Source organism: Variovorax sp. efr-133-TYG-130 (genome assembly GCF_030208835.1).
In the GTDB taxonomy this organism is placed as follows: Bacteria; Pseudomonadota; Gammaproteobacteria; order Burkholderiales; family Burkholderiaceae_C; genus Variovorax.
Window position 1 is genome coordinate 1 of sequence record NZ_JARVTD010000040.1, and the last position, 102,481, is coordinate 102,481.

Annotated in this window: 98 protein-coding genes, 1 rRNA gene and 2 riboswitches; of the genes, 40 read left to right on the top strand and 59 right to left on the bottom strand. The window is 67.3% G+C overall.

The window, feature by feature from the left end; translation table 11 throughout:
* The 6 genes from QRN67_RS30025 to QRN67_RS30050 all read right to left on the bottom strand — a co-directional run.
* A 16S ribosomal RNA gene (locus tag QRN67_RS30025) occupies window positions 1–382 on the bottom strand; the annotation flags it as partial.
* Window positions 383–838: 456 nt separating this feature from the next.
* Window positions 839–1,732, bottom strand: a complete 894-nt coding sequence (mmsB, locus tag QRN67_RS30030; RefSeq protein ID WP_081267112.1) for a 3-hydroxyisobutyrate dehydrogenase — start codon at window positions 1,730–1,732, stop codon at window positions 839–841.
* A gap of 44 nt (window positions 1,733–1,776) precedes the next feature.
* Entirely contained in the window at window positions 1,777–2,892 is a 1,116-nt protein-coding gene (locus QRN67_RS30035) for an enoyl-CoA hydratase/isomerase family protein (RefSeq protein ID WP_285414790.1), read from the bottom strand.
* Window positions 2,893–2,921: 29 nt separating this feature from the next.
* Window positions 2,922–4,076 (bottom strand): acyl-CoA dehydrogenase family protein, encoded by a 1,155-nt coding sequence (locus QRN67_RS30040; protein ID WP_285414792.1) that lies wholly within the window; start codon window positions 4,074–4,076, stop codon window positions 2,922–2,924.
* Entirely contained in the window at window positions 4,073–4,474 is a 402-nt protein-coding gene (locus tag QRN67_RS30045) for a lysozyme inhibitor LprI family protein (RefSeq protein WP_106934092.1), read from the bottom strand. Before QRN67_RS30045 ends, QRN67_RS30040 begins: the two co-directional genes overlap by 4 nt.
* Complete coding sequence (locus QRN67_RS30050) at window positions 4,471–5,994, bottom strand: CoA-acylating methylmalonate-semialdehyde dehydrogenase (protein ID WP_081267108.1); 1,524 nt, start codon at window positions 5,992–5,994, stop codon at window positions 4,471–4,473. Before QRN67_RS30050 ends, QRN67_RS30045 begins: the two co-directional genes overlap by 4 nt.
* Window positions 5,995–6,146: 152 nt before the next feature.
* Between QRN67_RS30050 and QRN67_RS30055 the strand changes: the two genes are divergently transcribed.
* Both QRN67_RS30055 and QRN67_RS30060 read left to right on the top strand, forming a co-directional pair.
* Window positions 6,147–7,058, top strand: coding sequence for a LysR family transcriptional regulator (locus QRN67_RS30055; RefSeq protein WP_285414793.1), 912 nt, complete (start codon window positions 6,147–6,149; stop codon window positions 7,056–7,058).
* A 56-nt stretch (window positions 7,059–7,114) separates the two neighbouring features.
* Window positions 7,115–8,284, top strand: a complete 1,170-nt coding sequence (locus QRN67_RS30060; protein WP_081267127.1) for a pyridoxal phosphate-dependent aminotransferase — start codon at window positions 7,115–7,117, stop codon at window positions 8,282–8,284.
* 4 nt (window positions 8,285–8,288) lie between these two features.
* Here QRN67_RS30060 and QRN67_RS30065 read toward each other — a convergent pair whose 3' ends face one another.
* The 4 genes from QRN67_RS30065 to QRN67_RS30080 all read right to left on the bottom strand — a co-directional run bounded on the left by QRN67_RS30065 (window position 8,289) and on the right by QRN67_RS30080 (window position 12,309).
* Window positions 8,289–9,374 (bottom strand): DUF4241 domain-containing protein, encoded by a 1,086-nt coding sequence (locus QRN67_RS30065; protein WP_285414794.1) that lies wholly within the window; start codon window positions 9,372–9,374, stop codon window positions 8,289–8,291.
* A 16-nt stretch (window positions 9,375–9,390) separates the two neighbouring features.
* Window positions 9,391–10,782: a CoA transferase gene (locus QRN67_RS30070; RefSeq protein ID WP_285414795.1), complete on the bottom strand. Its 1,392-nt coding sequence runs from the start codon at window positions 10,780–10,782 to the stop codon at window positions 9,391–9,393.
* A gap of 74 nt (window positions 10,783–10,856) precedes the next feature.
* Window positions 10,857–11,495, bottom strand: a complete 639-nt coding sequence (locus tag QRN67_RS30075) for a 3-oxoacid CoA-transferase subunit B (RefSeq protein WP_285414796.1) — start codon at window positions 11,493–11,495, stop codon at window positions 10,857–10,859.
* Window position 11,496: 1 nt separating this feature from the next.
* The gene (locus QRN67_RS30080) at window positions 11,497–12,309 is read right to left on the bottom strand and encodes a CoA transferase subunit A (protein ID WP_081267104.1); all 813 of its coding nucleotides are present in this window, start codon (window positions 12,307–12,309) and stop codon (window positions 11,497–11,499) included.
* 94 nt (window positions 12,310–12,403) lie between these two features.
* On the opposite strand from QRN67_RS30080, the gene QRN67_RS30085 reads away from it, so the two are divergent.
* Both QRN67_RS30085 and QRN67_RS30090 read left to right on the top strand, forming a co-directional pair.
* Complete coding sequence (locus QRN67_RS30085) at window positions 12,404–12,970, top strand: LuxR C-terminal-related transcriptional regulator (RefSeq protein WP_081267103.1); 567 nt, start codon at window positions 12,404–12,406, stop codon at window positions 12,968–12,970.
* A 161-nt stretch (window positions 12,971–13,131) separates the two neighbouring features.
* Window positions 13,132–13,278: a hypothetical protein gene (locus QRN67_RS30090; RefSeq protein WP_172839808.1), complete on the top strand. Its 147-nt coding sequence runs from the start codon at window positions 13,132–13,134 to the stop codon at window positions 13,276–13,278.
* Window positions 13,279–13,289: 11 nt separating this feature from the next.
* Here the strand turns inward: QRN67_RS30090 and QRN67_RS30095 are convergent, their stop codons facing one another.
* Genes QRN67_RS30095 through QRN67_RS30110 form a run of 4 tightly spaced genes read right to left on the bottom strand, consistent with a single transcriptional unit; the run spans window position 13,290 to window position 16,801 of the window.
* Window positions 13,290–14,255 (bottom strand): Bug family tripartite tricarboxylate transporter substrate binding protein, encoded by a 966-nt coding sequence (locus QRN67_RS30095; RefSeq protein WP_285414797.1) that lies wholly within the window; start codon window positions 14,253–14,255, stop codon window positions 13,290–13,292.
* 53 nt (window positions 14,256–14,308) lie between these two features.
* Complete coding sequence (locus QRN67_RS30100) at window positions 14,309–14,689, bottom strand: VOC family protein (RefSeq protein WP_285414798.1); 381 nt, start codon at window positions 14,687–14,689, stop codon at window positions 14,309–14,311.
* Window positions 14,690–14,693: 4 nt separating this feature from the next.
* On the bottom strand, window positions 14,694–15,632 hold the full coding sequence (locus QRN67_RS30105; RefSeq protein WP_285414799.1) for a hydroxymethylglutaryl-CoA lyase: 939 nt from the start codon (window positions 15,630–15,632) through the stop codon (window positions 14,694–14,696).
* Window positions 15,629–16,801 carry a CaiB/BaiF CoA transferase family protein gene (locus QRN67_RS30110; protein ID WP_285414800.1) on the bottom strand — a complete coding sequence of 391 codons (1,173 nt, stop codon included), beginning with the start codon at window positions 16,799–16,801 and terminating at the stop codon, window positions 15,629–15,631. The genes QRN67_RS30105 and QRN67_RS30110 overlap by 4 nt, the downstream gene beginning before the upstream one ends.
* Window positions 16,802–16,929: 128 nt before the next feature.
* Between QRN67_RS30110 and QRN67_RS30115 the strand changes: the two genes are divergently transcribed.
* A complete protein-coding gene (locus QRN67_RS30115; RefSeq protein WP_285414801.1) occupies window positions 16,930–17,847 on the top strand; it encodes a LysR family transcriptional regulator in 918 nt (305 codons plus the stop codon).
* 9 nt (window positions 17,848–17,856) lie between these two features.
* On the opposite strand, the gene QRN67_RS30120 is transcribed toward QRN67_RS30115, so the two are convergent.
* A complete protein-coding gene (locus QRN67_RS30120) occupies window positions 17,857–18,258 on the bottom strand; it encodes a DUF779 domain-containing protein (RefSeq protein WP_285414802.1) in 402 nt (133 codons plus the stop codon).
* Window positions 18,258–19,778, bottom strand: a complete 1,521-nt coding sequence (adh, locus tag QRN67_RS30125) for an aldehyde dehydrogenase (protein WP_285414803.1) — start codon at window positions 19,776–19,778, stop codon at window positions 18,258–18,260. Before adh ends, QRN67_RS30120 begins: the two co-directional genes overlap by 1 nt.
* A 229-nt stretch (window positions 19,779–20,007) precedes the next feature.
* On the opposite strand from adh, the gene QRN67_RS30130 reads away from it, so the two are divergent.
* The 4 genes from QRN67_RS30130 to QRN67_RS30145 all read left to right on the top strand — a co-directional run bounded on the left by QRN67_RS30130 (window position 20,008) and on the right by QRN67_RS30145 (window position 25,477).
* A complete protein-coding gene (locus QRN67_RS30130) occupies window positions 20,008–21,879 on the top strand; it encodes a sigma-54-dependent Fis family transcriptional regulator (protein WP_285414804.1) in 1,872 nt (623 codons plus the stop codon).
* 67 nt (window positions 21,880–21,946) lie between these two features.
* A complete protein-coding gene (locus QRN67_RS30135; protein WP_285414805.1) occupies window positions 21,947–22,807 on the top strand; it encodes a class I SAM-dependent methyltransferase in 861 nt (286 codons plus the stop codon).
* 176 nt (window positions 22,808–22,983) lie between these two features.
* The gene (locus QRN67_RS30140; protein WP_106934083.1) at window positions 22,984–24,582 is read left to right on the top strand and encodes an OpgD/OpgG family glucan biosynthesis protein; all 1,599 of its coding nucleotides are present in this window, start codon (window positions 22,984–22,986) and stop codon (window positions 24,580–24,582) included.
* Between the two features lie 142 nt (window positions 24,583–24,724).
* Window positions 24,725–25,477 carry a glucose 1-dehydrogenase gene (locus QRN67_RS30145; RefSeq protein ID WP_081267094.1) on the top strand — a complete coding sequence of 251 codons (753 nt, stop codon included), beginning with the start codon at window positions 24,725–24,727 and terminating at the stop codon, window positions 25,475–25,477.
* A gap of 25 nt (window positions 25,478–25,502) precedes the next feature.
* Here QRN67_RS30145 and QRN67_RS30150 read toward each other — a convergent pair whose 3' ends face one another.
* Entirely contained in the window at window positions 25,503–25,913 is a 411-nt protein-coding gene (locus tag QRN67_RS30150; protein WP_081267093.1) for an FKBP-type peptidyl-prolyl cis-trans isomerase, read from the bottom strand.
* Between the two features lie 133 nt (window positions 25,914–26,046).
* On the opposite strand from QRN67_RS30150, the gene eat reads away from it, so the two are divergent.
* From eat to eutC, 3 genes are read left to right on the top strand one after another with little or no spacing between them, the layout of a single operon-like run.
* The gene (gene eat / locus QRN67_RS30155; protein WP_285414806.1) at window positions 26,047–27,459 is read left to right on the top strand and encodes an ethanolamine permease; all 1,413 of its coding nucleotides are present in this window, start codon (window positions 26,047–26,049) and stop codon (window positions 27,457–27,459) included.
* A gap of 20 nt (window positions 27,460–27,479) precedes the next feature.
* A complete protein-coding gene (locus QRN67_RS30160) occupies window positions 27,480–28,874 on the top strand; it encodes an ethanolamine ammonia-lyase subunit EutB (RefSeq protein ID WP_285414807.1) in 1,395 nt (464 codons plus the stop codon).
* Entirely contained in the window at window positions 28,871–29,626 is a 756-nt protein-coding gene (eutC, locus tag QRN67_RS30165) for an ethanolamine ammonia-lyase subunit EutC (RefSeq protein ID WP_285414808.1), read from the top strand. The genes QRN67_RS30160 and eutC overlap by 4 nt, the downstream gene beginning before the upstream one ends.
* 19 nt (window positions 29,627–29,645) lie before the next feature.
* On the opposite strand, the gene QRN67_RS30170 is transcribed toward eutC, so the two are convergent.
* Genes QRN67_RS30170 through QRN67_RS30180 form a run of 3 tightly spaced genes read right to left on the bottom strand, consistent with a single transcriptional unit; the run spans window position 29,646 to window position 33,570 of the window.
* A complete protein-coding gene (locus QRN67_RS30170; RefSeq protein WP_285414809.1) occupies window positions 29,646–31,040 on the bottom strand; it encodes a c-type cytochrome in 1,395 nt (464 codons plus the stop codon).
* Entirely contained in the window at window positions 31,037–32,809 is a 1,773-nt protein-coding gene (locus tag QRN67_RS30175) for a GMC family oxidoreductase (RefSeq protein ID WP_081267088.1), read from the bottom strand. Before QRN67_RS30175 ends, QRN67_RS30170 begins: the two co-directional genes overlap by 4 nt.
* Window positions 32,810–32,823: 14 nt before the next feature.
* A complete protein-coding gene (locus QRN67_RS30180; protein WP_285414810.1) occupies window positions 32,824–33,570 on the bottom strand; it encodes a gluconate 2-dehydrogenase subunit 3 family protein in 747 nt (248 codons plus the stop codon).
* A gap of 166 nt (window positions 33,571–33,736) precedes the next feature.
* Here QRN67_RS30180 and QRN67_RS30185 point away from each other — a divergent pair, with 166 nt between their 5' ends.
* Window positions 33,737–34,321: a peroxidase-related enzyme gene (locus tag QRN67_RS30185; RefSeq protein WP_081267124.1), complete on the top strand. Its 585-nt coding sequence runs from the start codon at window positions 33,737–33,739 to the stop codon at window positions 34,319–34,321.
* A 7-nt stretch (window positions 34,322–34,328) separates the two neighbouring features.
* Here the strand turns inward: QRN67_RS30185 and QRN67_RS30190 are convergent, their stop codons facing one another.
* Genes QRN67_RS30190 through QRN67_RS30200 form a run of 3 tightly spaced genes read right to left on the bottom strand, consistent with a single transcriptional unit; the run spans window position 34,329 to window position 37,251 of the window.
* Entirely contained in the window at window positions 34,329–36,080 is a 1,752-nt protein-coding gene (locus tag QRN67_RS30190) for a phosphoethanolamine transferase (RefSeq protein ID WP_503010955.1), read from the bottom strand.
* 57 nt (window positions 36,081–36,137) lie between these two features.
* A complete protein-coding gene (locus QRN67_RS30195) occupies window positions 36,138–36,719 on the bottom strand; it encodes a phosphatase PAP2 family protein (RefSeq protein WP_106934076.1) in 582 nt (193 codons plus the stop codon).
* Window positions 36,706–37,251 (bottom strand): phosphatase PAP2 family protein, encoded by a 546-nt coding sequence (locus QRN67_RS30200; RefSeq protein WP_285414811.1) that lies wholly within the window; start codon window positions 37,249–37,251, stop codon window positions 36,706–36,708. Before QRN67_RS30200 ends, QRN67_RS30195 begins: the two co-directional genes overlap by 14 nt.
* Window positions 37,252–37,552: 301 nt before the next feature.
* Here QRN67_RS30200 and QRN67_RS30205 point away from each other — a divergent pair, with 301 nt between their 5' ends.
* Complete coding sequence (locus tag QRN67_RS30205; RefSeq protein WP_285414812.1) at window positions 37,553–38,227, top strand: response regulator; 675 nt, start codon at window positions 37,553–37,555, stop codon at window positions 38,225–38,227.
* Window positions 38,224–39,579 (top strand): sensor histidine kinase, encoded by a 1,356-nt coding sequence (locus QRN67_RS30210; RefSeq protein ID WP_285414813.1) that lies wholly within the window; start codon window positions 38,224–38,226, stop codon window positions 39,577–39,579. The genes QRN67_RS30205 and QRN67_RS30210 overlap by 4 nt, the downstream gene beginning before the upstream one ends.
* Window positions 39,580–39,597: 18 nt before the next feature.
* Here the strand turns inward: QRN67_RS30210 and QRN67_RS30215 are convergent, their stop codons facing one another.
* The 3 genes from QRN67_RS30215 to QRN67_RS30225 are packed head-to-tail and all read right to left on the bottom strand — an operon-like array spanning window position 39,598 to window position 41,710.
* Window positions 39,598–40,020 (bottom strand): acyl-CoA thioesterase, encoded by a 423-nt coding sequence (locus QRN67_RS30215; protein WP_081267081.1) that lies wholly within the window; start codon window positions 40,018–40,020, stop codon window positions 39,598–39,600.
* Window positions 40,017–40,868 (bottom strand): DMT family transporter, encoded by an 852-nt coding sequence (locus QRN67_RS30220; RefSeq protein WP_503010957.1) that lies wholly within the window; start codon window positions 40,866–40,868, stop codon window positions 40,017–40,019. Before QRN67_RS30220 ends, QRN67_RS30215 begins: the two co-directional genes overlap by 4 nt.
* 59 nt (window positions 40,869–40,927) lie before the next feature.
* A complete protein-coding gene (locus QRN67_RS30225) occupies window positions 40,928–41,710 on the bottom strand; it encodes an SDR family oxidoreductase (RefSeq protein WP_081267080.1) in 783 nt (260 codons plus the stop codon).
* Between the two features lie 143 nt (window positions 41,711–41,853).
* On the opposite strand from QRN67_RS30225, the gene QRN67_RS30230 reads away from it, so the two are divergent.
* Complete coding sequence (locus tag QRN67_RS30230; protein WP_285414814.1) at window positions 41,854–43,551, top strand: electron transfer flavoprotein-ubiquinone oxidoreductase; 1,698 nt, start codon at window positions 41,854–41,856, stop codon at window positions 43,549–43,551.
* A gap of 89 nt (window positions 43,552–43,640) precedes the next feature.
* Here QRN67_RS30230 and QRN67_RS30235 read toward each other — a convergent pair whose 3' ends face one another.
* Window positions 43,641–43,880, bottom strand: coding sequence for a hypothetical protein (locus QRN67_RS30235; RefSeq protein ID WP_285414815.1), 240 nt, complete (start codon window positions 43,878–43,880; stop codon window positions 43,641–43,643).
* Between the two features lie 96 nt (window positions 43,881–43,976).
* Here QRN67_RS30235 and denD point away from each other — a divergent pair, with 96 nt between their 5' ends.
* The 4 genes from denD (at window position 43,977) to QRN67_RS30255 (ending at window position 47,864) form a co-directional block, all read left to right on the top strand.
* A complete protein-coding gene (denD, locus tag QRN67_RS30240) occupies window positions 43,977–44,996 on the top strand; it encodes a D-erythronate dehydrogenase (RefSeq protein ID WP_285414816.1) in 1,020 nt (339 codons plus the stop codon).
* A 45-nt stretch (window positions 44,997–45,041) separates the two neighbouring features.
* Window positions 45,042–46,010 carry a TRAP transporter substrate-binding protein gene (locus QRN67_RS30245; protein ID WP_106934071.1) on the top strand — a complete coding sequence of 323 codons (969 nt, stop codon included), beginning with the start codon at window positions 45,042–45,044 and terminating at the stop codon, window positions 46,008–46,010.
* On the top strand, window positions 46,007–46,501 hold the full coding sequence (locus tag QRN67_RS30250) for a TRAP transporter small permease (RefSeq protein ID WP_081267075.1): 495 nt from the start codon (window positions 46,007–46,009) through the stop codon (window positions 46,499–46,501). Before QRN67_RS30245 ends, QRN67_RS30250 begins: the two co-directional genes overlap by 4 nt.
* 85 nt (window positions 46,502–46,586) lie before the next feature.
* The gene (locus tag QRN67_RS30255) at window positions 46,587–47,864 is read left to right on the top strand and encodes a TRAP transporter large permease (protein ID WP_081267074.1); all 1,278 of its coding nucleotides are present in this window, start codon (window positions 46,587–46,589) and stop codon (window positions 47,862–47,864) included.
* Here the strand turns inward: QRN67_RS30255 and QRN67_RS30260 are convergent.
* Complete coding sequence (locus tag QRN67_RS30260; RefSeq protein ID WP_106934070.1) at window positions 47,852–48,640, bottom strand: AraC family transcriptional regulator; 789 nt, start codon at window positions 48,638–48,640, stop codon at window positions 47,852–47,854. The two genes, QRN67_RS30255 and QRN67_RS30260, sit on opposite strands and share 13 nt — an antisense overlap.
* Before the next feature lie 91 nt (window positions 48,641–48,731).
* Here QRN67_RS30260 and QRN67_RS30265 point away from each other — a divergent pair, with 91 nt between their 5' ends.
* The 6 genes from QRN67_RS30265 to gcvP all read left to right on the top strand — a co-directional run bounded on the left by QRN67_RS30265 (window position 48,732) and on the right by gcvP (window position 56,767).
* Complete coding sequence (locus tag QRN67_RS30265; RefSeq protein WP_285414817.1) at window positions 48,732–49,922, top strand: MFS transporter; 1,191 nt, start codon at window positions 48,732–48,734, stop codon at window positions 49,920–49,922.
* Window positions 49,923–50,001: 79 nt separating this feature from the next.
* The gene (locus QRN67_RS30270; RefSeq protein WP_285414818.1) at window positions 50,002–50,475 is read left to right on the top strand and encodes a L,D-transpeptidase Cds6 family protein; all 474 of its coding nucleotides are present in this window, start codon (window positions 50,002–50,004) and stop codon (window positions 50,473–50,475) included.
* A gap of 589 nt (window positions 50,476–51,064) precedes the next feature.
* Window positions 51,065–51,625: a hypothetical protein gene (locus QRN67_RS30275; RefSeq protein WP_285414819.1), complete on the top strand. Its 561-nt coding sequence runs from the start codon at window positions 51,065–51,067 to the stop codon at window positions 51,623–51,625.
* A gap of 315 nt (window positions 51,626–51,940) precedes the next feature.
* Window positions 51,941–52,031, top strand: a riboswitch (glycine riboswitch).
* A 12-nt stretch (window positions 52,032–52,043) separates the two neighbouring features.
* A riboswitch (glycine riboswitch) is annotated at window positions 52,044–52,156 on the top strand.
* Window positions 52,157–52,201: 45 nt separating this feature from the next.
* On the top strand, window positions 52,202–53,374 hold the full coding sequence (gene gcvT / locus QRN67_RS30280) for a glycine cleavage system aminomethyltransferase GcvT (protein WP_285414820.1): 1,173 nt from the start codon (window positions 52,202–52,204) through the stop codon (window positions 53,372–53,374).
* Window positions 53,375–53,437: 63 nt separating this feature from the next.
* Window positions 53,438–53,809, top strand: coding sequence for a glycine cleavage system protein GcvH (gene gcvH / locus QRN67_RS30285; protein WP_285414821.1), 372 nt, complete (start codon window positions 53,438–53,440; stop codon window positions 53,807–53,809).
* A 48-nt stretch (window positions 53,810–53,857) separates the two neighbouring features.
* Entirely contained in the window at window positions 53,858–56,767 is a 2,910-nt protein-coding gene (gene gcvP, locus QRN67_RS30290) for an aminomethyl-transferring glycine dehydrogenase (RefSeq protein WP_285414822.1), read from the top strand.
* 25 nt (window positions 56,768–56,792) lie between these two features.
* Here the strand turns inward: gcvP and QRN67_RS30295 are convergent, their stop codons facing one another.
* Window positions 56,793–57,704, bottom strand: a complete 912-nt coding sequence (locus tag QRN67_RS30295; protein WP_285414823.1) for a DUF3014 domain-containing protein — start codon at window positions 57,702–57,704, stop codon at window positions 56,793–56,795.
* A gap of 135 nt (window positions 57,705–57,839) precedes the next feature.
* Window positions 57,840–58,889 carry a DUF2855 family protein gene (locus QRN67_RS30300; protein WP_285414824.1) on the bottom strand — a complete coding sequence of 350 codons (1,050 nt, stop codon included), beginning with the start codon at window positions 58,887–58,889 and terminating at the stop codon, window positions 57,840–57,842.
* A gap of 115 nt (window positions 58,890–59,004) precedes the next feature.
* Between QRN67_RS30300 and QRN67_RS30305 the strand changes: the two genes are divergently transcribed.
* Window positions 59,005–59,628, top strand: a complete 624-nt coding sequence (locus QRN67_RS30305; protein ID WP_285414825.1) for a TetR/AcrR family transcriptional regulator — start codon at window positions 59,005–59,007, stop codon at window positions 59,626–59,628.
* Here the strand turns inward: QRN67_RS30305 and QRN67_RS30310 are convergent.
* Both QRN67_RS30310 and QRN67_RS30315 read right to left on the bottom strand, forming a co-directional pair.
* Window positions 59,603–60,280 (bottom strand): alpha/beta hydrolase, encoded by a 678-nt coding sequence (locus QRN67_RS30310; protein ID WP_285414826.1) that lies wholly within the window; start codon window positions 60,278–60,280, stop codon window positions 59,603–59,605. The genes QRN67_RS30305 and QRN67_RS30310 overlap by 26 nt on opposite strands.
* 26 nt (window positions 60,281–60,306) lie before the next feature.
* Complete coding sequence (locus QRN67_RS30315; RefSeq protein WP_285414827.1) at window positions 60,307–61,359, bottom strand: NAD(P)H-dependent flavin oxidoreductase; 1,053 nt, start codon at window positions 61,357–61,359, stop codon at window positions 60,307–60,309.
* Between the two features lie 104 nt (window positions 61,360–61,463).
* On the opposite strand from QRN67_RS30315, the gene QRN67_RS30320 reads away from it, so the two are divergent.
* On the top strand, window positions 61,464–62,426 hold the full coding sequence (locus QRN67_RS30320; RefSeq protein WP_285414828.1) for a hypothetical protein: 963 nt from the start codon (window positions 61,464–61,466) through the stop codon (window positions 62,424–62,426).
* A 37-nt stretch (window positions 62,427–62,463) separates the two neighbouring features.
* On the opposite strand, the gene QRN67_RS30325 is transcribed toward QRN67_RS30320, so the two are convergent.
* Window positions 62,464–63,765 (bottom strand): UDP-N-acetylglucosamine 1-carboxyvinyltransferase, encoded by a 1,302-nt coding sequence (locus QRN67_RS30325; protein WP_285414829.1) that lies wholly within the window; start codon window positions 63,763–63,765, stop codon window positions 62,464–62,466.
* A 262-nt stretch (window positions 63,766–64,027) separates the two neighbouring features.
* Here QRN67_RS30325 and QRN67_RS30330 point away from each other — a divergent pair, with 262 nt between their 5' ends.
* On the top strand, window positions 64,028–64,441 hold the full coding sequence (locus QRN67_RS30330) for a GFA family protein (RefSeq protein WP_285414830.1): 414 nt from the start codon (window positions 64,028–64,030) through the stop codon (window positions 64,439–64,441).
* Window positions 64,442–64,478: 37 nt separating this feature from the next.
* Here QRN67_RS30330 and QRN67_RS30335 read toward each other — a convergent pair whose 3' ends face one another.
* From QRN67_RS30335 to QRN67_RS30360, 6 genes are all read right to left on the bottom strand, one after another.
* Entirely contained in the window at window positions 64,479–64,766 is a 288-nt protein-coding gene (locus QRN67_RS30335; protein ID WP_285414831.1) for a gamma-glutamylcyclotransferase family protein, read from the bottom strand.
* Window positions 64,744–64,911, bottom strand: coding sequence for a gamma-glutamylcyclotransferase family protein (locus tag QRN67_RS30340; protein WP_285414832.1), 168 nt, complete (start codon window positions 64,909–64,911; stop codon window positions 64,744–64,746). Before QRN67_RS30340 ends, QRN67_RS30335 begins: the two co-directional genes overlap by 23 nt.
* On the bottom strand, window positions 64,908–65,663 hold the full coding sequence (locus QRN67_RS30345; protein WP_285414833.1) for a tRNA-uridine aminocarboxypropyltransferase: 756 nt from the start codon (window positions 65,661–65,663) through the stop codon (window positions 64,908–64,910). The genes QRN67_RS30340 and QRN67_RS30345 overlap by 4 nt, the downstream gene beginning before the upstream one ends.
* Before the next feature lie 26 nt (window positions 65,664–65,689).
* The gene (locus tag QRN67_RS30350) at window positions 65,690–66,685 is read right to left on the bottom strand and encodes an SLAC1 anion channel family protein (protein ID WP_503010958.1); all 996 of its coding nucleotides are present in this window, start codon (window positions 66,683–66,685) and stop codon (window positions 65,690–65,692) included.
* Between the two features lie 134 nt (window positions 66,686–66,819).
* Window positions 66,820–67,791 (bottom strand): GlxA family transcriptional regulator, encoded by a 972-nt coding sequence (locus tag QRN67_RS30355; protein ID WP_285414835.1) that lies wholly within the window; start codon window positions 67,789–67,791, stop codon window positions 66,820–66,822.
* 175 nt (window positions 67,792–67,966) lie between these two features.
* Window positions 67,967–68,164, bottom strand: a complete 198-nt coding sequence (locus QRN67_RS30360; RefSeq protein WP_285414836.1) for a hypothetical protein — start codon at window positions 68,162–68,164, stop codon at window positions 67,967–67,969.
* 388 nt (window positions 68,165–68,552) lie between these two features.
* Here QRN67_RS30360 and QRN67_RS30365 point away from each other — a divergent pair, with 388 nt between their 5' ends.
* From QRN67_RS30365 to arr, 4 genes are all read left to right on the top strand, one after another.
* On the top strand, window positions 68,553–69,380 hold the full coding sequence (locus tag QRN67_RS30365) for a HEAT repeat domain-containing protein (protein ID WP_285414837.1): 828 nt from the start codon (window positions 68,553–68,555) through the stop codon (window positions 69,378–69,380).
* Window positions 69,377–69,766, top strand: a complete 390-nt coding sequence (locus tag QRN67_RS30370; protein WP_285414838.1) for a hypothetical protein — start codon at window positions 69,377–69,379, stop codon at window positions 69,764–69,766. Before QRN67_RS30365 ends, QRN67_RS30370 begins: the two co-directional genes overlap by 4 nt.
* Window positions 69,767–69,963: 197 nt before the next feature.
* Window positions 69,964–70,356 carry a YkvA family protein gene (locus QRN67_RS30375; protein WP_285414839.1) on the top strand — a complete coding sequence of 131 codons (393 nt, stop codon included), beginning with the start codon at window positions 69,964–69,966 and terminating at the stop codon, window positions 70,354–70,356.
* Between the two features lie 93 nt (window positions 70,357–70,449).
* Entirely contained in the window at window positions 70,450–70,845 is a 396-nt protein-coding gene (arr, locus tag QRN67_RS30380; RefSeq protein WP_285414840.1) for an NAD(+)--rifampin ADP-ribosyltransferase, read from the top strand.
* 2 nt (window positions 70,846–70,847) lie between these two features.
* Here arr and QRN67_RS30385 read toward each other — a convergent pair whose 3' ends face one another.
* The 13 genes from QRN67_RS30385 to QRN67_RS30445 form a co-directional block, all read right to left on the bottom strand.
* On the bottom strand, window positions 70,848–72,566 hold the full coding sequence (locus QRN67_RS30385; protein ID WP_285414841.1) for a tannase/feruloyl esterase family alpha/beta hydrolase: 1,719 nt from the start codon (window positions 72,564–72,566) through the stop codon (window positions 70,848–70,850).
* Between the two features lie 192 nt (window positions 72,567–72,758).
* Window positions 72,759–73,970, bottom strand: a complete 1,212-nt coding sequence (locus QRN67_RS30390; RefSeq protein ID WP_285414842.1) for a DUF1501 domain-containing protein — start codon at window positions 73,968–73,970, stop codon at window positions 72,759–72,761.
* A 157-nt stretch (window positions 73,971–74,127) separates the two neighbouring features.
* Window positions 74,128–75,723: a DUF1800 domain-containing protein gene (locus QRN67_RS30395; protein ID WP_503010956.1), complete on the bottom strand. Its 1,596-nt coding sequence runs from the start codon at window positions 75,721–75,723 to the stop codon at window positions 74,128–74,130.
* 5 nt (window positions 75,724–75,728) lie between these two features.
* Entirely contained in the window at window positions 75,729–76,208 is a 480-nt protein-coding gene (locus QRN67_RS30400; RefSeq protein ID WP_285414844.1) for a hypothetical protein, read from the bottom strand.
* Window positions 76,209–76,331: 123 nt separating this feature from the next.
* The gene (locus QRN67_RS30405) at window positions 76,332–77,018 is read right to left on the bottom strand and encodes a DsbA family oxidoreductase (RefSeq protein ID WP_285414845.1); all 687 of its coding nucleotides are present in this window, start codon (window positions 77,016–77,018) and stop codon (window positions 76,332–76,334) included.
* 66 nt (window positions 77,019–77,084) lie between these two features.
* Window positions 77,085–78,500: an MFS transporter gene (locus tag QRN67_RS30410; RefSeq protein ID WP_285414846.1), complete on the bottom strand. Its 1,416-nt coding sequence runs from the start codon at window positions 78,498–78,500 to the stop codon at window positions 77,085–77,087.
* A 33-nt stretch (window positions 78,501–78,533) separates the two neighbouring features.
* Complete coding sequence (locus QRN67_RS30415) at window positions 78,534–80,414, bottom strand: bifunctional sugar phosphate isomerase/epimerase/4-hydroxyphenylpyruvate dioxygenase family protein (RefSeq protein ID WP_285414847.1); 1,881 nt, start codon at window positions 80,412–80,414, stop codon at window positions 78,534–78,536.
* Between the two features lie 134 nt (window positions 80,415–80,548).
* A complete protein-coding gene (locus tag QRN67_RS30420; protein ID WP_285414848.1) occupies window positions 80,549–81,313 on the bottom strand; it encodes an alpha/beta fold hydrolase in 765 nt (254 codons plus the stop codon).
* Window positions 81,310–82,530: a multidrug effflux MFS transporter gene (locus QRN67_RS30425; protein WP_285414849.1), complete on the bottom strand. Its 1,221-nt coding sequence runs from the start codon at window positions 82,528–82,530 to the stop codon at window positions 81,310–81,312. Before QRN67_RS30425 ends, QRN67_RS30420 begins: the two co-directional genes overlap by 4 nt.
* Window positions 82,527–82,970, bottom strand: coding sequence for a carboxymuconolactone decarboxylase family protein (locus tag QRN67_RS30430; RefSeq protein WP_285414850.1), 444 nt, complete (start codon window positions 82,968–82,970; stop codon window positions 82,527–82,529). The genes QRN67_RS30425 and QRN67_RS30430 overlap by 4 nt, the downstream gene beginning before the upstream one ends.
* Entirely contained in the window at window positions 82,967–84,178 is a 1,212-nt protein-coding gene (gene pcaB, locus QRN67_RS30435) for a 3-carboxy-cis,cis-muconate cycloisomerase (protein WP_285414851.1), read from the bottom strand. The genes QRN67_RS30430 and pcaB overlap by 4 nt, the downstream gene beginning before the upstream one ends.
* Window positions 84,179–84,194: 16 nt before the next feature.
* On the bottom strand, window positions 84,195–85,028 hold the full coding sequence (locus tag QRN67_RS30440) for a shikimate dehydrogenase family protein (protein WP_081267041.1): 834 nt from the start codon (window positions 85,026–85,028) through the stop codon (window positions 84,195–84,197).
* 30 nt (window positions 85,029–85,058) lie between these two features.
* Window positions 85,059–85,982, bottom strand: a complete 924-nt coding sequence (locus QRN67_RS30445; protein WP_106937403.1) for a shikimate dehydrogenase family protein — start codon at window positions 85,980–85,982, stop codon at window positions 85,059–85,061.
* Window positions 85,983–86,181: 199 nt separating this feature from the next.
* Between QRN67_RS30445 and QRN67_RS30450 the strand changes: the two genes are divergently transcribed.
* From QRN67_RS30450 to QRN67_RS30480, 7 genes are all read left to right on the top strand, one after another.
* The gene (locus QRN67_RS30450) at window positions 86,182–86,967 is read left to right on the top strand and encodes an IclR family transcriptional regulator domain-containing protein (RefSeq protein ID WP_081267039.1); all 786 of its coding nucleotides are present in this window, start codon (window positions 86,182–86,184) and stop codon (window positions 86,965–86,967) included.
* Window positions 86,968–86,975: 8 nt separating this feature from the next.
* Window positions 86,976–87,641: a hypothetical protein gene (locus tag QRN67_RS30455; RefSeq protein ID WP_285414852.1), complete on the top strand. Its 666-nt coding sequence runs from the start codon at window positions 86,976–86,978 to the stop codon at window positions 87,639–87,641.
* 69 nt (window positions 87,642–87,710) lie between these two features.
* Window positions 87,711–88,718, top strand: a complete 1,008-nt coding sequence (locus QRN67_RS30460) for a Bug family tripartite tricarboxylate transporter substrate binding protein (protein ID WP_285414853.1) — start codon at window positions 87,711–87,713, stop codon at window positions 88,716–88,718.
* A 131-nt stretch (window positions 88,719–88,849) separates the two neighbouring features.
* A complete protein-coding gene (locus QRN67_RS30465; protein ID WP_285414854.1) occupies window positions 88,850–89,515 on the top strand; it encodes a response regulator in 666 nt (221 codons plus the stop codon).
* Window positions 89,516–89,521: 6 nt separating this feature from the next.
* Window positions 89,522–90,937 (top strand): sensor histidine kinase, encoded by a 1,416-nt coding sequence (locus tag QRN67_RS30470; RefSeq protein ID WP_285414855.1) that lies wholly within the window; start codon window positions 89,522–89,524, stop codon window positions 90,935–90,937.
* A gap of 17 nt (window positions 90,938–90,954) precedes the next feature.
* Window positions 90,955–91,971, top strand: a complete 1,017-nt coding sequence (locus QRN67_RS30475; RefSeq protein WP_285414856.1) for a tripartite tricarboxylate transporter substrate binding protein — start codon at window positions 90,955–90,957, stop codon at window positions 91,969–91,971.
* 19 nt (window positions 91,972–91,990) lie between these two features.
* Window positions 91,991–92,389: a DUF6194 family protein gene (locus QRN67_RS30480; protein ID WP_285414857.1), complete on the top strand. Its 399-nt coding sequence runs from the start codon at window positions 91,991–91,993 to the stop codon at window positions 92,387–92,389.
* On the opposite strand, the gene QRN67_RS30485 is transcribed toward QRN67_RS30480, so the two are convergent.
* The 7 genes from QRN67_RS30485 to QRN67_RS30515 form a co-directional block, all read right to left on the bottom strand.
* On the bottom strand, window positions 92,386–93,606 hold the full coding sequence (locus QRN67_RS30485) for an ROK family transcriptional regulator (protein ID WP_081267033.1): 1,221 nt from the start codon (window positions 93,604–93,606) through the stop codon (window positions 92,386–92,388). The two genes, QRN67_RS30480 and QRN67_RS30485, sit on opposite strands and share 4 nt — an antisense overlap.
* Window positions 93,599–94,396: an ATP-binding cassette domain-containing protein gene (locus QRN67_RS30490; RefSeq protein ID WP_285414858.1), complete on the bottom strand. Its 798-nt coding sequence runs from the start codon at window positions 94,394–94,396 to the stop codon at window positions 93,599–93,601. The genes QRN67_RS30485 and QRN67_RS30490 overlap by 8 nt, the downstream gene beginning before the upstream one ends.
* A complete protein-coding gene (locus QRN67_RS30495) occupies window positions 94,396–95,355 on the bottom strand; it encodes an ABC transporter permease (protein ID WP_081267031.1) in 960 nt (319 codons plus the stop codon). Before QRN67_RS30495 ends, QRN67_RS30490 begins: the two co-directional genes overlap by 1 nt.
* A gap of 16 nt (window positions 95,356–95,371) precedes the next feature.
* A complete protein-coding gene (locus tag QRN67_RS30500; protein WP_106934024.1) occupies window positions 95,372–96,382 on the bottom strand; it encodes a sugar ABC transporter substrate-binding protein in 1,011 nt (336 codons plus the stop codon).
* Between the two features lie 188 nt (window positions 96,383–96,570).
* The gene (locus tag QRN67_RS30505; RefSeq protein ID WP_285414859.1) at window positions 96,571–97,047 is read right to left on the bottom strand and encodes a hypothetical protein; all 477 of its coding nucleotides are present in this window, start codon (window positions 97,045–97,047) and stop codon (window positions 96,571–96,573) included.
* 541 nt (window positions 97,048–97,588) lie between these two features.
* Window positions 97,589–98,206 (bottom strand): hypothetical protein, encoded by a 618-nt coding sequence (locus tag QRN67_RS30510; RefSeq protein WP_285414860.1) that lies wholly within the window; start codon window positions 98,204–98,206, stop codon window positions 97,589–97,591.
* 1 nt (window position 98,207) lies between these two features.
* Entirely contained in the window at window positions 98,208–102,434 is a 4,227-nt protein-coding gene (locus QRN67_RS30515) for an RHS repeat-associated core domain-containing protein (RefSeq protein WP_285414861.1), read from the bottom strand.
* Window positions 102,435–102,481: the final 47 nt, after the last annotated feature.

Sequence of the window (102,481 nt, forward strand, 5' to 3'; positions counted from 1 at the left end):
CAGGCTTTCGCCCATTGTCCAAAATTCCCCACTGCTGCCTCCCGTAGGAGTCTGGGCCGTGTCTCAGTCCCAGTGTGGCTGGTCGTCCTCTCAGACCAGCTACAGATCGAAGGCTTGGTGAGCCTTTACCTCACCAACTACCTAATCTGCCATCGGCCGCTCCATTCGCGCAAGGTCTTGCGATCCCCTGCTTTCATCCGTAGATCGTATGCGGTATTAGCACAGCTTTCGCTGCGTTATCCCCCACGATTGGGCACGTTCCGATGTATTACTCACCCGTTCGCCACTCGCCGCCAGGATTGCTCCCGCGCTGCCGTTCGACTTGCATGTGTAAGGCATGCCGCCAGCGTTCAATCTGAGCCAGGATCAAACTCTATAGTTCGATCTTGATTTGCGCCCCATCTCGCGATGAGGCAAAACTCATAAAAAAAGAAATTGAAGTGAACTTCACTTCTATTCTCATGAGCGTTTTTAAGTCTTGCGACTTGTTCCGAAGAACTTACGCAATTACCTTCAAACGCCCACGCTTATCGGCTGTAAATTTTTAACGATCACCGAAGCAACTCATCGTCTGCTTCGTCTTGCTTGCTGCGATCAGCGAAGCCTTGTAGTCTAACACGATTTTTTAAGTATCGTCAAACTTTTTTCGCTTTCTTCAAACTTCCCAGCAGTCGGCAACTTCCGTCACCAGCCGCTGAATCGTTTTCAGCGAAGCCTTCGATTATGCACCGACTTTTCTGTCAGCGTCAACTTCGAAGGAAGTTTTTTTATCGGCCGACTTGATGAAACCCCTGAGAGCACCAGCCGTCTGCCGAGCCTTCGATCATACAACGGAATTTCAGGATTTCTGGAACAACTTGAGCACGCTCGAAAAATCCAGTGCTCCGTGCCCTGCCAGGCTATGCGCCGCATACACGCTGCGCGCCAGGCCACCCAGCGGCGTAGAGGCGCGCACCGCAGCTGCGTTCTCTTGGGCCAGCCCCAGATCCTTGAGCATCAGATCGGTCCCGAAGCCACCTGCGTAGTTCTTCGAAGCAGGCGACGTCTCCATCACCCCCGGCATGGGGTTGTACTTCTCGAGCGCCCAATTGCCGCCGGAGCTGCGGCGCATGATCTCGGACAGCACTTTCGGATCAAGCCCGTTGGCAACGCCGAGCGCAAGGGCTTCCGATGTGCCGATCATCAAGATGCCAAGCAGCATGTTGTTGCAGATCTTGGCGGTCTGCCCTGCACCGGCGGCACCAGCATGAAAGATGTTCGCCCCCATCTTCTCGAGCACCGGGCGCGCACGCTCCAGGTCCTTGGTCTCGCCGCCGACCATGAAGGTCAGCGTCCCGGCAATCGCACCGCCCGTGCCACCCGACACAGGTGCGTCGATCATCGCTACGCCCTTGGCTGCCGCAGCTTCAGCCACTTTGCGCGATGTCGCGGCGGCAATGGTGCTGCTGTCGATCACCAGCGTACCGGCCTTGATGCTCTCGAGCAGCCCGGGCTTGCCCGCTCCGCCAAGGAACAAGCCTTCGACATGCGCGCTTGCCGGCAGCATGCTGATGACGACCTCCGCGTCGGCCACCGTCTCGGCTGCCGAAGAGGCAATCGGCAACCCTTCAGCGCCGAACTTCTTGCAGGCTTCGGCCGAGAGATCGAAAGCGCTGAGCGTATGGCCGGCCTTGAGCAGGTTCATGGCCATCGGGCCGCCCATGTTGCCGAGTCCGATGAAAGCGATCTTCATGTGTCTTGTCTCCGTTGTTCTATATATGTATGGATGGGGCCGGCTCAGACCAGCGACGCCAGCTCGGCCGGCATCTCGCCGCGCGGACGCAGATGGTCTTCGACGAAGGCAGGCGTGATTTCTTCGAGCGTGGCCGGGCTCCAGCGCGGATTGCGGTCCTTGTCGACCAGCACGGCCCGGATACCTTCCGCAAAGTCCTTGTGCGCGCAGAAACCCAGCGACGCCCAGTATTCGAGCCGGAACACCTCAGCCAGCGACATGCGCGGCACGCGCTGCCACAGTTCGAAGCTCAGGGCCGCCGAGCTTGGCGCGCCCTTGGCAAAGGTCTTGGCGGCGGTCTGCAGCCAGGCGTCTTCGCTTTGCAGTTCGCGCAGGCGCTTGGCGATGTCGAGCAGGTCTTCGCCAGCCATCAGCGCATTGATGGTGTCGTAGTGCTCGCGCACCTTCGACGCCGGCATCTCCACGCCCCCGCCCGCCCTGGCAAGAATGCGCGACAGCGTTGCGCGATCGGCCTTGCCTTCGCCAGCCCACCGGGTGGAAGCGATGGCCTCGATCACGTCGCCCTTGCGCTCCTGCGGCACCAGCACGTCGGCCAGCCCGCAGAAGATGGTGTCTGCCGCATTGATGTTCGCGGCCGTGAGCGCCAGGAAGAGCCCCGTGCGTCCCGGCGTGCGGCGCAGGAACCAGCTGCCGCCCACGTCGGGATACAGGCCGATGTTGATCTCGGGCATGGCGATGCGGCTTTGCAGTGTCATCACCCGGTGCGACGCGCCGGCCAGCAAGCCCACGCCGCCGCCCATCACGATGCCGTGGCCCCAGCACAGGAAGGGCTTGGGGAATGTGTGGATCAGATAGTCGAGCTCGTACTCTTCACGGAAGAAGTCTTCGGCATAGGTATTGCGCGAGGGGCCGCAGTCCAGCAGTGTCTGGTAGAGCTGGCGCAGGTCGCCGCCGGCGCAGAACGCCTTTTCGCCAGCAGCCTGAAGCAGCACGCCGACGATGCCGTCATCCCGCGCCCATTCGCGCAGCCTGGGCGTCAGCAGGCGCACCATGTCCACGGACAGCGCATTGAGCGACGCCGGCGCATTGAGCGTGGCCACGGCAAAGCGCTGGCCGCCGGCGGTCTTGATTTCGTCGAAGAGAACTACGTTGTCGGTCATTGTTTTTTCAGGTTCCGGATACGGCACGCTCAGCGGATATCGCTGTCGCCCTCCAGCAATTTTCGCGCAACGATCACGCGCATGATCTCGTTGGTGCCTTCGAGGATCTGGTGCACGCGCGCGTCGCGCACCAGGCGCTCGAGCGGGAACTCGCTCAGGTAGCCGTAGCCGCCGTGAAGTTGCAGCGCGTCGTTGCAGACGTTGAACCCGGCATCTGTCGCAAAGCGCTTCGCCATCGCGCAATAGGTGCTCGCGTCGGCATGGCCCGCGTCGAGCTTCGATGCCGCCAGCCGAACCATCTGCCGCGCCGCGACCAGTTCCGTCGCCATGTCGGCGAGCTTGAACTGCAGCGCCTGGAAGCTCGCGAGCGGCTTGCCGAACTGCTGGCGCTCATGCAGATAGCGCCGCGCCGCGTCGAGCGCTCCCTGCGCCGCCCCCACCGAGCAAGTCGCGATGTTGATGCGCCCGCCGTCCAGTCCCTTCATGGCAATGCGAAAGCCTTCGCCTTCCTTGCCCAGCAGGTTCTGCGCGGGAATGCGCACGTTGTCGAAATTGATGGTACGCGTGGGCTGGCTGTTCCAGCCCATCTTGTGCTCCTTCTTGCCGTAGCTGATGCCGGTCGCATCGGCCGGCACCGCAAAGGCCGAGATGCCGCTCGGGCCCGCGCCGCCCGTGCGCGCCATCAGCACCAGCACGTCGGTCGACCCCGCGCCGGAGATGAAGGCCTTGCCGCCGTTGATGACGTATTCGGCGCCCTGCAGTTCCGCGCGCGTCTTGAGCGAACCCGCATCCGACCCGGCGCCCGGCTCGGTAAGGCAGTAGGAAGCCAGCTTGCGCCCGCTGGTCAAGTCTTCGCCCCATTGCTGCGCCACCGCGTCGGTCGCCCAGGTGCCGAGCATCCACGTCGTCATGTTGTGGATGGTGATGAAAGCTGTGGTCGACGGGTCGACCGCGGCCATCTCCTCGAACACCAGCGCCGCATCGAGCCGCGGCAGGCCGAGGCCGCCGATGCGCTCGGGCGCATACAAACCGCAGAAGCCCAGCTCGCCGGCCTTGGCGATGGCCTCCTTCGGAAAGATGGCTTCCGCGTCCCACTGCGCCGCATGCGGCGCGAACTCGGCCTGTGCAAAGTCGCGCGCGGTCTGCGCAAAGGCGTTCTGTTCTTCGGACAGTTCGAAATTCATTGTTCGCGACCCTTCCAGCGGTCCAGTTCGGCGGTGCGTTTGCGGGTCGATTTCTCCAGGCATGCGTTGAACACGAGCGGCCAGATGGAGCCACCTTCGCTCGCCTTCGCGGCACGCTTGCAAGCGGGATCGCGCCCCTTGAGCCACGTCCGCTGCTCGTTGCGCAGCGCGACGCGCATCTGCGGCGAGAGCGTCTTCATCACCTCGCCGTAGCGGATGTTGAGCGTGGCATCGGCCGCACGAAAGTCGCGCACCGCGCAGTCGTTCATCTGCTGCTGGTTTCCGTTCGGGTTGCAGTCGAGCGGCTCGTCCTGGCCGGCCGCCTGCGCCCCGCCCGCGAGCAGCAATGCGACCGCCGCCACCGCGCCCCAGGCCGCGACGCGAAGCCCGTGCCTCATTTGAGGCTGATGGTGGTGTTGACGCCGTGCGAGACGGTGCTGTCGTCGAACCAGCGTGCCGTCACGGTCTTGGTCTGCGTGTAGAACATGATGACCTGCTTGCCGTAAGGACCCAGGTCGCCGAGCTTGGAAGCGCGCGAGCCGGTGAACGAGAACATCGGCACCGGCACCGGGATCGGCACGTTGATGCCGACCTGGCCCACGTCGATGTCTTCCTGGAAGCGGCGTGCCGCGGCGCCCGACTGCGTGAAGATCGCCGTGCCGTTGCCGTTCGGGTTGCTGTTGATCAGGTCGATGGCCTCGTCGATGGACTCGGCATCGGCAATGCACAGCACCGGGCCGAAGATTTCCTGGTCATAGATCGTCATGCCCGGCTTCACGCCGGTGAAGATCGTCGGGCCCACGAAGTTGCCCTTCTCATAGCCCGGCACGGTGGGCTTGCGGCCGTCGAGCACCAGCTTGGCCCCGTCGGCCTCGCCGCGTTCGATCAGGCTGTTCACGCGGTCGTAGGCGGCGCACGACACCAGCGGCCCCACGTCCACGCCCTTCTCGGTGCCGGCGCCGATCTTCAGCGTCTTCGCCTTCTCGATGAGTTCGGGCACCCAGTTGCGCGCCTCGCCCACCAGCACCGCCACCGACACTGCCATGCAGCGCTGGCCCGCGGCACCGAAGCTCGCACCGGCCAGTGCATTGAGCGTCTGCTCCTTGTTGGCGTCGGGCATGACGATGGCGTGGTTCTTCGCGCCCATCATGCATTGCGCGCGCTTGCCGGCCAGCGTGGCGCGGTTGTAGACGTGCGTGCCGACCTTGGTCGAGCCGACGAAGCTGATCGCCTTGATGTCCTTGTGGTCGCAGATGCCGTTGACGATGGCTTCGCCGCCGTGCACCACGTTCAGCACGCCGGGCGGAATGCCGGCTTCGAGCGCCAGTTCGCACAGGCGCATGGTGACCATGGGATCCTGCTCGGAGGGCTTCAGCACGAAGGTGTTGCCGGTGACGATGGCCATGGGGAACATCCACAGCGGGATCATGGCCGGGAAGTTGAACGGCGTGATGCCGGCGCACACGCCCAGCGGCTGCAGCAGCGTGTAGGTGTCGACACCGTTGGCCACGTTGTTGGCCAGTTCGCCGAGCTGCAGGTTGCCGATGTTCGATGCGTGCTCCACCACCTCGAGGCCGCGGAACACGTCGCCCTCGGCGTCGGGAAGCGTCTTGCCCTGTTCGGCAGTGAGGATGGCGGCCAGCTCGCCCATGTTCTCGCGGATGAGCTGCTGCAGCTTCAGGAAAATGCGGGCGCGCGTGCCGATGGGGGTCTTGCGCCAGGTCTTGAATGCTTCCTTGGCGGAGGCCACTGCGGCGTCCAGTTCGGCCGGGGTCGCGAAGGGCACGCGGGCCAGCACCTGCTGCGTGGCCGGGTTGACGACGTCGCGCCATTCGGTGGTCTTGGATTCGACCAGCTTGCCGCCAATGAGCAGCTTGACGGTGGCGACCTGGGTCGACGGGGTGGTGGTGGCGTCCATGGGGGTTTTGTCTCCTGTGATCCTGTGAATTCGGTGCCGGCCCGGCCGGTGCAGGGCGACATCCTAGCTTTGCAGATTTGCCATGACAATAGACAAAAATGCGCCAAGGCTTTGCAAATTTGCAGAGCATCAACCCGAGGGCAAGCAAGCAGATGGATTGGGACAACCTTCGCTACTTCCTGGAGCTCGCCCGCTCGGGCACGCTCATGAGCGCCGCGCGCCGGCTCGAGGTCGACCACACCACGGTGGCGCGCCGCATCCAGGCGCTGGAGAAAGAGGTCGGCGCCCCGCTTTTCTCGCGTGAAGCGGGCGGCCACCGGCTCACCGAGGCAGGACGGCGGCTGCAGCCGCAGGTCGAGGCGATGGAGAGCGCCTTCCAGGCGGTGGAAAGCACCGCGCCTGCCTCGCAGGAAGGCCTGTCGGGCTTGGTGCGCATCGGCGCCACGGAGGGTTTTGGCACCGTGGTGCTGGCGCCGCGCCTGGCCCTGTTCGCGGTGCAGCACCCGCGCCTGACCATCGATCTGCTGGCCATGCCGCGGCTGGTCCACCTGTCGCGGCGCGAGGCCGACATCGTGATCTCGCTCGAACGACCGGCGCGCGGCCCGGTGGTCGTCACCAAGCTCACCGACTACACGCTGCGGCTCTACGCATCGAAGCAGTACCTGTCGGCGCACAAGCCGATCAAGACGCGCGAAGACCTGCGCGGCCACACCTTCATCAGCTACGTGGACGACCTGCTGTTCAGCAAGGAGCTGCAATACCTCGATGAGCTCCACCGCCCCGACAGCTTCGCGCTGCGCAGCACCAGCGTGCTCGCGCAGCACAGCGCGGTGGCGGCGGGCGCGGGCATTGCGGTGCTGCCGGCCTTCATCGCCGAGAAAGACGGCGCGCTGCAGCCCGTGCTGCCAGGGCAGGCGAACTTCACGCGGACCTTCTGGATGTCGATGCCTGCGGAAACCAAGCACCTCGTTCGGATGCAGGCAACCTGGGAATTCCTGCGGCAGACCGCCGAGGCGCACCGGGCCCAATTGCTGCTGGACAGTCCGCCCGGCACCGCAGCCTGACGGCCCGGGTTGTGCCATGCTGGCGGCTCCCCGCAGTGAGCATCAAGGAGACCGGAATGCCTCGCCACCGCCCCGCCCGCCTGACCCACATCGCCGGCATCGGCGTCGACCGCATGGGCGCCATTGCCGATGACGCCGACGGCCCGCCTTTTCTTCGGCTCGAAAACCTCGACGTCGACATCCCGCCCGACCCCGAGGCCGTCGCGCGCACGGTGCGCGCCGCCTCCGAAGACTCGGACAACAGCTACCTGCCCTTTGTCGGCCAGTCGCGGTTGCGCGACGTGGCGGCCCGGCACGTGTCGGCGCTGTCGGGCGTGGCGTACAGCGGCGCGCGCAACTGCGTGATCTCGGCCGGCGGGCTGTCGGGCATCCTCAACGCGCTGCTCGCCACCGTCGAGGTCGGCGACGAAGTGCTGGTGACCGACCCGACCTACGCCGGGCTGCTCAACCGCATCCGCCTCGCCGGCGGCACCCCGAAGTACGCGCCCTTTCGCTTCACCCCCGGCGGCGAATGGAAGCTGGACCGCGACGCGCTCCAGGCCGCCGTCGGCCCGCGCGTGCGGGTGATGCTGCTGATGTCTCCGTCGATGCCCACCGGCGGCTGCTTCGACGAGGAAGACTGGCGCGCCATCGCCGACCTGTGCGTGCGGCACGACCTGACGCTGATCCTCGACACGGCCATGGAACGGCTGCTGTACGACGGCCGCCAGGTGATCCACCCCGCGGGCCTGACGGGCATGGCCGAGCGCACCATCACCGTCGGCTCGTCGGCCAAGGAACTGCGCATGATCGGCTGGCGCGTGGGCTGGACCGTGGCACCCGAGAGCTACATGCCCGACCTTGTGGCCGTGTCACTCGCGAACGTGGTGGTGCCGGTGGGCATCGCGCAGGACGCGGTGGCGACGGCGCTGGAGCGATCGCCTCGCACGCTTGCGCCGTATGTAAGCGAACTGGAACGCCGGCGCGACACGGTGCTCGACGAACTCAAGGGGCTGCCGGTGGGCGTGCCGGCCGGCGGCTGGTCGCTGCTGCTGCGTGCGAGCGACTTCGGCATCGACGGGCAGACGCTGTCCGAGCGGCTGTTGAAGTCGCGCGTCTGCGCCACCGCGATGCAGGGCTGGGGCGAGACGCATGGCGCGCAGTACCTGCGCTTCGTTTTCTCCAACGAACCCGTGGAGCGGTTGCGCGGACTGGGCGACAAGGTCCGCGCCGCGCTGGGCGCCTGACGGCTCAGGAGAAAAGGCGCTTCCAGAGGCTCTTGCCCGCAGCAGCCGGTTCGGCAGCAGCTGTAGCAGCCGCGGCGGCTTCGGATTTTTCGAGCAGTTCCATCAGCCCCGGCACGCGCGGCTTCTTGAGCCGGCGCGCGTAGACGAGGTAGCTTTCTTCCTCGTCCCCGGTATAGAACAGCGGCGGCATCGGCAGCGACGGCATCGAGCCCAGCAGCACGCGCAACGCTTCGAGCTGGTTCATGCGGATGGCGCTGGTGATGGCGGTTTCGCCCAGCGACGGAACGATCTCGTTGGCGCCTGCGAGCCCTTCGCCGAGCAGCGACCGGATGAGAGACGAGTCGCCTGCCACGGCCGCCGCGCCCAGCGCATCGAGGGCAGCCAGCTTCTCCGGCGACAGGCTGGCCTTGTAGGCATCGCTGCGCTTGTCGTTCTCGTCGCGCGCATCGCCGCCGGTCATCGTCATGAAGTCGGTCACCAGTGCCACGGGTTCGCCGGCCGAATCGAGCGCCCAGAAACTCGGGTAGCTGCCGTCGCCCCAACCCGAGCTGAAGATCACGATGTTGTTCGCGGTGCCTGGCCCCTGCGGGTAATGGTTGGCGATGTCGGCCGAGCCCAGTTCCTCCGCGAGCACGTCGTCGTAATAGTTGAAATGGACAGATTTTTCGGACTCGCGCGCCTCGCGCTCGGCCATGGCCTTTGCCGCATCCGCGTCCATGAAGCAGCCCACGCCGGCATCGACGGGGTAGCCGAAGAACTCGTCGTCTCCGAGCGCATCCTGCGATTGCCCTTCGAGGAGCGCCGGTTCCCAGCGCAGATCGGAAGCCCGTTGCCCGCCGCGTTCGCCCAGCCAGAGCACCGCCAGCGCATGGCGGCCCTTGTCGTGCAGCACCTCGACGGGAAATGCGCCGCGCCGGTTCACGCTGCGCACGAAGGCTGCGCGCTCGGGCTGCACCAGGGGGTCACAGGCCACGATCCGGCCGCTCGTGATGTTCAGCAAGCCGCAGGGCTGACGATGCAGATGACGCGCGCCGAGTGCGTCGTCGTCGAGGAAAACGGATTGAAGGTTGTCGATATCGAGATAGGCCATGCAACCAGTTTCGCACTCATTGCATGACGGCCGGCCAGCGCGCCGCATGGCTGCCCGGTGGCATCGAGGGACGCGGCCACGCGGGGGGCGTTCGCTCAAGCATCGCGCCATGGCGCAACGCTGCCAGCTCACCAAAGCCCGAGGCGGTGGTCTCGACGTAGGGCGCAAGGCCGGGCTTGGCGATGGAAAGCCCGCCCGGCACGCGCCCCAGGCCGCGCAGCCAATGCCCCGTCTGCGCCAGCGACACCCGCACCTGCCAGCTGCCGCCTTCGCGCTGTTGCCGCCACAGCGCCGCGGCGGCGCCGAAAGCGATCAGGTAGCCGGTGGCCTCGTCGAGGATCTGCATGGGCAGCGGCTTGGGCTTGCCGTCCCCGGCGGCCTCGCCTTCGGCGTGGTTGAAGCCCATGGCCGTCTGCACCAGCGAATCGAAACCCCGTCGGCTCGCCCACGGGCCCCGCGTGCCGTAGGCGCTCAGCGACACGCACACGATGCCCGGTCGCTGCTCTGCCAGCGCCGCCGGTCCGAATCCCAGGGCTTCGAGCCCGCCCGGGCGATAGCCCTGCACGAACACGTGCGCGTCGGCAACCAGCTGTTGCAGCGCCGCCCGGCCCTCTTCGGTCCGCAGGTCGGCATGTGCCGACAGCTTGCCGCGGCTCGTGTCCGCGATCGCCGGGATGTTCGGCAAATGCGGTGAATTCACGAGCATCACATCGGCGCCGTAGGCCGCGAGCGCGCGTCCGCCCACCGGGCCGGCCAGCACGCGCGTGAGGTCGAGCACGCGCAGGCCCGACAGCGGCCGTTCGTCTTCGCGCAGCGGCGGCAGCGCGAGCGGCGGCGCGTCGCCGATGCGCTCGATGGTGAACAGGGGCTGGGCCGCGACGGCCTGCCCTTGCGGCGTGGCGTCCCATTCGTCGAAGCGCCGCAGTGCCGTCGCCACCAGCCCGGCCGCGGCAGCCGCGTCCTCGAAATCGCGGGCACGCCATGTGGCCATGGCAGCTTCCGCATCGGCGCGCGTGGCCGTGGACGGATCGAGCTTCATCAGCCGCAGCGCGCCGTCGCGGTGATGCGCGAAGTTCGCGTGCACGCGCACCCATCCGTCGGCGCAGCGATAGAGCCCCGAGAACGCATCCCACTGATCCGGTACCTGCCCGTCGAGGCTGAACCAGCCGATGCACTCCAGCGCCGCGTGCAGCATGTCGACACCGACCAGCTGCCGCCCGGTGCCGCGCAAGTGCCCCAGCTCGCAGGCGGCCAGCGCCGCCGCTGCCATGGTGCTCTGCGCCGCGGTGCCGACCGCGAAGGACGACGGCAGCACCGGGTCGGCGCCGGTGAGCCGCGCAAACGACAGGGCTTCCTCGGGCAGGCCCGCGTGCCGCCAGATGCCGGCCAGAACTTCGCTCGCATTCATTTCGGTTCTCCAAAGCAAAAAGGCAGGGCCTGCTTCCGCTGCCCTGCCCTCTTGCAGTCGTTGCGCCAGTCGCCTTACTGGATCAGCTTGGCGCCGGTCTTGGCCTGCAGCGCGTCGAAAGTGACGCCCGGCGCCAGTTCGACCACCTTCAGGCCCGCGGGCACCACGTCCATCACGGCCAGGTCGGTGATGATGCGGTCGACCACGCCCACGCCCGTCAGCGGCAGGGTGCACTTCTCGAGGATCTTCAGGTCCTCGGTGCCGTCCTTCTTCTTGGCGACGTGCTCCATCAGCACGATCACGCGCTTCACGCCGGCCACGAGGTCCATGGCGCCGCCCATGCCCTTGACCATCTTGCCGGGGATCATCCAGTTGGCGAGGTCGCCCTTGGTGCTGACCTGCATCGCGCCCAGGATCGACAGGTTGATCTTGCCGCCGCGGATCATTGCGAAGCTGTCATGGCTGCCGAAGATGGCCGAGCCGGGCAGCGTGGTGACGGTCTGCTTGCCGGCGTTGATGAGGTCCGCGTCGACGTTGTCCTCGGTCGGGAACGGGCCGATGCCGAGCATGCCGTTCTCGCTCTGCAGCCAGACTTCCTTGGTGCCGGTGTGGTTGGCCACGAGCGTGGGAATGCCGATGCCGAGGTTGACGTAGAAGCCGTCTTCGAGTTCTTGGGCGGCGCGGGCCGCCATCTGGTCTTGGGTCCAGGGCATCTCAGGCTCCTTCTTTCTTGTTGGCGGGCACGGTGGGCACGGGCACTTCGCTGCCGGCTGCCGCCTGCGCGATGACGGCCTGGGCCTCGACCTTGGCGGCCGCGGCGTCCACCGGCGCGGCGGCGCTCACGGTGCGCTTCTCGATGCGCTTCTCGGGGTTGGCGTTGAGCACGATGCGGTGCACGTAGATGCCCGGCAGGTGGATGTCGTCGGGAGCCAGTTCACCCACTTCCACGATCTTCTCGACCTCGACGATGCAGATCTTGCCGGCCATGGCCGCGGCCGGGTTGAAGTTGCGCGCCGTGAGGCGAAAGCGCAGGTTGCCGGACTTGTCGGCCACGTCGGCCTTCACCAGCGCCACGTCGGGCACCAGCGAATGTTCCATGACGTAGGTCTCGCCGCCGAACTCGCGCAGTTCCTTGCCTTCGGCCACTTGCGTGCCGACGCCGGTCTTGGTGAAGAAGGCCGGAATGCCCGCGCCGCCGGCGCGCAGCTTCTCGGCCAGCGTGCCCTGGGGCGTGAATTCGAGGGCCAGTTCGCCCGCGAGGTACTGGCGCTCGAACTCCTTGTTCTCGCCGACGTAGGACGCGATCATTTTCTTGATCTGGCGCGTTTCGAGCAGCTTGCCGAGGCCGAAACCGTCGACGCCCGCGTTGTTCGAAACGACCGTGAGGTTCTGCACGCCGGAATCCTTCAGCGCGTCGATCAGCGCTTCGGGAATGCCGCACAGGCCGAAGCCGCCGACCGCGAGCATCTGCCCGTCTGCGACGACCCCCTTGAGTGCCGCGTCCGCGGAGGGATAAATCTTGTTCACTCGGGCTCCTTGATGGATGAATGGAGAGTGGGTGGGAAAGCCTTGAACGATACTACCTACCCGCATACGTAGTATTTCGTAATGGTGACACCCGATGCCCGAAATCGATTACCGGCTGGCCTTTGAACACGCGCCCGTCGGCATGGTCGTTTCGAGCAACCGCACCATCGTGGCCTGCAACGTGCGCGTATGCGAGATTTTTGGCGCAACGCCCTCCGCACTGGTAGGGCATTCGTTCAGCATCCTGTACCCCAGCGTGGCCGAATTCGAGCGCATAGGCAAGCGCATGGAGCCCTTTCTGAACGCCAGCGGGCACTACGCCGACAACCGCATGATGAAGCGCCTGGGCGGCCTGCACGGTGCGATCGCGGGCGAGACCTTCTGGTGCCACGTCACCGGCCATGCGATGAACCGCGCCGCCCCCCACGAGGCCGGCATCTGGACCTTTGAGGACCTGGGCTCGCGCCGCGCGGTGAAGGCCGAGCTCACGCCGCGCGAACGCGAGGTGGCGGCGCAGGTGATGCGCGGGCTGACCTCCAAGGAAATCGGCAAGGCGCTGGGCATCAGCCACCGCACGGTCGAACTGCACCGGGCGCGGCTCATGCGCAAGTACGCGGCCGCGACCACGGCGGAGCTGGTGCAGAAGCTCATCGCGGGTTAGGCGCCGGCGCTGCAGCCGCGAAAAGTTTCAGCCAGGCGACCCCGGGATCGTTGCAAAAACGGAAACGCCGTGTCGACGAAAGCGCCGCGCCGGCGCGCTCCCGCGGGTCTATCGTTGAGCCCATGCAGGCACACAGCCCGCAATCAACCCAGGAGCCTGAAATGTCCACACGCATCCATTCCGAACGAAGCCTCTTGCTGCAAACGCAGGCCACCGCCGTGCGCGCGCATGCGCTCGTCGCGCAGAAACTGCCGGTCGCGCTGACGCTCTCCGCCATCATCCTGTCGATCGTCGGCGTGAAGCTGTAGCCGCACCTGCATCAGTCCGGCTTGATGTCCGCCGACTTGATCACCTTCGACCACGCGGCCAGTTCCTGGTCGACAAACTTCGCGAGCGTCGGCGAATCCATGTAGGTCGCGAAAGCGCCCTGCTCGTCCACCTTCTTGCGGAAGGACTCGCTCTCCACGATCTTTCTGATCTCCGCGCTCAGCCTGGCGACCACCTCGGGCGGCGTCTTCGCCGGCGCGAACACCGCGAACCACGACTCCACCTCGTAGCCGGGCAAGCCCGCCTCGGCCGCAGTCGGCACATCGGGCATCGACGGATGCCGCTTGCTGCCCGTGTATGCCAGCGCCTTGATGCGCCCGGTCGCGAAATGGCCGATGACCGACGGTGGCGTGGTGATGAACATGTCGACGTTGCCCGAGATGAGGTCGTTGATGGCCGGCCCGGAGCCCTTGTACGGCACGTGCGTCATCGCCTGCTTCGACTGCCTAGACAGCAGTTCGCCCGCAATGTGCTGGATCGAGCCGTTGCCAGAAGATGCATAGAACAGGCCGCCCTCCTTCTTCTTGCCGTACTCGATGAGCTCCTTCATCGAGTTCACAGGCAGCTTGCCGCTCACCGCGACCACGTGCGGCGCGCGCATCACCATCGCCACCGGCACGAAGTCCCTGGTCGGGCTCCACTTGAGGTTCGGGTAGAGCGAGGGGTTGCCGACGTGGTAGCCCGAGTACTGCATCAGCAGCGTGTAGCCGTCGGGCGCGGCGCGCGCCACCCACTCGGCGCCGATGTTGCCGCTGGCGCCCGGCTTGTTGTCGACCACCACGGGCTGGCCCAGCGCGCGTTGCAGCGGCTCTCCGACCAGCCGCGCCATGATGTCGGTGGAACCGGCTGGCGCGGTGGGAACGACGAAGGTGATCGGTCTGGAAGGCCAGGTGTCGGCGCTGGCGGCAGAAGCGGCCAGCACGAGGCCGGCCGCGAGCAGGCGGCGAATGGGTTGCATGGTTTGTCTGTCTCCGGTGGTTTTCTTGTCTGCTGTCTTCGAAGCACGCGCCTTCAGGCCGCGAGTTCCGATATCTCGATCAGGTTCAGGTCGGGGTCGCGCACATAGACCGAGCGGATGCGCGAGGTGGCGCCCGTGCGCATCACCGGCCCTTCGAGAATCGGCACGCCCTTGTCCGCCAGCCGCGCCATCACCACGTCGAGCGGCACGCCGGCGATGAAGCACAGGTCCAGCGAGCCCGGCGTCGGCAGTTGTGCCTTGGGTTCGAACTCGTGGCCCTTCACGTGCAGGTTGATCTTCTGGTTGCCGAAGCGGAAAGCCTTGCGCCCGGCGCCGAAGCTCTCGAGCGCCATGCCCATCACTTCGACATAGAAGCGGATGCAGTCTTCCTCGTGCGCGGTGGTCAGCACCAGGTGGTCCAGATGATCGATCATGGGTTCAGTTCCTCCTGTGCGCGGGTGGCGCGTGCCGCGTCAGGCGATGTCCCGACCGGGAAACCTGGCTCGGCAATTCATGCGCCACGAGCAGTGCCAGCTCGGCCGCCGCGGCAATCAGTCCGTCGAGGTCCATGGCCGTCTCGTAGCCCATGCACTGCAGCATGTGGACCACGTCTTCGGTCGCGACATTGCCGGTCGCGCCCGGCGCGTAGGGGCAGCCTCCGATGCCGCCGAGCGACATGTCGAGCCGGCGAATGCCCGCTTCGACGGCCGCCACCGTGTTCGCGAGACCCATGCCGCGCGTGTTGTGGAAATGGGCGGTCCAGTCCAGCGCCGGCCAGGCCGCGATGACCCGCTCGCACAGCGCCTGCACCTGGATCGGATAGGCCATGCCGGTGGTGTCGCACAGCGTCACGCCCTGCACGCCGAGCGCGGCAAAGCGCTCGATCCACCCGAGCACCGAAGGCACCGGCACCTCGCCTTCCATCGGACAGCCGAACACGCAGGAGAGCGACACGTTCACCGGCACGCCGGCCTGCTTCGCCAGCGCGACCACGTCGGCCAGTTGCGCGAACGACTGCTCCCGCGTCATGCGCAGGTTCGACAGGTTGTGCGTCTCGCTCACCGACATCACGATGTTGAACTCGTCGATGCGGCTTTCCAGCGCCCGTTCCGCGCCGCGCACGTTCGGCACCAGCGCGGTGTAGACCACGCCGGGCCTGCGGGCGATGCGGTGCATCACCTCCTCGCCGTCGCGCAGCGCCGGGATCGCTTTCGCCGAGGTGAACGAGGTCACTTCGATCTTCGCGTAGCCCAGCCCGCCCAGCCGGTCGATCAGCGCGACCTTGTCGTCGGTGGGAATGAAGCGGCTTTCCATCTGGAAGCCGTCACGCGTGGCCACCTCGTTGATGTGCAGCCGGGTGCCGTTGCCGTTTTTCATGCGGCCTCGCTTTCCGCGCGGCGCGCAGGCCAGCCGCCCGCGTGCAAGTCGCCGTTGTGCTCGCCCAGGCGCGGCGCGGGATGCGCGATGCGCCCCGGCGTCGCGCTGAGCTTGGGCACCACGCCGGGCACCTTCAGCGTGCCGCCGCCGGATGTTGCCGACTCGACGATCATTCCGCGCGCCAGGTACTGCGGGTCGCTCGCGATGTCGGCCACGGTGTAGATGCGGCCGACCGGCACGCCGGCTGCATCGAGCACCGCCAGCACTTCGTCGCGGCTGCGCTGCAGCGTCCACGCCTCGATGGCGGCGTCGATCTCTTCCACCCGCAGGACACGGCCGTCGTTGTGCGCGAGCTGCGGATCGCGTTCCAGGTCAGCGCGGCCGATGGCCCGCATCAGCCGCCGGAAAATGCTGTCGCCGTTGCCGGCCACCAGCACGTAATGCCCGTCGTTGCAGCGGTAGGCGTTGGTCGGCGCGATGCCGGGCAACGCACTGCCGGCACGCTCGCGCACCGCGCCGAAGGCGTCGTACTCCGGCAGCAGGCTTTCCATCACGTTGAACACCGACTCGTACAGCGCCACGTCGATGAACTGCCCCTCCCCGCCGTGCGCCGTGCGGTGGTGCAGCGCCGTGAGCACGCCGATCACGCCGTGCAGCGCCGCCAGCGTGTCGCCCAGCGAGACGCCCACGCGCACCGGCACCCGCCCCGGCTCGCCGCTCAGGTAGCGCAGCCCGCCCATCGATTCGCCGAGCACGCCGAAGCCGGGCTTGTCGCGGTACGGCCCGGTCTGCCCGTAGCCGGAGATGCGCAGCATGATGAGCCGCGGATTCAGCGCGTGCAGCTGCTCCCACCCCAGGCCCCAGCCCTCCAGCGTGCCGGGCTTGAAGTTCTCGATCAGCACGTCGGCCTCGCGAGCCAGTTCGCGCACCGCGTCCTGTCCTTCGGCGCTGCGCAGGTCGAGGCACACTGAGCGCTTGTTGCGCGATTGCACCTCCCACCAGACCGAGCCGCCGTCGCGCAGCAGCCGCCACTTGCGCAGCGGATCGCCGGTGCCTTCGGGTTCGACCTTGATCACGTCGGCGCCGAACTCCGCCAGCGTCTTGCCGGCAAAGGGGCCGGCAATCAGCTGGCCGAGCTCCAGCACCTTCAGGCCTTCGAGTGCATTCATGTCCGCGTCTGTCTCCATGTTGGGTTGGCCCAACTCTAGGAACAGATCGCGCCGAGCGGAATTGCCGTGATGGCAGCAGGTCTTCGCAAAACGCGAAGGCCCGGTTTCTGCTTCTCTAGAATCCGCGGATGGCCACTCCCATCAATCCCGCGCGCGTCGACTTCGTCACGCTGCGGTTGTTCTGCGCGGTGGCGCAGTCGGGCAGCATCACCAAGGGTGCGGAGGCATGCCACCTTGCGTTGTCCGCGGCAAGCCGCAGGCTTTCAGATTTCGAAGCGGCCACCGGCTCGAAGCTGCTCGAACGCAGCGCGCAAGGCATTTCGCTCACGCCCGCCGGCCATGTGGCGATGCAGCATGCGATGCGCCTCTTTCAGGGCTTCGAGCAGTTCAGCAGCGAGCTCAACGACTACTCCAGCGGCGTGCGCGGCCATGTGCGGCTGTGGGCCAACATGTCGGCGCTCACCGAGTTCCTGCCCACCACGCTCGCGACATTCCTTGCGCAGCACCCCGACATCCGCATCGAGGTCGAGGAGCAGCTCAGCGGCGACATCGTGCGCGCGCTGGTCGACGGCTTGGCGGACGTCGGCGTGTTCGCCGAGAACACGCCCGCCTACGGCCTCGACGTCGCCCCCTTCCAGACCGACGAGCTGGTGGTGCTGTGCGCCAGGCAGCACCCGCTGGCACGCGCGCGAGCCAGGCAGGTCGACTTCAAGACCTGCCTCGCGCACGAATTCGTCGGGCTGAACCGCAGCAGCTCGCTGCTGGAACTCACGTCGCGCGCGGCCGAGCAGGCCGGCGTTCCGATGCGGCTACGCGTGCAGGTGCGCAGCTTCGACGCCATGTGCCACATGATCGCGGCCAACCTCGGCATCGGCGTGGTGCCGCTCGCGGCATGCAAGGCGCAGGTGGCGGCGCTCGACTTGAAGGTGGTGCGGCTGCGCGACGCATGGGCCACGCGGCGGCTGCTGATGGCGACGAAGGCGGGCGCAACGTTGTCGCCGGCGACGCAACTGCTGGTGAAGCAGTTGTTCGCAACTTCGAACTAGCCGCGGGCTTCAGCCCGCAGCCGCCCTACCGGACCCGCTCGCCTCCTCGGCCTCCAGCACGGCCCATTCCTCGTCCGTGAAGAGCCGCGAACGCGTCAGGAAGCGCACGCCCTCCGGCCCTTCAAGCGAGAACATGCCGCCGCGCCCCGGCACCACGTCGATGATCAGCTGCGTGTGCTGCCAGTACTCGAACTGCGGCCCGCTGATGTAGAACGGCATGCCGCCGATGTGCCCCAGCAGGCGGTCGTAGTCGCCGACGATGAACTCGCCCTGGGCGTAGCACATCGGCGCGCTGCCGTCGCAGCAGCCGCCCGACTGGTGGAACATCAGCGGGCCGTGCCTGGCGGCGAGCCTGTCGATCAACGCGAGCGCGGCATCGCTCGCGGTGACGCGCAGGACATCGCCTGCCATCAGAAGAAGCCCAGCTTGTTCTCGCTGTAGCTCACCAGCAGGTTCTTGGTCTGCTGGTAGTGGTCGAGCATCATCTTGTGGTTCTCGCGCCCGATGCCCGACTGCTTGTAGCCGCCGAAGGCCGCATGCGCCGGATAGTGGTGGTAGCAGTTGGTCCACACGCGGCCAGCCTGGATGCCCTTGCCCATGCGGAAAGCGCGGTTCATGTCGCGGCTCCACACGCCGGCGCCCAGGCCGTAGAGCGTGTCGTTGGCAATGGAGAGCGCTTCTTCCTCGTCCTTGAAGGTCGTCACCGACACCACGGGGCCGAAGATCTCTTCCTGGAAGATGCGCATCTTGTTGTGACCCTTGAACACCGTCGGCGTCACGTAGTAGCCGTCGGCCAGGTCGCCTTCGAGCCTGGCGCGCTCGCCGCCGATCAGCACCTCGGCACCTTCCTGCCTGCCGATGTCCAGGTACGACAGGATCTTCTCGAGCTGCTCGCTCGAGGCCTGCGCGCCGATCATCGTGGCCATGTCGAGCGGGCTGCCCTGCTTGATGGCCGCCACGCGCTTGAGCGCACGCTCCATGAAGCGGTCGTAGATCGACTCCTGGATCAACGCACGCGACGGGCAGGTGCAGACCTCGCCCTGGTTCAGCGCGAACATCGAGAAGCCTTCGAGCGCCTTGTCGAAGAAGCTGTCGTCGCGGTCCATCACGTCGGCGAAGAAGATGTTGGGCGACTTGCCGCCCAGCTCCAGCGTGACGGGAATCAGGTTCTGGCTCGCGTATTGCGAGATCAGCCGGCCCGTGGTCGTCTCGCCGGTGAAGGCGATCTTGCCGATGCGGTTGCTCGACGCCAGCGGCTTGCCCGCTTCCACGCCGAAGCCGTTCACCACGTTCAGCACGCCCGGCGGCAGCAGGTCGCCGATGATCTCCATCAGCACCAGGATCGAGACCGGCGTCTGCTCGGCCGGCTTCAGCACCACGCAGTTGCCCGCCGCCAGCGCGGGTGCCAGCTTCCACACCGCCATCAGGATCGGGAAGTTCCACGGAATGATCTGGCCGACCACGCCGATGGGCTCGTGGAAGTGGTACGCGAAGGTTTCGTGGTCGATCTCGCTGATGCCGCCCTCCTGCGCGCGGATGCACGACGCGAAGTAGCGGAAGTGGTCGACCGCCAGCGGCAGGTCGGCGGCCATGGTCTCGCGGATCGGCTTGCCGTTGTCCCAGGTCTCGGCGGCCGCGAGCACGGGCAGGTTTTCCTGCATGCGGTCGGCGATCCTGTTCAGGATGTTGGCGCGCTCGGTGGTCGAGGTGCGGCCCCAGGCGGCCTTGGCCTTGTGCGCGGCGTCGAGCGCGCGGTCGATGTCCGCCGCCGTGGAACGCGGCACTTCGCAGAAGACCTTGCCGGTGACGGGCGTGATGTTCTCGAAGTACTGGTTCTCCACCGGCGACACCCATTCGCCGCCGATGTAGTTGCCGTAGCGCTTCTTGAACGGAACCGCGGTACCGAATTTGCCTGGTTCGAGCATGTCCATGAGTTGTCTCCATTTGCTGCTGTTGGCGCCGCGACATGCGGCGACCCGCACGGACATCCGCAAGCCACGTACCCGCGCGGATCGGGACATTCCCTGAGTGCCTCCCCGCTGGCAGCCGCACTTCGCAGCGGGTTTTCATTCGCAATCTGCGACATGTTCCTGCGAACACAGCGACTAGGATGTCGCACAAGGCGAACAGACCGCGAACGGCAGACAACCGGAGACACGCATGAGCGAAGCGCAGTGGCCATCGGTCCGGGTCGAACAGGCCCGGGACCTGTTCTTCGTGCAGGGCCGCGACCCCGCCCCGTGGATCGCGCCGCACATCTCGCGCTCGTGGCAGCGCAGCCGTCCGGTCGACCACCAGCACATCGACCCGGCCCCCATGGCGCTGGCCCTGCTGGGCGAGCGGCGCGAGCAGTCGATGCGGCTGCTGGACTGTGCACAGCCCGAACTCGACGGGCTGGCCGAGCATGCGATAGGCAATGGCTGCGTGGTGATCCTGTCGGACGCCACCGGGCTGATTCTGGAGGAGATCGGCAGCCCCGACTTCCTGCCCAAGGCCGAGCGCATCGCGCTGCAGCCCGGCGTGGAATGGTCGGAACACAACCGCGGCACCAACGCCATAGGCACCGCGCTGGCGGAACGCGAGGCGCTGATGGTGCTGGGCGGCGAGCACTACCTGGCGCAGAACGGCGCGCTGGGCTGCGCGGCCGCCCCCATTTTCACCGGCCGGGGGGAGCTGGCCGGCGCGCTCGACATCTCGGGCGAGACGGTGCGCGTGAACACGCACGCGCTGGGCCTGGTGCGCATGGCCGCGCAGCAGGTGGAGCACCGCATGCTGCTGGCCGAGGCGCAGGGCCATGTGCTGCGCTTCCATGCGCGGCCGGCGCTGATCGGCACCGCGCGCGAGGGGCTGATCGTGATCGAGGGCGGACGCATCGCGGCGGCCAACCGCGTGGCGCTGGAACTGTTCGGCCGCTCATGGGACGGCCTGCTCGACCTGGAGGCCAGGGACTTCCTCGGCCCGAACTGGCCGCGCATGGAGCACCGGCGCAGCCTGCTGACGCTGCCCGGCGGGCGGCAGTTCGCCACCGTGATGGAGCGCTCCAGCACGCAGGGCGGCGCGCGGCCGGCGGCACGGCGCGCCGACGCGCCCCAGGCGGCTGACGACGTGCTGCCGCTGCTCGACAAGGCCGTGCGCGTGCTCAACGAAGGCGTGTCGGTGCTGGTCAACGGCGAGACCGGCAGCGGCAAGGAAGTGTTCTCGCGGCGCCTGCACGCCGCGAGCCGCCGCGCGGGCGGCCCGTTCGTGGCGGTCGACTGCGCCTCGCTGCCCGAGACGCTGATCGAGTCGGAGCTGTTCGGCTACGACGAAGGCGCCTTCACCGGCGCCCGTCGCAAGGGCATGGCGGGCCGCATCCGCGAGGCGAACGGCGGCGTGCTGTTCCTCGACGAGATCGCGGAGATTCCGCTCGCGCTGCAGACCCGGCTGCTGCGGGTGCTGGAAGAACGCGTGGTCACGCCACTGGGCGGCGGCCAGGGCGTGGCGGTGGACTTCGACCTGGTCTGCGCCACCCACGGCGACCTGCCGGCGCTGGTGCAGGCCGGCCGCTTCCGGGCCGACCTGATGTACCGCGTGGCCGGCTTCACCGTCGCGTTGCCGCCGCTGAGCCGGCGCGCCGACCGGCACGCGCTGATCGCGCGGCTGTTCCTCGAATCGGGCGGCGCCGACAAGCACCTGCGGCTGGAGAGCGATGCCCTCGAAGCGCTGGCCGCCTACCGCTGGCCGGGCAACGTTCGCGAACTGCGCAGCACGCTGCGCGCGGTGGTCGCGCTGGCCGACCCGGGCGATTCGGTGACTGCCGCCGCCCTGCCCGCCCACCTGTTCGGCACGCCCGCCGCGCCGCCGCCGGATGCGGCCACCGAAGCCGCCCTGGCACCGCAGGCCGGCCCGCTGCTGGACATCACCCGCCACGCCATCGACGACGCGCTCAGGGCCTGCGACCACGACGTGTCCAGGGCGGCGCGGCGCCTCGGCGTGCATCGCAGCACGGTCTACCGCCATCTTGCGCGGCAGCGCGGCAAGCCGTCCGCCTGAACAAAAGACTGACTTGCCCATCGATGCCGGAGCGGCCAGACTGGGGTCCGGTCTTTCCTGGGCATTCATGACACACAGCAAACCCGCCAGACGCCTGTCGGCCGTGCCTTCCACCCTGCGGATTCCCCTGGCCGCGCGAGCCTCGGGCGATGCGATGTTTCCGCGGGTGGCCGTGCGCGACGCCTATGCCGCCGGCATCCTCGAGCGGATCCGCGACGACGGCAGCGCGCTGCCCGAAGACCGCGCCACCATCTACGGCATCCTCTCGCGCACGCGCCGCTTCCGCAGCCTCGCGCAGGACTTCCTGAAGGCGCACCCCGGCGCCCGCGTGGTCAACATGGGCTGCGGCCTGAGCCATTACTTCCAGTGGCTGGACGACGACAAGTCGCACATGACCGACGCCGACCTGCCCGAAGTGCTCGAACTGCGCCGCGAACTGATCCCCGAAACCAACCAGCGCCATGACCTGCGCACACTCGACCTGACCGCGCCCGACTGGTGGGACCAACTGGGCTTGCCGCGCAAGCGCAACGCGCGGCCAGTGTTCCTGTTCACCGAAGGCGTGCTGATGTATTTGCAGCCCGAGCAGGTGCAGGCGGTGTTCGCGACCTTCGGCGAGCGCGCGCCCGCGGGCTCGGTGCTGGCCTTCGACGCCATGTGCTGGCTGGCCGTGGGCCGCGCGAGGCAGCATCCGTCGGTGCGCACCACCGGCGCCGAGTTTCACTGGGGCATCCGCCGCGCGGCCGAGCTGACGCAGTCGCACCCCCGGCTGGCGCTGGACGCGACCTACCGGGTGATGGAAGGCATCGGCCTGCCCTACATGCTGTTCGCGCCGATGGTGATGCTGCTGCTCGGCGTGCCCCTGTATGCGGTGTATGCGCTGAAGGCCACCGATCCCGCCGACAAGACTGGGGGCACGGATACATAAAAGCACAATTTTCCGGATTCCCGGCCTTGTCCGGCCCGGTTTGCGCGGAATGGCTGACGCGGGGCGGCCGTGTGCCGGGTCAAGCTCGGGGTTGTTCCCGGTCGCGGAAAATGGCCGATTCATTTCCGCCGCTTTCCTTTCTTTTCCCCCAGAGATTCGCAACCCTCAAGAACCACATGCTTGATCGCCGATCCTTCCTTGCCGCCGGTGGCGCCGCCGCCGCACTCGCCGCCCTGGGCCTGCCCACCGAGGCACTTGCCGCCAACGGCCTGCAACTGAGCCAGCCCTCCCCCTTCTCGTTCGACGCCCTGGTCGCGCAGGCCAAGGCGCTCGCCGGCCAGCCTTACGTGGCCGCCGCGCCGCTGGCTCCCGAAGTGCTCGACCGCATCGACTACGACGCGCACGGCAAGATCAAGTTCGACCCCGCCAACGCCCTGTTCCGCGACGGTCCCGGGGCCTTTCCGGTCACCTTCTTCCACCTGGGCCGCTTCTTCCAGGCGCCGGTGCGCATGCACGTGCTCGAAAACGCCGGGGGCGACGCCTTCGCGCGCGAGGTGCTCTACAGCCCCGACTACTTCTCGATGCCGGCCGACAGCCCCGCGCACCAGCTGCCGCCCGGCGCCGGCTTCGCAGGCTTCCGGCTGCAGGAAAGCCGCCTGGGCGACCAGAGCAAGCTCGACTGGCAGAAGAACGACTGGGTCGCCTTCCTCGGCGCTTCGTACTTCCGCGCGATCGGCGAGCTTTACCAGTACGGCCTGTCGGCACGCGGCATCGCGCTCGACGTGGCGGTGCCCGACAAGCCCGAGGAGTTTCCGAACTTCACGCGCTTCTATTTCGAGACGCCCGCCGCCGGCAACACCACGTCGATGACGGTGTACGCGCTGCTCGAGGGGCCGAGCGTCACCGGCGTGTTCAAGTTCGTCATGCAGCGCACCAAGGCCGTCATCATGGACATCGACGCGCGCCTCTTCATGCGCCGCGACGTTGCGCGCCTGGGCCTGGTCCCGCTCACCTCGATGTACTGGTACTCGGAAACCAACAAGCCCACCGCCATCGACTGGCGCCCCGAGGTGCACGACTCCGACGGCCTCGCGATCTGGAACGGCGCGGGCGAGCGCATCTGGCGCCCGCTCAACAACCCGACGCAGACGCGCGCCTCGGCATTCACCGACACCAGGCCGCGCGGCTTCGGCCTGCTGCAGCGCGACCGCGTGTTCGACCACTACCAGGACGGCGTGAACTACGAGAAGCGCCCGAGCCTGTGGATCGAGCCGCTGGGCGACTGGGGCGAGGGTTCGGTGCAGCTCATCGAGATACCGACCGACGACGAGATCCACGACAACATCGTCGCCTTCTGGGTGCCCAAGGCCGATGCCAAGGCGGGCGCGAGCTACAGCCTGCAGTACCGCCTGCACTGGACCGACCAGGAACCGTTTCCCTCGCCGCTCGCGCACTGCGTGGCCACGCGCATCGGACGCGGCGGCCAGCCGGGGCAGCCGCGCCCGCAGGGCGTGCGCAAGTTCATGGTGGAGTTCATCGGCCAGCCGCTGGCCACCGTGCCCTTCGGCGTGAAGCCCGAGGTGGTGCTGACGGCGCCGCGCGGCAAGTTCAGCTACGTGTTCGCCGAGGCCGTGCCCAACGGCGTGCCGGGCCACTGGCGCGCGCAGTTCGACTACACGCCCGAAGGCAACGAGCCCGTCGACATGCGCATGTACCTGAAGGTCGGCGACCAGACGCTGACCGAGACCTGGCTGTACCAGTACCAGCCCGGCTAGGCGCGGCATGGCGCAGCGCTGACCTGCCGGGGCATTGTTGGCGATAAGGAAACAAACAAGTCCCGCCAGGCCTATTGGTCCGCGAGGGTGTCGCGCCCAAACTTCCCTGCGTCCACAACACGAACCAAGGAAGTAGGAAATCATGACTCTCAAGCTCGAAGGCAAGATCGCACTCGTCACCGGCGGCACCAGCGGCATCGGCCTGGCCACCGCACAGCGCTTCGTGGCAGAAGGCGCGCATGTGTTCATCACGGGTCGCCGCAAGGCCGAGCTCGACGCGGCCGTCAAGGCCATCGGCCGCAACGTGACCGGCGTGCTCGGCGACGTGTCGAAGCTCGATGACCTCGACCGCCTCTACGCCGCCATCAAGCAGGAAAAAGGCCGGCTCGACGTGCTTTTCGCCAACGCGGGCGGCGGAAGCCTGCTGCCGCTGGGCCAGATCACGGAGGAACACTTCGACAGCATCTTCAACACCAACGTGCGCGGCCTGCTCTTCACCGTGCAGAAGGCGCTGCCGCTGATGCCCAAGGGCGCGTCGATCGTGCTCAATGCGTCGATCACCAGCATCAAGGGCAACCCGGCCTTCAGCGTGTACAGCGCCACCAAGGCCGCAGTGCGCAGCTTCGCGCGCAGCTGGACGGTGGACCTGAAGGACAAGGGCATCCGCGTGAATGCGGTGAGCCCGGGCGTGGTGCCGACGCCGGCCTACGACCTGCTGGGGCTCGACAAGGAACAGGTGCAGGCCTTCGTCGAGTCGCAGGCCCAGGGCATTCCGCTGGGCCGCGTCGGCACGCCCGACGAGATCGCCAAGGCCGTGGTGTTCCTGGCCTCGGACGACGCCAGCTTCGTGAACGGCGTCGAGCTGTTCGTCGACGGCGGCATGGCGCAGATCTGAGCGACCCGCGCCCGGCGCGAGCGCGTCAGCGCTTGCTGACCGACACCAGCTCGACTTCGAAGTTGAGCGTGGCGTTCGGCGGGATCACGCCGCCGGCGCCGCGCGCGCCGTAGGCGATGGACGGCGGGCAGGTCAGCTTGGCCTTGCCGCCGGGCTTCATCTTCTGCACGCCTTCGGTCCAGCAGGGGATCACGCCGTTGAGCGGGAACTCGGTCGGTTCGCCGCGCTTGTAGGAGCTGTCGAATTCCTTGCCGGTGTCGGGGAAGGTGCCGCGGTAATGCACCTTGACCACGTCGGTGGCCGCGGGCGAAGCGCCGGTGCCTTCCTTGAGCGACTGGTAGATCAGCCCGCTGGGCGTGGTCACGGGCGCGGACTGCGCGAACGCGGCGGGAATGGCAAGGACGGACACGAGAGCGGCACAGAAAAGAGACTTCACGAAACACCTCGGGGATTGAAAGACTCCGATTATGGCCAGCGCGCATGCTGCGCCCGCAAGCCGGTGTATCCGGTGGAACAGCCCTTGCTTTGCCGAATGTGCACTGTCACCATTCACGAAGAGAGGACGCCGCATGAACTCCACCGAAGCCACGCCGGCAGCGCACGCCGGCACCGGCCATCTCAAGAAGGTACTCGGTCCCCTGCAGCTCTGGGGCATTGCGGTGGGCCTCGTCATCTCCGGTGAGTACTTTGGTTGGAGCTACGGCTGGAACACGGCCGGCACGCTCGGCTTTCTCGTCGCCACGCTGCTGGTGGCGACGATGTACACCACCTTCATCTTCAGCTTCACCGAACTATCGACAGCCATCCCGCACGCGGGCGGCCCCTTCGCGTATGCACGGCGCGCCTTCGGACCGCACGGCGGTTTCGTCGCGGGCTTCGCGACGCTGATCGAATTCGTCTTCGCGCCGCCGGCCATCGCGCTGGCCATCGGCGCCTACCTCAACGTGCAGTTCCCCGGCATCAACCCGAAGTGGTTCGCGCTGGGCGCGTACGTGATCTTCATCGGCCTCAACTGGATCGGCGTGGGCATCGCGGCGGCGTTCGAGCTGTTCGTCACGGTGCTGGCCATCGTCGAGCTGCTGGTGTTCATGGGGGTCGTCTCGCCGGGCTGGACGCTGGCCAACTTCACCGCCAACGGCTGGGCCGGCGGCAGCGTGCTGAACGGCGCGGCCATCTCGGGCATCTTCGCGTCGATCCCGTTCGCCATCTGGTTCTTCCTGGCCATCGAAGGCGCGGCCATGGCGGCCGAGGAAGCGCGCGACCCGCACCGCACCATTCCCATCGCCTACACCACGGGCATCGTCACGCTGGTGGTGCTGGCCTTTGGCGTGATGATCTTCGCGGGCGGCGTGGGCGACTGGCGCAAGCTCGCCAACATCAACGACCCGCTGCCGCAGGCCATGAAGGCGGTGGTGGGCGACAACAGCGGCTGGCTGCACATGCTGGTGTGGATCGGGCTCTTCGGGCTGATCGCTTCGTTCCACGGAATCATCATGGGCTACTCGCGCCAGATCTTCGCGCTGGCGCGCGCGGGCTACCTGCCGCGCTACTTCGCCGGCCTGAGCCCGCGCTTCGACACGCCGCACCGCGCGCTGCTGGCCGGCGGCGTGATCGGCGTCATTGCCATCTTCAGCGACGAGTGGGTGCAGTTCGGCGGGCAGACGCTCACCGCCAACATCGTGACCATGGCGGTGCTCGGCGCCATCGTGATGTACATGATCTCGATGGCCGCGCTGTTCAAGCTGCGCCGCAGCGAGCCCGGCCTGCGGCGCACCTACCGCGCGCCGTTCTACCCCGTGTTCCCGGCCATCGCGCTCGGGCTCGGCGCGGTGTGCCTGGGCGCGATGGTGTGGTTCAACGGCATGCTCACGCTGCTGTTCGTCGTGCTGATGGCCGCGGCCTACGGCTACTTCCTGCTGACCTCGGCGCAGCGCGATGCGGCGGCGCCCGACGAAATGCTTTCCTCGACCAACCACGCCTGACGACCTCCGACCCAAGACCCATGCGCTACAGCACCACCATCGCCGGCCAGGTCTTCCGATTCGACGACCTGAAACAGGTCATGGCCTTCGCCAGCCCGGCGCGCTCGGGCGACTACCTCGCGGGCATCGGCGCGGCCACCGCGCAGCAGCGCATGGCCGCGCGCCACGTGCTGGCCGACACGCCGCTGAAGCAGTTCCTGAACGAAGCGCTGATTCCGTACGAGAGCGACAACATCACGCGCCTCATCATCGACGGCCATGACGCGGGCGCCTTCGCGCCGGTGTCGCACCTCACCGTGGGCGACTTCCGCAACTGGCTGCTGTCCGACGCGGCCAATACCGGCACGCTCACCGCACTGGCGCCGGGCCTCACGCCCGAAATGGTGGCGGCGGTGTCCAAGCTCATGCGCAACCAGGACCTGGTGTCGGTCGCCAGGAAGTGCTGCGTGGTCACGCGCTTTCGCAACACCATCGGCCTGCCCGGCCACCTGGCGGTGCGCCTGCAACCCAACCACCCGACCGACGACCTGCGCGGCGTGGCGGCCTCCACGCTCGATGGCCTGCTCTACGGCGCGGGCGACGCGGTGATCGGGCTCAACCCCGCATCCGACAGCATGCCGGTGCTCGGCGATCTGCTGCGCATGCTCGACGAGGTGATCCAGCGCTTCGAGATCCCCACGCAGAGCTGCGTGCTCACCCATGTGACCAACACCCTCAAGCTCGCGGAGGCCGGGGCGCCGGTCGACCTGGTGTTCCAGTCGATCGCGGGCACCGAGAAGGCCAACCTCTCGTTCGGCGTGACGCCCGAACTGCTCGACGAGGCCCATGCGGCGGCGCTGTCGCTCCAGCGCGGCACCGTGGGCGACAACGTCATGTACTTCGAGACCGGCCAGGGCAGCGCGCTGTCGGCCAACGCCAACTTCGGCGTCGACCAGCAGACCTGCGAGGTGCGCGCCTATGCGCTGGCGCGGCGCTACAAGCCGCTGCTCATCAACACCGTCGTCGGCTTCATCGGGCCGGAGTACCTGTACGACGGCAAGCAGATCATCCGCGCCGGGCTCGAAGACCATTTCAGCGGCAAGCTGCTGGGCCTGCCCATCGGCTGCGACATCTGCTACACCAACCACGCCGAGGCCGACCAGGACGACATGGACACGCTGCTCGTGCTGCTGGGCACGGCGGGCATCAACTTCATCATGGGCATCCCGGGCGCGGACGACGTGATGCTCAACTACCAGAGCACCTCTTTCCACGACGCGCTGTTCATGCGCGAGACGCTGGGCCTGAAGCGCGCGCCCGAGTTCGAGGCCTGGCTGCAGCGCATGCAGATCACCGATACCGCCGGCCGGCTCGCGCCGCCCTCCTCCAACCGGCTGCTGGCCGACATGAGCGGCCTCGCCGCATTGGCACGATGAGCGACTCGCCTGTCACCCCCAACCCGTGGGCGCAATGGCGCTCCGCCACGCCCGCGCGGCTGGCCCTGGGCCGTGCCGGCGCCGGCATGCCGACCGACGAGACGCTGCGCTTCGGCTGGGCGCATGCGATGGCGCGCGATGCCATTCACGCAGCGCTCGACGTCGACGCGCTCGACAGCCAGCTGCGCAGCCAGCACTGGGAGGTGGCCCGCGCGCGCAGCCGTGCGGCCGACCGCACCGCCTACCTGCGCCGCCCCGACCTGGGCCGCCAGCTCGACGAGGACGACGCCACGCGCCTGCGCGGCGAGCGGCGCTACGGCTGCGATGTCTGCATCGTCATCGGCGACGGCCTTTCCTCGCTCGCGGTCGCGCGCCATGCGGTGCCGCTGCTCGCGGCGTTGCGCGCGCAGCTGCCGCCGCACACGCGCTTCTCACCCGTGGTGATCGCCACGCAGGCGCGCGTCGCCCTGGCCGATGAAGTGGGCGAGCTGTTCGGCGCGGCGCTCTCGGTCATGCTGATCGGCGAAAGGCCGGGCCTGAGTTCGCCCGACAGCCTCGGCATCTACCTGACCCATTCGCCCCGGCGCGGCCGGCACGACGCCGAGCGCAACTGCATCTCGAACGTGCGGCCGGAGGGCCTGGCCTATGAGGCGGCCGCGTTCAGGCTCGCGTGGTTGATGCGCGAGTCGCTGCGGCGCGGGCTGACGGGCGTCGAGCTGAAGGACGAGAGCGATCTCGTGGCGCTCAGGTAGGCCAGCGCGCCCCGCCCGCTCACTTCTGCTGCTGCGCGTTCGTCGTGGCGGTAGCCACGGGCTTCATCGAATCGCGCACCTTTGCCACCTGGGCCGCCGTGACGGCATCGCCCTGGTTGCCCCAGCTCGACCGCGCGAAGCTCAGCACGCTGGCCACGTCGGCGTCGCTCAGGCGCCAGCCGAAATCGGGCATGGCGATGGGCGACGGCGCCTGGGCGGTGCTGGGCATGGCCGAGCCTGCGAGCACGAGGCGGATCAGCGAAGTCGGATCCTTGGCGTTCACCACGCTGTTGCCGGCCAGCGCCGGGAAGGTCTTGTCCGCGCCCGTGCCGTCGGAGCGATGGCAGGCATTGCAGTTGTTGAGATAGACCATCGCGCCGCTGTTGCCCTCGACCGTGCCGTTGCGCAGCGCAAGCGCGGTCGGGTGCTGGGGAGCCGCCGCCACCAGGGACGCGGGCGACGGCGCATTCTGCGCACTGCCCTGCGCTCCCAGCGACTGCAGATAGGTGGCCACTGCCTGCAGGTCTTGCGTAGACAGGTGCTGGGTGCTGTTCTGCACCACGTCGACCATGGCGCCGAACGCCGCCGTGTGGCTGGTGCGGCCGGTCTGCAGGTACTGCACGATGTCTTGCGCCGGCCATTGCGCCATGGTCGGGCGGCCGGTGTGGCGCAGCGGCTGCGCATACCAGCCGTCGATGACCGCGCCGGACAGGAACAGCTCGCCCTTGCCGTCGCTGGCCGCCTTCACGCCGCCCAGCATGCTGCGCGGTGTGTGGCAGTCGCCGCAGTGGCCCAGGCCCTGCACCAGGTAGGCGCCGCGGTTCCACTCGGCGCTGCGCGCGGCGTCGGGCTGGTAGACGCCCTTGTCGAGGTAGATCCAGTTCCACGCGACCATCAGCCCGCGCATGCTGAAGGGCCATGGCAGGTCGGTGGCCGGCGGCTTCTGCGCCACGGGCTGCACGCCGTTGCGGAAGAAGGTGAAGAGCGCGTGCATGTCCTCGTCGTTCACGCGGGCGAACGACGGGTACGGCATGGCCGGGTACAGGTGATGTCCGTCCTTGGCGACGCCTTCGCGCAGCGCGCGGGCGAACTCGGCCTCGGTGTAGGCACCGATGCCTGCCCCGGGGTCGGGCGTGATGTTGGTCGAGACGATGGTGCCGAACGGCGTCTTCATCGGCAGGCCGCCGCCGAAGGCCGGCTTGCCGGGCGCGGTGTGGCAGCTCACGCAATCGCCGGCGCGCGCGAGGTAGCGGCCGCGCTCCAGCACGGGGTCGGACGTAGCGGGCTCGGCAACTTGCGGTGCGGGCGCGCCAGCCACCGGCGGCGCCTCCGCCTTCTGCGCCACGGCCCAGGCCCCGGCGCACAGCAGGGCCACGGCCGCCGCCACGCCGACAGATACTCGGCGCGCGTTCATGCCAGCGCTCCCGGGTTCTTCAGGTACTGCTCGCGGATCGCCTTGGCAGCCCAGTAGGCCAGCGCCCCCACCATGCCGGTCGGGTTGTAGCCGAAGTTCTGAGGAAAGGCGCTGGCGCCCATCACGAACACATTGGGCACGTCCCACACCTGCAGGAAGCGGTTGACCGCGCTGGTCGTCGGGTCGGTGCCCATCGGCGCGCCGCCGGTGTTGTGGGTCGACTGGTAGTAGCGCACGTCGTAGTGCGCGCCTGCCTTCTGGAAGTTCAGCTTCATCTGCTTCGGCCCCATGGCCTTGGCGATCTGCTCGACCTTGGTGCCGATGAACTGCGTCATCGCGAGGTCGTTGGCCTTCCAGTCGAAGGTCATGCGCAGGAGCGGCTGGCCGTGCACGTCCTTGTAGGTCGGGTCGAGGTCGAGGTAGTTGTCGCGGTAGGCCATCACCGAGCCCTGGCTGCCCACGCTGGCCTGGTAGAGGTAGTTTTCCTTGGCGGCCTTCTTCCAGCCCGCGCCCCAGCTGGGCGCGCCGGGCGGCAGGCTCAGCTGCTGGATCGGCCGGCCGCCGGTGTTGATGCAGTTGATGCTCGCGCCGCCCACGAAGCCGAGCGGGCCGTGGTCGAAGTTGTCGCCGTCGAAGTCGTCGATCACGCTGCCGCTGGCACCCGCGCCGACAAAGGGGTTCATCGGCTGGTCCTTGTCGAAGAACAGGCTCGCGCCGCCGTTGAGCTGGTAGGCGTAGTTGCGCCCCACCACGCCCTCGCCGGTGGCGGGGTCGTACTTCTTGCCGATGTTCGACAGCAGCAGCAGGCGCACGTTGTGGAACTGGTAAGCGCACAGCACGACCAGGTCGGCCGGCTGCTCGACCTCGTTGCCCTGCGCGTCGACGTAGGTCACGCCGGTGGCACGTTTTCCATCAGGCGACATGTTCACGCGCAGCACGTGCGAGCGGGTGCGCAGCTCGAAGTTGGGGCGCTTCATCAGCACCGGCAGCAGCGTGGTCTGCGGCGATGCCTTCGAATACATGTAGCAGCCGTAGCGCTCGCAGAAGCCGCAGAAGTTGCACGGCCCGAGCTGCGCGCCGTGCGGGTTGGTGTAGGCACGCGAGGCATTGGCGGCCGCTTGCGGAAAGGGGTGGTAGCCGAGCTCGCGCGCGGCCTTCTCGAACAGCCTGGCGCTGTTGACGGAGGCCAGCGGCGGCAGCGGGAATTCGTTGGCGCGCGCACCTTCGAAGGGGTTGCCGCCGGGCTGGATCTTGCCGCCGATGTTGCCGGCCTTGCCGGAGGTGCCGCAGATTTTCTCGAACTGGTCGAAGTGCGGTTCCAGTTCTTCATAGCTCACGCCGAAGTCCTGGATGGTCATGCCCTCGGGAATGAATTTCTTGCCGTAGCGCTCTTCGTAGTTGCTGCGGATGCGCAGGTCGCTGGGCAGCGGCCGCCAGTGGTGGCCGTTCCAGTGCACGCCCGCGCCGCCCACACCGTCGCCGGGCAGGAAGGACGCGAGCTGCCGGTACGGCACCGCCACGTCGGCCGGCGTGTGGCGGATGGTCACGGTCTCGCGCGAGAGGTTCTGGAACAGCTTGCCGCGGATGCCGTAGCTCAGCTCGTCGGTGATGCGCGGGTAGGCGAAGTCGGGCTGCGTGTCGCGGTTCTCGCCGCGCTCCAGCGCCAGCACCTTCAGGCCGGCTGCGGTGAGCTCCATGCCCATGATCGCGCCGGTCCAGCCGAAGCCGACCAGCACCGCGTCCACACTGGGCTTCTTGATGTTTGCCATGGTGTGCCGCTCCCTCAGCCCTGCGGGCCGGCGATGCTCACCGGCGGCAGGTTGTACTTGACGCCGGGCCGGTCGACCCAGTCGGCGTAGTCGGCGCGCGCGCCGGGGAAGCCGATCATCTTCCAGGCGGCGGCGTTCTTGTTGCCGCCGTGGATCGGGTCGCTGAAGTAGCCCTCCTTGGTGTTCTGCAGCAGGAAGCCGAAGAAGTCGGTCGCGCCCACGCCGTCGAGCGCGATGGTGCCGCCCTCCAGGCCCTTGAGCACCTCGTCCTGCTGCGCGGCGTCGAGCTGCGCGAAGGCCTTGCCGGAAAACTGCTTGCGGCTGTAGGCGTCCGTGGCCGCGATGCCGGCGCGGTAAACCTCGCGCGGCGGCATCTTCTTCTGGTAGCCAAAGAGCGGCGACACCTCGACGAACGGGCCCTGCATGTACCAGGTGGCGGCATGGCCGAAGGCGCCTTCCATCTGGCGGTCGATGAACTCGGGCACGCCGGCCTCGATGGCGCCGGGGCCGGTGTCGTCGGAAGGAATCAGCCTGGCCACCGCCGCCTGCACGAAGGCCCATTCCGCGGCGTTGAAGTAGACCGGGGTGTAGGGAGCGCCGGGCGTGGCCGCTGCTGCGGGGCCGGGTGCCGGGGCCGATGGTGCGGGCTGTGCCAGTGTCACGCCGGTGATGCCGCCGGCACTGAAGGCCGTTGCGGCCGGCACGATGGCAATGGACCGGCGCAGGAAGCCACGCCGGTCGGGATACGACTCGTCTTTCATCGCGTTATGTGCGGCACTCGCCGCGTGTTGTTTTGCGAACCTTCATCATGGCGGCGGCTGGCGTCCCACCATGTAGGAAAGCTGCTTGCCTATGATGGAACAGGCGCGGCGCCTTTCAGAGCGCTTTCAAAAGGCACTGCCAACCGACGACCACAACGGAGACGACATGACCACGACCAACCGCTACCCGCTAGCCGAACTCAAAGACCTGCCGCAGGACATCCGCGCCGCCATCCTCGCGGTGCAGGAAAAAGCCGGCTTCGTGCCCAACGTGTTTCTTGCCCTTGCACGCCGTCCGGCCGAGTGGCGCGCCTTCTTCGCGTACCACGACGCGCTGATGCTCAAGGAAGAAGGCTCGCTCACCAAGGGCGACCGCGAGATGATCGTCACCACCACCAGCGCGGCCAACCAGTGCCTCTACTGCGTGGTGGCGCACGGCGCGCTGCTGCGCATCTACGAGAAGAAGCCGCTGGTGGCCGACCAGGTGGCGGTGAACTACCGCAAGGCGGACATCACGCCGCGCCAGCGCGCGATGCTCGACTTTGCGATGAAGGTCTGCGACCGCTCGCACGAGATCGACGACAGCGACTTCCCGCCGCTGCATGCCCACGGCTTCGACGACGAGGACATCTGGGACATCGCGGCCATCACCGCCTTCTTCGGGCTGAGCAACCGCATGGCCAGCTTCAGCGGCATGCAGCCGAACAACGAGTTCTTCCTCATGGGGCGCGTGCCCCGCGAGAAGAAATAGCGCCGCCTCACCCCTTCGCGCGGCACGAAGCCAGCGCATCCAGCGCGGGCTTGTAGGTCGGCGTGGTCACGTCCATCACGCCGAGCACCGTGTGATAGAGGTTGTCGTGCGTGAGCGGCGCGTCGAGCCCCGCTTCCATGCACGAACGCGAGAGCTTGCGCCGCTGGTCCATGCCCTCGCTGAACCAGGTGATCATGGGCACGTGCTTCTGCGCGTCGGGCGCGAAGCTGTAGGGCACGCCGTGCAGGAACAGGCCGTACTCGCCGAGCGACTCGCCGTGGTCGCTCACGTAAAGCAGCGCCGGGTCGTACTGCTTCGACTGGGTCTTGAGCCAGTCGATGGTCTGGCCGAGGAAGCGGTCGGTCTGCAGGATCGAGTTGTCGTAGACGTTCATCAGCTCGGCGTGGCCGCACTCGGCCAGCGCGTTGGTCTTGCACTCGGGCAGGAAATGCTTCACGTCGGGCGCGGAGCGCTTGTAGTAGGCCGGGCCGTGGCTGCCCATCTGGTGCATGACCAGCACGATGCCCTTGGCGCGGCGCTCGGCCGGCAGCGCGGCGATGCGTTCGTCCAGGCCCTTGAGCATCACGTCGTCGAGGCACTCGTCGCCGTCGCACAGCGCCTTCCTGGTGGCAGCGTCGAGCCCGGCGAAGGCGGATGCATTGGGAATGCGCTCGCAGACGCCCTTGCATCCGGCCTGGTTGTCGAGCCAGAAAACGGCGAGGCCGGCGGCCTGCAGGACGTCGACCAGGGTCTCGTAGTCGTCCTTGCGTGATTCGTAGCCTTCCTTGCCGAGCGGCGAGAACATGCAGGGCACGGAGGCCAGCGTGTTGGTGCCGCAGGAGCGCACCTCGCGGTAGCTGAGAACGCCACGCTTCGCCAGCTCGGGGTTGGTGTCGCGGGCATAGCCGTTGAGCGAGAAGTGATCGGCCCGCGCCGTCTCGCCCACCACCACCACGAACAGCGGCGGCTTCGCCTGGCCGGCATAGCTCGCGCCCAGCGCCGTGCCGGCAGTGATCGGGATGAGCTTGCCAGTTCGCTTGAACAGCGGCTTGATGAACAGGGAGCCGGCCGAATAGAGGCTCGCGATCGGGTTCATCATGTAGCGAAGGTGCACGTTGTTGCGCATCAGCGGCGCCAGCTCGCGGTTCATGGACACCACCGCGCCCAGCGCCACGACCACCGACAGCAGCAGCAGCGCGACGTTGCGCCAGAGCTTCGACAGAAAGCGCATGGGCAGGATGCGCACGCGCCAGAGCACGAAGGCCGCGGGCAACGCCACCACCAGCACGTTGAAGGCCATGCGCCAGCTCAGCAGGTCGCGCGCTTCGTTGGGGTCGGTCTGCATCGCATTGGCGACCATGGTCGGGTCCATGACCACGCGGTAGGCGAGCATGTAGTGCTGCACCACCGCGGCCAGCACGACCACCAAGAACCACAGCGGCTTCATCCAGCGCGACCAGGCGGTGAACGACAGGATCGCCACCGAGCCGCAGAAGGTGAGCAGGCTCATGACCAGGATGGTCGGCATGTAGGTGCTGGGGGCACCGCCGATGCGGGCCAGCTCGTTCCAGAGCGGCCAATTGGTGGTCAGGACGAGATAGAGGCTCAGCCACACGACGACCATGGCCGCGGAGCGGGGCCGGCGCAACCACAGGTCGAAGCGCGTCCAGGGCGCCGCCGGCGATGCGGTCACGAGTGAATCGGGTTCGGGGAAGCTACCTTGTGGTTCAGGTGCCGGGTCAATACGCAAGACAGACATCCAACTAATGTAGGAACGGGGGCTGAAGATAGCCTGAATCCCCCATTCATGCCATGTTCAGGCGCGCCTTGTACGCGATCGCAGCCGGACCCCCGGGGCCCGCGCCGACGCCGGCGAGGTACGGGTCCGTGACATCAGGCGGATGCCCCGCTCCGCCAGGATCGACACCAGCGCGCCGAGCATCGCCGCGGCCACCACGTCGGACGGGAAATGCAGCCCCAGGTACAGGCGGCTCCAGGCCACCGTGGCGGCCACGGCCAGCGCGGCCAGCATCGGAGAACGCCACGGAAGGCACCAGAGCGAGAACGCCGCGGTGAAGGCGCCGGCGGCATGGAGGCTCGGAAAACCGGGGCGAATGCCCTGCGGCACCCACTGGATGCCCAGGCCGTAATAAGCCGGCCGGGGCATCGGAAACGCCCAGCGGATGGCCTGCACGATCAGCCACGCGGCCAGCACGCCGACCATTGCCGTGAAGAAGGCATGGCGCCAGCGCCGGTCGAACAGCGCGCCGATGGCCAGCGCCAGCGCCAGCAGCGCCGGCAGGATGTCGGAGGCGAAGCTCGCGAACTGCAGGCTCCATGCAGGCGCCGAAGGGCCCGCATTGACCAGCTCGAAAAGGGCGGCGTCAATATCCTGCATGGGCGGGTTTTGCCGGCTTGAGCGGTTGCGGGTTGAAGCGCGCGAACACCAATTCGATGGCGAAACCCACCGTCCAGCAGATCCAGGCGGTCCAGAGTGTGTGGCTCATGTAGTGGGCGCCGCGCACCTGCTGCGCCAGGCCCAGCACCAACCCGGCCACCAGCGCCACCGCCAGCCAGATGGCCGCCGCGCGGGCCGACGCCCGGCGCAGCACGAAGTAGCCGCCCGCATAGGCGAACGCCGCGGAGGCGTGGCCGGCCGGGAAGCACCCGCCCGGACCGCCGTCGGGCACGCCCCAGGACCAATGCGACACGTAGCGCGCCACGCCGCCGAACTCCTTCAGGTCCCAGGGGCAACTGGTATTGCTGGAATGCTTGATGAGGCTGATGGCGATCACCGCGGCCAGGGTTGTCAGCGCCAGTTGCACCCGGTCGCCGGTGCCCAGGCGCCGAAGCACGCCGACCGGCCAGCGGATCGCGATGAAGAGCGCCGTGACGAGCGCCCAGCTCAGGTCGCGGGCGCCTTCATGCATGACGTGGACCAGAAAAGAGTTCGTCCGCCATGTGAAACCGAACGGGGAACCGGCCAGCCGAGCCAGCGGAAGATCCCAACCGGTTGCGTCCCACGCCAGCAAGGCGGCAAGCGCAACGAGGGTCAGCACCCCCAGGCGAAAATTCGAAGCACGAGTCATGAACGAAGGCAGGGCCTGAAAACAGCCGCGAGCCTACGTTTGCGGAATGAACCCAGCCTGAAGACACATGAACGAAACCTGACTTCGGATGTGTCCGCATTTCGGCGGAGCTAGACTTCTTTTTTTGTTGAAAGGACATGGCGTGCGCATATTGCTGGTCGAAGATGACACTGCGCTGGCAGATGCCGTCTGCAGCTACCTGCTGGCCAAGGCCTTCGTGGTCGACGTGGCACCCGGCCTCGCCGAGGCGCGCGGCGCGCTGCTCTCGGTCCAGTACGCGGCGGTGCTGCTCGACCTCCACCTGGGCGACGGCGACGGGCTGTCGCTGCTTCCCCAGATACGCGCCCTGCCCGAACGCCCCATCGTCATCGTCCTGACCGCGCGCGACCAGGTCACCGACCGCATCCGCGGGCTCGACGCCGGCGCCGACGACTACCTCATCAAGCCCTACGACCCCGCCGAGCTGCTGGCCCGCCTGCGCGCGGTCGAGCGGCGGCGCAGCGCCAACAGCTCGCCGGTCCTGAAGCTGGGCACGCTGGAAATCGACCTGGCGCACGACATGGTCCGCAAGAACGGCGCCCCCATCACGCTGACCCAGAAGGAATGGGCGCTGCTGCGCGTGATGGCGACCCGGCCGGAGCGCATCCACACGCGCGAGAACCTGGCCGACGCGCTCTACGGCTTCGGCGACGAGGCCGACAGCAACACGCTCGAAGTCTTCATCAGCCGCCTGCGGCGCAAGCTCGGGCGCAGCCACATCCAGACGCTGCGCGGCCTCGGCTACCGCCTGTCGTTCTCCGCGGACGACGACGAATGAGATTCGGCGCAAAGCCCGGCGCAGGCCGCGACTCCCTGGCCGGGCGGCTCACCCGCACGCTGATCGTCTGGGTCGGCGGCGTGTGGCTGATGTGCGTGCTGGCGGTGGTCTGGTACGTCGACCGGGAGATCAACCACAACTTCGACAACGAGCTGGTCGAGGTGTCGCACCGCATGTTCGACATGGCGGTGCAGGAACTCGACAAGCTGCAGCACACCGGCGGCACTGCCCCCACGGAACCGCTGATCGCGCCCAAGCAGCTGTTTTCCGAGGACGCGGTGATGTACCAGGTGGTGGACGTGCACGAGCACGTGCTGCTGCGCTCGGCCGAGGCGCCCGTCGGCGCCTTCGACGTTCCGCTGGCCGCCGGCTTCGCCAACAACCAGAGCTGGCGCATCTACACGGTGCGGCACCCCACGCTGGGGCTGTACTTCCAGGTGGCCGACCCGCTCGACGAGCGGCGCCGCGCGCTCAACCGCACCCTGTTCGGCCTGATCATTCCGCTGGGCGCGGTGCTGCCGCTGCTCGCGCTGGTGCTGCGCAACGTGGCGCGCACCGAGCTGCGCGCGCTGCAGCAACTGGCCGGGGAAATCGCGAAGCGCAACGGCGCCGACCTGCGCCCCATCACCTTGCCGGGCCTGCCGCAGGAGCTGCGCTCGGTCGGCGATCACGTCAACCGGCTGCTAGAGCGGCTTTCGCAGTCGCTCGACGTGGAGCGCGCGCTCGCGGCCAATGCCGCGCACGAGCTGCGCACGCCGCTGGCCGCCGCGCGGCTGCGCCTGCAGACCGCGCTGGAGCACGATTTGCGCCGCAACGACGTGCAGGCCGCGCTCGATGCGCTGCAGATGCTCAGCCACCGCGCCGAAAAGCTGCTGCAGCTGTCGCGCGCGGAATCCGGCGCCTCGCTGGCGCGTGCGCGGGTCGACCTGGTGCAACTGGTCGGCACCGTGGCGCAGGAACTCTGGCAAGACCCGCACATCAACGAACGCCTGACGCTCAAGGTGCCCGACAGCGCCGCACCGGTGGCGCTGGGCGACGTCGACGCGCTGGCCATCGCATTGCGCAACCTGGTGGAAAACGCCCTGCGCTACGGCGGCGAGCGCGTGGTGATCGAGGTGACGGCCCCCTGCACGCTGGTGGTCAGAGACTTCGGCGCCGGCGTCGGCGCGGAGCAACTGAGCACGCTGCGGCAGCGCCATGTGCGGCACGCCTCCGACCGCGCGGGCTACGGGCTGGGCTTGTCGATCGTCGGGACCATCGTCGAGAAGCACGACGCGCGGCTCGAACTCGAATCGCCGCCGCCCGGCGCGGCGCACGGCTTCGAGGCGCGCATCGTGCTTCAGCCGGCCTGAGCTACGAGGCCCGGCCGGCTACTCGCTCACCAGCGTGCGCAGCCAGTCGGGCAGCGCCAGCGCCTTCTGCTTCGGAAAGTCGACCCAGATGGTGGTCGCGCCGCCGGCCGCGCAGATCACGTCGGGCGCTTCCTCGCGTGCCATGGTGCCCCAGCTTTCGAAGGTGGTGCGGCCCGGATCGCTCACGTACATCTTGAGCAGCACCTTGCCGGGGTATTCGATCTGCCGGTAGAAGTTGCAGAAGGCGTTGACGATCACCATGCCCTCGCCGCTCGGCTCGGGCTCGAAGCCGATGGAATGCATCCAGTCGATGCGCGCGGTCTCGAGGTAGCGGAAGTAGGTGCCGTTGTTCAGGTGGCCCATGGCGTCCATGTCTCCCCAGCGGATGGGGATCAGGGTTTCGTACACGAGCTTCTTCTTTTCGGGGATTTCGATTCTCATCGGTGCGCCTTGATGGATGCGAGGATGCCCAGCACGAACAGCAATGCCGCGGCCCACTCGGTGGCCTGCGGCCAGCGGCCGTCCCAGACGAAGGAATAGAGCAGCGCGAACAGCGTCTCGCTCACGATCAGCTGGCCGCACAGGCTCGCGGAGAGCCGCTGGCTCGCGATGTTCCAGAGAATGGTGGCCAGCCACGACGAGCCGAAGCCGCTGGCCAGCGCGAGCCATACGAAGAGCATGCCGTCGGGTTGCGCCCGCAGCGTGGCCACATCGCTGCCCGCGGCCAGCCACAGCGCCAGCGCGCCCAGCCCGGTCGCCACGCCGAGCCAGTTCGCCCAGTCGGTCGCGTTGAGTTCGGTGTGGCGCTGCAGCCAGGCGGCATTGAGCAGGCCGTAGACCGTCCAGCTCACCATGGCGCACAGCGCCAGCGCGATGCCCAGGCCGAAGCGCGCGCCGCTGGCGGCGCCCGCGCCATGCTGCGCCGACCATGCGCCCCAGATCATCAGCGCGATGCCCGCGCCGGTGAGCACCAGCCCCGGCAGCAGCGCGGTCAGGCGAAGGCCCGCCGGCCTGCCCAGCAGCATCATCCAGACCGGGATCGTGCCGATGATGAGGCTCGGCACCTCGGTGCCCGCAGCCTCGATGCCGAAGGCCAGCAGCAGGTAGTAGCCGCTGAAGCCCAGCACGCTGAGCGCGAGAGCCGCCAGCGCCTGCCGGCCGGTGGGCCAGCGCACGGCCGCCGGCCGCGCGAACACGGCGAGCCCCGAGACGGCACCGAACACCAGGAAGCGCGCGGCGGTGATGTCGACCATGCCGAAGTGCCCCACCATGCGCGGCGCCACGAACACCAGCCCCCAGAGCGCCCCCGCGCCCAGCCCGGCCGCAATGCCGACCAAGGCCCTCGGACTCAGAGCGCGAACCCGTCGTCGGCCGCGATGACGGCGCCGTTCACGAAATGGCTCTGGCCGCTGGCCAGCAGCACGATCAGGCCGTCCAGGTCCTCGGGCTTGCCCACGCGCTTGCGCGGCAGCATGTTGACCAGCTTGGCGCCGCCTTCGGTGGTCCAGTGCTCCTCGTTGAGCTCGGTGGTGATGTAGCCGGGGCACAGCGCGTTCACGTTGATGCCGAAGCGGCCCCACTCCAGCGCCATGGCCTTGGTCATCTGCACCACGGCGGCCTTGCTCATGCAGTAGGTGCCGATCTGCGGCATGACCTTCAGCGCCGCCGCCGACGCGATGTTGATGATGCGCCCGCCGATGTAGGTGCCCGGCGCCGTGCCCGTGGCGCGCGCCAGCATGCGCTTGCCCACTTCCTGGGCGACGAAGAACGAGCCCTTGACGTTGGTGTCGAAGATGTAGTCGTAGTCGTCGGGCGTCACGTCCTGCAGGCGCTGGGTGGTGCTCACGCCCGAGTTGTTGACCAGGATGTCGATGGCCCCGACCTCGGTCTCAGCGCGCGCAACGGCGGCCTTGATGCTGCCGATGTCGGTGACGTCGAGCTCGACCACGTGGGCGTCGCCGCCCTCGCCTTCGATGCGCGCGCGCAGCTCCTTGAGCTTCTCGATGCGGCGGCTCGCGAGAACCACCGCGGCACCCGCGCGCGCCAGCGTTTTTGCGAACTGGGCGCCAAGCCCGCTGGAGGCGCCGGTGACGAAGGCAACGCGGCCCGAGAGATCGATGCTGTAAGCCATGAACTGATTCCTGTGGAGTCGCGCAGGCGACGCGAGGGAAAGCCGTGCCCGCAAGTGACGCGGGCCGCCCGCGGACGCCGCATAAAATGCCCCGCAACCCGGGATGCCCCGCGCCTCGAAAAATCATTATCGACCCAACCCACATGACCCACGACGAAATCCTCGCCCAGTTCGGCCCTCGCGAAGCCATGGAATACGACGTGGTCGTGGTCGGTGGCGGCCCGGCCGGCCTCTCGACCGCGATCCGGCTCAAGCAGCTCGCCGCGCAGCAAGAGAAAGAGATCTCGGTCGTGGTGCTCGAGAAGGGCTCGGAGCCCGGCGCGCACATCCTGTCGGGCGCCATCATGGACCCGCGCGCGCTCAACGAACTGCTGCCTGACTGGAAGGAACTTGGCGCCCCGCTGAACCAGCCCGTCACCGACGATGCGATGGTGTTCCTGGGCGAAAAGGGCAGCCTGCGCACGCCCAACGCGTTCCTGCCGGCGTGCTTCCAGAACCATGGCAACTACATCATCAGCCTGGGTGCGTTCACCAAGTGGCTGGCGCAGCAGGCCGAGAACCTGGGCGTTGAAATCTTCCCCGGCTTCCCGGCGGCCGAGGTGCTCTACAACGAAGACGGCTCGGTGCGCGGCGTGGCCACCGGCAACATGGGCGTCGGCAAGGACGGCGAGCCCACCGAGAACTTCCAGCTCGGCATGGAGCTGCTGGGCAAGTACACCGTGTTCGCCGAAGGCGCGCGCGGCCACCTGGGCCGCCAGCTCATCGCCAGGTACAAGCTCGACGCCGGCAAGGACCCGCAGACCTACGGCCTGGGCGTGAAGGAAGTCTGGGAGATCGACCCCAAGCGCCACCAGCCCGGCTTCGTGCTGCACACCGCCGGCTGGCCCATGAAGAGCGACACCTACGGCGGCGCCTTCCTCTATCACATGGAGGACAACAAGGTCACCATGGGCTTCATCACCGGCCTGGACTACAGCAACCCCTACCTGAGCCCGTTCGAGGAAATGCAGCGCTGGAAGCTGCACCCCAACATCCGCTGGTACCTGGAAGGCGACGAGGCCAAGGGCATCAAGCCCGCCAAGCGCATCGGCTACGGCGCGCGCGCCATCACGGCAGGCGGCCTGATGTCGCTGCCCAAGACCGTGTTCCCCGGCGGCGCGCTGGTCGGCTGCGAGGCCGGCTACCTCAACGTGAGCCGCATCAAGGGCAGCCACGCCGCCATCAAGACCGGCATGCTCTGCGCCGAGGCCGCCTTCGAGGCGGTGCAGGCCGGCCGCCAGCACGACGAACTCACCGCCTACCCCGAAGCCTTCGAGAAGAGCTGGCTGCATGCGGAGCTGAAGAAGGCGCGCAACTTCAAGGCATGGTTCAAGAAGGGCCTGGGCGTGGCGACGCTCATGAACGGCATCGAACAATGGCTGCTGAAGGGCAACATTCCATGGACGCTGCGCCGCAACAAGGCCGACCACCTGTACCTGAAGCCCGCCTCGGAGTGCAAGCCCATCGTCTATCCCAAGCCCGACGGCAAGCTCACCTTCGACCGGCTTTCCAGCGTGTTCATCAGCAACACCAACCATGAAGAGCAGCAGCCGGCCCACCTGACGCTGAAAGACCCGACGGTGCCGGTGAACATCAACCTCGAGAAGTTCGCCGGCCCCGAAAGCCGCTACTGCCCGGCCGGCGTGTACGAGTTCGTGGGCACCGAAGACGGCAAGCAGCGCCTGCAGATCAACGCGCAGAACTGCGTGCACTGCAAGACCTGCGACATCAAGGACCCGACGCAGAACATCGTGTGGGTCACGCCTGAAGGCGGCGGCGGGCCGAACTACGTCGGCATGTAAGGCGCCTGCGCCTTTCGAAGGAGGCCCTCTTCGGAGGGCTTTTTCTTTTCCTCGGAGCCCTTTGCTTCCCTGGAAGCATCGGCATCCGCTCAATCGCGCGCGATGAGCTTGCCCGCGACGAATCCTGCCACGACGGCACCGGCGATGGCACCGGGCAGCGAGAAATTCGCGCTGGCCAGGCCAGCAAGCGCCCCCGCACATGCGCCCAGGAAGATCCAGGCCCACAAGGCGCGCCTGCGCCGGTAACGCGGCAAAGGCTTCTGCGCGAACACGCCGTTCGCGACCAGCCATGCGATGGCGATGAGCCACAAAACCACGACCGTCAGCATCCGGCGTCTCCTGTCGATGAAATCCGCGAAACCGCCAACGAGCATGCCACAGCCCGCGGCCGCGCTTATTCTTGGCGCTCAAAGGAGACAAGACCCATGCAGATCGTCATCACCGGCGGCGCCGGCTTTCTGGGCGCACGCCTCGCACGCACGCTGTTGAAGCAAGGCAGCCTTTCGCTGGCCGGCGCACCGGCCCGCACCATCGAACGCATCACGCTGGTCGACCGCGCCGCCCCGCCGCCCGACCTCGCATCCGATGCGCGCATCACCGCCGTCACCGGTGACCTGAACGCGCAGCTCGCTGCCGATGCCGACGCCGGTTTCTGGCACCTGGCTGACGCCATCTTCCACCTGGCCGCCGCCGTCAGCGGCGAATGCGAGGCCGACTTCGACCTCGGCATGCGCAGCAACTTCGCGGCCACGCATGCGCTGCTCGAAAAGGTACGCGCGCTCGGCACGAAGCCCGTGCTGGTGTTCTCCAGTTCGCTCGCCGTGTTCGGCGACTCGCCCGAGCAGCCGTTGCCTGAAGTCATCGAAGACCACACGCTGCCGACGCCCCAGACCAGCTACGGCATCCAGAAATTCATCGGTGAACAGCTGATGGCCGACTACACGCGCAAGGGTTTCGTGCGCGGGCGCAGCGTGCGGCTCATGACGGTGAGCGTGCGGCCGGGCAGGCCGAACGGCGCGGCTTCGGGTTTCTTCAGCGGCATGATCCGCGAGCCGCTCGCCGGGCTGCGCGCCGCCTGTCCGGTGCCGGACTCGACGCCTGTGGTCGTCGCGTCACCGGCGCGAACCATCGAGGGCATCGTGCGCGCCGCCGAAGCAACCGACGCCGAATGGGGCCCGCGCACCGCGCTCAACCTGCCCTCGCTCGCCACCACGGTCGGCGAAATGGCGCTGGCGCTCGAGCGCGTGGCCGGCAAGGCGGCCACCGCCCTGCTCGACCGCACGCCCGACCCGGCGGTCCAGCGCATCGTGAAGACCTGGCCCGGGCACTTCGAGACGGTGCGCGCGAAAGCCTTGGGGCTCTTGCCCGACGAGAGCTTCGAGGCCGTCATTCGTGAGTACGTCCGTGAAAATCCCGACGCGGTAAAGCTCCCGGTTGTTGCATAGTCCGTTGCGCCTGACGCGTTCCTGACCCAACTCCCCGGAGACAACATGAAATTCGGCCCCATTGCCGCCGCCTGCCTTTCGCTCGCCCTGAGCTCGGTCGCCTTTGCACAGACGACCATGAAGATCAGCATTTCGACTGCGCAGAACTCGCACCAGGGCGTCGCCATCGACACCTTCGCCAAGGAAGTCGAGAAGCGCACGGGAGGCCGCTACAAGGTGCAGACCTTCTACAACGGCTCGCTCGGCGGCGAGCGCGAGTCGATCGAGGCGGTGCAGCTGGGCACGCAGGAACTCGCGTTCTCCTCGACCGGCCCGGTGCCCAACTTCGTGCCCGAGACCAAAATCCTCGACGTGCCCTTCCTGTTCCGCGACAAGGCCCACGCGCGTGCCGTGCTCGACGGCCCGATCGGCCAGGAGATGCTGACCAAGTTCGACGCCAAGGGCTTCAAGGCGCTGGCGTGGGCCGAGAACGGCTTTCGCCACATGACCAACAGCAAGCGCGACGTGAAGGCCCCCGAGGACCTCAAGGGCCTGAAGATGCGCACGATGGAAAACCCGGTGCACATCGCGGCCTACAAGGGCTTCGGCATCATCACCACGCCGATGGCCTTCCCTGAGGTGTTCACCGCGCTGCAGCAAGGCACGGTCGACGGCCAGGAGAACCCGCTGCCGGTCATCATCTCGGCCAAGTTCGACCAGGTGCAAAAGCACCTGTCGCTCACGGGCCACGTCTACTCGCCCTGCATCTTCGTGATGAACAAGGCGACCTTCGACAAGCTCAGCGCGGCCGACAAGCAGGCCTTCCTCGACGCTGCCAAGGAAGGCACCAAGGCCAACCGCGCGCGCGTGGACGAAGACGACGCCAAGGGCGTGGCCGACCTGCGTGCCAAGGGCATGACGGTGATCGACAACGTCGACAAGGCCAAGTTCGTCGCCGCGCTCGCGCCGGTCAATGCCCAGTTCGAGAAAGACTTCGGCAAGGCCAATCTCGACAAGATCCGCGACTACAAGTGAAAGAAAAATTCCTGGGCATCGAGCGCTGGACCACCGGCTTCTCGATGCTGATGGCCTGCGCGATGCTGGTCGTCGCGTCGGCCCTGGGCGTGTTCCAGATCGTCACCCGTTTCGTGCTGGAGCAGCCGGCCGAATGGAGCGAGATCCTGATCCGCGTGAGCCTCATCTGGATGGTGTTCATGGGCATCCCGATGGCGTTCAGACAGGGCGCGATGGTGAGCGTGGACGTTCTCTACCGCTGGAGCCCGCCGCGCATGCGCCGCGTGCTCGACGCGGTGGTGAGCGTCGCCGCGCTGGTGCTGATGCTGATCGTGCTGTGGTGGGGCTGGGACTACGCCATGCGCGGACGCGTGCAGTCGATGGCCGGCCTCGAGAGCATCTCGATGGTGTGGTCCTACCTGGCGCTGCCCGTGGGCTCGCTGTTCTGCCTGTTCGGCATCGTCGGCAATTTTCTCGACCCCAAGCGGCTCGAACTGGAGACCGCGCAATGAGCGCCGCGCTGGGCCGCCCCAGGCAAGCGAACGGTCCCCTCGGGGGGCAGCAAGGACACGAAGTGCCGAGCGTGGGGGCTGGATCATGAGTGTGGTGATGGTTGCGACGATGGTGCTTTGCTTTGCACTGTCGGTATCGGTGGCGGTGTCCATCGGGCTGGCGTCGATCCTGGGCATCCAGGTGACGAACGCCAACATGCTGATCTCCGTGAAGGAGATGTTCAATTCGATCAACAAGTTTCCGCTGGCGGCCATTCCGTTCTTCATCCTGGCCGGCAACCTGATGGAAACCGGCGGCATCTCGCGCCGGCTGGTCGAATTTGCCAAGAGCATCGTGGGCGGCGTGCAGGGCGGCCTGCCGATGACCTGCGTGCTCACCTGCATGATCTTCGCCGCGGTGTCGGGCTCGTCGGTGGCCACCACCTTCGCGATCGGCGCCATCCTGATCCCGGCGCTCATCAAGCACGGCTACCCCACTTCCTACGCTGCGGCCCTTCAGGCCACCAGCGCGGAGCTGGGCGTGATCATTCCGCCGTCGATCCCGATGATCCTGTACGGCGTGAGCGCTGAAGTGTCCATCGGCGAGCTGTTCATCGCGGGCTTCGGCCCCGGCATCCTGATCAGCCTGGCGCTCATGCTGTTCGTGTGGGTCTACTGCAAGTGGAAGGGCTGGGGCAAGACCGACGGCGAAGGCCGCATGCCCTTCGGCCGGGCCCTCTGGCAGGCCGGCTGGGCGCTGCTGATGCCGGTGATCATCCTCGGCGGCATCTACGGCGGCGTCTTCACGCCCACGGAAGCCTCGGCGGTCGCGGTGTTCTATGCGCTGGTGGTGGGCATGGTGATCTACCGCGAGATCAAGCTGAAGGACCTGTACGCCATCCTGCGCAAGTCGGTGATGTCTTCGGCGGTGATCATGTTCATCATCGCCAACGCGGGGCTGTTCGCGTTCCTCATCACCCGCGCGGGCGTGCCCGACGCCATCGGCCACTGGCTGCAGGAGGTGCTGCAGTCGCCGGCGATGTTCCTGCTGGGCGTGAACGCGGCGCTGTTCGTGATCGGCATGTTCATCGAGACCAGCGCCGCGATCATCGTGCTGGCGCCGATCCTGGCGCCGGTGGCGGTGCACTTCGGCATCGACCCGGTGCACTTCGGGCTGGTCATGGTGGTGAACCTGGCCCTGGGCATGATCACGCCGCCCTTCGGCGTGAACCTGTTCGCGGCCTGCACCGTGGCGCGAATATCACTGGACCGCATCGTGCGGCACCTGGTGCCCTTCGTGCTGGTGATCATGGCGTGCCTGATGGTGATCACCTACGTGCCCTGGATCTCGCTGGCGCTGCGCGACCTGGTCTACGCCAGGTAGTCCCGGCGCAGGTACACGCTGGGCGGCACGCCCAGCGTGCGCCGGAACATCGCGGTGAAGGCGCTCGGGCTCTCGTAGCCGTGCGCCAGCGCCACCTCCAGGATCGACGCGCCCGCCGCCAGCCGCGGCAGGCTCAGCAGCAGCCGCGCCTGCCGGCACCACGCACCGAAATTCATGCCCGTCTCGCGCTGGAACAGGCGCGCGAGCGTGCGGGTGTTCATGTGCAGGCGCAGCGCCCAGTCGTCCAGCGTGGCGGGCAGCGAAGGGTCGCGCACCAGTTCCTCGCACAGCACGGCCAGGCGCGCATGGCGCGGCATCGGCACGTGCAGCGAGAGCGCGGGGGCCGCCTCGATCTCGTCGAGGATCAGCTCCATCACCCGCTCGTCGCGGCCGCCCGGCGCGTAGTCCAGCGGCAGCGCCACGGCGGTGACGATCAGCTCCCTCAGCAGCGCGCCGACATGGATCACGCGGCATTCGGCGCCCAGGTCGGCGCGCGTGCCGGGCTCGACGAACACGGTGCGCATCTTCACCTCGCCGGCCATGCGGATCTGGTGTTCCATGCCCGCCGGCACCCACACCCCGCGCCCGGTCGGCACCACCCAGCTGCCGGCCGCGGCGCTCACCAGCATCACGCCAGAGATCGCGTGGATCAACTGGCCGCGCCGGTGCGCATGCGGCGGTATGAAAGCGTCGCCGGCGGGGTCGGTGGCCAGCACCGCCACGGCGCGCGGGGTCGACTCGCCCTCTTCGGGCCGCAGGTTGATTGCTTTGTCCATTTCTCGACGATGCTTGTTGATTCGTAGCGAGAACATCTTCGCACGGCTTCCTACGATGCTCTTTCCTCAAGGAAACGAAAGAAGCGATCGAATGAACAAGCGCCGACTCGGGTTGCTCACCGGCACCCATGCCGTCAATGACCTCTACCAGGGCCTCGTGCCCGCACTGCTGCCGTTCATGGTGCTGGAGCGCGGCTACAGCTACACCGCCGTGGCGGGCCTGATGCTCGCGGCCACCGGGCTGTCGAGCGTGGTGCAGCCGCTGTTCGGCCTGTACGCAGACCGCCATCCGCGCGGCTGGCTGGTGCCCACCGGCTTCATGGTGGCGGCGCTGGGCGTGGTGCTGGCAGGCTTGAGCCACAGCTACCTGCTGACCTGGATCGCGATGGTGCTGTGCGGGCTGGGCATCGCGGCCTACCACCCGCCCGCCACCGTGGCGGCGCGCGCGGCCGGCGGCGCGTCGCAGAAGGCGATGAGCGTGTTCTCGGTGGGCGGGACCATCGGCGCGTCTTTCGCGCCGGTGCTGGCGGCCGCCGTGGTCAGCGGGGGCAGCCTGTCGCGCAGCTACCTGCTGGTCGTGCCCGCGCTGGCGATGGGCGTCGTGTGGATGGCCGCCAATGCCGGCAGCGGCGCGGCCTCCGCCGCCACGGCGGCCGCTGCGCGCAAGGCAGGCGCCGAAGTGCTGAAGCCGCACAACGACTGGCGCGCCTTCAGCCTGCTGGTCGCGACCATCATCGGCTGGTCGATCCCTTACGTGACGGTGCTGTCGATGCTGTCGCTGCGCATCACGCGCGACCTGCATGGCACCGCCTTCCAGGGCGCCGCGGCGCTGACCTCGTTCACCGCCGCGGGCGCTGTGGGCACGCTGCTCGGCGGCTGGCTGGGCGACCGCATCGGCCGCATGGGCACGATCCGCGCCGGCTACCTGCTCGCGCTGCCGTCGCTCGCGGGCCTGGTGCTCGCGCCAGATGCCGGCTGGGCGCTGGCCTGCACCGCGCTGCTCGGCATGTGCATGTTCCTGCCCTTCGCCGCGCAGGTGACGCTGGCGCAGGACTACCTGCCGCGCAACCCGGCCACGGCCAGCGGCATCACGCTGGGGCTGGCGCTGTCGGTGGGCGGCCTGGTGTCGCCGCTGTTCGGCATGCTGTCCGATGCGCGCGGCCTCGGCGTCACGCTCACGACGGTGCTGTGCGTGCTTTGCGTCGCGACGGTGCTGGCCTTGAGGCTGCGCAACCGGTCGATGCAGGCGATGCCGGCCGAGGTGGAGCGAGCGGCGGCCTGAGCCTCGCGCGGCGCGTTGGTTCACTGCCAGAATCGGCGTCGGACTCGACGCCTATAACCGACAAAGAGGGAACTGCGCCATGAACCGATCCTTGACGACCACCAGCCTGCTCGCCGGTGGACTGCTGCTGGCCACGGCCGCATTCGGCGCCACGCCGCCGACAACGCCGGCAACGCCCACAGCTACCGAGACAGCAGCCCCCGCTCCCACGGTCGGCATCGCCGAAGTCGAGGCCGCGGTGCGCGCCTGGGCCGCGGCCTGGTCGGCCCGCGACGCGGACCGCTACCTCGCCGCCTACGCGCCCGACTTCACGCCGGCGCGCAACCAGGACCGCAAGCGCTGGGAGACCGAGCGGCGCGCGCGCATCGCGGACAAGTCGAGCATCAGCGTGGGCATCGAAGACCTCGTCATCAGCATCAACGGACAGGCCGCGAGCGCCAGGTTCAAGCAGGTCTACCGCGCCGACAAGGTGAAGGAAACGGGTCGCAAGACACTCGAGCTGCAGCGCGTGGGCAACCAGTGGCTGATCCGCAAGGAAAGCGCGGGCGGCTGACGGCTCACAACCCAGCTTCGTCAGGGCCCAGGCCACGGTGCCCAACTGCATCACGTTGAGCGCCATTCCGGCAATGTGGAGCTGGCGGAACCGGCGGGCCGAAACGTCCAGCGCCGGGATCGTGCCGCGCAGCAGGTCCATGCGTGGAATGATCAGCCAGCGGCGCAGCGAAAAGGCCAGTCCGGCGACGAAGGCCATGCCCGCGGCAAATGCCGGCCTGCCCGACCAGGCGTAGCAGAGCGCCGCCGCGCTGCCCGTGAGCATCGTCGCGAGGTAATACACGTTGAACAGGCCACGGATGAAGCGCGAGTCCAGCGGCGTGTCGTGCTTGAGGATCAGCAGCGGCAGCGATCCCATCATGAAAAAGCCCATCCACACGAGCAGCAGGACTGTCGCCATGAGTGCAAAGACGATGGGAAGCATGAGGTGGGCCCCTTCCGCGGTGCCGGAGCATACCGCCGGGCAAGGCAGTCGAGGTACCGGGAAATCGTGCGGGGCCAACGCCATTTCCATAAGCGAAAAGGGTTCATGAAGATGTCACCGCTTGCAACGATGCTGCTGCCCTCGATCTCCGAAAGCTGTGGCTGCCATGTTTCCCACCAAGACCGACAAGGCGCGCGACGAACTCCAGGGCGGACAGCGCACGCTCAGCCAGCGTGAACGCGCACTGCTGCTCATGGCCGACGGGCGGCGTTCGCTGAGCGACTTCAGCCCGCTGTTCAGCACCCGCGACGAAGCCGAGCAGGCCATCCAGACGCTGGTGCAGCGCGGCTATCTGCAGACTCCGAAGGTGGCGGTTGCCCCCGGCAAGGCCGTGCCCCCTGCCCCGGCGCCCGCCCAACCCGCACCGCTCCCCGCGAGCGAGCCGATCCAGATCGCCACATCGGCCGACACCTTCGACGGCAAGCGCTCCCTGGCCACCACGCGCATGTTCCTGTTCGACATCTGCGAGCGCATGTTCGTGCGCCGCGATCCCAAGTTCGCGCTGCAGATGCGCGACGCCCTGCGCGAAGCCCGCGACCGCGAAGCCATGCTGACCATCGCCGCGCTCATGCTCACGGAAATCGAGAAAGCCGCCGGGCCCGAGCGCGCCGAATCGCTGCGCGAGCGGATCGACAAGCTGCTGCCGCCGGCTGAAGTCGTGCACTGACTGGAACAGCGCTCTCTTGTGCCGAGTGCTGTTAGGGGCGCGCTCACGCCGACGGGGTACCTTGCTCCGCGAATGTCCTCCGCCCTTCGGGCTCCCCCTTTATTTCGCTGCGCAAGGCACCCCATCGTCGTGATCGATAGACCACGCGGTTGAACTGCCCGAACAAGCGCCGTACCCACCGTGCGCGGGGCGCCGGGTGCTCCCCGCAGCGAAATAAAGGAGGAGCCCGAAGGGCGGGGGACATTCGCGGAGGGGAGCACGCGGTGGCCTGCGCACAAGCCCTGAACACAGCGCTCCTTCCCGTATCAACTACACTCGGCGGGGTCAGGAGAGAGCCCCGCCAGCCGGGGCCGCCGAAGGCGCAGGGGTTTCCCGAACGCTCAGGCAAAAGGACTGACAAGGCGCCGGCGAACACCGGCGTTTCCTTGCTGGAGAGAGGCCGCCGTACCGCAAACGGCGCAGCGGCCCACCGAAGGAGCAAACCCCGATCGTGGGGCGAATCTCTCAGGTAAAGCGGACAGCAGGGGTGGCCCATGGCTTGCGTCATGGATTTTGTCTGCCCCTTTGGAGTGCCCCGTGGCCGCTTCCTCCGCACCCGCTACCGAACTTCTCAAGACGCCGCTGCACGACCTTCACGTGGAGCTCGGCGCCCGCATGGTGCCCTTCGCCGGCTATTCCATGCCGGTGCAGTACCCCGCCGGCCTCATGGCCGAACACAAGCACACGCGCGATGCGGCCGGCCTGTTCGACATCTCCCACATGGGCCAGTTGCGCCTCGTCGGCCCCGACGCCGCGGCCGCCTTCGAAACCCTGATGCCCGTCGACGTGATCGACCTGCCCGCCGGCAAGCAGCGCTACGGCCTGCTGCTGAACGACGAAGGCGGCATCCTCGACGACCTGATGTTCTTCAACGAAGGCCACGGCTCGCTTTTCGTGATCGTCAACGGCGCCTGCAAGGTGGCCGACATCGCGCACATCCAGCAGAAGATCGGCTCCCGCTGCGAGGTGCAGCCCTTGCCCGACCACGCCCTGCTCGCGCTGCAGGGCCCCAAGGCCGCGGCCACGCTGGCGCGGCTGTCGCCCGGCATCGAGCGCTTCGTGTTCATGACCGGCGGCGCGCTGCAGATCGGCGGCATTCCCGCCTTCGTCACCCGCAGCGGCTACACCGGCGAAGACGGCTTCGAGATCTCGGTGGCCGCGAAGGACGCCGAGCCGCTGGCCCGCCTGCTGCTGGCCCAGCCCGAGGTCAAGCCCATCGGCCTGGGCGCGCGCAATTCGCTGCGGCTCGAAGCCGGCCTGTGCCTGTACGGCAACGACATCGACACCACCACCACGCCGGTCGAGGCTTCGCTCAACTGGGCGATGCAGAAGGTGCGCCGCGCTGGCGGCGCGCGCGAAGGCGGCTTCCCCGGCGCCGCGAAGATCCTCGCGCAGCTCGCCGCCGCCACGGCGGGCACCGCCGGCCACACCGACCACGACACGCTGAAGCGCAAGCGCGTGGGCCTCGTGGCGCTGGAGCGCATTCCGGTGCGCGACGGCACGGTGCTGCAGTCATTCGAAGGCCAGGACATCGGCATCGTCACCAGCGGCCTGCTCGGCCCCACGGCCGACCGCTGCATCGCCATGGGCTACGTGGCCACCGCCTTCGCCGAGCCCGGCACCCGCGTGCAGGCCATCGTGCGCGGCAAGCCGGTGCCGATGGAAGTCTCGACCATGCCTTTCGTGCCGACCCGCTATTACCGCGGCTGAACGCGGCAGACCCGGCTAGGCTCTGCACCCCGATTCATTTTTTCCACGAGGAGTTTTCTCACCATGAGCATCAAGTACACCAAGGACCACGAATGGGTGTCGGCCGAAGGCGACGCAGCCACCGTCGGCATCACCTTGCACGCGCAGGACGCGCTGGGCGACGTGGTGTTCGTCGACCTGCCCGAAGTCGGCAAGACCTTTGCGCAGGGCGAAGTTGCCGGCGTCGTCGAGTCGGTCAAGGCGGCAGCCGACGTTTTCATGCCCGTGTCGGGCGAGATCACCGAAGTGAACGAAGCCCTGCGCGCCGACCCGTCGCTGGCCAACAGCGACCCGCTGGCCGCCGGCTGGTTCTTCAAGGTCAAGCTGAGCGAGCCCGCGCAGCTCGACGCCCTGCTGGACGCCGCCACCTACGACAAGTTCGCGGCCGAGTCCTGATCGCCTGATTTTTCTTCCGAGCCCCCTTCTTCCCGAGCCCCCACCGCCATGCCGATTCCCGCCCTTCCCTCTTTGCAAGAACTAGAGAATGCCGAAGAATTTCTCGCCCGCCACATCGGCATCGATGCGGCGGACGAGGCGCGCATGCTGCCGGTGATCGGCTCGGAAACGCGCTCGGAGCTCATCGACGGCATCGTGCCCGCGGCCATCCGCCGGGCGCGGCCGATGCGGCTGCCGGCCCCCGTGACCGAAGCCGACGCGCTGGCCGAGCTGAAGGCGATGGCCTCGAAGAACAAGGTGTTCAGGAACTTCATCGGCCAGGGCTACTACGGCACGCACACGCCGGGCGTCATCCTGCGCAACATCCTCGAGAACCCCGCCTGGTACACCGCCTACACGCCCTACCAGGCAGAGATCTCGCAGGGCCGCATGGAAGCCCTGCTCAATTTCCAGACGATGGTGTGCGACCTCACGGGCATGGCCATCGCCAACGCGTCGATGCTCGACGAAGCCACGGCCGCCGCCGAAGCCATGACGCTCGCCAAGCGCAGCGTGAAAGCCAAGAGCAACGTGTTCCTGGTGTCGGGCGACTGCCATCCGCAGACCATCGAAGTCATCAAGACGCGCGCCGCGCCGCTGGGCATCGAGGTGAAGGTGAGCACGGTGTCGGAAACGCTGCCGCACCTGATGGTGAGCGGCGCATTCTTCGGCGTGCTCGCGCAGTACCCGGCCACCACCGGCCACGTGCACGACCTGCGCCCGCTCGCGGGCCATGCGCACCAGTGCGATGCCGCCTTCATCGTGGCGGCCGACCTGCTGGCGCTGACGCTGCTGGTCGCGCCGGGCGAGTTCGACGCCGACATCGTCTGCGGCACCACGCAGCGCTTCGGCATGCCGCTGTGCAACGGCGGCCCGCACGCCGCCTACCTGGCCTGCCGCGACGAGTTCAAGCGCTCGCTGCCGGGACGCCTGGTGGGCGTGAGCGTCGACACGCACGGCCAGCCCGCCTACCGCCTCGCGCTGCAGACGCGCGAGCAGCACATTCGCCGCGAGAAGGCCACCTCCAACATCTGCACCGCGCAGGTGCTGCCGGCCGTGGTGGCCAGCATGTACGCCGTGTACCACGGGCCCGACGGCCTCACGCGCATCGCGCAGCGCGTGGCGGCGCTCACCGCCATCCTGTCGGCGGGCCTGTCGCAGATGGGCCGCGAGCCGGTCAACACCACCGCCTTCGATTCGCTGACGATCCGCACCGGCGACGACACGCCGGCCATCATCGAGCGCGCGCAGGCCGCCGGCGTCAACCTGCGCCAGCGCCTGCAGCAGCACCTGGGCATCTCGCTCGACGAGACCACCACGCGTGCCGACGTCGAGACGCTGTGGGCCCTGTTCGCGCCCGCCGGCAAGCAGCTGCCGCGCTTCGACGACCTGGCCGCGAACACCACGCCGCTGATCCCCGAAGACCTGCGCCGCGCGAGCGCCTTCCTCACGCACCCGGTGTTCAACACCCACAAGAGCGAGACCGCCATGCTGCGCTACATCCGCAGCCTGTCGGACAAGGACCTGGCGCTCGACCGCAGCATGATCCCGCTGGGCAGCTGCACCATGAAGCTCAACGCGACCAGCGAGATGATCCCCATCACCTGGCCCGAGTTCGCCAACATCCATCCCTTCGCGCCGGCCGACCAGCAGCTCGGCTACGCCCAGCTCGATGCGCAGCTGCGCGCCTGGCTGTGCGAGGCCACCGGCTACGCGGGCATCAGCCTGCAGCCCAACGCGGGCTCGCAGGGCGAATACGCGGGCCTGCTGGCCATCAAGTCCTTCCATGAAGCCAAGGGCCAGGGGCATCGCAACATCTGCCTGATTCCATCTTCCGCGCACGGCACCAACCCCGCGAGCGCGCAGATGGTGGGCCTGCAGGTGGTGGTGACGGCCTGCGACGCGCAGGGCAATGTCGACATGGACGACCTGAAGCGCGCCTGCGAAAAGCACAGCGCCAACCTGGCCGCGGTGATGATCACCTACCCCAGCACCCACGGCGTGTTCGAAACTCGCGTGAAGGAACTCTGCGAGCTGGTGCATGCGCACGGCGGCCGGGTGTACGTGGACGGCGCCAACATGAACGCGCTGGTCGGCGTGGCTGCGCCGGGCGAGTTCGGCGGCGACGTGAGCCACCTGAACCTGCACAAGACTTTCTGCATTCCGCATGGCGGCGGCGGCCCGGGCGTGGGTCCGGTCTGCGTGGTCGAAGACCTGGTGCCGTACCTGCCGGGCCATGTGACGGCCGGCGTGCCCTCGCACGGCGTGGGGGCCGTGTCGGCGGCCCCGCTGGGCAACGCGGCCGTGCTGCCGATCAGCTGGATGTACTGCCGCATGATGGGCGCCAAGGGCCTGCAGGCCGCGACCGAGACGGCCATCCTGAGCGCCAACTACATCAGCGCGCGCCTGAAGGACCACTACCCCACGCTGTACGCCAGCCCCAATGGCCACGTAGCGCACGAGTGCATCCTCGACCTGCGCCCGCTCAAGGACACCAGCGGCGTCACCGCCGAGGACGTGGCCAAGCGCCTGATCGACTACGGCTTCCACGCGCCCACGCTGAGCTTCCCTGTGCCCGGCACGCTGATGGTGGAGCCCACCGAGAGCGAGCCGCTGGCCGAGCTCGACCGCTTCATCGACGCGATGATCGCCATCCGCGGCGAAATCCGCCGCATCGAGGAAGGCGTCTGGCCGAAGGAGGACAACCCGCTCAAGCACGCGCCGCACACCGCCGCGAGCCTGCTGGGCACCGAGTGGAGCCACCCGTACTCGCGCGAACTCGGTGCGTTCCCGCTGGCCACGCTCAAGAACGCCAAGTACTGGCCGCCGATCGGCCGCGTCGACAACGTGTACGGCGACCGCAACCTGTTCTGCAGCTGCGTGCCCGTGGGCGACTACCAGGAAACCGAAGAGGCCTGAGTCCAGTTGCCCAGGCCGGCCTGGGCTACTGCGACTTCTTCTTCGCGAGGTCCGCGGTCGCGATATGCTGGCGCAGCCCGCGCAGGCTGGCCTTCATCTTGCGCTCGTTCTCCGGGCCCATGCGCACCATGATCTTCTGGCCGGCGCTCGCCTTCTCCAGCGCCTGGTCGACGTACTCGTAGCGCACCCACGGGCGCTGCGAAGGCACGTCGCCCTTCACCTCGACCAGCCGCACCTGCACCGGGCCCTTGGGCTCGGGCGCCTGCAGCAGGTTGTCGATCACCGCGATGAGCCGGTCGTTGAAGTAGCGCCCCGGGTAGCCCAGCTCTTCATAGGCCTGCTGGAACAGCGGATAGAGCCTGGCGTACACCGCCGCGGCCTTGGCCGGATCGACCGACTGCACCAGCATCACGAAGCCGTTGTAGCGCGCCGCGTTGTTGGCGGAAATGGTCTGCGCCTCGCCCTGCCCCTCGGTGATGAAGCGCTGGCCCGTGGGCTGCACCGGCCATGCGCTGGCGGGCGCCTGCTCGCGCGCCAGGTTGTCCACCGTGGCCACGAAGCGCCGCACGATGCCGTCGGAACGCAGGAAGGCTTCGGCGTTCTTCGCGCCCAGCAGCTCGGCCAGCGCCTTCATCACGCGCGAATCGGAATCGGCGAGCTTGGGCAGCGCGGCGTCGGGCGGCGCGAGCGCATCGACCGGGTTCTGCGGGCCGGTGGGCTCGGCCTTTGCGGGCGTTGGCGGCGGCGGTGCGTCGGCCGGCGCGGCGGCCACGGGCGTGGGCTCCGGCGGCTTTTGCTGTTGCTGGTACCAGCGCCAGCCGAAGAAGCCGGCGGCCAGCAGCACCAGCACGATGACGATGATCGTGCCAACGGGCGTCTCGCGGCGGGGGCGGAATTCGGGTGCGTCGCGCGTGTCGCGGATATCGCTTTCGGGCATGGGTCGGTTTCCTTTGGCTGGCGTGGAAGGCACAGGGGAGACGAAGCTATGGTGCACCAATAAGGGCACCGCAGCGTCCGCATCGCTCCCTGTCGTCGTAACGCCCTGTGACGTGCCGGCCCGGCGGAAGTTCAGTCAGCCTGCGAGCCGCACCACATGCGCCTGCCGCGGGTCGACCTTGCCGGCGTGCAGGTCGGCGATCACCGCCTGCGCATGCGCGAAGCCCTCGCCCTGCGCCAGTGCCATCCAGCGGTTGCCGGGCCGGCTGATCTCGGCGATGAAGCGGCCCTGCGCCTCGTTGAAACGGCGGTTGACCTCCTGCGGGCCCCAGTCGGCATTGCGCTTGCGGATCTGCACCGGCGCAAAGTAGAGCTGCGGCGCGGGGCCGGGCAGCATCGTGGTGTCGCCGAGGAACTCGGTCTTCTGCGCGGAGCCCGCATAGCAGTCGTAGACCAGCGATTCGCCGAAGTGGTGGTGCACGGTCGCGCGCAGTTCGTCGTTGCCGGAGAAGTCGACATACAGCGTGGGCACGTCGGCGGGCAGCGTGGCGATCTCTTCATAGGCCAGCGTGCGGTCGTAGCAGCCCAGGCCTTCCACGAAGGCGCGATTGCCGGTGGACGTGGCGGCAATCAGCTCGAGCCCTTCGCGCCTGCCCAGGCAGAAGGCCGTGCCGAACGCGGTCTTGCTCGACGCGCTCGACACCACCACCTGCTTCGCGCCGAAGAAGCCGTTGTCCTCCAGGAAGTCGGCCAGCATGAACGATGTGATGAACAGCGGACGCACCAGCATCTGGTAGTCCTCCAGCGCGGCGACGTAGCCCGCGTCGTTGCTGCAGCGCATGTACTGGTTGTAGGCCGACACCAGTTCGCTGCGGTGCGAGGCGCCGTCGTAGAAGCCGCGCGGCGTCACGCGTACCGGCTGCATGCGCAGGTGGCTCGCGATCGGGAAGTAGCCGTAGAAGCGCTCGCCCACCGCCACGCCCTCCACGTTCGAGGCCGCCACATCGGCGAAGCCCCAGGCCGGCATGTGGCCCCAGTCAGCGTCGCCGGTCGGAAAGAAATGCCAGTACTTCATGACCGCGTCGCCGAAGGCCGCGTAGGTGATGTTGTTGGTGGTCAGCGAGAAGCGGCCGATCTTCATCAGCACCTCGCCGGGTTGCAATGCGCCGGTGTCCTCCGTGGTCATGACACGGGTAGTGCCGAGTGCGTTCTTGCGCGTCTGGAGGCGGGTTAAAGTGAATGCGTTGTTCATTCGCAAACTGTATGGCGGCCCGCTTCGCGGCGGGTTCGGAAACCCGTCGATGCCGGACGCACCCCGCTCCAAGCCCCTGAAACGCCCCACGCAGGCACGCAGCAAGTTCACCGTGCAGGCGATCTACGACGCCTTTGTTCGGATTTGGAACGCGCACGGCTGGGAAGGCGTGACCACGCGCGCGGTGGCGCTCGAAACCGGCATCGCGGTCGGCACGCTGTACGACTACTTTCCCGACAAGGAGGCCCTGCTCTCGGGCTATGTGCGCCACTGCATCGAGGCGCTGCTCGCGCGGCTCGATGCGGATGTGATCGTGCCCGCGGACATCGGCTGGCGCGAAAGGATGCAGCGCCTGGTGCGCATCACCTGCGACACCCGGCTCGAAGGGCTGCCCGCCTTCGACCACGAAATGCTGATGCTCGAACACCGCGTGGCCGAACCCAAGCACCACCGCCGCGTGTACGACGAACTCGCGGCGCGCTGGCTGAGGGCCTTCGCAACCTGCACGGACCTGGAGCCGCGGCCCTCGCCGGACACCATCCACGCCCTGCTGACCGCCTGCTGGGGCGCGCGCCGCTACCGCCTGCTGTTGCAGCCCGACGCGGCCGGCGACAACGGCGCCTGGCTCGCGGAGATGGAAGCAATGGTCATGGCGCGTCTGGCGATGCGCTGAGCGACTGCAGCCATGCCAGCGTGGCCTGCAGTTCAGCGGGCCGAATCTCGTGCGCGCCCGGGAAGTCGCCGCCCGAGAGCGTCAGCGGCAATGTGCGCGCCAGTTCGCGCGTCACTTCCGCCGCGCTCGGCGGAATCACGTTGTCGGAACTGCCGTGACTCACCCACAGCGCCTTGCCCTCGAAGGCCTCGGCGGGCGCCACGTGCGGCACCACCTGCGACAGCAGCCGGCTGTGCCACACCATCGCGGCGCGCACGCTCTCGGGCTTGGTCAGCAGCAGCGACAGCGCCATGATCCCGCCCTGGCTGAAGCCGCCGACGATCACCCGCTCCGGCGGCACGCCGAGCTGCTGGCCGGCCGAGGCGATCATCTCGCCGACGAGGAAGCGGCTCTCGCGCTCCTGCTCTTCGTTGATCAGGCGCTCGCCGTTCGGCAGGAACTGGAACTCGAACCACGCATAGGCATCGGGCGACAGCACATACGGCGCGCGCAGGCTCAGCACATGAAAGTGCGGCGGCATCATGCGCGCGAGGCCGAACAGGTCCTGCTCGTTGCTGCCGACGCCGTGCATCAGCACCAGCAGCCAGGGTTCGGCGGTGCCCGGCCAGGCCGAGTGTTCGAGGAATTTGAGGGGCAGGTGAAGTTGGGTCATGAGGGTGGAAGCAGTGAGAGCAGTGCTTATCGGATTGCCTGGAAGCCGCGTGCCAGTTCGCGCGTGAGCTCGGCCGCCGGCACCTCGCGGCAGCCGGTCGCGTTCTGGCCGGACCACAGCGGAGAAAAATCGCCGCTGCCCTTTGCCTCGGCCTTGGCACGCAGCGGCGCGATGCCCGAGGTGGCCAGCGGGAACTCCGGCGCCGCCGCGCCGATGGGGCCCAGGTCGCGCATCACGCGGTTCACGATGCCGCGCGCGGGCCGGCCGGTGAAGAGATTCGTCAGCGCGGTGTGGCGCGCGGCTTCGCTCTTGAGCGCGGCGCGGTGCAGCGCGCTGGTGGTCGCCTCGGGGGTCAGCATGTAGGCGGTGCCGATCTGCACGCCCGCCGCGCCCAGCGCCATCGCGGCAGCCACGCCGTTGGCATCGGCGATGCCGCCGGCCGCGATCACCGGCAGCTTGACGGCATGCACCAGCTGCGGCAGCAGCGCGAAGGTGCCGAGCTGCCTGGTCAGGTCATGGGACAGGAAGTGGCCGCGGTGCCCGCCGGCCTCCAGGCCCTGGGCGATGACCGCGTCGACGCCGCGCGCCGCGAGCCACAGCGCCTCGTCGAGCGTGGTGGCCGAAGCCAGCACCTTGGCGCCCCAGCCGCGCACCCGCGCCAGCAGCGCCTCGGACGGCAGCCCGAAATGAAAGCTCACCACCGGTGGACGGAACTCGGCGATCAGGTCGGCCACGTCCGCGCTGAAAGGGTTGCGCCCCGGGCCGGCGGGAATGCTCGCGGCGTCGATGCCGTGCTCCGCGTAGTACGGTGCCAGGGCGGCGCGCCATGCGGCTTCGCGCTCCGCGCTCGGTTCCGGCGGGGTGTGGCAGAAGAAGTTGACGTTGAAGGGCTTGTCCGTGCCCGCGCGGATGGCCGTGAGCTCGCCGCGCATGACCTCGGGGCTCAGCATGGCGCCAGGCAGCGAGCCGAGTCCGCCCGCATTGCTGACCGCGATCGCCATCGCGCTGCCTTGCACGCCGGCCATGGGCGCCTGGATGAGAGGAAGTTCGGTGCCGAGGATCTGCTGCAGCGTCGTCATTCGAAATGCGTCCTGGAATGTCGGGAAGCGGCCATTGTCCTGTCTGCGGGGAAGTGACGGCGGCGGCGGGGTCATCGGCATGCGGCTTCGGCACAATCGCGGGCATGCACATTCCCAGTTCCGACAGGCCGCGCGCCGCCCTGGCCAAGGCGGCCGTCGTTGCCGCGCTCATCGCGCTGGCCGGCTGCTCCCAGCAAGACAACAGCAGCACCGCGGCCGACGTTCCGGCCGCCACCGAGGAAGCCCTGGCGCCAGCCGCCGAACTCGCCGCCCCTGCCTTTTCGGCGACGCTCAAGCGCGGCGACCTCATGCCGCTGGTGTTTCCCGGCTGGGAAGACAAGGACAAGGGCCGCGTCGGCACCGTGACGCTGCCCGACATCGGCAACGACGGCAAGCCCGTGCCCGACAGCGAAGGCGAGCAGCAGGCCGACGTGTCGCCGCGCGAGGTGGTGCGCCTGGACGACACCCACGCCGTGATGCTGACCGAGACCGTGCCCCTGGACGACCAGGGCCAGCCCATGGACGCCCACGTCGCCGGCGCCTGGATCGGCGCCTACTTCTTCGAGCAGGGCAACGACGGCTGGGCGCTGTCCAAGCGCAACGACGCCGTGGGCTACCAGGGCTTCATGGGCAGCATCGGCAAGACCGCCGTCGAGCGCATTGCGCCGCAGCGCTTCGTGCTCACCGCCACCAGCGGCAGCTGCTGGCAGGGCTACTGCGGCAGCTGGCTGTCGGTTTACGAACTGGGCGCGAGCGAGGTGCGGGAAATGGTGAGCGGCATTCCCATGTCGGCAAGCAACGGCGGCGCCGACGGTGCCTGCGAGCAGGTGCTGGCCAACGAACGCCCCGAGACACCGCCGCGCGGCAGCTGCTTCGAGGTCGAAGGCTCGGCGCAGTTCGCGCTGGGCACCGACGACGAGCCCGGCGAGATGCGCCTGGTGTTCAGCGGCACGCGCACCTCCGGCGCGGGCGCGCGCGCCGAGTCGGTCGACAGCACCGTGGTGTACGCCTACCGCAAGGGCAGCTACGTGCCGGGCAGCGGGCGCAACCCGGTGCCTTCTTTCTGAGCGAGGCGCGGGCTGGTCCGCCGCGGCCCGCCTCGCGCTATTCCTCGCTGGTCCACTCCACCTGCACGCCCAGGCTGCGCAGGTTTTCCACGAAGCGCGGGTGCGCGCGGCGGATCGGCGTGGCGTTGCGGATTTCCGAGCGGCCTTCGATGCTCGCCGCCACCATGAACAGCGCGATCGCCACCCGAATGATGTAGGGGCTCTCGACCACCGCGGGCGTCAGCGGATTGCCGCCGAAAGTGATGAGCCGGTGCGGGTCCGACGAGAACACGTGCGCGCCGAACTTCGACAGCTCGCCGGTCCAGCCCAGCGCGCCGTCGTACACCTTGTTCCAGAACATCGCGTTGCCCTGCGCGCGCACGCCCAGCGCAATGAAGATCGGCAGCAGGTCGACCGGAAAGTACGGCCACGGCGCCGCTTCCACCTTGGTCAGCACGTTGCTGGTGAACGGCGTCTGCACCTTCAGCGGGCCGCTGCGCAGCGCACGCGACCAGCCGTCTTCATGCACGATCTGCACGCCGAACTTGGCGAAGGTGCGGTCCAGCAGCGGAAAGTTTTCAGGCGCGCTGTTGCGCACCACCACGTCGCCGCCGGTGATGGCGCCGAGCGCGAGGAAGGTGGTGATTTCGTGGAAGTCTTCGTCGAAGCGGAACTCCCCGCCCTTGAGCGTGCCGCCGCCGTGCACCGTGAGCCGCGAAGTGCCCATGCCGTCGATGCGCACGCCGATCATGGCCATGAAGCGGCAGAACTCCTGCACGTGCGGCTCCGACGCGGCGTTGGTCAGCGTCGAAGTGCCGCCCGCGGCGGCCGCGCACAGCACGAAGTTCTCTGTGGTCGTGACCGAGGCGTAGTCCAGCCAGTGGTCGGTGGGCGTCAGCCGGCTCTTGCTGTAGACCAGCAGCGAACCTTCGGTGCGCTCCACCTCGCCGCCGAAGCGCTGGAACACCTCCACATGCGGATCGATCTCGCGCACGCCCAGCGTGCAGCCCTTGACGTTGTCCTCCAGCCGCGCCACGCCGAAGCGCGCGAGCAGCGGCGGCACCAGCATGATCGACGAGCGCATTTCCTCCGGCAGGCGGTGCAGCGCGGCGTCGAACGTGGTCTCGCGGTGATGCAGCTCTAGCGTGCCCGTCTCGTGGTCCATGTGCACGTCGCTGCCCAGGGTGCGGAAGATCTCCAGGATCTTGCGCACGTCCGTGATGTCGGGCACCCCATGCAGCCGCAGCGGCTCCCAGGTAAGCAAGGTGGCACAAAGCACCGGCAGCACGGCGTTCTTGTTGGCGGAGGGGGTGATGCGGCCACGCAGCGGCGTACCGCCGTGCACGATGAGGTTGGACATGAAGAGGAAGAAGCGGGGGAGCGGGAGGCGGTGGGAAATGGCGCGTAAACAATTCGCGCCCGAAGGCGAGCACTTTACCGTCTGAAAGCGGCATGAACGGCGATGAAGTTGTAAGAACTTCAAAGCAGAAGCCACTGAATTGACAATTCTTTCGCATTACATCCACCTGATTGCCCAGCCGGCTCGCGACGAACTTGTTACTCCCGCCCCTCCGCCTTGCCCGGCTAGATTGGCCGCCTCTTCCTTCGAAAGGCCCAACCAGATGACCCACGCATACACCGGCGGCTGCGCTTGCGGCGCCATACGCTACGAGATCGCGTCCGAGCCCGTCTTCCAGAACCACTGCCAGTGCCGCGACTGCCAGCGCAAAAGCGGCACCGGCCACGGCTCATACCTCACCTTTGCGCGCGCCGGCGTGAAGCACAGCGGCAACGCCACGCTGTGGGACATGGTCGGCGACAGCGGCAACGTCAAGACCCGTGCGTTCTGCCCGGCCTGCGGCTCGCCCGTGTACATGACCTTTGCGGCCATGCCGGACATCTTTACCGTGCATGCGGCGAGCCTGGATGATCCGGGGCGGTACAAGCCGCAGGTCGTCACGTATGCCGTGCGGGGGTATGAATGGGACTTTCTGGATCCGGGGCTGCAGAAGTTCGAGAAGATGCCGCCGATGTGAGGAAGTCCCGAGTGACGGTGCCGGACCAGCTCCGCTGTCAGCCTGCCGAGGCGCGCGAGCGATAGAGCCCGGCATGCGCCATCGTGTATTCACTCAACGGCCCCGCCTTCACATCCGCCGCGCGAAAGTGCTCCGGCGCCTTGACATAGGCCTGCACCGAAAGCCCCGAGGGCGCCGCACCGTCGACCCTCTCGACCGCAATCGAAACGCGGCGATAGCCGTCAGCCTCGGTCACTCTTTCGAGCACGTCCATCGCATCCAGCGCCGCTTGATCGACTTCGAAGACTTGCCCCGCCACCCGCTCACCCTCGCCTGCCGAAAACACGAGCCACGGAGAGAAGCGCTCGCCGACCAGGTACAGCGGAGCGCTCCACGGTGACGAACTCCCCCGCCACACGCTTGCCGCGATTGGTCGTGAAGTTGGGGAAACCCTCTTTCAGGGTGCCGAAGACGAAGACAAGGTCGGTCATGAGTGAGAAATCAAGTGGTCCGCTTGCGAGCCGCATGCTTCACGCAGCCGCCGATGCGCATCGCCATCCCATGCGATCGGCTGCTGGTTCTTCGCGCGCAGGTAGTGGTGCGTGAACACGGCGAGGTAGGCCTCCAGCGTCTGCTCCACGGCATGCTCGCCCGCCAGGCTCATGCACATGGCGGCCACCTCGCTGGTGCAGAAATGATCCTCGCGGCCGGAGTTGCGCAGCTTGTATTGCGTGATCTGCTCCGGCTGCAGGCTCAACACCGGCAGCCGGTCGAGGTACGGGCTTCTGCGGAACATCTTTCGCGCCTCGGCCCAGGTGGCGTCGAAAAGTATGAAGAGCGGGCGCTTGCCGCCGTCGGCATGGGCTGGCCGCACAGCGGTGACCACGCGCTCCGGCGCGGCGTACTGGCCCGGGAACACCACATAAGGCTGCCACTGCGGATCGGCCAGCAGGGCCAGCAACGCGGGATCGACCTCGGTGCGCGCCCAGCCGAAGGCGAAGGTGTCGGCCACCACGTCGGCGATCAGCCAACCCGTGTTGGTCGGCTTGAGCGGCTCGATGTCGGCCATGAGCAGGCACACGCCCGCGCGCGTGGGCACTGACGGGCGCAAGGCGCACATGCAGTGGCTGGGCCTCAGCCGGCAGCCCGCGCAACGCTCGCTCTTGAAGCCGCCGTTGGCTAGAAAGGGCTCGGTGCCTCGCGCCAGGCGCGCGGCGCGAAGAAGGGAAACGGCGTGAGGCATGCGTCGATTCTCGACGCTGTGGCCGCCTATCTTGGTGCCAGCAGCTTCCCGCTCGCGGCAAGGCGTATGGTCCGGAACAGCAAGACGGCGATCAGACCGCTCAGGAAGGCGAGCAGCGCAACGGCCAAGCCGGTCATCATGGGATGCCGCACGTGCTCCGCATAGCGCAGCGCGGCATTGCAGAGCGCGGCTATCGGGAAGCTCAATGCCCACCACCCGGCGGCGAAGGCAATGCTCCGCTTGAAGATCTTGAAGGCCAGCGAGAAGAACACGAACAGGCCGAAATAGAAGAGCATCGCGGCGAAGGCGTCGACCCGCTGGAAGAAGTTGGTGTATGCGAGGAAGCCGACTTCGAACGGCGCGATCAGGATCATCAACGACGGCACCATCTCGTTCGCGAGCTTCTCTTGATGGTGGATCAGCCTGGACATGATCATCGTGAAGAAGACCAGCGCGACCATCGTGCCCACGGCCATCGAGAACAGGTTGAGTTCCCTCGCCCAGCCCATCGGCATGGTGCCGCCCGCTACCGTGATGTCGAGCGTTGCCACGCCCGGAATCAGCCACGCCGGCACCGAATGCCCCGCGTCGACCTTGCCCCGCAGAAGCCGGCTGACGATGGTAAATGACAGCACAATGGTGGCCGCCGCGCCGATGCCCCAGAGAATCTCCGAAGCCCGGCTGCTGAGCGGCGCCACGACCGACGAGATCAGCAGGATTGCAATGGTCACCGTGCCGAAGAAATTGCCGGCAATCGGATGCAGGAACTCGCCCCGCACGGCGGACGGGTGCAGCACCGCCTTTGCGGCATAGGCGACGCAAAGCACCACGAAGATCGCGACGGCGATGCTGCTGATCGCCGCATCGACCAGCGGGCTTGCGCCGAACTGCTGCCCGGCCTGCCGCCAGGCCAGCGCCAAGCCCGAGATCCCCATGACCGAGGCGAACAGATTGACCGGTAGATATTGAATGGATGCCTGCCGCGGAAGTGCCGCCTGGCTCAGCGTGTGCGTGGTGTTGATACGTGCTCCTGTGGAAGATGGGCTTCCCCCGCGCGCCTCATGCAGGGCTCGCGGGAGCGACGTAAAAAGTCTATTTGCGGCACCCGCAACGCAGGCCGTGGCCATGGCGCGGTTTGCGCCATTGATGGCCGTTTTCAGGCCACTGGCGGTTCGGACCTGAAGCGCTGGCGGTATTCCCGAGGCGTCGTGTCGAGCCGCTTCGCGAAGATGGTACGCATGTGGTTCGCGCTATGGAACCCGCACCGGAACGCCACCGTTTTCAGCGGCAGGTCGGTTTCCTCCAGCAGCTTGCGGGAGAAATCGACCCGCACCTGCTCGACGAAAGCCGAAGGCGTCATGTTGGCGTTCCTGGCGAAGACGCGCGAGAAAGTGCGCCGGCTGACGCCCACCGCATCGGCGAGTTGCTCGATGGACAGTTGCTCGTCGATGTGGTCGGTGACGTGGCGCAGCACCTTCGCGACGATGGTCTCTTCCTTCGGGCCGGCCGCCAGGAAGGGGCTGTACTGCGACTGCCCGCCCTCGCGGCGGATGTACACGATGAGCCGCTTGGCAATGCGCAACGCGAGTTCGTGGCCCCAGTCTTCGGTGATCAGCGCCAGGCAAAGATCGACGCCGGCCGCGACACCGGCCGAGGTGAACAGGCTGCCATCGCGCACGAAGATCTTGTCGGGCCGCACGCGCGCCCTTGGAAACTGGGCGATGAGCCGGTCGACGTCATGCCAATGAGCGGTGACCTCCTTGCCGTTCAGCAGCCCCGCATGTCCCAGCGGGAATGCACCGTTGCAGACGGAGCCGAAACGGCGGGCACCGGCGGCCTTGTCACTCAACCACTGCAGGAAGCTCGGCTCGTACTCGTTCACCGCAGGCAGCTTCGGGCCACCCGCGACGAGCAGAAGATCGGGCTGGCCGTCGTAGTCGAGGTAGCCGGTCCCGACATGAAGCGCCATGCCGTTGGCGCAACGAACGCTCCCCGCGCGCATGCCCACCAGTTCGATCTGGTAGTGCCGGTCGGGCGGGAGAAAGCTGTTGGCCTCGGTAAAGACGTCCATCGGCGCGGCGACGTCCAGTGCCTGCACCCCTTCCAACACGACGATGACCAGCTTCATGATTCGAGCGCCTCGTCACGCACGGACGACCAGGCCCGTGAACGTGCACCCGGCATGGAAGAGCCGCACGTCGCAGCCGCCTGCCGCGGCTCGGACCCCGATGAGACGAGGAACGCCGTCTGCGTCAGACGCGCTTCGAGATGTGCTGCTCATCCGAAGATGATGGCACAGGCGCTCAGGACGTCGTCAGGGCCTCGCACTGGCTTTCGATGCGGGCATGAAGCAGGCTCAGCGACACCGAGAGCAGTCGCTGCAGCGCGCCGCGCTGGCAGGCATCGAGGAGCGGCGCGGGGTCGGTGGCGGACAAGGCGGCGTCGCGGCGGTCTTCGTCCCAGGCGAGCAACTGGGCCAGCGTGCATGCGCCCTGGACCACGTCGCGCGCATCGTTGAGAAATGCGGCCTGGTCTTGTTAGGAGGGGTCGAGCCGTTCGGCCTCGATCCACTCGAAGGGCCTGAACTGGGCGGCGGGACGATGCGGCGCGCAAGGGCAACCGGGGTTTGAAGCAAGGGGCATGAGCCCTCCAAGGATGTCGATTTGCAACAACCGACGCCCTCGCTTCCAAACAAGGGCGGCAGCTCGAACGGGTTGGAAGACCGGGACATCCTTGCGGAAACCGGCAGGGCGCGAGCCCTCCCGTTCAAGCCGCCTAAAAAATAGGCGCAAACGAAAAAGCCGCAGACCAAGTGCGGTAACTGCGGCTTTCGTCGCAGGATGTCAGCGGGCTTCCAAACCCGGCCCCGCTCATCACGGGGCGGAGGCAATGTACGCGGTCTTTGGAAAGCCAGTCAAGCCGAAGGGCGAAAGAGCAGGTTCGTTCAAAATCGTAGCAAAGCTCGGAACGGCGGCCGACAACGCACCGCATCTCGGTTCAAGGGCTAAATTATTTTCAACACAGGGGGAGTCGGACCGCATGTTTTCGCTTGACGCATCAGACAAAGAGGCCATCAAGGATCACTTTAGAAGGAACAAAGCCTTCTCGTGGTCTGAGGAGTTTTTTCTTTCGGCGATCAACACCGCCAAGTCGAAGTACGACGTTTATTGGGCGGTGATTGCATTGCGAGACTACGGTACTCGGAAGAGCTTGCCAGCGTTGAAAGCTCTGTCCAAGTACCCCATGCAGGATGTAAAGGCCTGTGCAGTCTTGACGATCGCGCAAATAGCCGGCGCAGCGGAAACGCCCTACTTTGTGCAAGTCCTTGAAGACCCATTGAGTGGCCGCAACAAGGTGTACGCGCTTTGGGCTATCGGGGTAGCAGGTGACGAGCGAGCCTTGGAGTCAGTCGAGCGATATGTTCGAAAGAACAAAAAGAAGCTGCAAGCAGAAGGCATGGACCCCAGAGCGCAGCAGGAAGTGCTCACGTTCCTATATCGGGTGGATGCTTCGAGCCTTCTACAGGAGTTTTCCTTTCTGATCCCGCCTTTGAATTTTTTAACGCCGTTTGCCCTAAGCAACTTTGTGCGGCGCGTTCCTGGAATGAAGCTTTCAATAGAAGCCGTGCTCGGAAGAGTGATTCCAGTCGAAATCCACACGAATGATTCTTCGGTGGCACAAGCGAGCCCGGGCGCCGCGCTCGCGGCAAAGCCATGAAGTTCGAGGGCCAGAACTTTGCCGTCGTGAATGCACCGTCCGACCGAGTCTTGGAGAGCAGGCTCCTCGCACTCAAGAGTTACGGGCGGCATTCGTACGCATCGCTTACGGACGCTCAAGGCAACTATGTTCAGGTGGCCGGCGGCGGTGTGACGTGCATGGTCGAAAGCTTCGACGCCTCGACTTCGACGAGGCTGAGAGCCTTTCACGACAAACCGAGCCCTGTGTTTCCTGACGGCACAGTCCTTTCATTCGGAGGCGGCGAGATGCGCCTCAAATCCGACGAGTGGTTCCACGCAAGCTCCGTCGTGGAAATCTTCCTGTGCTTCAAATATGGACGGCGCTACCCAGAGACCGTGAATTGGCGCCCTGCGCCGCAGAAGTGACGCCTCTACTTGGCTCCGCCCCTTGTCGCTTCCCTGGAACCCAATTGAGAATCGCCGATACCAAGACCTTTCCACAAAATCTCAGGCATCGCAGCGCGGCATTGGCGCGCAAGTGGTCGCGTCGATAGCCCACCACCAGCACACGGCCGTCACCAGCTTTCCCCGCTTGTACACATGCCCCTGCCATGCTTGCACCCATGAAAGTCAGCGACAACCTGAAGGCCTGGGCAAGGCGAATCAAACGCGACGGCGTGACGCTTTGGTTTGCGGGAAAGAATCCTCGGACGCCCTGGTACGCGAAGGCATTGGGTGTTTTTGTGGTGGCCTATGCGCTCAGCCCCATCGATTTGATTCCGGACTTCATCCCGGTGCTGGGCTACCTCGATGATGTTCTGCTGCTTCCCGTGCTGATCTGGCTTGCAATCCGGTTGCTGCCGCCCGGGGTGCTCGCGGAATGTCGCAGCCAGGCGGAAGAGTGGATGCAGGTGAACGGCGCCAGGCCAAGCAGCCGCGCCGGGGCCGTCCTCGTCGTGAGCCTTTGGGTGGGCTCAGGGGTCGCGGCCTGGCTCTGGTTCAAGCCGCATCCGTAAGGTGAGGACGGCCAAGTGAATGGCGCTGTCCGCTGGCTGAAACGGAGGCCTTAAACTCCGCGGCCTTTCCGTTGTGTAGAGGAACAATCCGCGATGGCTTTGTTGCAACCCGGCCCTTACTTCCACGGCACGCGCGCAGACCTCCGGGTGGGCGACCTGCTCACCGCAGGCTTCCGCTCGAACTACGACGAGCGCGTCGTCATGAACCACATCTACTTCACCGCGTGGCCAAAGGGCGCGGGGCTGGCCGCGGAAATGGCGAAGGGCGACGGCCGTGGCCGCGTCTACATCGTCGAGCCCACCGGCGCCTTCGAGGACGACCCCAATGTCACCGACAAGAAGTTTCCGGGCAATCCCACGCGCTCGTACCGCAGCCGGGAGCCGCTGCGGATCGTCGGTGAACTGGAAACATGGGAGCTCTTCGACGCGGAGTACATCCGGCAACTCAAGGAACGCGTGCGCGTTGGCATGGGAGAGATCCTGAACTGAATTCAGGGCGACGAGGCAACGCAGCGATAGCTTTCCGCCTTCGTCGTGTCGCCCGACACGTATGCCGGGTAGTTCGGGTAGCGGCACATGGGGCGCGTCGCAAGCGTGCTGAAGGGAGCCGTGGGCAAGTTGCGCACCTGCACGAGTGCATCGGCCGGCGCGCGGCCGCCCGTCACCCAGTTGTCCAGCGTCGCGAGCAGATCGTGGTTGGTGGGAATCTCGGCGCCTGTCGTGAGGCTCGCCGCCGTGCCGTTGTGATTGGACGCAGGCGACACGTAGAGGCGCACGAATTCGTCGACGACCGGCTGCGTCAGCTTGCCGACGACGCTCTGGTAGTACTGGATGCCCGCCACGGGGCTCTGCGCCCAGTCGCCCGCGTTCTCGCGGATGATGAGCTTGCCACCCCGCGCACGGAAGGCCGCAAGATCGGGGTTGGTCGCGTCCATCAGCGCCGACACCTCCTGGATGCGCGCCTGGAAGTTACTCGCGTTCCATGTGCGGATGTCGAAGGCGGCGTTCCTCGCGATCACGTAGCGGGCGTAGCTGCTGCCGTAGATCACGCCGCGAGCGTCCGCCGCGGTCGGTGGCAGGTTGGGCGCCACTCCCGTCGTCACCCAGCGCCCCACGCCCTCACCCCCGAACTGGATCTCGCCGCCGTAGAGGCGGCCCGGATAGGTGGTGATACCGTTGGCCAACGGAAAGGGCATGACAGTCGGCCCGTACGAGGCCTTGAGCACTGCGAGCTGCGCGTCGGACAGACAGGTGTCGCCCGTGTCGCGCCCCCCGGGACAGCGCAGGCTCTGAAGATTGATGCGAGACGGACAAGCGAGGTAGTTGCTCACCACGCCGTCCGCGCTGTTGTCCAGCGCGTCGCATGTGGTGTTCACGTAGTTGGCAAGCAAGCGCACCTTGCTGGCGTTGATCGCACCGCCCGAAAACTGCGGCAACTGGTAGTTGATGAAACCGTTGAAGAGCCCCGTCCAGTTGATCACCGGCACGACGGACACGATGCCGTCGAAATCTCGCGGGTAACGCTGCGCCATGACCAGGCCTTCGCGCCCGCCCTCGGAGCCGCCATAGAAGTACTGCTTGCGCGGCGAGCGCAGGTAGTACTGCCGCATCAGCACGTGCGCGACGTCCTTGACCTTCTTGTACGACTGATGCGCAAAGTTCTGGAACATCTCGTCGTTCAGCGCGAACCTGGCGGGGTCGGTGGCGCCATAAGTCGCGCCGTCGTGGCCGGAGTCGGTGCCAAAGGTCGCGAAACCCTGAGTGATCGGCTGTGGCTGGCCCGGTGCCGCATCGCGAAGTGCGGCGACGGCATCGATAACGGTGCCATTGAAGCCGCCGCCGCCCACCATGACGGCTTTCTCGTTCCACGTGGTCGGCAGGTTGAGCTGGAAACGTATCGGATCGGCACCCGCCGCAAGGGGTGCGATGGAGCCCCGCACCCTGCAATATTCGGCGAAAGCTGGCGCTGCGGTGACGGCGGGAACGACCACGGCCGACGACACGGTTGCCAAGCCGCTCGGCAGCCCGATCTGCCCCGGCGAGACTGTCTTGCCCACCATGCCGGCGCAAGCCTGGGCGAGCGAGGCCTTGTCCGGCACGGCCGCACTGCCGGCCCCGCCTCCGCCCGTCGCGCATGCAGCGAGCAGCGTCGAAAAAACGATGAGGCCGACTATGCCGATCCAGCGGCCGGGATGATTTGTTCTTGTCATGCGTGTCTGGGTTTTGCTTCTTGGCGTGCCGGCCGGCTCGGAAGCCCCCACCCATAACTGCACTTTATTGCTTCATTTCAAGTTGGCCGCCCAGGCACATGAAGTACTTTGCCTGTGCATCATCGAGACTCGCTCGGGATAAACCCGCATCACGCCGCATCACGCCGCAGGGGGCGCAAGCCGCCCCCTCGCTCAAACCAGCCGCAAATCCTTCGGCGCCACCCCATCGAACACCTTCGCCAACTGCGCCGGCGACAGCCCATACATCCGCTTGAACAACCCACCGAACACCGCCCGGTATTCATTGAGCACCGGATAGTCCCGGTTCTGGAACAGCGTCGCCTGCGTCAGCGCCTGCTGCTCGCCCACGATTTGTCCGCCGGCCTGCGCCGACAGGCCGCCGCCGAGCACCCAGTACACGGTCCCGTGCCCATGGTCCGTGCCGCGGTTGCCGTTCTCGCGGAAGGTGCGGCCGAATTCGCTGATGACCACGACCACGGTCTGGCGCCATGCGTCGTCGCCCATCTCCTGGGCGAAGCCGGCCACGCCGCGGCCCAGTTCCTCGAAGCGGTTGGCCAGGTAGCCGGTGGCGGCGCCCTGCCCCACGTGGGTGTCCCAGCCGCCGACGTCGACGAAGCCCAGGTCGAAGCGGTCGCGCATCAGCAGCGCCATGCGGCGCGCGACCAGCTCGAAGCCCTTGGCGGTCATGGCGTTGCGGCTGGCGGCATCCATCTCGGCCTGCACGGCGCGCATCACTTCGTCGCGCACCTGGAAGCCTTCCGCCACGGGCTGGGCCAGCGATGTGTTGCGGTACATGCTGGCGATGACCTGGCTCTGTCGCGCGTCGAGGGCCGAGCGCGCGTTGCCCGCGAGCGCCATGTTGGCGGCCTTGGCGTTGCCGCGCAGCGAGATCGGCAACTGGTCGGTGAAGGCGATGGGCGACACGTCGGTGACGGGCCCCGCGCCGAGCACGCCGGCCAGCCGGTTGAGGAAGCCCGAGCGGTAGTCGCGGCGCTTGTCCAGTGCCTGGCCGAGTTCGATGGAGTCCTGCGTCTCGAAGTGACTGCGGGTGAGGTCGTCGGTGCCCGCGAACGCGATGAACGAAGCCTGCTTCTGCTGGAACATCGGCATCACGCTCTGCGCAAGCGCGGGGTGCAGGCCCCAGTTGCCGTCGAGCGGCAGCGCGCCGTTGGGCGTGCCGGGGCGCGGAATGGCGATGTTAGGACGCGACGCGTAGTAGAAGTCGCTGCTGGTGGGCACCAGCAGGTTGCTGCAGTCGTAGGCGCCGCGCAGGAACACGACCAGCAGCTTGGTGCCTTCGGCCGCGGGCGCGGCCATGAGTTGGCCCGCGGCACCTGCGAAGGGAGCGGCGGCCATGAGCTTCAGGAGTTCTCGACGTTGCATGACGGTGTGTCCTTTCTTTTGCCTTGCTCCTTCCCCCTCTGGGGGAAGGTCGGGATGGGGGCTCAGCGGCGCTTGCTCAGCCTCAACGCTTCAACGAACGCCGCTTGCCCCCACCCCTGCCCTCCCCCAGCGGGGGAGGGAGAAATGCCGAATACCTTCAGCGGCGCATCAACTCCGGCGACGCCAGCAGGAAGGTATTCCACTCCTGCGGGTTCTTCGCCTGCGCCAGCGCCTCGCGCGTGTCCGCGCTCAGCCCGCCCTGCATCGCACGCACCGCGCGCGACTCGGCCAGTTGCGGGAACGCGGGCTTCTCCAGCGGCGCCTTGTCGTCCGCCCTGAACAGCACCGCGCCGTTCGCGCCGATGGCCCGCGCGATCTCGAAGCGCGTGTTCATCTGCCCTGCACTCGCCCATGCCACCTCGTTGAGCGGATAGCCGTCGGGCGTCTCGTGGCCGTACAGCGGCTCGCCCATGCGATTGATCCAGTTGATCATCGGGTTGACGTTCAGCGCCACGCGGTCGTCGTAGGCGAGCCGCACGCCGGCGATCACGTAGTGCACCGGGTCGCGGAACTTGCGGCCCAGCGACGCGGTGAACTCGGGCGACTCGAACATCGCCTTCAGCGTGACGGCGATGTCGCCGTCGCTGCGCGTGAAGGCGGCGGCCATGCGGTCGACCAGCGCCTGCGGCGGATCGTCCGACACGAAGTACACGGCCAGCTTGCGCGAGATGAATCGCGCGGTGGCCGGCGCGCGCGCCAGGCGGTCGAGCGCCTCGTCGGCCTCGGCCAGGCCGTGGCTCTGAATCGGCTGGCCCAGCAGTGTCTTCGGCCCGTAGTCATGCCGGTTGGGGTTGAACTCGAACAGGCCCTTGCGCACATAGTCCGCGCGCACCGCGGGGCGGACGTTCGGCGGCGGCGCGTCGAGCGGTGCGCTGGTGACGCCCACGCCGGTGAGCACGCGCGCCAGTTCCTGCACGTCGCCCTGCGAATAGCCGCTGCCCACGCCCAGCGTGTGCAGCTCCATCAGCTCGCGCGCATAGTTCTCGTTGATGCGGTTGGCGGCGTTCTGCGCGTTGTCGAGGTAGCGCAGCATCGCAGGGTGATGCAGCGTGGCGCCGAGCAGGTCGCGGAACTTGCCGAGCGCGTGCGGGCGGATGGCGTTCTCTTCGTAGTCGCCGACCATTGCGCGGATGTTGTCCTTGCGCAGGTTGACGTTGAAGTGGTTCATCCAGAACCAGGTCATCTGCTCCTGCAGCTGGTTCGGGGAATAGAGCGCGCGCAGCAGGAAGCGCGTCTGCGCCTCGCGCGCCAGCTGGTTGAGCTGTTGCTGGTAGGCCTGCCGCGCGGCCTTCTTCTGGTCTTCGTCGGGCAGCGCGTCGGCCGCCTTGCGCTGCGCTTCCAGCCCGATGACGAGCTGGTCGAGCGGCGTGTGCGAGATGGCCATCGCATCGATCTGCGCCTGTGCCGCAGGCGGCAGCGGCGCGGGGCGCGGATTGAGCTGGTCGCGCATCCACAGCGCGAGGCCGCGTTGCGCCAGGTGCGCGTCGCTGCTGGCGTTGGCGCCCCAGCTCACGCGGTCGAGCCAGCGCAGGCGCGTGGCGTCATTGACCTGCGTGGAAGGCAGCGACAGCGACACCATCGGCCGCTGGCTGCCCGGCGTGCTCGCGCAGGCCGCCAGCAGTGCCAGCACGCAGGCGCCCAGCGCCAGCGATGCGCGGCGCAGCGGCACCGATCCACCGGGGGTGGCCACCACCGCCCTCACTCCCTGCGCATGTCGTGGTGGCGCACGTCGCCGATGGCGTGCTGCGCGGCGTTGAGCGCCACGTCGACATGCGCCAGGCCGCGTTGCTGGAACGGGCGCGAGCGCGGGTCGTCTTCTTCGCGCGCCACGTCGGAGCGCACCTTGCGCAGCAGGTCGATGGCCGCATGCAGGCGGCCTTCGCGCGGCAGCCATGCATCGGTGGGCTCGCGCCATTCGACGGGCTTGCCGTCGAGCCATGCGGCGTGCTGCAGGTCGCCGATGGCGGCGTGGATCTCGTCGAGCACCACCATCTCGTCGCGCGAGACCTGGCCGTCTTCCGGGCGGCGGTGGTCCACCTGCCAGGCCGCGGTGCGCAGGTCGGACAACGCGTGGAGGTAGAAAGGATGCCGGCCGTATTCGTCGGCCAGTGCCGGCAGGGAAGCCGCTGCCACGAGCGTGAACGTGGCGAGTGCGGTGACTAGGCTTTTCTTCTTCATCTTCGGAGCTCCTGATGGTGACAGTGATTGGAGATGCTCTCCTCAACCACCGTGCCCCGCCCCGCGTTGACGCTCTTTACCCTCGTAACGCCGCGCAAAGCCGGCGCCTAAGAGCCAGCTAAGTCAGGCTACAGACAGGCCCGCCGGTGCAGCACCGGCAATCTGGCGCAGCGCGCGCTCGAACACTTCGACGGGCTGCCCGCCCGAAATCAGGTGCTGGTCGTTGATGATGATCGCGGGCACCGAGTGGATGCCGGCGTCGGTGTACATGCGCTCGCGTTCGCGGGTTTCCTTGGCGTACTCGTCGCTCGCCAGGATCTCGCGGGCGCGGGCGGGGTCGAGCCCGGCTTCGGTGGCGGCGCGTACCAGCACCTCGGGGTCGGAGGGGTTCTGGCTGTCGGTGAAGTAGGCCTTCAGCAGCAGCTTCTTCAGCGCCGCCTGCCTGGCCGGGCTTTCCAGCTCGGCCCAGTGCAGCAGGCGGTGGGCATTGAAGGTGTTGTACACGCGCGGACGGCCTTCGGGGCTGAACTCGAAGCCGACGGCCGCGCCGCGCTGGCGGATCATTTCGCGCGACTGCGCCTGCTGCTCGCGCGTGGAACCGTACTTCTGGTTGAGGTGCTCGAAGGTGTCCTGGCCTTCGGGCGGCATCTGCGGGTTCAGCTCGAAGGGCTGGAAGTGCAGCTCCGCGGTGACGTCCGGCGCCACCTTCCTGAGCGCCGCCTCGAGCGAACTCAGGCCAACGGCGCACCAGGGGCAGGACACATCGGAGACGAAGTCGATCTTGAGGTGCGAGGAAGAAGGTGTGGTCATGGCGCCATTCTTCACGGCGCCACAACCCTTGGCAGGCGAAAGGTCTTCAGCCTGCCCCCACCCGGCTCAGGCCCGGGCGGCGGCCTTGGACATGCGCGCGTCCTGCAGCGTCTGCTCGCGCAGGCGGTCGTATTCCTGCTTGTCGACCGGCACCGCATCGGGCTTGCCCAGGTCGTTCATGCGGATGCGGTAGGTCTCGCGTGCGCTCAGTGCGGCCAGCGCGGCCAGCACGGTCACCGCGAAGGTGATGGCACCGACGGTGAACCACACGTTGGTCGAGCCCGGAGGCGCCACGGCGGCGAACAGTGCGGGCAGCAGCGCGGTGAAGGTCGTGCCGATGTTCTGCGAGATGGCCATGGCCGACACGCGATTGCGGGTGCGGAACAGCTCCGGATAGAAGCTCGGGAAGGTCGCGTTGTAGCCCTGGTACACGATGCCCCACATCAGCAGCGACATGACGATGGCCAGCGGCACGTTGCGGATGCTGATGGCATACAGGTACACGAAGGACAGCAGGCCCGAGAGCAGCGCGCCGACGATGATCGGCGGGCGGCGGCCGATGCGGTCCGACAGGTTGCCCACGAACGGGATCACGATCACGGCAAGGATGTTGCCGAGCACGGGAATCCACAGGTACACGTCCTTCTGGAAGCCGATGCCGTAGGCGGCCTGCACGGCATAGGCCGCGCCGAACACCGTGGCCACCACCGGAATCACGTTCATCAGCGCCATGCACACCACGCGCAGCATGTCGGCCCAGCTGTCGGTGAAGGCCTGGACGATCGGCGCCTTGGCCACTTCGCCCTTCTTGTCGACTTCGGCGAAGGCCGGCGTCTCGTCGACCTCGCGGCGGATGATGTAGCCCGCCACGATGACCAGGAAGCTCAGCAGGAACGGAATGCGCCAGCCCCACGAGTTGAAGGATTCTTCAGGCATGTAGTGCGCCAGCGGCAGGAACACCGCGGCCGCCAGGATCTGGCCGGCCTGCACGCCCTGCAGCGTGAAGCTCGCGAAGAAGCCTCGTCGCCCGAACGGCGCGTGCTCCAGGATCATCGAGCTGGCGCCCGAGATCTCGCCCGCCACCGCAAAACCCTGCACCAGGCGCAGCAGCACCAGCAGCACGGGAGCCAGCAGGCCGACCTGGTCGTAGGTCGGCAGCAGGCCGACGGCCACGGTCGAGAAGCCCATCAGGAACATGCAAAGCACCAGCACCTGCTTGCGACCGTGCGTGTCGCCCCAGTGGCCGAGCACGAAGGCGCCGATGGGGCGCGCGACGTAGCCCACGCCGTAGGTCGCGAGCGACGCGACGATGGCCGTCGTCGGGTCGCCCTTGGGAAAGAAGATCTGCGGAAAGATCAACGCCGCGGCCGTGGCGTAGATGAAGAAGTCGTAATACTCCAGCGCCGAGCCGATCCAGCCGCTTGCGGCGGCCTTCTTCGACTGGTGCCTGCCTTGCGGCTCATGGGCTGTGTTGCTTGCCATGTGTGTGTCTCCAGTGTTGACAAAAAAACCTAATCAATCCTGCGCCTGGGAAGCCATGCGCGCCGGTGCGTTGAGGGCACCGTAGGCGTCGTAGTTGCCCACGCGCTGTGCGACCTCGAAGAACAGTCCCCCCTCGAAACTCTCCGTATAGATATGCAGGTAGTCGCCGGCCGCCGAGCGGTCGAACAGCACGCCCGCCGCGCGCATGCGCGCCAGCAGTTCGGGCGCCAGGTCGATGCGCGTCGCGAGGTCGTCGTAGTAGTTGTCCGAGATGGGCACGAAGCGCGTGCCGTTGGCGCGCAGCTTGGCGGCGGTGTCGAAGATGTCCGCGCAGCTCAGCGCGATGTGATGCACCGCGCCGCCGCCGGTCACGCTCAGCGTGCGCGCGGTGCGGGTGCGCTGGCTCAGCGACACGTTGAGCACCAGGCGCAGGCTGCGGTCGGCGTTGGCCACGCCGCGGCTGCGGATGAGGCCGAAGGGGTCGGCCAGCTCCAGGCTCTCGCCCGGCTCCAGGCCGAGCACGGCGCGCGTGAACAGCACCCAGGTGTCGAGCTGGTCGACCGCCAGGCCCAGCGCCACGTGGTCGATGCGCTGCAGGCCGGCGTCGGATTCGTCGGCGCCGCCGTCTTCGAGGATGAAATCGGCTTCGTACAGGCCGTTGGCGCCCAGCGCCTCGGGCACGAAGTGAATGAGGTTGCCGCCGGGCGCGACGACCGCCGGCACGCGCAGCTCGTTCGGGCCGACCGGGCTGTCGTGCCGCTGCGAGCGCATGGCGGTGGCCCGGCCCACTGCCGCGAGCGGATCGGCGCAGCGCACGCCCAGCGCGCAGACCGAAGTGCCGTGCGCGTCGAAGCGGCTGCGCGCGAAGGAATCGGGCTGGGCATTGACGATCAGGTTGACCTCGCCCTGGCGGTACAGCGTGACGGCCTTCGAACGGTGCCTGCCCACGCGGCGAAAACCCAGCTGCTTCACCAGCGCGGCCAGCGTGAGTGCCGAGGCCTCGTCGGCCGCGAACTCGATGAACGACAGGCCAGACAGCGCCGGCACCGGCGGCGGATTGAACAGCTCCACGCGCTGCGGCTGCACCGGCGTGCCGGCCATGCGCTGGCGCGCTTCGCTCTCGAGGTACAGCAGCGAGCGCATCGCGTCCACCGCGGTGCGGCGGTTGGGCGTCTCGCGGAAGATGTCGTTGAAGATCTCCAGCGACAGCGGCCCGGTGTAGCCGGCGCGCAGCACCTGCGTGAAGAAGCCGACCACGTCGAAGTCGCCCTGCCCCGGGAACGAGCGGTGGTGGCGCGCCCACTGGAGCACGTCCATCGACAGCAGCGGCGCGTCGGCCATCTGCAGGAAGAAGATTTTTTCGCCGGGGATGTCGGCGATGCCCGCCGGATCGTCCTTCAGCGACAGCGTGTGGAAGCTGTCGAGGATCAGGCCCAGGTGCGCGTGGTTCGCCTGCCTGACGATGTTCCAGGCCTGGCCGTACAGCGATGTGTGCCGGCCCCAGGCCAGCGCCTCGAAGCCCACGCGCAGGTTGCGGCGCGCGGCGCGCTCGGCCAGTTCATGCAGTTGGGCGGCGGCCAGCGCGGGGTCGTTCACGGCCAGCGGCGAGGTGTTCGAGCAGCACAGCACCAGCGGCGCGCCCATGGCTTCCATCAGGTCGAACTTGCGCTCGGCGCGCTCCAGGCTGCGGCGGAACTGCGGCTCCGGCATGCCTTCGAAGTCGCGGAACGGCTGGTACAGGTCGATCGACAGGCCCAGGTCGGCCGTGATGCGGCGCAGCTCGGCGGCGGTGCCCTTGAAGTTGATGAAGTCGGCCTCGAACAGCTCGATGCCGTCGAAACCCGCGGCTGCGACGGCTTCGAGCTTCTGGCGGAGCGTGCCGCTGAGCGAGACGGTGGCAATGGAGCGATGCATGGGGGTGGACTTTAGAAACACCCGGCTCCCACCACAATCTATTCAGCGGCCTTCTGATCGATCATCGATCACATGCGTCCATTATTCGCACGAAATACGGGATACACCTAGGCCGCCGGTGTAGCGCTCAGCCCTCAAAGACTGCGCCAGAAATCGATCAGCAGTTGCGTGAACTCCACCGGGCGCTCCACGGCGCTGACGTGCGCGGCGTCGATGGTGGCCAGCTGCGCATGCGGAATCGCGCCGGCAATGGCCTGCGACATGGCCATGGGCGTGGCCTCGTCGCGCAGCCCGCCGATCACCAGCGTGGGCACGGCGATGCGGTGGTTGCTCTCGCGGAAGTCGATGGCGGCCACGGCGTTGCAGCTCGCGATGTAGGCCTGCGCGTCGGTGCGCACGAGCACGTCGTGCAGCGCCTTGGCGGCGGCCGCGCCCTCGGTCGTGGTCACGAAGTCGGGCGTGAGCCAGCGCGACACCGCGCCGGGCGCGATGGCGGCCACGCCCTGCGCATTGACCGTCTCGGCGCGCGCGCGCCACGGGGCCTGGTCGGGGTAGTGCGCGGACGAATTGGCGATCACCACGGTCTTCAGCAGCTCGGGGTGGCGCACGGCCAGCGCCTGCGCGGTCATGCCGCCCATCGACAGGCCGACGAAATGCACCGGCTCGCCGCCGGCCTCGCGCCGGATGAGCTCGGCGGCGTCTTCCGCCAGCGTCTCGATGCGCAGGGGGCCCGGCACCACTTCGGAGGCACCGTGGTTGCGGTGGTCGTATCGGATCACGGTGTGGGCCCGCGCGAGCTGGGCGGCCACGCCGTCCCACATGGTCAGGTCGCAACCGAGCGCATGGCTGAGCACGACGATCGGGCCGTCGCCTTCGCGAACGACATTCAAACGGGTCATGGTGTGGTTTCCTTTGTCGGATGTTGAAGACGTGGCAGCCAGAAGAATGCGATGGCCATCAGCGAAACGCCGGCCAGCAGCATGGGCACGACCATCGGCCAGGCGCCGTAGGTGTAGTCGGTATCGACGAAGCGCGCCGCCAGCTGCCCCACGCAGAACGCGACCATCATCATGCCGAAGCCGGACCACGACACGGCCCGGCCCGCCAGGTGCGGCAGGTCGCCCACCGCGCCCGCCTGCCCGCAGGGCTGGTGGATGCCGTGGCCGAGGCAGTACACCGCGTGGCCCGCCAGCAGCGGCACCGCGCTGAACGGCAGCAGCCAGCAGCCGAGCGCCTGGATCACCGCGCCGGTGATGCTGAGCGAGGCGCCCAGCCGCACGGTGCGCACCGGCCCGTAGCGCCGCAGCAGCGTGCGGCACATGGTGGTGCTGAAGATGTAGACCAGCGAGCCGCCGGCCGGGATCCAGCCGTACCACGCGGGCGACCAGCCGAGGTAGCCGATGTAGACCATCGGCGACAGCAGCAGGAAGCAGAAAAGGCCGCCGTAGGTCGACGCGGCCACCGAGGCCCAGGCGCGGAAAGAGCGGCTCGCGAACACGGTGCGGGTGCTGCCGCGCGGCGCGGAGAGGCCGTCCTCGCTCATCGGTCTGCGCGTTTCGGCGAACGAATGCCAGCACATCGCGAACAGCACCGAGGCATAGACCGCCATCGCCACCATCACCCAGCGCCAGCCCGCGCCCTGCACCAGCCATGCGCCGAGCAGCGGCGCCAGCAGCCCCACCACGCCCAGCCCGGTGAGGCCGCGCGCCATCACGTGCGGCCCCTCGTGCGCCGGGTATAGGTCGCGCACCGCGGCACGCGAGCAAACCAGGATCGCCGCCATCGAGAAGCCCTGCAGCGCACGCCAGCCCGCAAGCAGCGCCACGCTGTCCGCGAACGCACCGCCCAGCGCTGCAAGCACATAGCAGCCGAGCCCGGTCAGCAGCACCGGCCGCCGGCCGAAGCGGTCTGCCAGCGGGCCGCACAGCAATTGCGCAAAGCCGAAAGCCAGCACGAACAGCGTGAGGCTGGTGCTGGCGGAGCCGAGCTCCTTGGCGATGGCGGGCAGCGCCGGCAGGTAGCTGTCGGTGGCCACGGGCTGCGCCGCCAGCAGCAGCGGCAGCAACAGCGCGAAGCTGACGTCGAAGCGGCCCTTGCGGGCGACCGGCGGGCTCACTGCGCGGCGGTCGCCGGCGTCGCGGGCAGCAGGCCCTTTTCGCGCAGGATGCCGGTCGCGATGCCGAAGGCGTGGTTGGCCACCGGCACGCCGCAGTAGATGGCGGCCATCATGATCACTTCCTTGATGTCTTCGGGCGTGAGGCGCGACTCGGGCGGGCCGTCGAGCGCGGCGCGCACGTGCATGGCGAATTCCTCATACGCGTGGATGCCCAGCATCATCGACAGCACCATGTAGCGGCGCGTCTTGTCGCCCAGCGCGGGACGGCCCCAGATGTCGTTCCACGCATGACGCGTGATGAGTTCCTGGAACTCGGCGTTGAAGCCGTTGCGGTTGGCGAGCGACTTGTCGACCCATGCATCGCCGAGCACGCGGCGGCGGTTGACGAGGCCGGCTTCGTAGACGCCGGGTTCCACGGGCGGGTTTTCGGGGACGGTCATTGGGCGAGTTCCTTGTCTGTGAGCCGGGCCTGCATCGCCTTCACTTCGGCGAGGGCGGTCTGTCCGGCGTTGATGGCGAGCGCGGGGTCGAACCATTCGTCGGCCGCGTCGCGCGGGAGTTCGGCGCGCAGCCGGTCGATGTTGGCGCGCATGCGCGCGGCGTCGACCTGCAGTCCCGGCAGCGCACCGGCCATGGCGCGCACGCTGCCGTGCGCCGACATCAGCAGTTGCGGCCATTCGGCCAGCTCGGCCTGCCAGGCGCCCAGCGCGCGTTCGTGCTGTTGCGGCATGGCGCCGAGCAGGGCGGCCACGCGCTGTGGCGCGCGATGCGCGGCGGCAATGGCCACCATCGACGCCACCGGGTTGCGCTTGTGCGGCATGGCCGACGAGCCGCCCCGGCCGGGTTCGCTGGGCTCGGACACTTCGGCCACTTCGTACTGGCCCAACAGCGCGATGTCGACCGCGATCTTGCCGAGGCTGCCCGTCATGAGGCCCAGCTCGCAGCCCAGCGCCACCCATTCGTCGCGCTGCGTGTGCCACGTCGCGCCGGGGTCGCCCAGGCCCAGTTCCTTGGCCATGCGCTGGCGCACGGCCGCGCCCTGCCCCTTCATCTGCGCGAGCGTGCCGACGGCGCCGCCGAGCTGCAACTGCAGCGCGTGCTTCGCGGCCTCGCGCAGGCGCAGGCGGCTGCGCACCAGCGGCGCGGCCCAGCCGGCGCACTTGAAGCCGAAGCTGGTGACCGAAGCCGGCTGCATCAGCGTGCGCGCGAGCATGGGCGTTTCCGCATGCTCCGTGGCCAGGCGCAGCAGGGCATCGGCCGCCTTGGCCAGGTCGGCTTCGACCAGCGCTACCGCCTCGCGCGTGACCAGCGCCATCGCGCTGTCGATCACGTCCTGGCTGGTGCTGCCGAAATGCACATAAGGCGCGGCCTCGGCGTTGAAAAGGCTCACGGCCTCGCGCAGCGCCTTGACCAGCGGAATGGCGACGCTGCCGGCACGGCCGCTCTCGCGGACGATCTTGGCCACGTCGAACAGCTCGACCTTGCAGCTGCTCACGATGGAGTGCGCGGCGCTCTCGGGAATCAGCCCCTCGGCGGCCTGGGCACGCGCCAGCGCGGCCTCGAAGCGCAGCATCGCGTCGACGAACGCGCGATCGCTGAACGCGCCCAGCGTTTCGGATGTGGAGAGAAAGCCTTCGAAAATGCTCATGCGGTGACTCCGCCTTTCAATATTTCAGTTGGGCCACGGCACGCAATTCTTCTGGGGACGCCGTACCAAAGCCGAAGAACTCCAGGTACGCCGGAATCATCTCGAACAGCATGTCGGTGCCGACCTGCACCTGGCAGCCCTTGGCCTTCGCGGCCTCGAGCAGCGGCGTGTATTCGGTCTTCATCACGACCTCGCCGACGAAGGTCGAAGGATCGATGCGGTCGACATCGAAAGGCAGCGGGTCGCCCTCCTTCATGCCCAGCGGCGTGGCGTTGACGACCACGTCGTAGCCGGCCGGGTCTTTCGAGCCCGTGCTCACCTTCATCTGCGGATAGTGCTCGCGCAGCCGCGCGGCCAGCGCACCGGCCGAGGCTTCGCTCATGTCGAACAGCATCAGCTCGGCGGCGCCCGCCGCGGCAATCGACGCCGCAATGGCCGAACCCACGCCGCCGGTGCCCGACACCAGCACCCGCGTGCCCTTGAAGAGCCGACCCTTGCGCTCCACGCCGCGCACGAAGCCGGCGCCGTCGAACTGGTCGCCCAGCAGCGTGCCGTCGGGCCGCTTCAGGATCGCGTTGCAGGCGCCGGCGACGCGCGCCGTGGGCGTCACCTCGTCCACCAGCGCCATGGTCGTGACCTTGTGCGGCATCGTCACCAGCGCACCGCGCAGGTTGCTGAACTTGAAGATCTGCGGCAGCGAGGCCGCGTAGTCCTCGGGCTTCACGCCCATCGGCACCACCACCGCGTCGATGCCCTGCTTGTCGAACCAGGGGTTGTAGATCATCGGCGCCTTGAAGGCTTCGGTCGGAAAACCCAGGTGGGCGATGAGCGTTGTCTTGCCGGAAATCATGTCGAGTCTCTTGAATGGAAAAGGCGTGGCTCAGGCCACGCTGGGTGAGTGATAGCGCAGGGGCTTGGCGATTTCGCCGTGCATGGCCGGCGGATAGATGATTTCGCGCAGGAAGTCGGCGTCGGCGCGCAGCGCCTCGGCCGCTTCGGCGTGGCCGAAGTAGCGCAGGTAGTGCGGCATCTGCTGGATCAGCATCTCGAAGCCGGCCTGCGCATTGAGCCCGCGCGCGCGGGCCGCGCGCACCAGCGGCGTGGGCTGGTTGCGCAAAAGAATGTCGAACAGCGCGGCGTGGCTGTCCATGCGCGCCACGTCCACGGGCAGTGCGTCGTCCTCGACCAGCCCGAGCGGCGTGGCGTTGATGACAAGGTCGTAGCCTTCGGGGGCGTTGCTGTCGACGGCCACCACCGTGGCGTCGAAGAAGGCGTCGAGCTTGGCGGCTACGCCCGCGGCCTTGCCGGCGGCGCGGTCGAAGAACGAAATGTGCGCGGCGCCGTTCACCACGCCGCCCTCGGCCAGCGCCACGCCGATGGCTGCGGCGCTCACGCCCGCACCGAGGATCAGCACGCGCTTGCCGCGAAAGGGAATGTTGCAGTGGTCGAGCGCGCCGATCAGGCCTTCGCCGTCGAACAGGTCGCCCTCGAGCTGGTCGCCCTCGGTGCGGCGCACCACGTTCACCGAACCCGCCACGCGCCCGAAGAGCCCGCAGCCGTCGAGCAGGTCGACCACCAGCGGCTTGTGCGGCGGCGCGATCACCATGCCGCGCAGGTTGCGCGCCAGGAAGGCCGACTTGAAGAACACCGCGAAGTCACGCACCGGCACCTGCATGGGCAGCAGCACCGCGTCGATGCCGAAGCGCTCGAAGGCCGCATTGAACATGCGCGGCAGCCGCACGTTGCGAACCGGGTCGCCCGGAATCAGGTACGCCTGGGTGCTGCCGCTGATGGAATGGCTCATGTGCTTGCTTCCGTTCGTCAATCGCTCTTTTCGAGGCCGGATGGCGAGCTTTATAGTCGCTTCGGCCCAATCATGCAGGGCTGCATACCTCAAAGCGTTCGATAATCGAACTGTAAAAATCGTTAATCGTTCAAATCGAGGGTTTTTACCTGCACCGAATACCAACGCCAACCGCATCGCCGCAGGCACACTTCCGCCCATGAGCAAGGACGACTCGACACCTCCCGCAGGCCTGGACAAGCGCGACTGGATTGCCGGCCTTGAGCGCGGCGTGAGCATCATCGAGGCCTTCGACGATGCCAACCCGCGCCTCACCGCCAGCCAGGCGGGCCAGCGCACGAACATGACCCGCACCGCCGCGCGGCGCTACCTGCTCACCCTGCAGCACATGGGCTACGTGGCAAGCGACGGCAAGCTGTTCTGGCTCACGCCGCGGGTGCTGCGGCTGGGCCGCTCGTACCTGGAATCGGCCCGGCTGCCGCGCGTGGTGCAGCCTTTTCTGCAGCGCGTGGCCGCCGGCACCAACGAGATCGCCTACCTCAGCGTGATGGACGGCGACGAGGTCGTCTACATCGCGCGCAACGGCCCGAACCGCAGCATGAGCACCGGCTATGTGCTGGGCGCGCGCGTGCCGGCACAGGTCACGGCCTCGGGCATGCTGATGCTGGCGCTGCGCAGCGACGCCGAGCTGAACGAGTGGCTGGCGACCAAACAGCTGACGGTTTTCACCTCGCACACCATCGCGAGCATGGAGCGCATGAAGCTGGAGCTGGCGCGCATCCGGGCGCAGGGCTGGGCGCTGTCGGAGCAGCAGCTCGACCTGAACTCGCGCGGCATCGCGGCGCCCCTGCGCGACCGCCACGGCACGCTGGTGGGCGCGCTGAACATCACGATGCCGATGGGGCACGAGAGCTCGGAAGACGCGGTGGCGCGGGTGCTGCCCGTTCTGCGGGAGACGGCGCAGGCGATGCGCAACCTGATCTGAGGATCGCCGTGGACGCCGATGCACCGCACTCCCCCGACCGGGCAACGCTGCCGGACTGGGCCTCGCAGTCGGAGCCCGTGGAAGGCGTGCTCATCGACATCGCTTTCATCGTGGAGGCCTCGTTCTACTACGGCCCCTCGTCGAACATCTCGCGCGAGCAATGGCAGGACATGCGCGAGCCGCTTTACCAGCCGGCCATACCGGGTGCGGCACAGGGCTTCGTGCTGTCGGCCGACTGCGTCGGCCATGAGGAAGAGCTCTGCCGCCACTACCGCGACCTGCTCGCCAAAGCCGCGCACCACGGCAAGGACCTGGCAGACAGCACCAGTTTCTGGAGCAGGCCGGTCGTCCATGCACCAGGCCGCTTTCTGCTGAGCTTTCCGTGGCACGACCGCTTCAGCGAGGGGCGGGCCTTCATCGAATCGTTGGCGGCAGGTACGCCGGGCAAAGTGTTCTCCGACTATGAGCAAGGCTGGTACTTCGACCTGCGGCTGCACGACGGCATGCTGTACCTGCGCGACGACGACCCGGACGAGGGCAAGACCTTCCACAACCTGCGCTTTGCATACGCGCCTGTGCGCGCGCAGGTGGAACCCGTGCTTGCGCGCGTGGAGCGCCTGATCGCCAGGCTCGCGGGCGAATTCGGCCGGGACTACTGGACGGGCGGCGACTGACAGCATTCCGACAGCATCCGCCGGGCAGGATGCGCGCTTTCAATACCAAAGCGCTGGAGACACAAGCCCATGTCCGACCTGTTCCCGAACCACACACACCTGAACCGCCGCCACTGGCTCCAGGCCGGCGGCGCCCTCGGCCTGGGCGGCCTGCTGCCCTCGCTGGCCTCGGCGCAGGACGCCTGGCCCAGCAAGTCGATCCGCTTCGTCGTGCCCTTCGCGCCCGGCGGCAGCTCGGAAATCGTCGCGCGCTCCACCGCCGCCGAGCTCTCGCGCACGCTGGGCCAGAGCGTGTTCGTCGACAACAAGCCCGGCGCGGCCGGCAACATCGCGATGAGCGAAGTGGCGCGCAGCACCGACCAGCACACGATCATCCTGGGCCACATCGGCACGCTGGCGGTCAACCCGTACATCTTCGCCAAGCTGCCCTACGACGCGAACAAGGACTTCAAGCCCGTGAGCCTGCTGGCCAAGGTGCCCAGCCTGTACGTGGTGCACCCGGACGTGCCGGCCAAGAACCTCAAGGAGTTCATCGCGTACGCCAAGTCGAAGCCGGGCAAGCTCAGCTACGGCTCGGCCGGCAACGGCAGCGCGGGGCACCTGGCCTTCGAGTACCTGAAGATGACGGCCGACGTGTTCATGCTGCATGTGCCCTACCGCGGCACCGGGCCGATGGTGACGGACCTGCTCTCGGGCCGGCTCGACGCGTCGGCCATTGGCGCGGCGGCGATCATTCCGTTCATCAAGGCCGGCAAGGTGCGCTGCATCGCGACCGGCTCGGCCAAGCGCCTGGCGCAGCTGCCCGACGTGCCGACCGTGGCCGAGCAAGGCTTCCCCGGCTTCGAGATGACGCAGTGGTACGGCATGCTGGCGCCCGCCAACATCACGCCCGCGCAGATGGCCAAACTCTCGGCCGAGACGATGAAGGCGGTGAAGTCGCCCGACTCGATGCAGCGGCTGACGGCCGATGCGGCCGAAGCCGTGGGCGGCACGCCGGAGCAGTTCGCGCAGTTCATTGCAGCGGAACAAGCACGCTGGCAAAAGGTGATCGCAAGGGCAAACATCAAGCCGGATTGATTGGCAAACCCCCAGGCTTCGCGCACTTCGTGTCGCTGCGCCAACCCCCTTGCAGGGGGCAACACCTGCGGCCCGGCAAAGCCAGTTCCGCGGTGTTTCCCGAAAATATCCGGCCCTACTAGGATCGGCTGATGCGCATCCTTCTTGCCGAAGACGAACACACCCTGGGCACCTGGCTCTGCAAGGCGCTGGAGCACGCGGGCATCCAGGTCGAATGGGTGGACGACGGGCGTCTGGCCGACCGGGCGCTTCAGCAGCGCGACCACGATGCGCTGGTGCTCGACCTGGGCCTGCCCGGGCTCGACGGGCACACGGTGCTGCAACGCCTGCGCGAGCGCGACCAGCGCCTGCCCGCGCTGATCCTGACGGCGCGCGACTCGCTGAGCGAGCGCGTGGCCTCGCTCAACGCGGGCGCGGACGACTTCCTCGCCAAGCCCTTCGCGCTGGCCGAACTCGAGGCGCGGCTGCATGCGCTGGTGCGCCGCGCGCGCGGCGTGGAGCATCCGCGGCTGGCCTGCGGGCCGCTGGTGTACGACGGCGCGCGCCGGCACTTCACGCTGGGCGGCGAGGCGCTCGCGCTGTCGCCGCGCGAACTGGCAGTGCTGCGCGTGCTGGTGCAGCGCAGCGGCGAGCCGCTGTCGAAGCAGCAGATCCTGGAGCGCGTGTTCTCCGACGACGAGGAGGTGCATCCCGAAGCGGTGGAAGTCTTCGTCTACCGGCTGCGCAAGCGGCTGGACGGCAGCGGCGTGCGCATCGTCACCCTGCGCGGGCTGGGCTATGTGCTGGAAGCAGACTAGGTGGGCATGCCGTCGTTGCGGCTGAATGCACGCCTGCGGCGCGCCAGCCTGTGGCAGCGCCTTGCGCTGCTGCTGTTTCCCGCGCTGCTGGTCGTGACCGGGCTGGAGCTGTGGATGACGCGGCACGACGCGCTGGCCGCCGCCAACGCGGCCTACGACCGCTCGCTGCTGGGCGCGCTCAAGTCCATCGACGCCAACATCTCGACCGCGTCGGGCGGCCTCTCGGTCGAGCTGCCGTACACGATGCTCGAGTTCTTCGAGCTCACGGCGAGCGGCCAGGTGTTCTTCAGGGTGTCGACCTCCGACGGGCTGGTCGAGTTGGGCAGCGCCGACCTGCCCGCGCCGCCGGTCGCGCTGAAGATGGGCACGCCGGTCTTCTACGACGCCACCTACTTCGGCGAAGCGGTGCGGCTGGCCGCCTACCGCCGCGACCTCGACCGCGCGCCGGCCGGCAGCACGGGCCGCAGCGTGCTGGTGCAGGTGGGAGAAAGCACGCGCTCGCGGCAGGCGTTCACCGCGCGCCTGGTGCGCAGCGCGGCGCTGCGCGACGGACTGGTGCTGGCCATGCTGCTGTGCGGCACCGCCGTGGCGCTGGCCGCGGCGCTGCGCCCGCTGTCGCGGCTGGCGCGCGAAGTGCAGGCGCGCACGCCCGATGACCTCACGCGCATCGCCGAGGCCGACCTGCCCGCCGAGGTGCGCCCGCTGGTCGCCGCGGTCAACCAGCAGATGTCGCGCACGCAAGACCTGGTGACGCAGCAGCGCCAGTTCCTCGACGACGCCTCGCACCAGTTGCGCACCCACCTCACCACGCTGCAGATGCAGGCCGACTACGCCCGGCGCGAGCAGGACCCGGCGCAGATCCAGCTCGCGCTCGACGCGCTGGCCACCGAGATCGGCCGCGCGACGCGCAGCGCGCAGCAGTTGCTGGCGCTGGGACGCAGCGACACGGTGTCGGTCGAGCCGGCCGGCTTCGACATGGCGGCGCTGCTGCGCGAGGTGGCGGTCGACCTGCTGCCGCTGGCGCGCGCCAAGCGCATCGACCTGGGCATTCACTCGCCCACGCCGGAGTTCATCGCCGTCGCCGACCGCGGGCTGATGCGAGAGGCGCTGAGCAACCTCGTGACCAATGCCATCGCCTACACGCCTGCAGAGGGCACGATCACGCTGTTCGCGGCCGGCGACGCGGCGGGCTGGAGCCTCAACGTCGAGGACGACGGGCCCGGCTTGAACGAAGATGAGCGCGCCGCGCTGGGCCAGCGCTTTCGCCGTGGCGCGCGCGCCGGCAAGGGCGGCTTCGGGCTCGGCCTGGCCATTGCGCGCTCCATCGCGCAGCGGCACCATGGCGAGCTGCGGCTGGAGGCACGCGAGACCGGGCCGGGCCTGCATGCGATCATCTGGTGGCCTCGTCCGGCGGCGCACTGACCAGCCGGCACCACACCATGCCCGCGCCCCTTCACGCCAACCGCCGCCACGCCCTGCGCGCGCTGTCCGCGCTGCTGTTGCCCGCGAGCCTGCGCGCGGCGGCGGCCGATGACCCCTCCCTCGAAGCCGCCGACTGCGTGATCCCCGCCAAGGCCGGCGGCGGCTTCGCGCTGACCTGCGCGCTCTCACGCGACGCGCTGCAGGCCGTGCGCCCCGCGCGCCCGCCACTGTCCCAGCGCTATCTGCCGGGCGGCATCGGCGCGGTCGCGTTCGACCGCATCGCCACCGGCAAGCTCGGCGGGCCCGGCACGCTGGTCGCGTTCTCGAGCGGCTCGCTGCTCAACCTGGCACAGGGCCGCTTCGGTCCGCATCCGCCTTCGGCCGTGCGCTGGATCGCCACGCTCGGCACCGACTACGGGGTGATCGCCGTTCACCGCGACTCGCCGTACAAGCGCCTGCAGGACCTGATCGCCGCGCTGCGCCAAGACCCGTCGCGCATCGCCTTCGGCGCGGGCGGCACGGTCGGCAGCCAGGACTGGGTGAAGGCGGCGCTGCTGGTGCGCGCCGCGGGGCGCGACCACAAGGCGATGCGCTTCGTGTCCTTCGAGGGCGGTGGCGACGCGCTGGGTGCGCTGCAGGGCAAGCATGTCGACGCCTTTCCCGGCGATGCGGCAGAGGCGCTGCAGGCCATTGCGGGCGGTGCGGCCGTGCGGCTGCTCGCGGTGCTGTCGGAAGAACGGCTCGGCGGCGCGCTCACCGGCGTGCCGACCGCGCGCGAGCAAGGCGTCGATCTGGTCTGGCCGACGGTGCGCGGCCTGTACCTCAGTGCGGACGTGCCCGAGGCCGCCGTGCGCGCCTGGACCGCCGCCTTCCGCGAAGCAAGCGCCGCGCCGGGCTTTGCCGCGTTGCGCGAGCGAAATGGGCTGTATCCCTTCGCGCTCACCGGCGCCGCGCTGGACGACTACGTGCAAGCGCAGATCGCCGCCTACCGCAAACTGGCCGACGGACTCGGCCTGCGCCGCTGGCCGTCGTGAACACGGGCAAGATGGCGGCATGACCGAAGACGCCATCACTGACTACCTGATCGACATGCTGGCCGGCGGCCACTTCCAGATCGCCGACGACAACACCTTCTTCTTCCACGACGGGGACAACAAGTTTCCCTTTGCCACGATCGTGACGAAGGACAGCGAGTTCGACGGCGGCTCGAAGCTCGACCGCCCCGGCGTGTTCCGCCTGAACTTCGGCGTGGGCAAGGAGCGCTTCCGCGCGCTCTTCGGCGAAACACCGGCAGCCATCGGCCCGGCCGCGCCGGACACGCTGATGCCACACCCCGTGTACGCAAGGATGCACTGGGTGAGCGTGATCTCCCCCAGCGCAAAGACCTTCGAGAAAGTGAAGCCGCTGCTCGCCGAGGCGCTGGCCCTGGCAAGAGCGCGCGAGGCGGGCTAGGCCGCTTTCAGGAACACGTCGTGGTCCGGCGCGAAGTTGGCGTGCAGCGGCAACATCGCGCCGCCCAGCGCACAGGCTTGCGCACCTGCCCTGCCCCCGTGCAGCCGCGGGCGCCACAGGCCTTCCCAGTTGCAGCGGTCCAGCGCGGCGCGCGTGCGCTCCAGCAGGGCCTGCAGCAGCAGGCGTGACATCGACCCGTCCATCACCACATCGGCGAGGTCGAGCATGGCGGCGCCATTCACGATGGCGTGCGCGAGCGCCTGCGATGCGTTGTCCAGCCAGGCCTGCGTGGCGGCTGCGAAAGGCGCCTGCAACGCGCGGTCGTCATAGGCGGCCATCGCGTCCAGGCCCTCGCCCGCCAGGCGCTGCTCCAGCTCCCAAAGCGAGGCCTGCGCCACGAGCTGCGCCGGCAGCCCGCTGCCGCCGGGCGGCTGCATGGGCAGCGACGCCAGCGCGCCTGCATTGCCGTGCGCACCCGTGTGCAGGTGCGAGTTGATGACAAGCCCGCCGCCCACGAAGGTGTCGACGAAGATGTAGAGAAAGCTCTTCAGGTCATGCCCGCGCCCACCCACCAGCTCTGCCACGCAGGCAGCCACGGTGTCGCGCGCAAAGCTCACCGGCACGTCGGTGCGCGCACGCACCTCGGCCGCCAGGTCCATCTGGTTCCACAGGTCGGCCTGCGCCTTCGAAAGGCCCAGCGTGCGGTGCCAGCCGCCGAGCTGGAACGGCGCGGCCAGCCCCACGCCCACGTTGCGCACGGCCAGCGGCCCCAGGCCGTCGCGCAGACGGTGGATGTGCTGCGCAATCGCTGGCAGCAGCTCGTCGACGTCGGGAAAGTCGTAGTGCACGAGGTGTCGTTCGCGCACTTGCGTGGTGAAGTCGATCAGCAGCCACTCGGCGCCGCGCCGGCCGACCTTGATGCCGATGGAGAAAGCGCCGTCGGGGTTCAGCGCCAGCGGCACCGAAGGCTGGCCGATGCGTCCGCGCACGCGGTTCTGCTTGACGATGAGCCCGTCTTCCTCCAGCCGCGCGGTGATGAGCCCGATGGTCTGCGCGCTCAGCCCCGTGAGCCGCGCAAGGTCGGCCTTGGGCAGGCTCGCATGGACGCGCAGCGCCTGCAGCACCGTGCGTTCGTTGAACTGGCGCATGCCGACCTGGTTGGAGCCGCGCAGCCGCAGCAGGTCGGGCATGTGCGCGGCAGTGTCCGCATCAGGCATGCGCCTCCGCTGGCAACTGGTCGGCGGTCATGGCGCCGGTCATCACGGCGACGGTGTCGCTCATGCTGATCTTCTTCGGGTCGAGCACGGCCGCGCGCTTGCCCAGCCGCGCCACGTGAATGCGGTCGGCCACCTCGAACACGTGCGGCATGTTGTGGCTGATGAGCACCACGGGCAGGCCCCGGTCGCGCACGCGGCGGATCAGCTCCAGCACCATGTTGCCCTCCTTCACGCCGAGCGCGGCGGTGGGCTCGTCCATGATGACCACGTGCCGCGCGAAGGCCGCGCTGCGCGCCACCGCCACGCACTGCCGCTGGCCGCCCGAGAGCGTTTCGACCGCCTGCGTCATCGACTGGATGCCGACCTTCAGGTCGGCCATGCGCGCCGTGCTCTCGCTCAGCATCTTCTTCTTGTCGAGCATGCGCAGCACGTTGCCCATGAAGCCGGGGCGGCGCAGCTCGCGGCCGAGGAACAGGTTCTCGTAGATCGTCATGGCCGGGGCCACGGCCAGGTCTTGATAGACCGTCTCGATGCCGGCGCGGCGCGCGTCCAGCGGGTTGCGGAAGTTCACCGGCTTGCCGTCGAGCAGGATCTGCCCTTCGTCGGGCACCACCGCGCCCGACAGCGCCTTGATGAGCGACGACTTGCCCGCGCCGTTGTCGCCGATCACCGCGAGGATTTCTCCTTCGCGCAGCTCGAAGTCGACACCGTCGAGCGCCGTGACCTGGCCGTAGCGCTTTACCAGGCCCTTGGCCTGCATCACGATCTTGGGGTTTGCAACGGCGTTCATCAACGGGCTCCCCGGCGCGAGAGTTGGTCGGCAGCCACCGCCAAAATCACCAGCACGCCCGTCACCAGCACCTGGTAGATCGACGACACGCCCATCAGCGTGAGGCCGTTGCGGAACACGCCCACAATCAGCACGCCGATCAGCGAACCCAGCACGATGCCGCGCCCGCCGAACAGGCTGGTACCGCCGAGCACCACCGCCGTGATGGCGTCGAGGTTCTCGGTCTGGCCCGCGTTCGGGTCACCCACGCCGGTGCGCGCCACCGACAGCAGCGATGCGATGCCGTAGAGCACGCCCGCCGCCACGTACACGCCCAGCAGCACGCGCTGCGTCGGAATGCCGACCAGCCGCGTGGCCTCGGCGTTGTTGCCCACCGCATAGATGTGCCGCCCCGCCGCCGTCTCGCGCAGCACGAACCAGGCGAGCGCATAGAGCGCCACCATCAGCACCGAGCCCCACGCGACCTCGGCATTGCCGATGTTGAAGGTGGTGCCCAGGCCGGTGAGGCCGCCGGGCAGGTCGGTGATGGTCTGCGACGACGAATACAGCTGCGTGATCGCGAAGGCGATGTTCAGCGTGCCCAGCGTCACGATGAAAGGCGGCAGCTTGATGCGCGTTACCAGCAGGCCGTTGAGCAGGCCGAACAGCGTCGTCACGCCGATGCCGCACAGGATGGCCAGCGGCGCCGGCATGCCCAGTTCGGTGGCGAACTTGCTCATGATGATCCCGCCCAGCGCCATCACCATGCCGCACGACAGGTCGATGCCCGCCGTGAGGATGATCAGCGTCTGGCCGATGGCGATGACGCCGACCACCATCACCTGCTGCAGGATCAGCGAGAGATTGCCGCCCGTCAGAAAGCGGTCGGACTGGGTCGCAAAGAAGATGCATGCGCCAAGCAGGGCCAGCCACGGCCCGAGGGCGCCCCACGGAATGTGGTGCGTTGAAGACTTCGCCATCTAGAGGTTCCGCCGTTTACTTCTTGCCCCAGCACAGCTCGGTGCCGGTCTTGGTGTCCTTGCTGTCGACGCCCGCCACGCTCTTGCCGGCGATCAGCGTCACGCCGGTGTCGACGTAGCCCGATGCCTTCTTGCCCGTCTTGGCGAATTCCACGCCCGCGGCCACGCCCATGGCAGCCATCTTCAGCGGGTATTGCTGCGAGGTCGCGGCGATGATGCCGGCGGCCGTGTCCTTGATGCCCTGGCAGCCCCCATCGACCGACACGATCATCACGCCCTTCTCCTTGCCGGCGCGCTTGAGCGCGTTGTAGGCACCGGCGGCGGCGGGCTCGTTGATCGTGTAGACGAGGTTCACCTCGGGCGCCTTCTGCAGGCAGTTTTCCATCACCGTCTGCGCCTTGGCCTGGTCGCCGTAGCTGTCGGCCATGCAGACGATCTCGGGCGACTTCGACAGTTCGTTCGACTTGGCGTCGTTGGCCGGCAGGCCGAAGCCCTTCATGAAACCGTTGTGGCGCTGCGCGCCCACAGGGTGGCCCGGCAGCAGGTCGAGCGCGACGATCTTCGCCGGCTTGCCCGCCATCGCGGCCTTGGCGTATTCGCCGATCAGCACGCCGGCCGTGTAGTTGTTGGTGGCGAACAGTGCGTCGGTGGCATCCGGCGGATCCGCCGGGCTGTCGAGCGCGATCACCATCACGCCCTTGTCGCGCGCCTTCTTGATCGCCGGCACGATCGCCTTGGCATCGCTCGGCGTGATCAGGATGGTCTTGGCGCCGGCCGCGATCATGTTTTCCATCGCCGTGATCTGGCCCGCGTTGTCGCCGTCGGCCTTGCCCGCGCCGGAGAGCAGCTTGGCACCGAGCTTCTTGGCTTCTTCCTGCGCGCCTTCCTTCATCTTGACGAAGAAGGGGTTGGTTTCGGTCTTGGTGACGAGGCCGATGACCGGCTGGTCGGCGGCGAAGGCGCCGCTGGCGGCAACGAGGGACATGGCCGCGATGGCCAGGATGGTGCGGGGGCTGCTGCTGGGCATGGTGTGTCTCCTTGAGCGGGCGCTGGGCGATGCGCCCTGCGGTTTTGGATCCGGATCGCTGGCCTTGAAGGCGGGCGTCCGGGCGCAAGGGGACTATCGGGCAGAGGGGCGACTAAATCAAGGCGATTTAGTTATCGGAAACCCGGAGATGCCTATGCGATGCCGCGCTCGGATGTGCACGCGCTGGACTAACAAGGGCAAAGCAGATGGGTCCGCACGTGGGCGAGGAAATCCATACCGATACTTAGATCGAATTTCTTCAAAAGGAAAAGATAGAACGGAATTGGAGTTGGATCTTCTTGAGTGTCAGGATCCCACTCCTCATCGTGCAAGCAAAATATGGCACAGCGGATTAAAGCAGCCTGGGAAGGATCTTCTCGCTGCAGATGATCAAAAATACCCAAAAGTTTGATTCGCGCATTTTTTATTTCCTCATCGCTGTCGATCGCATAAAAATTGAAAGCCACTAATTTGAGATTTTCATTGAGCAGTAGTTCTATCCCATCCGAATCCAAAAATCTCTTACTCCACTCGCGAGAAATTATAAAGAGCAAAAAACTCGCGCACGCCGATTTCATACGGGCAGAGGACACTTGACTCTCTATCAATTGAAGCTCGATGACATCAAGAGACTCTAGTTCGTGATCGCTGAATGGGCCTGTCACTTTATCTTCCGTTTCGGGGTTGGTGATTGAGGCAACGCTTGACAGAATATTTCAAAATTTTTTCAATAAGACCAAGAGCCACGTCTTGGAGAAAGCACTCCGTGAGTCCGTAAAATCTGACAGCATCACTCAAAAATCCAAACGATAGGATTAAGTCTTCCCCATATGAATCAGCAATAGCAACCTTAAAAATCCGATCGAATTTCCACCGGCATTTTCGTCTCCGCCTCCAAAGGCTTGGCATCTCTTCGCCCATTCAACGGCAAAAGCGCCCCTGCCCTCTCCCGCACTCCAAAACCCAATTCACCAACTCTTTTCAAATGAGCCAGCAGAATTTCTATTCAACCATACTCAACCCAAAATTGCAGCACAAAATTTTAAGATAATTTACCGCATAAATCTACCCTTCAAAAGTCGACAGATCAGAAAAAATCTCCTCGTCCAAAAATCAACTCGCGGCCTGTCGACCGCCATCAGAAATTGCCCCTAAAATCAGCAAGAGTCAGAGGCCGGCAGAATCGAAATCTCAAACAAGCCGACTTTATTTTTCGACCCGGCCACCAGATAAGTTCAATTTCGAATTAGCCTCATCGAAACTCAATTCCGATAAAAACATTAAATCCTTCGAGTCCAATGCACCGAAAAATCTAGACTTTCCATTCGACGCCCAAACTCCGCTTACTCGATAATGTTCACCCACAAAATAACGAATATTTTGCCGCAGGACTTCATTGTCTAATTCCTGGTAAATATTTTGAATAATTTTCAAAATTCTGGAGGCATTATCAGGAGAAAGCAGGTCCACATCACCATAGAACCCATGCGCGGGAAGAGAGCTCCCCCAGCGCACCATGATGTGAACACAAGCATCGATAACATCATCAACCTCGATTTTCGACCGATCCGATCTGTGCCTTATGCAGGACTCAAGATAACTGCAAACAGATGCCTCTGGCAATATGTATTCATCATCGGAAATCGAGCCAGCGCGTTCTCTTAGCTTCAAATTTTTTTCCAAAATTACAGAAGCATCTATGCCTGAGATGTTTTGAGGCCGTACCCACACAAATGGCCCAGCACCCTCATCCCTCGATATCAATTCATCGATGGAAATCGGAACCGAAATAGCCGAAACAAGAAAACCGTATTCACTCGTCATTTCATGGCGTCTTCATAGGAGTGCTCAGGGCATGCTGCAAGCGTCCGACATATGGATCGGCAAGGTCATGCAATTTCCTTTTGTCGCAATCCGACATATCATAAGAGTTATCTACGCTTCTAAGTTCTTTTTTCAAACGCCCCAATATATCGCTTCCCTTTTGGGTATGCCATTTCCCTCCAGTCGGCAACCCCGTTGTTCTTTCATTCACTATTGCGCCCGACACACCGCCAGGGATTTGAGGATTGGAGTTCGTGTGCCCTGCATCAGCATAGTCATGCTGAGCGATGAGTGCTTCGATCCGGGCGCGTTTTTCCGCATAGATTGCAGCGCCATTGATCGGGCACTGGGGTTTCTTTGCGCTCAGCCCCAGGGGGTCGACCCACTCCGTCGGATTGAGGCTATATGCGTGTGTGTTGATCCCTCCTAGCAATCCCATCAGGTCACGAGACAAAAACCGTCCGAGGCTTGGCTCGTAGTACCGATACCTGTTGTAATGCAGCCCCGTCTCTTCATCCCAATACTGCCCCTGAAACCGAATCGGATTCCTGAACCCCGCTCTTCTCCCAGCCTCGCTGATCGCCTCCCGCGCCTCCCCCCACGCCTTGTACTGCGCCGACCAGGCAATGCTTCCCTCATGGTCCGTCAGTTCCTGCGGCGTGCCCAGATGGTCGCACTGATAGAACGCCATCTCCCTTCTGTCGAACGCTCGCGGCACCTGCCTCTGCTCGCCGTTCCACAACGGATCCTGCTCGATGTCGTAGACGCCGCCATTGGCTTCCATCAACGCCTTCGCATCCGTCGTCTCGCTCAGCGCCATCGCGCGCGCCTGGCGCACCTGCACCAGCGGCACGAACGAGTTCGCCTCGTGGATGTAGTGCACGCTCCAGCCGTGCTCGCCACCTTCCTCCATCGCTGACTTGCTCTGAGTACTCTCGAACGCGAGCACGTCGCCGTCCCAGCCGAACAGTGTCGTGGTCTCGCCAGAACTCTTGGAGAGCCGACGACCCAGCGCGTCGTAGCTGAAGGAGGTGGTGATGCCGCGCTGGTCGGTCGCCGCCGTCATGCGGTTGAAGCCGTCCCATGCGAAGACGGTGCGCCAGCCGTGGCGCACCCGCTCGGTCATGTTGCCGCGTTCGTCGTAGCGGTAGCTGGTGCCGGCGTAGTTCTTCAGCAGGTTGTCCAGCAACTTGTTGGCAGGGTGCCTGAGCGGGTCGTTGGTCGCCGGCGGGTCGACGATGTTGCCTGCCGGGTCGAATGCAAATGTCTCGCGCCCCACTCGGCTGTTGGCCTCCAGCAGACGGCCCACCGGGTCGTAGCGGTAGCTCAGGTTGCCTCGGCGGCTGTCGCCGATGCCAATCAGCTGGCCGGCCTTGTCGTAGCTGTAGCGGCGCTGAATGCCTGTGGTCGATTCGATGGCGCCGGGGCTGGTGCGCGAGATCTGCTGCTCGAGAAGCCGACCTGCCGGGTCGTACTTCTGCCGCTGGCTCAGGCCGTTGCCCTGCTCGCGTGCGACCTCGCGGTGCAGGTCGTCGCGCTCGAAGCCCAGGACGTCCTGGCCGTCGATCATCAGGCCGTGCACGTGGCCTGAGCCGTATGTCAGCCATTGGATTACGTGCCCGTCGGGCCGCACGGTGGCGATGCGCTGGTTGAGTTCGTCGTAGCGGTGCTGCCAGACAGCCGTGCGCTTGCGCTGCAGGTAGTGGTGATGCTCGCGCGTCAGGTTGCCGGCCGGGTCGTAGAACCATTGCAGGCGCGCGTCGCTGTTGGTCGCCTCCAGCAGTCGGCCGTTGCGGTCGTAGGCGAAGCGTTCGGATTGGCCACCGGCGCGGCGTTCGCTCAAGCGGCCTAGTGGATCGAATTCGAGTTCGGTGCGGTGGCCCGCCTCGATCACTTCGGCGAGCACGCCCGTGGTCTCTTCGTGCACGTACTGCGTGGCCTTGCGGTCGAAGCCGGTTTCTTCCAGCAGGCGGCCCACCGGGTCGTAGCGAAAGTCGTATCGGCTGCCGTTCTCGTTTTGCAGTTCTGTCAGGCGGCCCAGAAGGTCCCAGTGGTATTTGAGCGAGCGGCCCGCGGCGTCGGTGCGGCCGGCGATCAGGCCGGCGCGCGTGTAGCTGTAGCGCGTGGCGCGCCCCAGCGCGTCGGTGTGCTTCAGCAGCCGGCCTTCGGCATCGTGCTCGAACTGCTCGCTCGTCTGGTCGGGCAGCACGATTTCTTCGAGCTGGCCGGCAGCGTAGCGATATCCGGTCGCGTTGCCGGCGGCGTCGGCAGCCTTGGTGAGCCGGCCTCGTTCGTCGTACTCCCAGCGGCTGGTCTTTGCGGAGCAGTCGGTGTAGCTGAGCAGTTGGCCCGATGCGGAGTAGGCGAGCGTCTTCACGCCGCCCTTCGCATCGGTGATGCGCACGGGCCTGCCGGCCTTGTCATAGGCGTACTCGGTCTTGTGCCCCAGCGGATCGATCTCTTCGGTGAGATGGCCCTGCGCGTCGTAGTCGCGCTTCCACACGCCGCCCTCCGCATCGCGGATGCCCGTCAGGCGGTGCAGCCCGTCGTACTCGTAGTGCACCCGGCTGCCGTCCGCGCGCGTGTGCGTCTGCAGGTTGCCGTCGGCGTCGTACGTGTAGTCGTCGGTCGTGCCGTCGGTATGCACGTGGCGCGTGACGTTCTTCGCGTCATCGCGGAAGAACCACTCCTGCAGCCCGTCCGGGTGGATGATGCGGTAGGTGTAGCCCTGGATGTCGTAGTAGTGCCAGGTCTCCCCGCCCAGCGCATCGGTCACATAGGTCAGCCGGATGTTCCTGTCCCACTCCAGTTTCAGCGCGAAGCTGCCGTCGTCGGACCACTCGCGCACGGCCTTGGCGTCGGGGCCGGTGCCGTCGTACTCCAGGTTCATGCCCCGGCCGGTGCGGTCGGTGTAGCGGGACACGAGGTGGTGGCTGTAGGTGTAGCGCCAGCTCGCGCCGTCCTCGTCCTGCGCGGCGACGAGGTCGCGCTGCGCGTCGTGCGTGTAGGCGGCCAATTGACGCACGACCTGGCCGTCCTTGAGCTCCCACAGCGACTGGATGAGTCCGGTCTGCGCATCGGGCTTGGTGCCCACGTGCGCCATGACGGCCTCGCCGTGCTTGCTGATGATGTCGCTGAGCACGCGCTCGCCCGTCTCTGCAATGACGTGGTCGTAGCGCAGGCCGATGGCCATGCCGTCCTTCGCCTGCTGGGCGACAAGGCGGAAGTGGGGCTGCTTGCCGTCGACGTACTCGTAGATCTCGCGCCAATCGCTCTGCTCGCCTTCGGGCAAGGGCTTGCCGAAGTCCAGCTCCAGCAGGCTCTCGCTCAGGCGCGAGACGCGGACTTCCTCGATCGCGTCGAAGTAGCTCTGGCCAACTGCCAGAACCGGATACGCATGGCTGCGGCCGTCGGCGGCGTGGTGGAGCAGGCTGGGCTGGCCCTGGCGTGTGCCTCGCGCGGGCGTGGTGATGTCCACGCGCATGCTGTAGGGGGTGATCCAGCGAGCACCGAGGCTGCCATGGTCGAAGGCATCGAGGTCGCTGGCGTAGGTGCGCGCCCATTCGATCGGCAGCGGTGCTGCGAGCACGAAGTCGGTGTGGGTGAAGCTCTCGTTGCCTGTGGCAAGGCTGATGGAAGCCCCTTTGCGTGCCGGCGCGGGGCAGTTCTTGCAGCCTGCGGTCCCTTGTGCACCGGCTTGCTTGTTGATGTGACCGAGCTGCGTCCCGGGATTTTCTTTTTCTGCCTTGGCTCCCGCCTGCGGAGCCACGATCGCCGCGCGCTGGCCTTTCCTCTTCAGCAGCGCGTCCCGCAGCTTGTGCAGCAGCCACATGATGCTGGCCTGCGACTCCTTGTCCGCCAGCCTCGAGAGCTGCCCACGCAGCTGCTGCTTGAAGTCCAGCATCTGCCCGATCACGCCGTTGACCCTGCTCGCGACGCCATCGGGCAACTGGCTCGCCGCCGCCTTCGCCACGTAGTTCGCCGACTGCTTGGTGTAGCGCACCGCCGTGCCCCACATCCGGTTCCACGTGCTCTGCGTCTTCGGGTCGTGCACCTTGGTCTCCGGCGACGCCGGCGTGCCCACCGTGAACAGGTCCTTCTGGCCCAGCACCCGGCGCATCACGTCCACCAGGTTGTCGATGATCTTGTCGGCCAGGTCCGCGCAGCTCTTGAGGATGCCGTCGAGCTTGGCGATCGCCCCATCGATGAACTTGTCCAGTTCGCCCATGATGGTGGCGTTCAGGTGCCCCACCAGCGTGGTGACGATCGCCTCGC

Coding starts and splice junctions, on each gene's coding strand:
- mmsB (WP_081267112.1), bottom strand. CDS start 1,732: ATGAAGATCGCTTTCATCGGACTCGGCAACATGGGCGGCCCGATGGCC.
- QRN67_RS30035 (WP_285414790.1), bottom strand. CDS start 2,892: ATGACCGACAACGTAGTTCTCTTCGACGAAATCAAGACCGCCGGCGGC.
- QRN67_RS30040 (WP_285414792.1), bottom strand. CDS start 4,076: ATGAATTTCGAACTGTCCGAAGAACAGAACGCCTTTGCGCAGACCGCG.
- QRN67_RS30045 (WP_106934092.1), bottom strand. CDS start 4,474: ATGAGGCACGGGCTTCGCGTCGCGGCCTGGGGCGCGGTGGCGGCGGTC.
- QRN67_RS30050 (WP_081267108.1), bottom strand. CDS start 5,994: ATGGACGCCACCACCACCCCGTCGACCCAGGTCGCCACCGTCAAGCTG.
- QRN67_RS30055 (WP_285414793.1), top strand. CDS start 6,147: ATGGATTGGGACAACCTTCGCTACTTCCTGGAGCTCGCCCGCTCGGGC.
- QRN67_RS30060 (WP_081267127.1), top strand. CDS start 7,115: ATGCCTCGCCACCGCCCCGCCCGCCTGACCCACATCGCCGGCATCGGC.
- QRN67_RS30065 (WP_285414794.1), bottom strand. CDS start 9,374: ATGGCCTATCTCGATATCGACAACCTTCAATCCGTTTTCCTCGACGAC.
- QRN67_RS30070 (WP_285414795.1), bottom strand. CDS start 10,782: ATGAATGCGAGCGAAGTTCTGGCCGGCATCTGGCGGCACGCGGGCCTG.
- QRN67_RS30075 (WP_285414796.1), bottom strand. CDS start 11,495: ATGCCCTGGACCCAAGACCAGATGGCGGCCCGCGCCGCCCAAGAACTC.
- QRN67_RS30085 (WP_081267103.1), top strand. CDS start 12,404: ATGCCCGAAATCGATTACCGGCTGGCCTTTGAACACGCGCCCGTCGGC.
- QRN67_RS30090 (WP_172839808.1), top strand. CDS start 13,132: ATGTCCACACGCATCCATTCCGAACGAAGCCTCTTGCTGCAAACGCAG.
- QRN67_RS30095 (WP_285414797.1), bottom strand. CDS start 14,255: ATGCAACCCATTCGCCGCCTGCTCGCGGCCGGCCTCGTGCTGGCCGCT.
- QRN67_RS30100 (WP_285414798.1), bottom strand. CDS start 14,689: ATGATCGATCATCTGGACCACCTGGTGCTGACCACCGCGCACGAGGAA.
- QRN67_RS30105 (WP_285414799.1), bottom strand. CDS start 15,632: ATGAAAAACGGCAACGGCACCCGGCTGCACATCAACGAGGTGGCCACG.
- QRN67_RS30110 (WP_285414800.1), bottom strand. CDS start 16,801: ATGAATGCACTCGAAGGCCTGAAGGTGCTGGAGCTCGGCCAGCTGATT.
- QRN67_RS30115 (WP_285414801.1), top strand. CDS start 16,930: ATGGCCACTCCCATCAATCCCGCGCGCGTCGACTTCGTCACGCTGCGG.
- QRN67_RS30120 (WP_285414802.1), bottom strand. CDS start 18,258: ATGGCAGGCGATGTCCTGCGCGTCACCGCGAGCGATGCCGCGCTCGCG.
- adh (WP_285414803.1), bottom strand. CDS start 19,778: ATGGACATGCTCGAACCAGGCAAATTCGGTACCGCGGTTCCGTTCAAG.
- QRN67_RS30130 (WP_285414804.1), top strand. CDS start 20,008: ATGAGCGAAGCGCAGTGGCCATCGGTCCGGGTCGAACAGGCCCGGGAC.
- QRN67_RS30135 (WP_285414805.1), top strand. CDS start 21,947: ATGACACACAGCAAACCCGCCAGACGCCTGTCGGCCGTGCCTTCCACC.
- QRN67_RS30140 (WP_106934083.1), top strand. CDS start 22,984: ATGCTTGATCGCCGATCCTTCCTTGCCGCCGGTGGCGCCGCCGCCGCA.
- QRN67_RS30145 (WP_081267094.1), top strand. CDS start 24,725: ATGACTCTCAAGCTCGAAGGCAAGATCGCACTCGTCACCGGCGGCACC.
- eat (WP_285414806.1), top strand. CDS start 26,047: ATGAACTCCACCGAAGCCACGCCGGCAGCGCACGCCGGCACCGGCCAT.
- QRN67_RS30160 (WP_285414807.1), top strand. CDS start 27,480: ATGCGCTACAGCACCACCATCGCCGGCCAGGTCTTCCGATTCGACGAC.
- eutC (WP_285414808.1), top strand. CDS start 28,871: ATGAGCGACTCGCCTGTCACCCCCAACCCGTGGGCGCAATGGCGCTCC.
- QRN67_RS30170 (WP_285414809.1), bottom strand. CDS start 31,040: ATGAACGCGCGCCGAGTATCTGTCGGCGTGGCGGCGGCCGTGGCCCTG.
- QRN67_RS30175 (WP_081267088.1), bottom strand. CDS start 32,809: ATGGCAAACATCAAGAAGCCCAGTGTGGACGCGGTGCTGGTCGGCTTC.
- QRN67_RS30180 (WP_285414810.1), bottom strand. CDS start 33,570: ATGAAAGACGAGTCGTATCCCGACCGGCGTGGCTTCCTGCGCCGGTCC.
- QRN67_RS30185 (WP_081267124.1), top strand. CDS start 33,737: ATGACCACGACCAACCGCTACCCGCTAGCCGAACTCAAAGACCTGCCG.
- QRN67_RS30190 (WP_503010955.1), bottom strand. CDS start 36,080: ATGTCTGTCTTGCGTATTGACCCGGCACCTGAACCACAAGGTAGCTTC.
- QRN67_RS30195 (WP_106934076.1), bottom strand. CDS start 36,719: ATGCAGGATATTGACGCCGCCCTTTTCGAGCTGGTCAATGCGGGCCCT.
- QRN67_RS30200 (WP_285414811.1), bottom strand. CDS start 37,251: ATGCATGAAGGCGCCCGCGACCTGAGCTGGGCGCTCGTCACGGCGCTC.
- QRN67_RS30210 (WP_285414813.1), top strand. CDS start 38,224: ATGAGATTCGGCGCAAAGCCCGGCGCAGGCCGCGACTCCCTGGCCGGG.
- QRN67_RS30215 (WP_081267081.1), bottom strand. CDS start 40,020: ATGAGAATCGAAATCCCCGAAAAGAAGAAGCTCGTGTACGAAACCCTG.
- QRN67_RS30225 (WP_081267080.1), bottom strand. CDS start 41,710: ATGGCTTACAGCATCGATCTCTCGGGCCGCGTTGCCTTCGTCACCGGC.
- QRN67_RS30230 (WP_285414814.1), top strand. CDS start 41,854: ATGACCCACGACGAAATCCTCGCCCAGTTCGGCCCTCGCGAAGCCATG.
- QRN67_RS30235 (WP_285414815.1), bottom strand. CDS start 43,880: ATGCTGACGGTCGTGGTTTTGTGGCTCATCGCCATCGCATGGCTGGTC.
- denD (WP_285414816.1), top strand. CDS start 43,977: ATGCAGATCGTCATCACCGGCGGCGCCGGCTTTCTGGGCGCACGCCTC.
- QRN67_RS30245 (WP_106934071.1), top strand. CDS start 45,042: ATGAAATTCGGCCCCATTGCCGCCGCCTGCCTTTCGCTCGCCCTGAGC.
- QRN67_RS30255 (WP_081267074.1), top strand. CDS start 46,587: ATGAGTGTGGTGATGGTTGCGACGATGGTGCTTTGCTTTGCACTGTCG.
- QRN67_RS30260 (WP_106934070.1), bottom strand. CDS start 48,640: ATGGACAAAGCAATCAACCTGCGGCCCGAAGAGGGCGAGTCGACCCCG.
- QRN67_RS30265 (WP_285414817.1), top strand. CDS start 48,732: ATGAACAAGCGCCGACTCGGGTTGCTCACCGGCACCCATGCCGTCAAT.
- QRN67_RS30270 (WP_285414818.1), top strand. CDS start 50,002: ATGAACCGATCCTTGACGACCACCAGCCTGCTCGCCGGTGGACTGCTG.
- QRN67_RS30275 (WP_285414819.1), top strand. CDS start 51,065: ATGTTTCCCACCAAGACCGACAAGGCGCGCGACGAACTCCAGGGCGGA.
- gcvH (WP_285414821.1), top strand. CDS start 53,438: ATGAGCATCAAGTACACCAAGGACCACGAATGGGTGTCGGCCGAAGGC.
- gcvP (WP_285414822.1), top strand. CDS start 53,858: ATGCCGATTCCCGCCCTTCCCTCTTTGCAAGAACTAGAGAATGCCGAA.
- QRN67_RS30295 (WP_285414823.1), bottom strand. CDS start 57,704: ATGCCCGAAAGCGATATCCGCGACACGCGCGACGCACCCGAATTCCGC.
- QRN67_RS30300 (WP_285414824.1), bottom strand. CDS start 58,889: ATGACCACGGAGGACACCGGCGCATTGCAACCCGGCGAGGTGCTGATG.
- QRN67_RS30305 (WP_285414825.1), top strand. CDS start 59,005: ATGCCGGACGCACCCCGCTCCAAGCCCCTGAAACGCCCCACGCAGGCA.
- QRN67_RS30310 (WP_285414826.1), bottom strand. CDS start 60,280: ATGACCCAACTTCACCTGCCCCTCAAATTCCTCGAACACTCGGCCTGG.
- QRN67_RS30315 (WP_285414827.1), bottom strand. CDS start 61,359: ATGACGACGCTGCAGCAGATCCTCGGCACCGAACTTCCTCTCATCCAG.
- QRN67_RS30320 (WP_285414828.1), top strand. CDS start 61,464: ATGCACATTCCCAGTTCCGACAGGCCGCGCGCCGCCCTGGCCAAGGCG.
- QRN67_RS30325 (WP_285414829.1), bottom strand. CDS start 63,765: ATGTCCAACCTCATCGTGCACGGCGGTACGCCGCTGCGTGGCCGCATC.
- QRN67_RS30330 (WP_285414830.1), top strand. CDS start 64,028: ATGACCCACGCATACACCGGCGGCTGCGCTTGCGGCGCCATACGCTAC.
- QRN67_RS30340 (WP_285414832.1), bottom strand. CDS start 64,911: ATGACCGACCTTGTCTTCGTCTTCGGCACCCTGAAAGAGGGTTTCCCC.
- QRN67_RS30345 (WP_285414833.1), bottom strand. CDS start 65,663: ATGCCTCACGCCGTTTCCCTTCTTCGCGCCGCGCGCCTGGCGCGAGGC.
- QRN67_RS30355 (WP_285414835.1), bottom strand. CDS start 67,791: ATGAAGCTGGTCATCGTCGTGTTGGAAGGGGTGCAGGCACTGGACGTC.
- QRN67_RS30365 (WP_285414837.1), top strand. CDS start 68,553: ATGTACGCGGTCTTTGGAAAGCCAGTCAAGCCGAAGGGCGAAAGAGCA.
- QRN67_RS30370 (WP_285414838.1), top strand. CDS start 69,377: ATGAAGTTCGAGGGCCAGAACTTTGCCGTCGTGAATGCACCGTCCGAC.
- QRN67_RS30375 (WP_285414839.1), top strand. CDS start 69,964: ATGAAAGTCAGCGACAACCTGAAGGCCTGGGCAAGGCGAATCAAACGC.
- arr (WP_285414840.1), top strand. CDS start 70,450: ATGGCTTTGTTGCAACCCGGCCCTTACTTCCACGGCACGCGCGCAGAC.
- QRN67_RS30385 (WP_285414841.1), bottom strand. CDS start 72,566: ATGACAAGAACAAATCATCCCGGCCGCTGGATCGGCATAGTCGGCCTC.
- QRN67_RS30390 (WP_285414842.1), bottom strand. CDS start 73,970: ATGCAACGTCGAGAACTCCTGAAGCTCATGGCCGCCGCTCCCTTCGCA.
- QRN67_RS30400 (WP_285414844.1), bottom strand. CDS start 76,208: ATGAAGAAGAAAAGCCTAGTCACCGCACTCGCCACGTTCACGCTCGTG.
- QRN67_RS30405 (WP_285414845.1), bottom strand. CDS start 77,018: ATGACCACACCTTCTTCCTCGCACCTCAAGATCGACTTCGTCTCCGAT.
- QRN67_RS30410 (WP_285414846.1), bottom strand. CDS start 78,500: ATGGCAAGCAACACAGCCCATGAGCCGCAAGGCAGGCACCAGTCGAAG.
- QRN67_RS30415 (WP_285414847.1), bottom strand. CDS start 80,414: ATGCATCGCTCCATTGCCACCGTCTCGCTCAGCGGCACGCTCCGCCAG.
- QRN67_RS30420 (WP_285414848.1), bottom strand. CDS start 81,313: ATGACCCGTTTGAATGTCGTTCGCGAAGGCGACGGCCCGATCGTCGTG.
- QRN67_RS30430 (WP_285414850.1), bottom strand. CDS start 82,970: ATGACCGTCCCCGAAAACCCGCCCGTGGAACCCGGCGTCTACGAAGCC.
- pcaB (WP_285414851.1), bottom strand. CDS start 84,178: ATGAGCATTTTCGAAGGCTTTCTCTCCACATCCGAAACGCTGGGCGCG.
- QRN67_RS30440 (WP_081267041.1), bottom strand. CDS start 85,028: ATGATTTCCGGCAAGACAACGCTCATCGCCCACCTGGGTTTTCCGACC.
- QRN67_RS30445 (WP_106937403.1), bottom strand. CDS start 85,982: ATGAGCCATTCCATCAGCGGCAGCACCCAGGCGTACCTGATTCCGGGC.
- QRN67_RS30450 (WP_081267039.1), top strand. CDS start 86,182: ATGAGCAAGGACGACTCGACACCTCCCGCAGGCCTGGACAAGCGCGAC.
- QRN67_RS30460 (WP_285414853.1), top strand. CDS start 87,711: ATGTCCGACCTGTTCCCGAACCACACACACCTGAACCGCCGCCACTGG.
- QRN67_RS30465 (WP_285414854.1), top strand. CDS start 88,850: ATGCGCATCCTTCTTGCCGAAGACGAACACACCCTGGGCACCTGGCTC.
- QRN67_RS30470 (WP_285414855.1), top strand. CDS start 89,522: ATGCCGTCGTTGCGGCTGAATGCACGCCTGCGGCGCGCCAGCCTGTGG.
- QRN67_RS30475 (WP_285414856.1), top strand. CDS start 90,955: ATGCCCGCGCCCCTTCACGCCAACCGCCGCCACGCCCTGCGCGCGCTG.
- QRN67_RS30480 (WP_285414857.1), top strand. CDS start 91,991: ATGACCGAAGACGCCATCACTGACTACCTGATCGACATGCTGGCCGGC.
- QRN67_RS30485 (WP_081267033.1), bottom strand. CDS start 93,606: ATGCCTGATGCGGACACTGCCGCGCACATGCCCGACCTGCTGCGGCTG.
- QRN67_RS30490 (WP_285414858.1), bottom strand. CDS start 94,396: ATGAACGCCGTTGCAAACCCCAAGATCGTGATGCAGGCCAAGGGCCTG.
- QRN67_RS30495 (WP_081267031.1), bottom strand. CDS start 95,355: ATGGCGAAGTCTTCAACGCACCACATTCCGTGGGGCGCCCTCGGGCCG.
- QRN67_RS30500 (WP_106934024.1), bottom strand. CDS start 96,382: ATGCCCAGCAGCAGCCCCCGCACCATCCTGGCCATCGCGGCCATGTCC.
- QRN67_RS30510 (WP_285414860.1), bottom strand. CDS start 98,206: ATGACGAGTGAATACGGTTTTCTTGTTTCGGCTATTTCGGTTCCGATT.
- QRN67_RS30515 (WP_285414861.1), bottom strand. CDS start 102,434: ATGGGCGAACTGGACAAGTTCATCGATGGGGCGATCGCCAAGCTCGAC.